Origin of the sequence: Coprobacillus cateniformis (genome assembly GCF_009767585.1) — a bacterium.
GTDB classification, from domain to species: Bacteria; Bacillota_I; Bacilli_A; order Erysipelotrichales; family Coprobacillaceae; genus Coprobacillus; species Coprobacillus cateniformis.
The window spans coordinates 691,246-806,588 of the sequence record NZ_WSNW01000001.1 but is presented as its reverse complement, the minus strand read 5'-3'; the positions used below and the strand labels follow the sequence as shown (position 1 = coordinate 806,588).

At 31.7% G+C, this 115,343-nt stretch carries 112 protein-coding genes, 1 riboswitch and 1 other annotated feature (2 of these 114 only partly in view); of the genes, 98 read left to right on the top strand and 14 right to left on the bottom strand.

Annotated elements, in window-relative coordinates; translation table 11 throughout:
- Positions 1 to 41: the final stretch of an alpha/beta hydrolase gene (locus GQF29_RS04045; protein ID WP_008788052.1), read on the top strand. 880 nt of this gene lie to the left of the window's left edge; 41 of the gene's 921 nt are visible here — the last part of the coding sequence; the start codon falls outside the window, past its left edge; the stop codon is at positions 39 to 41.
- Positions 42 to 186: 145 nt separating this feature from the next.
- On the opposite strand, the gene GQF29_RS04040 is transcribed toward GQF29_RS04045, so the two are convergent.
- The 4 genes from GQF29_RS04040 to GQF29_RS04025 all read right to left on the bottom strand — a co-directional run bounded on the left by GQF29_RS04040 (position 187) and on the right by GQF29_RS04025 (position 2,797).
- Positions 187 to 369 carry a hypothetical protein gene (locus tag GQF29_RS04040; protein ID WP_008788053.1) on the bottom strand — a complete coding sequence of 61 codons (183 nt, stop codon included), beginning with the start codon at positions 367 to 369 and terminating at the stop codon, positions 187 to 189.
- Positions 370 to 842: 473 nt separating this feature from the next.
- Positions 843 to 1,451, bottom strand: coding sequence for an ATP-binding cassette domain-containing protein (locus GQF29_RS04035; RefSeq protein WP_008788054.1), 609 nt, complete (start codon positions 1,449 to 1,451; stop codon positions 843 to 845).
- A gap of 13 nt (positions 1,452 to 1,464) precedes the next feature.
- A complete protein-coding gene (locus GQF29_RS04030; protein WP_008788055.1) occupies positions 1,465 to 1,962 on the bottom strand; it encodes a hypothetical protein in 498 nt (165 codons plus the stop codon).
- Positions 1,955 to 2,797, bottom strand: a complete 843-nt coding sequence (locus tag GQF29_RS04025; protein ID WP_008788056.1) for a hypothetical protein — start codon at positions 2,795 to 2,797, stop codon at positions 1,955 to 1,957. Before GQF29_RS04025 ends, GQF29_RS04030 begins: the two co-directional genes overlap by 8 nt.
- Before the next feature lie 161 nt (positions 2,798 to 2,958).
- Between GQF29_RS04025 and GQF29_RS04020 the strand changes: the two genes are divergently transcribed.
- From GQF29_RS04020 to GQF29_RS03810, 43 genes are all read left to right on the top strand, one after another.
- On the top strand, positions 2,959 to 3,660 hold the full coding sequence (locus GQF29_RS04020) for a LytR/AlgR family response regulator transcription factor (RefSeq protein ID WP_008788057.1): 702 nt from the start codon (positions 2,959 to 2,961) through the stop codon (positions 3,658 to 3,660).
- Between the two features lie 59 nt (positions 3,661 to 3,719).
- Positions 3,720 to 3,798, top strand: a riboswitch (ZMP/ZTP riboswitch).
- Positions 3,799 to 3,927: 129 nt separating this feature from the next.
- A complete protein-coding gene (locus tag GQF29_RS04015; RefSeq protein ID WP_008788058.1) occupies positions 3,928 to 5,598 on the top strand; it encodes a formate--tetrahydrofolate ligase in 1,671 nt (556 codons plus the stop codon).
- Between the two features lie 48 nt (positions 5,599 to 5,646).
- Complete coding sequence (purE, locus tag GQF29_RS04010; RefSeq protein WP_008788059.1) at positions 5,647 to 6,135, top strand: 5-(carboxyamino)imidazole ribonucleotide mutase; 489 nt, start codon at positions 5,647 to 5,649, stop codon at positions 6,133 to 6,135.
- Positions 6,136 to 6,151: 16 nt separating this feature from the next.
- Positions 6,152 to 6,856 carry a phosphoribosylaminoimidazolesuccinocarboxamide synthase gene (gene purC / locus GQF29_RS04005; RefSeq protein WP_008788060.1) on the top strand — a complete coding sequence of 235 codons (705 nt, stop codon included), beginning with the start codon at positions 6,152 to 6,154 and terminating at the stop codon, positions 6,854 to 6,856.
- A gap of 13 nt (positions 6,857 to 6,869) precedes the next feature.
- Complete coding sequence (gene purM / locus GQF29_RS04000) at positions 6,870 to 7,895, top strand: phosphoribosylformylglycinamidine cyclo-ligase (RefSeq protein ID WP_008788061.1); 1,026 nt, start codon at positions 6,870 to 6,872, stop codon at positions 7,893 to 7,895.
- Positions 7,889 to 8,479 (top strand): phosphoribosylglycinamide formyltransferase, encoded by a 591-nt coding sequence (gene purN, locus GQF29_RS03995; RefSeq protein WP_008788062.1) that lies wholly within the window; start codon positions 7,889 to 7,891, stop codon positions 8,477 to 8,479. The genes purM and purN overlap by 7 nt, the downstream gene beginning before the upstream one ends.
- On the top strand, positions 8,476 to 9,999 hold the full coding sequence (purH, locus tag GQF29_RS03990) for a bifunctional phosphoribosylaminoimidazolecarboxamide formyltransferase/IMP cyclohydrolase (RefSeq protein WP_008788063.1): 1,524 nt from the start codon (positions 8,476 to 8,478) through the stop codon (positions 9,997 to 9,999). Before purN ends, purH begins: the two co-directional genes overlap by 4 nt.
- A 12-nt stretch (positions 10,000 to 10,011) precedes the next feature.
- Positions 10,012 to 10,449 carry an ASCH domain-containing protein gene (locus GQF29_RS03985; RefSeq protein ID WP_008788064.1) on the top strand — a complete coding sequence of 146 codons (438 nt, stop codon included), beginning with the start codon at positions 10,012 to 10,014 and terminating at the stop codon, positions 10,447 to 10,449.
- A 12-nt stretch (positions 10,450 to 10,461) separates the two neighbouring features.
- Positions 10,462 to 11,718 carry a phosphoribosylamine--glycine ligase gene (gene purD, locus GQF29_RS03980; RefSeq protein ID WP_008788065.1) on the top strand — a complete coding sequence of 419 codons (1,257 nt, stop codon included), beginning with the start codon at positions 10,462 to 10,464 and terminating at the stop codon, positions 11,716 to 11,718.
- Between the two features lie 12 nt (positions 11,719 to 11,730).
- Complete coding sequence (locus tag GQF29_RS03975) at positions 11,731 to 15,486, top strand: phosphoribosylformylglycinamidine synthase (protein ID WP_008788066.1); 3,756 nt, start codon at positions 11,731 to 11,733, stop codon at positions 15,484 to 15,486.
- Complete coding sequence (purB, locus tag GQF29_RS03970) at positions 15,487 to 16,869, top strand: adenylosuccinate lyase (RefSeq protein WP_008788067.1); 1,383 nt, start codon at positions 15,487 to 15,489, stop codon at positions 16,867 to 16,869.
- 312 nt (positions 16,870 to 17,181) lie between these two features.
- Positions 17,182 to 17,652, top strand: a complete 471-nt coding sequence (locus GQF29_RS03965) for a PTS sugar transporter subunit IIA (protein ID WP_008788068.1) — start codon at positions 17,182 to 17,184, stop codon at positions 17,650 to 17,652.
- Between the two features lie 136 nt (positions 17,653 to 17,788).
- Positions 17,789 to 18,619, top strand: coding sequence for a PRD domain-containing protein (locus tag GQF29_RS03960; protein ID WP_008788069.1), 831 nt, complete (start codon positions 17,789 to 17,791; stop codon positions 18,617 to 18,619).
- 92 nt (positions 18,620 to 18,711) lie between these two features.
- Entirely contained in the window at positions 18,712 to 19,509 is a 798-nt protein-coding gene (locus tag GQF29_RS03955) for a carbohydrate deacetylase (protein WP_008788070.1), read from the top strand.
- Complete coding sequence (locus GQF29_RS03950; RefSeq protein ID WP_008788071.1) at positions 19,506 to 20,927, top strand: PTS transporter subunit EIIC; 1,422 nt, start codon at positions 19,506 to 19,508, stop codon at positions 20,925 to 20,927. Before GQF29_RS03955 ends, GQF29_RS03950 begins: the two co-directional genes overlap by 4 nt.
- Positions 20,928 to 20,937: 10 nt before the next feature.
- A complete protein-coding gene (locus GQF29_RS03945) occupies positions 20,938 to 22,272 on the top strand; it encodes a family 4 glycosyl hydrolase (RefSeq protein ID WP_008788072.1) in 1,335 nt (444 codons plus the stop codon).
- Between the two features lie 222 nt (positions 22,273 to 22,494).
- On the top strand, positions 22,495 to 23,982 hold the full coding sequence (glpK, locus tag GQF29_RS03940; protein WP_008788073.1) for a glycerol kinase GlpK: 1,488 nt from the start codon (positions 22,495 to 22,497) through the stop codon (positions 23,980 to 23,982).
- Between the two features lies 1 nt (position 23,983).
- Complete coding sequence (locus GQF29_RS03935; RefSeq protein WP_008788074.1) at positions 23,984 to 25,414, top strand: NAD(P)/FAD-dependent oxidoreductase; 1,431 nt, start codon at positions 23,984 to 23,986, stop codon at positions 25,412 to 25,414.
- Positions 25,414 to 26,664: an NAD(P)/FAD-dependent oxidoreductase gene (locus GQF29_RS03930; RefSeq protein WP_008788075.1), complete on the top strand. Its 1,251-nt coding sequence runs from the start codon at positions 25,414 to 25,416 to the stop codon at positions 26,662 to 26,664. Before GQF29_RS03935 ends, GQF29_RS03930 begins: the two co-directional genes overlap by 1 nt.
- On the top strand, positions 26,643 to 27,020 hold the full coding sequence (locus GQF29_RS03925; protein WP_008788076.1) for a DUF1667 domain-containing protein: 378 nt from the start codon (positions 26,643 to 26,645) through the stop codon (positions 27,018 to 27,020). Before GQF29_RS03930 ends, GQF29_RS03925 begins: the two co-directional genes overlap by 22 nt.
- Before the next feature lie 142 nt (positions 27,021 to 27,162).
- Positions 27,163 to 27,924: a ChbG/HpnK family deacetylase gene (locus GQF29_RS03920; RefSeq protein WP_054325403.1), complete on the top strand. Its 762-nt coding sequence runs from the start codon at positions 27,163 to 27,165 to the stop codon at positions 27,922 to 27,924.
- A 351-nt stretch (positions 27,925 to 28,275) separates the two neighbouring features.
- Positions 28,276 to 30,945, top strand: coding sequence for a DEAD/DEAH box helicase family protein (locus GQF29_RS03915; RefSeq protein ID WP_008788078.1), 2,670 nt, complete (start codon positions 28,276 to 28,278; stop codon positions 30,943 to 30,945).
- 116 nt (positions 30,946 to 31,061) lie between these two features.
- Positions 31,062 to 32,414 carry a Cof-type HAD-IIB family hydrolase gene (locus GQF29_RS03910; protein WP_008788079.1) on the top strand — a complete coding sequence of 451 codons (1,353 nt, stop codon included), beginning with the start codon at positions 31,062 to 31,064 and terminating at the stop codon, positions 32,412 to 32,414.
- 218 nt (positions 32,415 to 32,632) lie between these two features.
- Positions 32,633 to 34,561, top strand: coding sequence for a BglG family transcription antiterminator (locus tag GQF29_RS03905; RefSeq protein ID WP_008788080.1), 1,929 nt, complete (start codon positions 32,633 to 32,635; stop codon positions 34,559 to 34,561).
- A gap of 16 nt (positions 34,562 to 34,577) precedes the next feature.
- Positions 34,578 to 34,886: a PTS fructose-like transporter subunit IIB gene (locus GQF29_RS03900; RefSeq protein ID WP_008788081.1), complete on the top strand. Its 309-nt coding sequence runs from the start codon at positions 34,578 to 34,580 to the stop codon at positions 34,884 to 34,886.
- Positions 34,887 to 34,895: 9 nt separating this feature from the next.
- A complete protein-coding gene (locus GQF29_RS03895; protein ID WP_008788082.1) occupies positions 34,896 to 35,573 on the top strand; it encodes a beta/alpha barrel domain-containing protein in 678 nt (225 codons plus the stop codon).
- A gap of 21 nt (positions 35,574 to 35,594) precedes the next feature.
- Positions 35,595 to 36,044 (top strand): PTS sugar transporter subunit IIA, encoded by a 450-nt coding sequence (locus GQF29_RS03890; RefSeq protein WP_008788083.1) that lies wholly within the window; start codon positions 35,595 to 35,597, stop codon positions 36,042 to 36,044.
- An 11-nt stretch (positions 36,045 to 36,055) separates the two neighbouring features.
- Positions 36,056 to 37,147, top strand: a complete 1,092-nt coding sequence (locus GQF29_RS03885; protein WP_008788084.1) for a PTS fructose transporter subunit EIIC — start codon at positions 36,056 to 36,058, stop codon at positions 37,145 to 37,147.
- A gap of 170 nt (positions 37,148 to 37,317) precedes the next feature.
- Entirely contained in the window at positions 37,318 to 38,079 is a 762-nt protein-coding gene (locus tag GQF29_RS03880; protein ID WP_008788085.1) for a DeoR/GlpR family DNA-binding transcription regulator, read from the top strand.
- A 9-nt stretch (positions 38,080 to 38,088) separates the two neighbouring features.
- The gene (locus tag GQF29_RS03875; protein WP_008788086.1) at positions 38,089 to 40,443 is read left to right on the top strand and encodes a glycyl radical protein; all 2,355 of its coding nucleotides are present in this window, start codon (positions 38,089 to 38,091) and stop codon (positions 40,441 to 40,443) included.
- Positions 40,430 to 41,344, top strand: coding sequence for a glycyl-radical enzyme activating protein (locus GQF29_RS03870; RefSeq protein ID WP_017144123.1), 915 nt, complete (start codon positions 40,430 to 40,432; stop codon positions 41,342 to 41,344). Before GQF29_RS03875 ends, GQF29_RS03870 begins: the two co-directional genes overlap by 14 nt.
- 12 nt (positions 41,345 to 41,356) lie before the next feature.
- Positions 41,357 to 42,037 carry a fructose-6-phosphate aldolase gene (locus tag GQF29_RS03865; RefSeq protein WP_008788088.1) on the top strand — a complete coding sequence of 227 codons (681 nt, stop codon included), beginning with the start codon at positions 41,357 to 41,359 and terminating at the stop codon, positions 42,035 to 42,037.
- Between the two features lie 99 nt (positions 42,038 to 42,136).
- Positions 42,137 to 42,742 carry a PTS sugar transporter subunit IIB gene (locus tag GQF29_RS03860; RefSeq protein ID WP_017144124.1) on the top strand — a complete coding sequence of 202 codons (606 nt, stop codon included), beginning with the start codon at positions 42,137 to 42,139 and terminating at the stop codon, positions 42,740 to 42,742.
- A 143-nt stretch (positions 42,743 to 42,885) separates the two neighbouring features.
- Positions 42,886 to 44,565: a Na/Pi cotransporter family protein gene (locus tag GQF29_RS03855; protein WP_008788090.1), complete on the top strand. Its 1,680-nt coding sequence runs from the start codon at positions 42,886 to 42,888 to the stop codon at positions 44,563 to 44,565.
- A gap of 159 nt (positions 44,566 to 44,724) precedes the next feature.
- Complete coding sequence (locus GQF29_RS03850) at positions 44,725 to 46,407, top strand: Na/Pi cotransporter family protein (RefSeq protein ID WP_008788091.1); 1,683 nt, start codon at positions 44,725 to 44,727, stop codon at positions 46,405 to 46,407.
- A gap of 254 nt (positions 46,408 to 46,661) precedes the next feature.
- On the top strand, positions 46,662 to 47,978 hold the full coding sequence (locus tag GQF29_RS03845; protein WP_008788092.1) for a TrkH family potassium uptake protein: 1,317 nt from the start codon (positions 46,662 to 46,664) through the stop codon (positions 47,976 to 47,978).
- Between the two features lie 8 nt (positions 47,979 to 47,986).
- Positions 47,987 to 48,646 carry a potassium channel family protein gene (locus GQF29_RS03840; RefSeq protein WP_008788093.1) on the top strand — a complete coding sequence of 220 codons (660 nt, stop codon included), beginning with the start codon at positions 47,987 to 47,989 and terminating at the stop codon, positions 48,644 to 48,646.
- Positions 48,647 to 48,857: 211 nt separating this feature from the next.
- Positions 48,858 to 49,793 (top strand): PD-(D/E)XK nuclease family transposase, encoded by a 936-nt coding sequence (locus GQF29_RS03835; RefSeq protein ID WP_017144125.1) that lies wholly within the window; start codon positions 48,858 to 48,860, stop codon positions 49,791 to 49,793.
- Positions 49,794 to 49,988: 195 nt separating this feature from the next.
- On the top strand, positions 49,989 to 51,536 hold the full coding sequence (locus GQF29_RS03830; RefSeq protein WP_008788095.1) for an alpha-glucoside-specific PTS transporter subunit IIBC: 1,548 nt from the start codon (positions 49,989 to 49,991) through the stop codon (positions 51,534 to 51,536).
- An 18-nt stretch (positions 51,537 to 51,554) separates the two neighbouring features.
- Positions 51,555 to 52,049 (top strand): hypothetical protein, encoded by a 495-nt coding sequence (locus tag GQF29_RS03825; RefSeq protein ID WP_008788096.1) that lies wholly within the window; start codon positions 51,555 to 51,557, stop codon positions 52,047 to 52,049.
- 20 nt (positions 52,050 to 52,069) lie between these two features.
- Positions 52,070 to 53,404 (top strand): 6-phospho-alpha-glucosidase, encoded by a 1,335-nt coding sequence (locus GQF29_RS03820; RefSeq protein WP_008788097.1) that lies wholly within the window; start codon positions 52,070 to 52,072, stop codon positions 53,402 to 53,404.
- A 1-nt stretch (position 53,405) separates the two neighbouring features.
- Positions 53,406 to 53,882: a PTS sugar transporter subunit IIA gene (locus tag GQF29_RS03815; protein WP_008788098.1), complete on the top strand. Its 477-nt coding sequence runs from the start codon at positions 53,406 to 53,408 to the stop codon at positions 53,880 to 53,882.
- Positions 53,883 to 53,993: 111 nt separating this feature from the next.
- Positions 53,994 to 54,728: a GDSL-type esterase/lipase family protein gene (locus tag GQF29_RS03810; protein WP_017144126.1), complete on the top strand. Its 735-nt coding sequence runs from the start codon at positions 53,994 to 53,996 to the stop codon at positions 54,726 to 54,728.
- Between the two features lie 5 nt (positions 54,729 to 54,733).
- On the opposite strand, the gene GQF29_RS03805 is transcribed toward GQF29_RS03810, so the two are convergent.
- On the bottom strand, positions 54,734 to 55,897 hold the full coding sequence (locus GQF29_RS03805; RefSeq protein WP_008788100.1) for a helix-turn-helix domain-containing protein: 1,164 nt from the start codon (positions 55,895 to 55,897) through the stop codon (positions 54,734 to 54,736).
- 212 nt (positions 55,898 to 56,109) lie between these two features.
- Here GQF29_RS03805 and GQF29_RS03800 point away from each other — a divergent pair, with 212 nt between their 5' ends.
- From GQF29_RS03800 to GQF29_RS03790, 3 genes are all read left to right on the top strand, one after another.
- The gene (locus GQF29_RS03800) at positions 56,110 to 57,603 is read left to right on the top strand and encodes a hypothetical protein (RefSeq protein ID WP_008788101.1); all 1,494 of its coding nucleotides are present in this window, start codon (positions 56,110 to 56,112) and stop codon (positions 57,601 to 57,603) included.
- Between the two features lie 350 nt (positions 57,604 to 57,953).
- The gene (locus tag GQF29_RS03795) at positions 57,954 to 59,045 is read left to right on the top strand and encodes a DUF871 domain-containing protein (RefSeq protein WP_008788102.1); all 1,092 of its coding nucleotides are present in this window, start codon (positions 57,954 to 57,956) and stop codon (positions 59,043 to 59,045) included.
- Positions 59,042 to 59,941 (top strand): ROK family protein, encoded by a 900-nt coding sequence (locus GQF29_RS03790; protein WP_008788103.1) that lies wholly within the window; start codon positions 59,042 to 59,044, stop codon positions 59,939 to 59,941. The genes GQF29_RS03795 and GQF29_RS03790 overlap by 4 nt, the downstream gene beginning before the upstream one ends.
- A gap of 205 nt (positions 59,942 to 60,146) precedes the next feature.
- Here the strand turns inward: GQF29_RS03790 and GQF29_RS03785 are convergent, their stop codons facing one another.
- Positions 60,147 to 61,298 (bottom strand): helix-turn-helix domain-containing protein, encoded by a 1,152-nt coding sequence (locus GQF29_RS03785; RefSeq protein ID WP_008788104.1) that lies wholly within the window; start codon positions 61,296 to 61,298, stop codon positions 60,147 to 60,149.
- A 150-nt stretch (positions 61,299 to 61,448) separates the two neighbouring features.
- On the opposite strand from GQF29_RS03785, the gene GQF29_RS03780 reads away from it, so the two are divergent.
- The 9 genes from GQF29_RS03780 (at position 61,449) to GQF29_RS03740 (ending at position 69,643) form a co-directional block, all read left to right on the top strand.
- The gene (locus tag GQF29_RS03780) at positions 61,449 to 62,762 is read left to right on the top strand and encodes a PTS sugar transporter subunit IIC (protein ID WP_008788105.1); all 1,314 of its coding nucleotides are present in this window, start codon (positions 61,449 to 61,451) and stop codon (positions 62,760 to 62,762) included.
- 43 nt (positions 62,763 to 62,805) lie between these two features.
- Positions 62,806 to 63,867 carry a GDSL-type esterase/lipase family protein gene (locus GQF29_RS03775; RefSeq protein WP_236916379.1) on the top strand — a complete coding sequence of 354 codons (1,062 nt, stop codon included), beginning with the start codon at positions 62,806 to 62,808 and terminating at the stop codon, positions 63,865 to 63,867.
- Entirely contained in the window at positions 63,858 to 64,838 is a 981-nt protein-coding gene (locus GQF29_RS03770) for an alpha/beta hydrolase (RefSeq protein WP_008788107.1), read from the top strand. The genes GQF29_RS03775 and GQF29_RS03770 overlap by 10 nt, the downstream gene beginning before the upstream one ends.
- Complete coding sequence (locus GQF29_RS03765; protein WP_008788108.1) at positions 64,832 to 66,229, top strand: 6-phospho-beta-glucosidase; 1,398 nt, start codon at positions 64,832 to 64,834, stop codon at positions 66,227 to 66,229. Before GQF29_RS03770 ends, GQF29_RS03765 begins: the two co-directional genes overlap by 7 nt.
- Positions 66,226 to 67,125 carry an ROK family protein gene (locus GQF29_RS03760; RefSeq protein WP_008788109.1) on the top strand — a complete coding sequence of 300 codons (900 nt, stop codon included), beginning with the start codon at positions 66,226 to 66,228 and terminating at the stop codon, positions 67,123 to 67,125. The genes GQF29_RS03765 and GQF29_RS03760 overlap by 4 nt, the downstream gene beginning before the upstream one ends.
- A gap of 225 nt (positions 67,126 to 67,350) precedes the next feature.
- A complete protein-coding gene (locus GQF29_RS03755; RefSeq protein WP_008788110.1) occupies positions 67,351 to 68,118 on the top strand; it encodes a MurR/RpiR family transcriptional regulator in 768 nt (255 codons plus the stop codon).
- The gene (locus tag GQF29_RS03750; RefSeq protein WP_008788111.1) at positions 68,108 to 68,866 is read left to right on the top strand and encodes a MurR/RpiR family transcriptional regulator; all 759 of its coding nucleotides are present in this window, start codon (positions 68,108 to 68,110) and stop codon (positions 68,864 to 68,866) included. Before GQF29_RS03755 ends, GQF29_RS03750 begins: the two co-directional genes overlap by 11 nt.
- Positions 68,867 to 68,946: 80 nt before the next feature.
- Positions 68,947 to 69,324 (top strand): RidA family protein, encoded by a 378-nt coding sequence (locus GQF29_RS03745; protein WP_008788112.1) that lies wholly within the window; start codon positions 68,947 to 68,949, stop codon positions 69,322 to 69,324.
- A complete protein-coding gene (locus GQF29_RS03740; RefSeq protein ID WP_017144127.1) occupies positions 69,293 to 69,643 on the top strand; it encodes a hypothetical protein in 351 nt (116 codons plus the stop codon). The genes GQF29_RS03745 and GQF29_RS03740 overlap by 32 nt, the downstream gene beginning before the upstream one ends.
- 102 nt (positions 69,644 to 69,745) lie before the next feature.
- Here the strand turns inward: GQF29_RS03740 and GQF29_RS03735 are convergent, their stop codons facing one another.
- Complete coding sequence (locus GQF29_RS03735) at positions 69,746 to 70,585, bottom strand: undecaprenyl-diphosphate phosphatase (protein WP_008788114.1); 840 nt, start codon at positions 70,583 to 70,585, stop codon at positions 69,746 to 69,748.
- A gap of 222 nt (positions 70,586 to 70,807) precedes the next feature.
- Between GQF29_RS03735 and GQF29_RS03730 the strand changes: the two genes are divergently transcribed.
- The 5 genes from GQF29_RS03730 (at position 70,808) to GQF29_RS03710 (ending at position 73,699) form a co-directional block, all read left to right on the top strand.
- Positions 70,808 to 71,374, top strand: coding sequence for a hypothetical protein (locus tag GQF29_RS03730; protein WP_017144128.1), 567 nt, complete (start codon positions 70,808 to 70,810; stop codon positions 71,372 to 71,374).
- Positions 71,375 to 71,463: 89 nt separating this feature from the next.
- Complete coding sequence (locus tag GQF29_RS03725) at positions 71,464 to 71,928, top strand: helix-turn-helix transcriptional regulator (protein ID WP_008788116.1); 465 nt, start codon at positions 71,464 to 71,466, stop codon at positions 71,926 to 71,928.
- Positions 71,925 to 72,245, top strand: coding sequence for a hypothetical protein (locus tag GQF29_RS03720; RefSeq protein WP_008788117.1), 321 nt, complete (start codon positions 71,925 to 71,927; stop codon positions 72,243 to 72,245). The genes GQF29_RS03725 and GQF29_RS03720 overlap by 4 nt, the downstream gene beginning before the upstream one ends.
- A gap of 149 nt (positions 72,246 to 72,394) precedes the next feature.
- The gene (locus GQF29_RS03715) at positions 72,395 to 73,141 is read left to right on the top strand and encodes an alpha/beta fold hydrolase (RefSeq protein ID WP_008788118.1); all 747 of its coding nucleotides are present in this window, start codon (positions 72,395 to 72,397) and stop codon (positions 73,139 to 73,141) included.
- Between the two features lie 21 nt (positions 73,142 to 73,162).
- Complete coding sequence (locus GQF29_RS03710) at positions 73,163 to 73,699, top strand: CDP-alcohol phosphatidyltransferase family protein (RefSeq protein ID WP_008788119.1); 537 nt, start codon at positions 73,163 to 73,165, stop codon at positions 73,697 to 73,699.
- Positions 73,700 to 73,745: 46 nt separating this feature from the next.
- On the opposite strand, the gene trpS is transcribed toward GQF29_RS03710, so the two are convergent.
- Positions 73,746 to 74,735: a tryptophan--tRNA ligase gene (trpS, locus tag GQF29_RS03705; protein ID WP_008788120.1), complete on the bottom strand. Its 990-nt coding sequence runs from the start codon at positions 74,733 to 74,735 to the stop codon at positions 73,746 to 73,748.
- A 37-nt stretch (positions 74,736 to 74,772) separates the two neighbouring features.
- Positions 74,773 to 74,973, bottom strand: a binding site (T-box leader).
- A gap of 103 nt (positions 74,974 to 75,076) precedes the next feature.
- On the opposite strand from trpS, the gene spx reads away from it, so the two are divergent.
- The 8 genes from spx (at position 75,077) to GQF29_RS03665 (ending at position 83,006) form a co-directional block, all read left to right on the top strand.
- Positions 75,077 to 75,538 (top strand): transcriptional regulator Spx, encoded by a 462-nt coding sequence (gene spx / locus GQF29_RS03700; protein ID WP_008788121.1) that lies wholly within the window; start codon positions 75,077 to 75,079, stop codon positions 75,536 to 75,538.
- Positions 75,539 to 75,681: 143 nt separating this feature from the next.
- Complete coding sequence (locus GQF29_RS03695; RefSeq protein WP_008788122.1) at positions 75,682 to 77,598, top strand: BglG family transcription antiterminator; 1,917 nt, start codon at positions 75,682 to 75,684, stop codon at positions 77,596 to 77,598.
- On the top strand, positions 77,598 to 78,200 hold the full coding sequence (locus GQF29_RS03690; RefSeq protein WP_008788123.1) for an RDD family protein: 603 nt from the start codon (positions 77,598 to 77,600) through the stop codon (positions 78,198 to 78,200). Before GQF29_RS03695 ends, GQF29_RS03690 begins: the two co-directional genes overlap by 1 nt.
- An 89-nt stretch (positions 78,201 to 78,289) precedes the next feature.
- Complete coding sequence (locus GQF29_RS03685; protein WP_008788124.1) at positions 78,290 to 79,654, top strand: PTS sugar transporter subunit IIC; 1,365 nt, start codon at positions 78,290 to 78,292, stop codon at positions 79,652 to 79,654.
- 252 nt (positions 79,655 to 79,906) lie between these two features.
- Positions 79,907 to 80,260: a PTS sugar transporter subunit IIB gene (locus tag GQF29_RS03680; RefSeq protein ID WP_008788125.1), complete on the top strand. Its 354-nt coding sequence runs from the start codon at positions 79,907 to 79,909 to the stop codon at positions 80,258 to 80,260.
- Positions 80,238 to 80,759 carry a GrdB-related putative oxidoreductase gene (locus tag GQF29_RS03675; protein WP_008788126.1) on the top strand — a complete coding sequence of 174 codons (522 nt, stop codon included), beginning with the start codon at positions 80,238 to 80,240 and terminating at the stop codon, positions 80,757 to 80,759. Before GQF29_RS03680 ends, GQF29_RS03675 begins: the two co-directional genes overlap by 23 nt.
- A gap of 92 nt (positions 80,760 to 80,851) precedes the next feature.
- Positions 80,852 to 81,904 (top strand): M42 family metallopeptidase, encoded by a 1,053-nt coding sequence (locus GQF29_RS03670; protein ID WP_008788127.1) that lies wholly within the window; start codon positions 80,852 to 80,854, stop codon positions 81,902 to 81,904.
- A 10-nt stretch (positions 81,905 to 81,914) separates the two neighbouring features.
- Complete coding sequence (locus GQF29_RS03665; RefSeq protein WP_008788128.1) at positions 81,915 to 83,006, top strand: M42 family metallopeptidase; 1,092 nt, start codon at positions 81,915 to 81,917, stop codon at positions 83,004 to 83,006.
- Positions 83,007 to 83,688: 682 nt separating this feature from the next.
- Here GQF29_RS03665 and GQF29_RS03660 read toward each other — a convergent pair.
- Positions 83,689 to 84,597 carry a dipeptidase gene (locus GQF29_RS03660; protein WP_008788129.1) on the bottom strand — a complete coding sequence of 303 codons (909 nt, stop codon included), beginning with the start codon at positions 84,595 to 84,597 and terminating at the stop codon, positions 83,689 to 83,691.
- The gene (locus GQF29_RS03655; RefSeq protein WP_008788130.1) at positions 84,594 to 86,336 is read right to left on the bottom strand and encodes a M3 family oligoendopeptidase; all 1,743 of its coding nucleotides are present in this window, start codon (positions 86,334 to 86,336) and stop codon (positions 84,594 to 84,596) included. The genes GQF29_RS03660 and GQF29_RS03655 overlap by 4 nt, the downstream gene beginning before the upstream one ends.
- A gap of 181 nt (positions 86,337 to 86,517) precedes the next feature.
- On the opposite strand from GQF29_RS03655, the gene GQF29_RS03650 reads away from it, so the two are divergent.
- From GQF29_RS03650 to GQF29_RS03625, 6 genes are read left to right on the top strand one after another with little or no spacing between them, the layout of a single operon-like run.
- Positions 86,518 to 86,847 (top strand): PTS sugar transporter subunit IIA, encoded by a 330-nt coding sequence (locus GQF29_RS03650; protein ID WP_008788131.1) that lies wholly within the window; start codon positions 86,518 to 86,520, stop codon positions 86,845 to 86,847.
- A gap of 13 nt (positions 86,848 to 86,860) precedes the next feature.
- Positions 86,861 to 87,184, top strand: coding sequence for a PTS sugar transporter subunit IIB (locus GQF29_RS03645; RefSeq protein WP_008788132.1), 324 nt, complete (start codon positions 86,861 to 86,863; stop codon positions 87,182 to 87,184).
- A gap of 44 nt (positions 87,185 to 87,228) precedes the next feature.
- Positions 87,229 to 88,185: a glycosylasparaginase gene (locus tag GQF29_RS03640; protein ID WP_008788133.1), complete on the top strand. Its 957-nt coding sequence runs from the start codon at positions 87,229 to 87,231 to the stop codon at positions 88,183 to 88,185.
- A 1-nt stretch (position 88,186) separates the two neighbouring features.
- Positions 88,187 to 89,293 (top strand): Sapep family Mn(2+)-dependent dipeptidase, encoded by a 1,107-nt coding sequence (locus tag GQF29_RS03635; protein WP_008788134.1) that lies wholly within the window; start codon positions 88,187 to 88,189, stop codon positions 89,291 to 89,293.
- Between the two features lie 11 nt (positions 89,294 to 89,304).
- On the top strand, positions 89,305 to 90,045 hold the full coding sequence (locus GQF29_RS03630; RefSeq protein ID WP_008788135.1) for a copper homeostasis protein CutC: 741 nt from the start codon (positions 89,305 to 89,307) through the stop codon (positions 90,043 to 90,045).
- Positions 90,042 to 90,917 (top strand): YitT family protein, encoded by an 876-nt coding sequence (locus GQF29_RS03625; protein ID WP_008788136.1) that lies wholly within the window; start codon positions 90,042 to 90,044, stop codon positions 90,915 to 90,917. The genes GQF29_RS03630 and GQF29_RS03625 overlap by 4 nt, the downstream gene beginning before the upstream one ends.
- A gap of 13 nt (positions 90,918 to 90,930) precedes the next feature.
- On the opposite strand, the gene GQF29_RS03620 is transcribed toward GQF29_RS03625, so the two are convergent.
- Positions 90,931 to 91,503 carry a CYTH domain-containing protein gene (locus GQF29_RS03620; protein ID WP_008788137.1) on the bottom strand — a complete coding sequence of 191 codons (573 nt, stop codon included), beginning with the start codon at positions 91,501 to 91,503 and terminating at the stop codon, positions 90,931 to 90,933.
- Positions 91,504 to 91,581: 78 nt separating this feature from the next.
- Between GQF29_RS03620 and GQF29_RS03615 the strand changes: the two genes are divergently transcribed.
- The 4 genes from GQF29_RS03615 to GQF29_RS03600 all read left to right on the top strand — a co-directional run bounded on the left by GQF29_RS03615 (position 91,582) and on the right by GQF29_RS03600 (position 94,747).
- Complete coding sequence (locus GQF29_RS03615) at positions 91,582 to 92,358, top strand: NAD kinase (protein ID WP_008788138.1); 777 nt, start codon at positions 91,582 to 91,584, stop codon at positions 92,356 to 92,358.
- Between the two features lie 13 nt (positions 92,359 to 92,371).
- Positions 92,372 to 93,184, top strand: a complete 813-nt coding sequence (locus tag GQF29_RS03610) for an RluA family pseudouridine synthase (protein ID WP_237713663.1) — start codon at positions 92,372 to 92,374, stop codon at positions 93,182 to 93,184.
- A gap of 182 nt (positions 93,185 to 93,366) precedes the next feature.
- The gene (locus GQF29_RS03605) at positions 93,367 to 94,353 is read left to right on the top strand and encodes an Rpn family recombination-promoting nuclease/putative transposase (RefSeq protein WP_017144129.1); all 987 of its coding nucleotides are present in this window, start codon (positions 93,367 to 93,369) and stop codon (positions 94,351 to 94,353) included.
- 157 nt (positions 94,354 to 94,510) lie between these two features.
- Positions 94,511 to 94,747 (top strand): hypothetical protein, encoded by a 237-nt coding sequence (locus GQF29_RS03600; RefSeq protein ID WP_236916378.1) that lies wholly within the window; start codon positions 94,511 to 94,513, stop codon positions 94,745 to 94,747.
- A gap of 63 nt (positions 94,748 to 94,810) precedes the next feature.
- On the opposite strand, the gene GQF29_RS03595 is transcribed toward GQF29_RS03600, so the two are convergent.
- Positions 94,811 to 96,013 (bottom strand): FtsW/RodA/SpoVE family cell cycle protein, encoded by a 1,203-nt coding sequence (locus tag GQF29_RS03595; protein ID WP_008788143.1) that lies wholly within the window; start codon positions 96,011 to 96,013, stop codon positions 94,811 to 94,813.
- Between the two features lie 80 nt (positions 96,014 to 96,093).
- On the opposite strand from GQF29_RS03595, the gene GQF29_RS03590 reads away from it, so the two are divergent.
- The 10 genes from GQF29_RS03590 to GQF29_RS03545 all read left to right on the top strand — a co-directional run bounded on the left by GQF29_RS03590 (position 96,094) and on the right by GQF29_RS03545 (position 105,496).
- Positions 96,094 to 96,438: a PTS sugar transporter subunit IIB gene (locus GQF29_RS03590; RefSeq protein ID WP_008788144.1), complete on the top strand. Its 345-nt coding sequence runs from the start codon at positions 96,094 to 96,096 to the stop codon at positions 96,436 to 96,438.
- Between the two features lie 234 nt (positions 96,439 to 96,672).
- The gene (pflB, locus tag GQF29_RS03585) at positions 96,673 to 98,925 is read left to right on the top strand and encodes a formate C-acetyltransferase (protein WP_008788145.1); all 2,253 of its coding nucleotides are present in this window, start codon (positions 96,673 to 96,675) and stop codon (positions 98,923 to 98,925) included.
- Positions 98,926 to 98,987: 62 nt separating this feature from the next.
- The gene (gene pflA, locus GQF29_RS03580; protein ID WP_008788146.1) at positions 98,988 to 99,752 is read left to right on the top strand and encodes a pyruvate formate-lyase-activating protein; all 765 of its coding nucleotides are present in this window, start codon (positions 98,988 to 98,990) and stop codon (positions 99,750 to 99,752) included.
- 153 nt (positions 99,753 to 99,905) lie between these two features.
- Positions 99,906 to 101,132 carry a metallophosphoesterase gene (locus GQF29_RS03575; protein WP_017144131.1) on the top strand — a complete coding sequence of 409 codons (1,227 nt, stop codon included), beginning with the start codon at positions 99,906 to 99,908 and terminating at the stop codon, positions 101,130 to 101,132.
- Between the two features lie 72 nt (positions 101,133 to 101,204).
- A complete protein-coding gene (locus GQF29_RS03570) occupies positions 101,205 to 102,086 on the top strand; it encodes an ROK family protein (protein WP_008788148.1) in 882 nt (293 codons plus the stop codon).
- A 535-nt stretch (positions 102,087 to 102,621) separates the two neighbouring features.
- Positions 102,622 to 103,389 (top strand): helix-turn-helix transcriptional regulator, encoded by a 768-nt coding sequence (locus tag GQF29_RS03565; protein WP_008788149.1) that lies wholly within the window; start codon positions 102,622 to 102,624, stop codon positions 103,387 to 103,389.
- 83 nt (positions 103,390 to 103,472) lie between these two features.
- Entirely contained in the window at positions 103,473 to 103,799 is a 327-nt protein-coding gene (locus GQF29_RS03560; protein ID WP_008788150.1) for a PadR family transcriptional regulator, read from the top strand.
- Positions 103,792 to 104,511 carry a DUF1700 domain-containing protein gene (locus GQF29_RS03555; RefSeq protein ID WP_008788151.1) on the top strand — a complete coding sequence of 240 codons (720 nt, stop codon included), beginning with the start codon at positions 103,792 to 103,794 and terminating at the stop codon, positions 104,509 to 104,511. The genes GQF29_RS03560 and GQF29_RS03555 overlap by 8 nt, the downstream gene beginning before the upstream one ends.
- 1 nt (position 104,512) lies before the next feature.
- Positions 104,513 to 105,301 carry a DUF4097 family beta strand repeat-containing protein gene (locus tag GQF29_RS03550; protein WP_054689803.1) on the top strand — a complete coding sequence of 263 codons (789 nt, stop codon included), beginning with the start codon at positions 104,513 to 104,515 and terminating at the stop codon, positions 105,299 to 105,301.
- 3 nt (positions 105,302 to 105,304) lie between these two features.
- A complete protein-coding gene (locus GQF29_RS03545; RefSeq protein WP_008788153.1) occupies positions 105,305 to 105,496 on the top strand; it encodes a PspC domain-containing protein in 192 nt (63 codons plus the stop codon).
- A 54-nt stretch (positions 105,497 to 105,550) separates the two neighbouring features.
- On the opposite strand, the gene GQF29_RS03540 is transcribed toward GQF29_RS03545, so the two are convergent.
- Together GQF29_RS03540 and pepT are read right to left on the bottom strand one after the other, a co-directional pair.
- Positions 105,551 to 106,441 (bottom strand): diacylglycerol/lipid kinase family protein, encoded by an 891-nt coding sequence (locus GQF29_RS03540; RefSeq protein WP_008788154.1) that lies wholly within the window; start codon positions 106,439 to 106,441, stop codon positions 105,551 to 105,553.
- Between the two features lie 57 nt (positions 106,442 to 106,498).
- Entirely contained in the window at positions 106,499 to 107,734 is a 1,236-nt protein-coding gene (gene pepT / locus GQF29_RS03535) for a peptidase T (protein WP_008788155.1), read from the bottom strand.
- Between the two features lie 119 nt (positions 107,735 to 107,853).
- On the opposite strand from pepT, the gene GQF29_RS03530 reads away from it, so the two are divergent.
- From GQF29_RS03530 to epsC, 9 genes are all read left to right on the top strand, one after another.
- Positions 107,854 to 108,441: a ribonuclease H1 domain-containing protein gene (locus GQF29_RS03530; protein ID WP_008788156.1), complete on the top strand. Its 588-nt coding sequence runs from the start codon at positions 107,854 to 107,856 to the stop codon at positions 108,439 to 108,441.
- Complete coding sequence (locus GQF29_RS03525) at positions 108,438 to 109,343, top strand: exonuclease domain-containing protein (RefSeq protein WP_008788157.1); 906 nt, start codon at positions 108,438 to 108,440, stop codon at positions 109,341 to 109,343. Before GQF29_RS03530 ends, GQF29_RS03525 begins: the two co-directional genes overlap by 4 nt.
- A gap of 225 nt (positions 109,344 to 109,568) precedes the next feature.
- Positions 109,569 to 110,087 carry a thermonuclease family protein gene (locus tag GQF29_RS03520; protein ID WP_008788158.1) on the top strand — a complete coding sequence of 173 codons (519 nt, stop codon included), beginning with the start codon at positions 109,569 to 109,571 and terminating at the stop codon, positions 110,085 to 110,087.
- 10 nt (positions 110,088 to 110,097) lie between these two features.
- On the top strand, positions 110,098 to 110,661 hold the full coding sequence (locus GQF29_RS03515; protein WP_008788159.1) for a GNAT family N-acetyltransferase: 564 nt from the start codon (positions 110,098 to 110,100) through the stop codon (positions 110,659 to 110,661).
- Positions 110,662 to 110,687: 26 nt separating this feature from the next.
- Complete coding sequence (gene glf / locus GQF29_RS03510) at positions 110,688 to 111,848, top strand: UDP-galactopyranose mutase (RefSeq protein ID WP_236916377.1); 1,161 nt, start codon at positions 110,688 to 110,690, stop codon at positions 111,846 to 111,848.
- A gap of 9 nt (positions 111,849 to 111,857) precedes the next feature.
- Complete coding sequence (locus tag GQF29_RS03505; protein ID WP_008788161.1) at positions 111,858 to 112,874, top strand: glycosyltransferase family 2 protein; 1,017 nt, start codon at positions 111,858 to 111,860, stop codon at positions 112,872 to 112,874.
- Positions 112,874 to 113,521, top strand: coding sequence for a phosphatase PAP2 family protein (locus tag GQF29_RS03500; protein WP_008788162.1), 648 nt, complete (start codon positions 112,874 to 112,876; stop codon positions 113,519 to 113,521). The genes GQF29_RS03505 and GQF29_RS03500 overlap by 1 nt, the downstream gene beginning before the upstream one ends.
- A gap of 87 nt (positions 113,522 to 113,608) precedes the next feature.
- Positions 113,609 to 115,033, top strand: a complete 1,425-nt coding sequence (locus GQF29_RS03495; RefSeq protein ID WP_008788163.1) for an MATE family efflux transporter — start codon at positions 113,609 to 113,611, stop codon at positions 115,031 to 115,033.
- A gap of 73 nt (positions 115,034 to 115,106) precedes the next feature.
- Positions 115,107 to 115,343: the 5' end (the start) of a serine O-acetyltransferase EpsC gene (epsC, locus tag GQF29_RS03490; protein ID WP_008788164.1), read on the top strand. The gene runs 300 nt beyond the window's last position; 237 of the gene's 537 nt are visible here — the first part of the coding sequence; it begins with the start codon at positions 115,107 to 115,109; the stop codon falls past the right edge of the window.

The window sequence follows — 115,343 nt, the reverse complement described above, 5'->3', positions numbered from 1 at the left end:
ATTATCAAACAATATTTCGCTTTATTGAAAAATACGAATAGAAGTGAAACATGAATTCAACCAACGTTTTCATCAATTATACTTTTTTAGAAGGAAAAAGCACTATGATAATAAAAATAACACTTAAACTTTTTTTAGTCTAAGTGTTATTTAAATATAAAAAATATTTTAAGTATAACTATTCATTTATGAAACACTCGATTTAATTTCATTTTTCATTTCAAAGAGTATATGTCGCACTTCTTCTAAATTATCAATAATTTCAGATACTTCTTTTTTTTGTTTAAGCGATAAATCACTGTTATTAAATTCGATGAGAGACATTAAAGTCTCATATATCAAATCATTTGCCTTGTCTATACTACTCATATATGTTATCCCTCATTTCTTTATACTTTTATTATACTACAAAATGAATACAAATCATCACAATAATGATAAAAATGTAACTATAATCCCAGGTTTTTTGAAAATGTATAATAAAAGCAAGGCTTAGACTTTCTATGAACAGGTTTAAGGATAATAGAAAAAGAGGTATTTGTAAAGAAAAGAATAAAAATATTGCAATATGCAGGAAGTAGTAAAACAGAGAAAATTGCACAAATTTAGTTATCCAAATGCGAATAAAGTCTTTTTTTGTCAATCTTATACATATGAGTGTATATAAGGAGATGTATTGATAAACATATTGAAAAAGCAATGTAACCCAGAAAAATTGAATAAATAGAAAGATAAAATATTTTAAATCGAAATATGGATAATGTATAAGTATTTGTGTAACAGTTAATGAATCATACAATTGAAGTAATCCAAAAACAATACAAATATATATAAACAAAACTTTATAATACTTCATCTTCAATTAATAGACCATTTTTTAAATGCAGAATCTTATTATAATGAATTTCTCTAAGATATTCATGAGCAGCAATAATAATTGTCTTATTTTGATTGTGAAGATCATTAATAAGGTGACAAAAAGCTTTCACTGAATCTTCATCTAAACCTCTTGTTGGTTCATCTAATAGTATAAAGTTCTGATCTTCCATAAGTGCTTGAATAATTCCAAGCTTTTGCCGCATACCTAATGAATAATCTTTTACTTTGGTATGGCTTTGAATATCAAGTTGGAAGTCATTACAAAGTTGCATAATTTTGTCTTCATAAAAATGATGATTGAGGTGAGCTAAGAATTTGAGATTATACATACCAGTCTCTCGTTCTAAAAAACCTGGATTTTCAATAAGTGCTCCAATATGAGCCTGTTCTGATAATATAATACACCCATTGTCTGGTTCTAAGATATCACAGATTAATTTAAAAAGTGTAGATTTCCCAGACCCATTAATGCCATGAATGTAGATTAAGTCACCTTTATGAACTATCATGTTTAAATGATCTAAAACAGTATGCTGATGAAATTTTTTGGTTAAATCATGTATTTCTAACATATGATATTCTCCTTTAGTATAAATTTGTATATAAAAAATGAAATAAGACATTGATAATTATAGGGAAAATCAAATAAAGTAAATTCTTTTTGGTACCAACTTGTAAATATATAAGTGTACTTTCAAGACCAGTCACAATTATATTTATAATCATAAAATAGATTGTGAATAAAAATGACTCTGATGGAATGGCACCAAAGAAAAAATAATAACTGATATAAATAATGATAGTGTAAAGCAAACCAATACTTATAAATATCCAGTAAACAATTTGATAGAATTTCTGTTGTCCAATTCGTGTAATTATATAAGCGGATAAAGTTTGACATCGTGATGCATATTGGTACATCATCAAGAGATAGACATTATTCATATAAATTGTTAAATAATGCGAATATATTAAACAAATTGTATAGGTGTTTTTACCACAAAGTGTCGGCGATATCACTAACATCAGGATGAGTAAAGCAATCATTTTTTTATCAACTAAACGATAAAATGATTTAATCATAATGTTTTCTCCATTTCAGCATTTTGTGATAAGCAAAATAACTTATGAAACTATAAATAATGAAACATGACATATATAATCCAAAATGTGAAAGACCAAAGGGATTGGGTCGAACATTTTCCATTCCTAAAGCAACGATGTTATTGACTTGAAAAATAAAAGCAGTTTCTGATATAGGTAAATATCCTTGAACAAGAGCAGGTATTAAAACCAGAAGTATTCCAAAAATGACACCAAAACAACGATAAATGTATTTGTTGGTAATTATGACTTGTAGTGAAAACACTAAACTTGATACTAAAGCATATCCTATTGCTGTTAGGTTAATAAATGCAAATAAACTCAGATATTCATTGCTTGAAAGAATTTGAGTTTTTCGATAGTATAGTTCTGGATAATTCATCGTATTAAATTGAATAGGTGCATAGAAAATATGAATTATTAAAAGAATAAAAATTTCAATAATAAATGTTATGAAGAAGGATAAACAGATATTTCTTATGAAAATATGTTTATAATATTGACTTTTATGAAGTCGGGTTTCTATGAAATATGAAGTATGATTTTGATGAATATTTAAGAAATCATATGACATTATATTTGGTATCAAAAGCATCATAACCATAAACAAAAAGGGATTTATACCTATGCAATGCAAATAATAAAAGAATTCTAAACCAGCTTGTGAATATGTTTCAATATAACCATCATATGAATAGATGGAACTGTTGTAAGCAACATAGATACATATATTGATAAGAATGAAAATAAAGAGAATAAATAAGGCTTTCTCTTTTGTTAAAAAAGGCAACCATAATGCTTTGAGTTTTTTCATATTATTCCTCCTTTATTGATAACTCAAATCAAAATTAAACTCTATACTAAAAATGTTGAAAACGGACTTTTGGCTTAAAAAGTGCACAAAATGGCGTAAAAGTGGCATCTTTTTTGTTGAAATATAGTGTAAAATAGAAGATGTATATAGGAGGCGAAATTATGAAAATACTAGTATGTGAAGAAAATGGAGATTATGTAGATCATTTAATCGAAAAATTGAAATCATTTCCTTGTGATGAAGAGTTGGTGTTTGAAAGTTATACACAAACTCCAGGGGTTGCTAAACGTTTAGAACGTGAGGAATATGATATGGCTTTTTTAGGAGGAATTATTAATGGGAGAAATGGATTTGAATTAGGGAAAATGTTAAAGGAAAAAAATCCTGATTGTATTCTTTTCTTTGTATGTGATGATTATAAATATATGCATGAGGTGTTTAGAGCGGACGGTTTTCAATTGTTAATGAAACCACAAGAAAAATTATTAGCAAGTGAGTTTCAAAGAGCTTTAGAAGTTTATAAAAAGCTTCATTTTCAAATTCATTTTTTCTCATTGACAGGAGAAGTTTTGAATTTAGTGCCTAGTGAAATTGAATATATTGAAACAGGTATGAGAGAAACAGTGGTAGTGACGACAAAAGGACGATACAAAGGGTTCTTTGAGGATTTAAAAAGAACTAAGCAAATGTTAGTAGAGTATCATTTTTTTCAGATGCATCCGCGATATTTTGTGAATATGGAGCATATTGAATTGATTAAAAGTGGAGAGTTAAGGCTGGATAATGGAGATAGTGTTCCAACTTCTGCTATGAATAAAGAAGTTATTGATGATGCTATTCAATCATTCCTCAATTGCTATTAAAATTTCATGAAAAAATGTCGGAATTTGGTTGAAATATGATACAAGAAATGATATTATTCACTTAGTTATACAACTGGCGGAAGTGGAATGAACCACATGGAGTATAATAGGAAAGAGTCGACCGTCTGGGCAAATGTCTGGACGAGTAGGCTCTTTTTTTGGTTTTTCTATAAATGATAGCAATTACACTGGTGAAAAACCACGATTTATGGTATAAAAGAAGTGTTGAAGTCCTTGATAAAAAAGTGAAAAAGAAAGGGTGGCATTATGTTAACAGATGTAGAAATCGCACAAAGTGCTAAAATGAAACCAATTAAAGAAATTGCTCAAAAAGTAGGGTTGGATGAAGATGATTTAGAGCTTTATGGAAAGTATAAAGCTAAAATTTCTTTAGAAGCCATTTCAAAACTCAAAAACAATGAAGATGGAAAATTGATTCTTGTTACAGCAATTAATCCGACTCCTGCTGGAGAAGGAAAAACAACAACAATGATTGGCTTGTCACAAGCCTTAAACAAACTAGGAAAAAAATCAGTTGTGGCTATGCGAGAACCAAGTTTAGGGCCTTGTTTTGGTGTTAAGGGTGGAGCAGCAGGTGGGGGGTATGCACAAGTTGTTCCAATGGAAGATATTAATCTTCATTTTACTGGAGATATTCATGCTATTACAACTGCTAATAATTTGATTGCAGCTATGCTTGATAACTCTATTCAACAGGGGAATCCATTAGATATTGATACAAGACAAATTGTTTGGAAGCGCGTTGTTGATTTAAATGATCGTGCTTTACGTCATATTGTTGTTGGACTTGGCGGAAAGGTCAATGGTGTACCTAGAGAAGATGGATTTGATATTAGTGTAGCAAGTGAAGTTATGGCTATATTATGTTTGGCAACATCATTAGAAGATTTAAAAGCACGTGCAGGACGTATGATTGTTGCATATAATCATGCTGGTGAACCTGTTACAGTTAATGATATTAAAGCGACTGGGGCTGTGACTTTATTGTTGAAAGATGCGATTAAACCAAATTTAGTTCAAACATTAGATCATACACCTGTTTTTGTTCATGGCGGTCCTTTTGCAAATATTGCTCATGGATGTAATTCTGTTATGGCGACACAGTTAGCTATGAAATTAGGCGATTATGCTATTACAGAAGCAGGTTTTGGTGCTGATTTAGGTGCCGAGAAGTTCTTAGATATTAAATGTCGTCAAGCGGAACTTTCTCCTGATGCAGTTGTTATTGTTGCAACAGTTCGTGCTCTAAAGATGCATGGAGGTGTTGCTAAAAAAGATTTAAATGAAGAAAATTTAGATGCTTTAAGAGCAGGGATTGAAAATCTTGAAAAGCATATTGAAAATATTGCGAAATACAATTTACCAAGCATTGTTGCAATTAATGCTTTCCCAACAGATACAGAAGCAGAATTACAGTTATTAAATGAAATTTGTCAGGCTAAGGGTGTTGATGTAGCAATTAGTAAGGTTTGGGAAAAGGGTGCAGAAGGTGGAATTGAGTTAGCTGAAAAATTACTAGATATTTTAGCAAAAGATGAAGCTCATTTTGCTCCGATTTATAGTCTTGATTTACCTATTGCTGATAAAATTAAGACGATTGCAAAAGAAATATATGGTGCAGATGATGTCACTTTCTCTAAGAAAGTTTTAAATAAGATGAAGAAATATGAATCACAAGGATTGGGTAATTTGCCAATCTGTGTTGCGAAAACACAATATTCTTTGTCTGATGATCCAACATTATTAGGAAAACCTAGTGGTTTTAAAGTAACTATTAGTGATTTGATTCCTAATACTGGAGCAGGTTTCTTGGTGGCTATTAGTGGTGATATCATGCGTATGCCTGGACTTCCTAAAGTTCCAGCTGCTGTCAATATGGATATTGACGAAGAAGGAAAAATAGTAGGTTTATTCTAGAAGAGACAACTGTCTCTTTTGGCGTTTAAGAAGAAAGGAAGAAGAAAAATGAAAGTTGCAATTATTATGGGTTCAACAAGTGATTTAGGAAAAGTTGAACCAGCTGTAGAGATTTTAAAGGATTATGGTGTGGAAGTAAACGTGAGATGTCTTTCAGCACATCGTGCTCATTTAGGATTAAGTACATTTATTCAAGAAACAGAAACTGATGGAACAGAAGTGATCATTACAGCAGCCGGAATGGCAGCGGCTTTACCAGGTGTTGTGGCTTCACAAACTGTATTACCAGTGATTGGTGTACCTATTAGTGGTGCAACATTAGATGGTATGGATGCATTGTTATCAATTGTTCAAATGCCTTCTGGAATTCCCGTTGCAACAGTGGCTATTAATGGAAGCAAGAATGCTGCTTATTTAGCATTACAAATTATGGCTATTAAACATGATAGTATTAAAGAAAAATTAATGGCTTATAGAAAAGACATGGAAGTACAAGCAATGCGTGCTAATGATCAAATGATAGAAAAATTTAAATAAAAGGTGCAAAGAAAAAATGGCAGAATTATTGTATGAAGGAAAAGCAAAACAAGTTTATAAGACAGATAAAGAAGATGAATATATTATCCATTATAAAGATGATGCAACAGCTGGTAATGGTGTAAAACATGATCAATTTGAAGGAAAAGGTGTTTTAAATAACACAATCTCAAGTATTATTTTTGATATGTTAGAGGAAGCTGGAATCAAAACTCATATGATTGAAAAAATCAATGACCGTGATATCAAAGTGAAGAAAGTGGAAATCTTTCCATTAGAAGTTATTATTAGAAATATGACAGCAGGATCTTTTTGTAAAAGATTAGGATTTCCTGAAGGTGTTGTTTTAGATGAACCCATCTTTGAGTTATGTTATAAAAATGATGATTACGGTGATCCATTAATCAACAGTGATCACGCTATTGCTTTAAAACTTGCAACACGTGAAGAATTAGCATATATCCGAGATACAACTTTGAAAATTAATGAATTGTTAAAAGAGTTTTTCTTAAAATTAAACCTGAAATTGGTTGATTTTAAAATTGAGTTTGGAAAAACTGAAAATGGAGAGATCTTATTGGCAGATGAAATTTCACCTGATTCATGCCGTTTATGGGATGTTGATACAAACCAGAAATATGATAAAGATGTATTTAGACAAGATATTGGGGATTTAATTCAAACATATAAAGCAGTTTTAGCGCGTATGCAAAATAAATAAAAGGAGAGAAACGATGGATTACAAAAAAGCTGGAGTAGATATTGAAGCAGGATATAAATCAGTAGAATTGATGAAAAAACATGTGAAAGAAACAATGAGACCAGAAGTATTAGGTGGACTTGGTGGATTTGCTGGGGCATTTGATTTAAGTGCAATTAAAAACATGGAAGAACCAGTGCTATTGTCTGGGACTGATGGATGTGGGACAAAAGTCAAACTTGCATTTGTCATGGATAAACACGATACGATTGGAATTGATGCTGTGGCTATGTGTGTCAATGATATTGCATGTTCTGGTGGTGAACCTTTATTTTTCCTTGACTATATAGCATGTGGTAAAAACTATCCAGAAAAAATTGCAACTATTGTCAGTGGTGTTGCTGAGGGATGTAAGCAATCTGAATGTGCTCTTGTTGGTGGTGAAACTGCTGAACATCCTGGATTAATGCCAGAGGATGATTATGATCTTGCTGGATTTGCAGTTGGTGTTGTTGATAAAAAAGATATTATTAATGGTGAAAATATTAAACCAGGTGATGTTTTGGTTGGGATTGCTTCTAGTGGTGTTCATAGTAATGGATTCTCATTAGTACGTTCAGTTTTTGATATAACTAAAGAGTCTTTAGAGACTTACTATGATGAGTTAGGAAAAACACTTGGTGAAGCTTTAATTGAGCCAACAAGAATTTATGTCAAAGCATTAAAGAATGTTAAAAATGCAGGTGTAAAAATTAAAGGGTGTAGTCATATCACTGGTGGAGGATTTGATGAAAATATTCCTAGAATGTTGCCTGATGGTGTGAAGGCTATTGTGAAAAAAGACAGTTATAAAGTTCCAGCTATTTTTGATTTAATAGCAAAAAATGGAAATATAAATGAAGATATGATGTATAACACATTTAACATGGGATTAGGGATGATTATTGCTTTAGACCCTGCTGATCAAGAAAAGGCTATGGCTGCAATTGAAGCTGCTGGGGACACATGTTATGTTGTTGGTCATATTGAAGAAGGCGAAAAAGGAGTTAAATTATGCTAAAAATCGCAGTCTTTGTTTCTGGTGGAGGAACAAACCTGCAATCACTTATTGATGCTACCCAGAGTGGTAGCATCAATGGTGAAATTGTTTTGGTTGTTTCTAATAGAAAAAAAGCATATGGATTAGAAAGAGCTAAAAATGCAGGAATTCAGGCAGAGTGTATTAAGGATGATCAATTACTGATACAACGCTTGAAAGAAGAAGGCGTTGAATTAATTGTTTTAGCAGGATATCTTGCGATATTAAGTGATGAACTTACAGAACTTTATCAGAATAGAATAATAAATATTCATCCATCATTGATACCAGCATTTTGTGGGCCTGGTTTCTATGGTTTGCATGTCCATGAACATGCTTTCAAGCGTGGTGTGAAGGTTGCTGGAGCAACTGTTCATTTTGTCTCTCCAGTTGTTGATGGAGGACCAATTATTCTTCAAGAAGCGATGGATGTATCACAAGCGAGATCACCTGAAGAGATGCAAAAGATGGTTTTAACAATTGAGCATCGTATCTTACCAGAGGCTGTCAGATTGTTTTGTAATGGTCAATTGAAAGTTGAAAATGAAAGGGTGGAAATATTATGAGAAGAGCATTAGTCAGTGTCACTAACAAAGATGGAATTGTTGAATTTTGCCAAGGTTTAGTTCAATTAGGATTTGAAATTGTTTCAACAGGAGGAACATTAAGCAAATTACAAGAAGCAGGAATTGCAGCGATTGCAATTGACGATGTCACTGGGTTTCCAGAAATCTTAGATGGTCGTGTGAAAACTTTACATCCTAAAGTTCATGGCGGATTGTTATTTAGAAGAGATTTGCCTGAACATGTTGCAACTGTTCAAGAACATGATATTCAACCAATTGATTTGGTTTGTGTGAATTTATATGAATTTGAAAAGGCATTAAAAGCTGGTAAACCAATGGAAGATATGATTGAAAATATTGATATTGGTGGACCATCAATGATTAGAAGCGCAGCTAAGAATTTTAAGGATGTCTTAATTGTGACTGATCCAGCAGATTATCCATCTGTCTTGGATGCACTTCAAGAGAAAACTGATGATGAAAACTTTAGATTAAATTTAGCTTATAAAGCATTTAGTACAACTGGAGCTTATGATGCAATGATATCTCGCTATTTTGCAGGGGTTGTTGGAGATGATTTCCCTGATATTTTGAATATATCTTTAAAGAAATCTGAGCATTTAAGATATGGAGAAAACTCACAACAGAGAGCCAATGCTTATGTAGATGGATTTGTTCAAGAATCTTTGTTAGATTATGAACAATTAAATGGTAAAGAAATTTCATTTAATAATGTTAATGATTTATATGGAGCTATTGCAGTTGTTAGAGAATTTGGTGATCAAATTGTAACAGCAGCTATTAAACATTCTACTCCATGTGGTGTTGCAATTGCAGAAACTGGCTATGAATCATACATGAAAGCATATAAAGCAGACCCACAATCCATCTTTGGTGGTATTGTAGCAGTTAACTATAAAATTGATAAAGCAACGGCTTTAGAAATGAAAAAAATCTTCTTAGAAATTGTAGCTGCTCCAGATTTTGATGATGATGCATTAGAAGTTCTAAGAACAAAAAAGAATTTGCGTGTATTAAAATTAAACAATTTAGGTGCAAGAGATGCAAAATATGATATTAAATATCTTGAAGGAAAAGTATTGGTACAAGATATTAATACCAAAATGATTGATGAAATGAAAGTTGTAACTCATGCTAAACCTACACAAGAACAATTATCTGATATGGAATTTGGAATGAAAGTTGTTAAATTTGTAAAATCAAATGCTATTTGTATTGTTAAAAATGGTGTGACTTTAGCGATTGGTGGCGGACAAACTTCACGTGTATGGGCTTTAGAAAATGCTATTCATAATAATCCTGATAAAGATTTTCATGGAGCTGTTTTAGCAAGTGATGCATTCTTCCCATTTAATGACTGTGTTCAAGTTGCTGTAGATGCAGGAATGACTTCTATCATTCAGCCAGGTGGTAGTGTTAGAGATCAAGATTCTATTGATTTGTGTAATGAACATAATATCCCAATGGTCTTTAGTGGATTTAGACATTTTAGACATTAAAGGATAAAGAGCATGAACGCAGAAGAAATGTGGCAAGCTTTTCCAGATAAAAAGGCTGATGATACTTATTTAGCATGGCAGTATGGTTGTGCTCAAGACAAATTGGCTCAATTAACATTACAAGGAACAAAAACAGCAACAGCTTCCTCTTATCCTGTTTATAAGGCAGAGAATGAACCAGTACCTGCGGTGGGAGATTACAGTATCATATTAGACAGTCAGAATCAAGCTGTGTGTATTATTCAAACAACACAGATTGATATAGTTCCTTTTTATCAGGTTGATGAAGAGCAGGCTTATCTTGAGGGTGAGGGTGACCGTACTCTTACCTATTGGCGAGAAGTTCATAGAACATTTTTTGAAAGTGAAATGCAAAGCATTCATCAGAAGTTTACTGAAGATATGCTTGTTGTTTGTGAAAGATTCAAAATTGTATATCCAAAATCATAAAAGGAGGAAACCATGAAAGTATTAATTATTGGTAGTGGTGGTCGTGAACATGCGATTGCATATGGATTAAATAAAAGTCCTCGTGTTGATGAAATTCATGCTATTCCAGGAAATCCCGGAATTGCTCAAATAGGAACTTGTCATCCTGGGAGTGTAGAAGACTTAGAGGGGATTTTAAAGTTTGTAGAAGATAACAATATCGATTTTACTGTTATTGGTCCAGAAGTCCCATTATGTATGGGGCTTGCAGATTTATTAGAAGAACATGGTCATAAAGTATTTGGTCCAACAAAACATGCTGCAACTTTAGAAGGAAGTAAAGCTTTTTCTAAAGATTTCATGGCAAGACATCATATTCCAACAGCTGCTTATAAAGAAGTAAATACATATGACGAAGCTGTAGCAGCCTTAACATCATTTACTTATCCAGTTGTTGTCAAAGCAGATGGATTAGCTGCTGGTAAGGGTGTTGTGATTTGCGACGATGAAAAAACAGCAATTGAGACATTGAAAGAAATGATGATTGATGGAAGTTTAGATGGTGCTGGAAGTAAAGTTGTGTTAGAGGAATTCTTAACAGGATTTGAATGTTCATTACTTTGCTTTACTGATGGAAAAACAATCGTCCCAATGGTAAGTGCCAAAGATCATAAGCAAATCTATGATGGAAATAAAGGTCCAAATACTGGTGGTATGGGGACTGTATCTCCAAATCCATTCATGCCTGAAGGCATGGATGAAACAATTCAAAAAGATATCCTTGATCCATTTATGGCTGGATTAGCAGAAGATCACATGGACTATCGTGGTGTAGTGTTCATTGGTTTGATGATTGAAGATGGAAAAGCGAAAGTTCTTGAGTTTAATGTCCGTTTTGGTGATCCTGAAACACAGTCTATCTTATTAAGACTTGATAGTGATTTGTTTGATATTATGTATGCAGTGTCAACGTCTACACTTGATAAAGTGAATGTGTCATGGAAGGATGAACATGTTGCTTGTCTGGTTCTCGCAGCTCCAGGGTATCCAGGTAGTTATCCAAAGGGTTCTGTGATAACAGGTTTTGAAAAAGTAGACAATGATATCATTATTTTTCATGCTGGGACTGCTTTTAATGATAAAGATGAAGTTGTCACAAATGGTGGTCGTGTATTAAATATTTGTGCATTAGGGTGTTCTTTAGAAGAAACAAGGGAAAAGGTTTATAAAGCAGCTGAGGTTATTCAGTTTGATGGTCAATATTATCGTAAAGACATTGGTCTAAATTAAAGGAGTGCAAAGATGAGTAAAGTCTATCGAGTTTATGTAGAAAAAAGAAAAGATTATGCTGTAGAAGCAGATGAAATTTTGAATAATTTAAGAACACAATTAAAATTAGATACATTGACATCTTTAAGTGTTGTCAATCGTTATGATGTTCAAGGTGTATCAGTTGATGTTCTCAATCAAGGGATTCCAACGATTTTAAGTGAACCAATGGTTGATGATATTTACAAAGAAGAATATCCTGTATCAGTTGGTGCAAAAATATTTGCAATTGAATTTTTACCTGGTCAATATGATCAAAGAGCTGATGCTTGTGAACAATGTTTTCAGTTATTAACTGGTGAAAAGAATGTGAAAGTTAAGTGTGCAAAATTAATTGTTCTTATTGGTGAATTAACTGATGAACAAGTGAAGTGTGTACAAAATTATTTAATTAATCCAGTTGATCAAAGATTAGCGAGTCTAGAAAAAATGGATGATTTAACTGATAGTGATGTTCATATTGAACATGTTCCAGTCATTACTGGATTTATAAATTATAGTGATGATGAATTAAGACAATTTATTCAAGATAATGGAATGGCAATGAACTTTGATGATTTAAAAGTCACTCAAGATTATTTTAAGAATGAAGAACAAAGAGATCCTACAGAAACTGAATTAAAAGTTCTTGATACATATTGGTCTGATCATTGTCGTCATACAACATTTGCAACAATTATTAGTCAATTAGATATTGAAAATGGGGCATTTAAAGAAATTTTAGAAAAAGATGTTGAAGATTACAAAACATCTCGTCATCTTGTTTATGGAATTGATACAAAACGTCCATTAACTTTAATGGACTTAGCAACAATTTCTATGAAAGAACTTAGAAAAACAGGATATTTAGATGATTTAGAAGTTTCTGAAGAAATTAATGCTTGTTCTGTTGAATTAAAGATTCATACATCTGAAGGAGATGAAGATTGGTTATTAATGTTCAAAAATGAAACACATAACCATCCTACAGAAATTGAACCATTTGGTGGAGCTGCAACATGTTTAGGTGGAGCAATCCGTGATCCATTATCAGGAAGAGCATATGTATATCAATCAATGCGTATTACAGGGGCTGGTGATCCTAGAAAATCACTTGATGAAACAATGAAAGGAAAACTTCCTCAAAGAAAAATCTGTCAGGAAGCTGCTCATGGTTTTTCAAGTTATGGAAATCAAATTGGTCTTACAACAGGTTATGTACATGAAGTTTATGATGATGGATTTGTTGCAAAACGTATGGAACTAGGGGCAGTTGTAGCAGCTGCACCAAAAGATCAAGTCAAACGATTAGAACCATTAAAAGATCATATTGTTTTATTGATAGGTGGTAGAACTGGTCGTGATGGAATTGGTGGGGCTACAGGATCATCAAAATCCCATGAATTAAAAACAACAACAACAGCTGGTGCAGAAGTTCAAAAAGGTAATCCAGTAGAAGAAAGAAAAATTCAAAGATTATTTAGAAACAAAGCTGTTTCTGAAAAAATCGTTCGTTGTAATGATTTTGGAGCTGGTGGTGTTTGTGTAGCTGTTGGTGAACTTGCACCAGGTTTAAATATTAACTTAGATGCAGTTTTAAAGAAATATGAAGGTTTAACTGGGACAGAATTGGCTATTTCTGAGTCTCAAGAACGTATGGCAATTGTTATTGAAGAAAGTGATGAAGCGTTTATTAAACAAGCTTGTATTGATGAAAACTTAGAGGTTGTAAGAGTTGCTACTGTCACTGATAATAATCGTTTAACAATGAGTTATTTAGGTCAAACTATTGTTGATATTGATAGAGCATTCTTAGATAAGAATGGTGCATCAAGATTCCAAGATATTGAAGTGAAACTACCAGACTTTGATAAAACTCCATTTACAAACCAAGCACAAACTTCATTTGTTGAAACATCAAAAGAGGTTTTAAGTCGTTTATCAGTGTGTGGACAAAAAGGTTTGGTTGAAAGATTTGATTCATCAATTGGAAATGGAACAGTATTGTCTCCATTTGGTGGGAAAACATTAAGAACAGAAACAGAAGGTATGGCTGCTTTAATTCCTGTTTTAGGAAAGGAAACAACAACTTGTTCATTAATGAGCCATGGATATAATCCACTTATTTCTAAATGGTCACCATATCATGGTGCAATGTATGCAATTGTAGAATCAGTTGCTAAAATTGTAGCAATGGGTGGAAATTATCATACAATTCGTTTTTCATTCCAGGAATATTTTGAAAAATTATTAGATGTTCCTAGCAAATGGGGGAAACCATTTGCAGCATTACTTGGAGCTTATAGAGTTCAGTCTGAATTAAAATTACCTTCAATTGGTGGTAAAGATTCTATGTCAGGATCATTTGAAGATTTAGATGTACCTCCTACATTGGTATCATTTGCGATCACTGGTGCTGATGTCAAAGATGTTATCACTCCTGAATTAAAAGGTGCTGGACATACATTGGTTGAAGTGATGTTACCAAAGGACAAATTCCATGTTTATGATTTTGATGCTTTAAAAGTACAGTATGATGCTGTTATGAAATTAATGCAAGATGGAAAAGTTTATAGCAGTTATACTGTTAAAGATGGTGGAGTCATTGAAGCAGTTTATAAAATGGCTTTCGGTAATGCAGTGGGTGTAGAACTTGCTGATGTTGCTTTAGAGACATTGATTTGCAAAGATTATGGAAATATTATTTTAGAAGTTGAAGATGATAATGTAGTGACATTAGATCATACAAGAATTATTGGTCATACAAATGATACACATGTTATCTCTTATCAAGATGAATCATTATCATTAGATGATGCTTATGCTATTTATGAAGGTGTTTTGGATGATGTATATCCAACAAAAGAAAAAGCACCAACAACTGATATGATGATGAAAGATTGTGATGAAAGAACAGTTTTACATGCTTCAAAAATTTATGATGAAGTGAATGTTGTCATTCCAGTTTTCCCTGGAACAAACTGTGAGTATGATTCAAAGCGTGCTTTTGAAAAAGCGGGAGCAAATGTCCAATTGGTATTAATTAGAAATAAAACTGAAGAAGATATTAAGAAATCTGTTGATGAATTAGAAGCGGCTATTCAAAAGGCACAAATTATTATGTTACCTGGAGGATTCTCTGCAGGTGATGAACCAGAAGGATCAGGTAAATTTATTGCAACTGTATTAAGAAATCCAAAATTGAAAGATGCAATTACTGATTTGCTAGATAATCGTGAAGGATTAATGATTGGTATTTGTAATGGATTCCAAGCTTTAGTTAAATTAGGACTTCTTCCATATGGTCGTATTAAAACTATGGATAAAGATGACCCAACACTTACTTTCAATACTATTGGACGACACTTATCACAGATGGTTGATACAAGAATCTGCTCTGTAAAATCTCCTTGGTTAGCAAATGTGAATGTTGGAGATATTCATACAGTACCAATTTCTCATGGAGAAGGACGATTTGTGGCACCAGTAGAAGTTATTGAAGAATTATTCAATAATGGTCAGGTCTTTACACAATATGTAGATACAGATGGAAAACCAACAATGGAATCGCCATATAATCCAAATGGATCATTATGTGCAATTGAAGGTATATTATCTGCAGATGGTCGTGTTATTGGTAAGATGGCACATAGTGAACGTCAAGGTGAAAATAGAAATAAGAATATTTATGGTGAAATGGACCAAAAAATATTTGAAGCTGGTGTAAAATATTTTAAAGGTGGTAAATAAATGAAGAGACAAGAATTTGAAAGTATGACTCTTTGTCCATTGGATGGACGTTATTCAGGAATTAAAGATGCTTTAGGTGAATACTTTTCTGAATATGCTTTGGTTAAGTATAGAGTTTTTGTTGAAATTCAATGGTTAAAATTTTTAATTAATAATATTGATAATGATATCTTAGCTAAATTTAATCAAGCTGATATGAGTCAAATTGAAGCGATTTCTAAGAATTTTAATTATGATTCATTTGCTAGTATTAAAGACATTGAGGCAACAACACGTCATGATGTCAAAGCTGTTGAATATTTTATTGGAAATGCATTAAAAGATATGGGATATGATTATTTAATCAGTTTTGTTCATATTGGATGTACTTCTGAAGATATTAACAATACATCTTATGCATGTATGTTAAAATATGGTTTAAAAGATGTTTGGTTACCTAAAGCTAAAGAATTTGCTAATATGATTAATCAATGGGCAGTTGAACATAAAGATGATGCAATGCTAGCTCATACACATGGACAACCAGCTACACCAACAACAATTGGTAAAGAATTTAAGGTTTATGCTTATCGTTTGATGTCAAGTATTGAGAATATTGAAAGCATTCAAATTAAAGCAAAGTTTAATGGAGCAACTGGAAATTATAGTGCTATTTTAACAGCTTTTCCTAATGTTGATTGGCAAACTATGGCTAAGAAATTTGTAGAAGAATATTTAGGATTAACTTTTAATCCTTTAACAACTCAAATTGAAAGTCATGATTATACTTGTCATATTCTTGATGGTATTCGTCATTTTAACAATGTATTGGTTGATTTTGATGTCGATATGTGGCTATACATTTCAATGGAATACTTTAAACAAATTCCTGTGAAAGGCGAAGTTGGAAGTAGTACTATGCCTCATAAAGTCAATCCAATTCGTTTTGAGAATAGTGAAGCAAATATTGATATGTCAAACAATATCTGTGTAGCTTTATCTAATAAACTTCCTAAATCACGTATGCAAAGAGATTTATCTGACTCTTCATCTCAAAGAAATTTAGGATTAGCGTTTGGATATTCATTACAAGCTATTCATGAAACAATGAATGGTTTAGCAAAATGTGTTGTCAACAAAGAAAAACTAGCTGCTGATTTAAATGAAAAATGGGAAGTTTTAGCTGAACCGATTCAAACCATGTTAAGAAAATATGGGAGATCAGATGCTTATGATACATTAAAAGCATTAACAAGAGGAAAGAGTATTTCTAAAGAAGATATTATTAAGTTTGCTGAAGGACTTGATATTTTATCTGATGAAGATCGTGAAACTCTTATTCATATGACGCCTGCTTCTTATATTGGCTTAGCTGATGTATTAGTTGACTTAAAATTGAAATAAATGATTAAGCATTCCTACTTAGGAATGTTTTTTCTATATGTCTGAAATGATTGAATAAAATATGTATTAAATGTTGGTATTATATAAAATTTTCATGTTCATTAATAATAACATGAATGTGTGATATGATATGTTAAAGGAAGTGAATTGTACCAGTACCAAAAAGTCTTTTTGTTTATAAAAGATAAAAAAAGATTGACACTATGTAAACGCTTTGATAATATATAAGTGTAAAAAAGATTTGTAACTATTCAATTAGGCAAAGTATTCTTTTATAGAGTGCTTTGTCTTATTTTATTTTGGAGGTTGTTTATGTTTAATATATTTAAAAAAGAGAAGAAGATTGTTGCTCCAGTATCTGGCAAACTGATGAAATTGTCAGATGTCAAAGATGAAGTATTTGCATCTGGAATGATGGGAATAGGGGTTGCAATTGATCCAGTAGAAAATATTTTTGTTGCTCCTGCAGATGGGAAAATCACTTTAATTGCTGAAACAAAGCATGCTTTTGGTATGCAACTAGATAATGGATTAGAAATTCTTATTCATATAGGATTAGATACTGCATTAAGCCAAGGTGAAGGATTTCATGTTTTAGCAAATGTTGGTGATGTTGTCAAACAAGGAGTACCAATTATTGAAGCAGATTTTGAATTCTTTAAAAACAAAGGCAATACATTAGAAACACCAGTTATTATTTTGAATAGTGATGATTATAAAATAGAACTCATAACTGATGTGATAAAATGTCTTGCTGGTGAAACAACGATTATGAAGTACTAAATAAAAGTTGACAAGAAAAAAGGCATATTATATGATTAAATAAAGTATTAGGATTGTAACTGATAAGGCAGGCAACACCTATAGAATAAACAATATGATTTGTTTATTTATAGGTGTTCTTTTATTAGGAGGGCTTATGAAAATTTTGAAAATATACAACAATAATGTTGTAAGCTGCTGTAATTTAAAAGGTGAAGAGATGATTGTCACTGGTGCAGGAGTTGGTTATAAAAAGAAGATTGGTGATCAGATAGATAAAGCAAGAATTACACAACAATTTTATTTGGAAGATGATAAAAAGAAGAAAATAAATCAACTTTTAGCAAGAGTGCCTACTGAATATTTTAGTTTATCTGATCAAATTCTTAGACAAGCAAAGCAGAGATTTGGAAAGAAAATCAGTTTAGCTTTCTTTATTCAATTTACTGATCACTTAGCTGCAGCAATAGAAAGAGCGAAACAGAATATCTCACTTCCTAATCTCACTTTGATGGAGATTAAAACAATTTGGAAAGAAGAGTTTGAATTTAGTTTATGGATTATTGATTATATTGAACAACAATTAGATGTCAAACTCTCTATTGATGAAGCTGGTTATTTTGCAGTTTATTTTGTTACAGAAACTGAGGATGAAAAAGCAACAAAATCAATGGAATTGGTTCAGATGGTTATAGATATTGTTAAAATTATAGAGAATAGTTTTCATATAACATTAGATAAAAGTTCTCTTAATTATATGAGACTTATTACTCATCTTCGGTTTTTTATAGGAAGAATTAGAAATGGTGAAGTACATGATAGTTATACGAATGAAGGGATTTATTTATTATTAATTAAAAACAATCCCCAACTTGTACAATGTGAGAAAAAGATTGTGAGATATATTAAGAATGAACTTGATTATGATGTGGATCAAGCTGAAATTGTATATCTGATGATACATATGACCCAAATATTAGGTCAATAGGATTGTAACTGATAAAGCAGGCAAAACCTAGAATATAAGATACATACGTATTTTATATTTTGGGTTTTTTGTTTAGAGAGAGGAGAGAAAAAATGAGAAAATTAATTAATAACGCAGATGATTTTGGTTATTCTCATGCTATTAATTATGGAATTATTGATAGCTATTTAGATGGGATTTTAACGTCTACAACGTTAATGCCAGGAATGCCAGGATTTCAACATGCAGTCGCTTTAGCAAAACAAAATCCAGGTTTAGGAATTGGTATTCATTTGACACTAACATGTGGAAAGCCTGTTATGGAAGGCCATCAAACACTTGTTGATGAAAAAGGTTATTTTAAAAAGTTATCTTTTTACAATGATGAAACAACATCTGTTGATGAAGAGGAAGTGTATAAAGAATGGAAAACTCAAATTGAGAAGGTCTATGCCAATGGAATTGTTCCAACACATTTAGATTCACATCACCATATTCATACATTTAAAAATAATCCTGATATAGTCAAAAGACTATCTAAAGAATATGGATTACCAGTTCGTAATTCATTTGGAGACCCTTTTGTATTGAAACAAGATGATATCAAATGTAATGATGTTTTAATTGATCCATGGTCAACCAATAAAGAAGAGATTTTAAATTGTAAAGAACAGGGTATTGCTTTGGCTAAAGAAATGTGTTGTTTATTAGAACAGGTTGGAGATGCTAGGGTTATAGAGGTGATGTGGCATCCTGCTTATTTAGATTATAAAATTGTGACAGAATCAAGTTTTGCTTATCCAAGAATTATAGAATGTGAAGCAATAAAAAATAATGAATTGACAAAGTATGTAAAAGAACATTTTGAATTATGTACTTATCAAGATATAGAAAAGGAGAGAGGAAAATGATGAATAAAATTTTAAAACAGTTATCAAAGTTAGGTAAAGCAATGCTCATTCCAATTGCTGCAACACCTGCGGCAGGATTATTAGCACGTTTAAGTGCTCCAGATTTACTTAACTTACCTATTCTTGAAACAGCTTCATGGGTTGTTTTTGGAATGATGGATGTCTTATTTGCAATTGGTGCAGTTATTGCTTATGCGAAAACAAAGGATAAAACAACACCAATCTTAGGAGCAGTAATCTCATTATCAGTATTCAAAGCTGTTTTAACAGCCATGAATGAAACAATTAGTATGGGGGTCTTTGCCGGAATTGTTGTAGGAACTGTAACAGCAATTATTTATAACTATAGTCGAGAATGGAAAACACCACAAATGTTCTCATTCTTTACAGGTGATAAATTTGTTGTCACATTAGCACCAATCGCAATGATTCCACTGGGAATCGCATTTAGTTATATTTGGGTGCCTTGTCAGGCAGGACTCAATAGCTTTGGATTATGGATTGCAGGAGCAGGTGCTCTTGGAATATTTGTCTTTGGTTTAACAAATCGTTTATTGATTCCAGTCGGATTACATCATGTTGTTAACACTTATATTTACTATGAGTTAGGTACATTTGTCACTGCAAGTGGAGAAGTTGTTAAAGGTGAAATTCCAAGATTCCTAGCTGGTGATCCAACTGCAGGGTTATTCTTAGCAATGTTCTTTATCCCAATGATGTTTGGTTTACCAGGTGCTTGTGCAGCAATTTATAAAACTGCTAAAGAAAAAAATAAAGCAAAAACGAAATCATTAATGACTTCAGGAGCTTTGACAACTTTTGTAGCTGGTATTACAGAGCCTGTTGAATTCTCATTTATGTTTGTTGCACCTCGTTTGTATGCTTTTCATGCAGTGCTTACAGGGGCAGCAGGAGCAATTCTTTACTTATTAGATGTTCATTTAGGAATGTCAATTAATTTCTGTGTGATTGATTTTGTATTAAACTTTAATATGGGAACGAATGCTTGGATTATTATACCAGTCGGAATTGTTTTCTTCTTTATTTATTATTTTGGCTTCAAATTTATGATTGAAAAAGGTGATTTGAAGACACCAGGTAGAGAAGATGAACTTGAATTTCAGGAAGATGAAGTTTCAGCTGATGAAATGAATATAAAACTTGAACATACAAATTATCAGTATATGGCAAAAAAGATACTTCAAAATGTTGGTGGTAAAGAAAATGTGGAAGAAGTAGAGAACTGTGTAACCCGTTTACGTTTAGAGTTAAAAGATGGTTCTCTAGTCAATGAAGAGAATATTAAAAAAACAGGTGCTAAAGGTGTCATCAGATTTAGTGATACATCTGTTCAGATTATTATTGGTACTGAAGTTAATAAAGTTGCTAAAGAATTTAAAGCAATGTTAGATGAATAGGAGATAAAAGATGGGAAATAAATTTGTTATTATTGGAGCTGGTTCAACACATACTCCTGGAATTATTGGTTCACTTGTAGAAAAAGCAGATGAAATACAATTAACAGAACTTTGTTTACATGATATTGATTATGAAAGAGTTTATCATATGGGTGAGTTTAGTAAAATTTATATGTCAGAAAGAAGAAATGATATTAAGACAAGCTGGACTACCGATTTAAAAGAAGCTTTGAGTGAAGCAGATTATGTATTTATTCAAATTAGACCTGGGCGAAATGAACAAAGAGCTATTGATGAACATACTTGTTATAAACATGGACTTATTGGTCAAGAAACTTGTGGGTTAGGGGGATTCGCTTTTGCTTTAAGAACAATTCCTGCTATTTTAGAAATAGTGAAAACAGCTTTAGAAGTTTGTCCTCAAGCATGGTTATTAAACTACTCAAATCCAGAGGCAATGGTATCAGAGGCTGTTTATAGAACTTATCCACAAGCAAAGATGTTGTGTATTTGTGATATGCCTATTTCACAACAAGAACAAGTTGCTGAGTACTTTGGATATGATGAAAAAGATTTAACTTTTAAATATTTTGGACTTAACCATTTTGGTTGGTTTACAAATGTTTATAATAAAGAAGGTAAGGATTTACTACCACAATTAAGAGAAGATGTTGTGAGTGGTAAAATGACAGGTTTTAATGCAGTTCAGGATGAAGGAAAATTAGATGATTATTGGTTTAAAACATTTAATAATGTTATTAAAGGGTTTAAAGCATATCCTGACTTTCTACCACTATGTTATTTACAATACTATTATTTCCATGATGAAATGTTAGAACAATTTGATCATGAATTTACGAGAGCAGATTCAGTTTTAGCTGGTAGAGAAATAACAGTGTATCAAGAATGTCGTAGAGTTATTGAAAATAAGAGTGCTAAAGATTCTTATTTAGTCGCAGGAGTTCATGGAAATTATATTGTGAATTTAGCAAGTTCTATTATTAACGACAAGAAAGAAAGGTTTATCGTAAATGTTATGAACAATGGTGCGATTGGAAACTTTAATCATGATGCGGTTGTAGAAGTTCCGTGTTATGTTGGTGCAGCAGGAATTGAACCAGTTGCAGTGGGTTATATTCCTCAATTTCATAAATCATTAATGGAAGCACAAAAAGGTTATGAAAAACTTGCTGTTGAAGCATGTTTAGAAGGATCGCAGGAAAAAGCATTACAAGCCATCTTATTAAACAAAACGGTTCCTTCTTATCGTAAAGGTAAAGAAATATTAGATGAGTTTTTAGAATTGAATAAAGACTATTGGAATCCGAAGTTCTATAATAAATAATATATGATATGTTTGTATATATGACCTCCCAATATGAATAATACAGACATAATCTCATCAATGAGTAATAAGATAGAAAAGACCAAACATGTTATAAAGTGTTTGGTCTTTAGACTATTACCTAAGAAATTTTACATACGTATTTTTCTTTGGATAGAATATGTCTTTTGATTGTTTCAGGTAAGAAATTGTGATTTAATTAAATTAAGGTAGGTGGAATATATGGAAAAATATATCCTTGCAATTGACCAAGGAACAACGAGTACCAGAACAATTTTATATAACCATAACTCTGAAGTTGTGATGTCTTCCCAAAGAGAATTTCAACAGTTTTTTCCTCATCCAGGCTGGGTAGAACATGATGCCAATGAAATCTGGTTATCAACATTAGCGGTGATGACAGAGACGATTCAAATGTCAGGAATTAAACCTGAGCAGGTTGCAGGAATAGGGATTACAAATCAAAGAGAAACAACCGTTGTTTGGGATCGCAATACAGGCATTCCTGTTTATCATGCGATTGTTTGGCAATCTCGTCAAAGTGATGAAATTTGTCAACGCTTAAAAGATGCTGGACGAGAAGACATTATCCGTAAAAAGACAGGATTGCTTTTAGATCCTTACTTTTCTGCTACAAAGCTTGTATGGATATTCGAAAATGTACCAGGAGTGAAAGACAAAGCACTCAATGGTGAATTGATGTTTGGAACGATTGATTCATGGCTTGTCTATAAACTCAGTGGTGGAAAACGTCATATTACTGATGTTACGAATGCTTCAAGGACATTGCTCTATAATATTTATGAACAATGCTGGGATCAAGAACTGTTAGAGTTGTTTGGTATTCCAGATAGTATGTTGCCAGAGGTTGTGTCTTCAAGTGAAGTTTATTGTTGTACAGCTCCTTATCATTTTTATAATCATGAAGTTCCTATTGCTGCAATGATAGGTGATCAGCAAGCTGCCTTATTTGGTCAGAATTGTTTTGAAAAAGGGAAAATGAAAAACACATATGGAACAGGTGGGTTCTTGTTGATGAATACAGGAGAGCATGCTGTTCAATCAAATCATGGCTTATTAACAACAATCGCTTGGAAGTTAAATGGCGAAACAAAATATGCGCTTGAAGGAAGTATTTTTGTCTCAGGAAGTTTAATTCAGTGGTTACGTGACGGCCTTCACATTATACACAAAGCAAGTGAAACAGAAGCAATGGCTTTTTCAGTTAAAGATAGTGATGGTGTTGTGATTGTTCCTGCTTTTACTGGGTTAGGAGCTCCCTACTGGGATGATCAGGCCCGTGGTTCTATTGTTGGAATTACACGTGGGACAACCAAAGAACATTTAGCAAGAGCAGCCCTAGAAGCAATGTGCTATCAAAGTAAAGATTTGGTATTAGCTATGCAACAGGATACAAATATAAAAATTAAGGAACTTTTTGTAGATGGTGGTGCAACTGAGAATAAATTCCTTTTACAATGCCAAAGTGATATTTTACAAATTCCAGTAACACGTTTAAAAGTGAATGAGACAACAGCTTTAGGAGCAGCTCATCTAGCAGGGCTTGCTGTTGGCTATTGGACAATGAATGATTTTCAAGCAGATGTCCTAGCAACCTATCAACCAAAAATAGATAAACAATTATCTCATCATATGTATCAGCGTTGGCAAAAAGCAGTAAAAAGCTGTCAAGCTTTTGAGGAGGATTAAAGTGAAAGATATTGTGATTATTGGATGTGGAATTACAGGAAGTTTAATCGCTCATGAATTGTCAAAGTATCAATTGGATGTTGCTGTTTTAGAAAAGAATAATGATGTTGCTTTGGAGTCTACTGGGGCAAATAGTGCTATTATTCATTCAGGTCATGATCCGAAACCTGGAACTTTAAAGGCAAGATTTAATTTAGAAGGAAATCGTATGTTTCCAGATTTATGTAATGAATTACAAGTTGACTATCAACAAATTGGTGCCTTTGTTGTTTCAACAAGTGATGAGGAATCACAAACTTTAGACCGACTTGAAAAGCAAGCGATAGAAAGGAAAATTCCTTATACAAGATTGAATCGACAACAGATTATATCAGAAGAACCACATATTGGAGATACTGTTATAGAAGCTTTATCACTTCCAACAACAGGAATTATTACACCTTGGAAAGTCACGATTGCAGCTATAGAAGAAGCAATGGAAAATGGCGTTGAACTTTTCTTAAATCATGAAGTCAAAGGAATTAAAGAAATTAATGAGGGATATCGGATTTTTACAAATAAAGGTTCTATTGATGCAAAAATGGTGATGAATGCTGCTGGTGTCTATGCAGATACGATTGCAAGTTATCTCGAAAATACACATTATCACATCACACCTCGAAGAGGTGAATATTATATTCTTGGAAAATTAACTGAACCAATTGTGAATCATATTATTTATCCAACTCCCTCTTCAAAAGGAAAAGGTGTTTTGGTTGTTCCTACAATTCATGGGAATGTCTTACTGGGTCCTAACAGCGAACCTATATCTGATAAAGATGATGTTTCAACAACTCATGCTTTAGATGAAGTGAAAAAGAATGTTGTAAAAACAGTGAAAGATATTCCCTTTCAAAAAATCATTAGAACATTTTCAGGTCTTCGACCAACAGGAAATACAGGGGATTTTGTGATTGAAGAAGATTCTCATTATAAAAATTTTATTCATGTTTCTTGTATAGAATCACCAGGCTTAACAGCATCGCCTGCAATTGCTAAATATGTGAAAGACACATTTGTAGCAAAAAGATTTCAAATGATAAAGAAAGACCATTATCAAAAACGTCGACCTGATATTGTTTTAGAACATCTTTCGCCAACTGAAAAAAATCAGTTGATACAAAAAGATTCACGTTTTGGAAAAATAATTTGTCGTTGTGAAAAGATTAGTGAAGGTGAAATTGTTGATGTCATTCATCGCTATGCTGGTGCCACAACAATTGATGGTGTGAAGAAGCGTTGTCGACCAGGAATGGGAGGTTGCCAGGGAGGATTTTGTTCACCAGAAGTCCTGACCATACTTGCCAGAGAACTTCATAAAGATAAACAAAGTATTGAATATAAAGGGCAACATACAGAAATTTTACCCGCTAAGGCAAAGGAGGCACTTTAATGGAAACACATGATATAGTGATTATTGGTGGCGGAAGTGCTGGACTGGCAGCAGCTTATGAAGCGAGTCAAAATGGGTGCCATGATGTTTTAATTATTGAACAAGGTGTTGAATGTGGGGGAATTTTACAACAATGTATCCACAATGGTTTTGGGCTTCATACTTTTAAAGAAGAATTGAGTGGACCAGGTTACGCCCAGCGTTTTATTGATCGTGTGGAGGATAATCCGGATATTGAAATTTGGTTAGAGAGTACTGTCATTGAGATGCGAGATGATCGAACACTAACTGTTGTTTCTCCAAAAAAAGGATATATTGAGATTCAAGCAAAAGCCATTATTTTAGCTATGGGTTGTCGTGAAAGAACACGTGGTGCTATTGATATTAAAGGAACACGTCCAAATGGAATTTATAATGCTGGACAAGCCCAAAAATTTTTGAATCTTGATGGCTATTTAGTTGGGAAAAAAGTCTTTATTTTAGGAAGTGGAGATATTGGTTTAATTATGGCAAGGAGAATGACACTTGAGGGTGCAAAGGTTTTAGGAGTTGCTGAGGTAATGCCTTATTCTAATGGGTTGGCACGAAATATCAAACAATGTCTTGAAGACTTTGATATTCCTCTTTATTTAAGTCATACAATAACAAAAATAGTTGGAAAAGATAACCTTGAAAAGGTGATTATTTCAGCTGTCGATGAAAAGCGTCAAATTATACCTGATACTGAAAAAGAGTTTGAGGTTGATACTTTATTATTATCAGTTGGTCTGATACCAGAAAATAAATTAAGTGAGGATGCTGGTATCAAAATTCATCCCCAAACAAAAGGGGCTATTGTTGATGAATGTTATATGACATCCATTCCTGGTATTTTTGCATGTGGTAATGTTTTACATGTTCACGATCTTGTTGACTTTGTGACATCTGAAGCCAATAAAGCAGGTTATTATGCAGTTCAATATATCTCAGGAAAAACTACGACTGGAAATGTTTTCAATCAAATTGCTAAAGATGGAATTTCTTATGTTTTACCTCAAATCATCCATGAACATGCTCAAGGAGATATAGAATGCTCATTAAGGGTACAGGCACCACATAAGAATTGTCAAATTATTATAAAAAGTGGTGAATTTCAAAAGATTGTGAAAAAACGCAGTGTTGCACCAGCAGAAATGGAAAAAGTCGTTTTAAAAGCTAGTGATTTGTCACAAATTCAAGGAGATATAGAATGGGAAGTGAAAGTATGTTAAAAGAGATGGTTTGTATCACTTGTCCAATTGGCTGTCATCTAACAATCAGGCAAGATGGTGAAGAAATTGAAGTGAGTGGAAATACTTGTCCAAGAGGTAAGCAGTATGCAATTGCTGAAATGACTCATCCAACACGTATGTTAACAACAACGGTTGTGATTAAAAATGCTATTTATCATCAAATACCAGTTATATCTTCTGCTCCAATACCATTTGATAAGATAGAAGAAACAATGAAATTACTTAAAGAAGTTGTTGTGACTGCTCCTGTTCATGAAAAAGATATTATTGTCAAAGATATTTTTGGATTAGGTATTGATATGATTGCCAGTCGCAGTATGAAGAGAGTTGATTAAAGAACTCATTTTGTTTATGAGGACATACATTAAGATTAAATTTGAAAGACGATTAGTGTTAACGAGGAATATGTTTTGTAGATATTATGAATGAAAAATATATCAATAAAGATATAATTCTAAGAAAGAATAGAGGTAGTATATGAAAAAATTATTAGTACGTGGTGATGATTTAGGATATAGTGAAGGTGTGACTTTGGGAATGCTATCAGCTTATGAAAAAGGTATTGTCAATAGTATGGCCATTATGATCAATATGCCTTATGCTAAAGAAGCTATCCTACTTGCAAAGAAACATAAAGGATTATGCTTAGGTTTGCATGTAAATGTAACCAATGGAAAAGCATTAGCACCAATTGATCAAATTCCAACATTAGTTGATGAAAATGGTGTTTTTATCTCTAGTCGTTTCAGAAGAGAACAGCTTATTAAAGGTGAAGTATTATTTAATGAAGATGAAGCATATTTAGAAGCAAAGTATCAAATAGAAAGATATATTGACTGGGTAGGACAGTTACCTGAGTATATTGACTTACATGTTTTAGAAGTTCCAGAACTCATTAATGCAGTTTTAAGAGTTTATCAAGAATATCAGGTTCCAGTATGCATATATGATAAATGTTTTGATAAGTCTATTCATGAGCAAGCAATGAAACAATATGAATATTATCAACAACATAATAACCATTTTGAAGATATGTTTATAAAGGGAGATTATCAAATAAAAGATGGATTGAATTTACTTGTGACACATCCAGGATTTATTGATTATGATTTATCAGTGACTTCATCAATGATAGATGAACGTTTAAAAGATTATACCTTGGTAACAAGTACAAAATTAAAAGAATGGTTAGATCAAGAAGGGGTAGAAGTGATTTCATTTAGAGATTTGGTCAAATAATTTAAACAGGTTTATGTGTTTAATCAATTTTATCACAAAGTGCAGAAATTCTTGGAGTCAAATGAATAGATATCATGAATATCTGTTTGTTTGACTTCTTTTTTTTAAAAAGATGCAAAAAAGTATGTTACATATGACAGGGAGCAAGAAGTTGGTCGTAGACTTCTTGCATCTTTTACAAGATAGGCAAAATATGTAATATAAGATGTTTACAAGGATAATTCACTATATATTTTAAGACAATAAACTATATAGACAAATGTATTCTTTATTTATAAGAGACTTTTTTCCCGTTAAAAAACAAAAAGAGACTTAATTATGATAAGATGAATATAACGATGGAGGGATATTATGTTATATGATCATATATTAGAGTTTCGTGGAGAGTGGCGTTCTTATCAAAAAAGAGTATTAGACCATTTTTTAGAATATAAACGTGATGGAAAAGTGCATATTGTTGCAGCTCCTGGTTCTGGAAAAACAACACTGGGCATTGAATTGATTCGTTTATTAGATCAACCAGCTATTATTCTTGTTCCAACAATAACAATACGAGAACAATGGGTAGAGAGAATTGAAGAAGCCTTTTTATGTCAAGGTATTGTAGCAAGCAACTACATATCACAGGATATTAAAGATTTAAAACTTATTACAGTGACAACATATCAAGCGATCCATAGTGCCATGTCAGGATATCAGGGAGAACTTGTTGAAGAAGATGATGAGGGAATAAAGAGAAAAGAAGAAGTTGATTATCACGATTATCATCTCTTACAGGCAATTCAAGATGCTAAAATACAAACAATATGTTTAGATGAGTGTCATCATTTACGTAATGAATGGTGGAAATCATTAGAAACATTTAAAAAGGAATTAAAGTGGGATTATACGATTGCTTTAACTGCGACTCCACCATATGATTCTTCGCTATCTATGTGGACTCGTTACATTGATATGTGTGGTGAAATTGATGAAGAAATAACTGTCCCTGAATTGGTAAAGGAGGGGAGTCTATGTCCTCATCAAGATTATGTTTATTTTAATTATCCAACAAAAGAAGAACAACAGGAGATTAAAGTATTCAAAGAAAATGGAGAAGTTCTTCTTCAAAGAATCATGAACGATTTACAGTTTCAATCTGTTATTCAGTCACATCAATGTTTACATGGACATATTGATTTAGATCATTTATTAGAAAAGCCAGAATATTTATCAGCACTACTTATTTATTTAGAAGAAAAGAAGTTAAGTTATCCAACCCAATTTAAACAGATTTTAGGTTATAAACAGTTAGAAAAGATGTCAGTGAAATGGTTACAGATTTTATTACAAGGGTTATTATATGATGATACATTTTCATATCATATAGATGAAGATTATCAAAAGGAACTTATCAAAGAATTAAAGTCTCTAGGTTTTATTGAAAGAAATCAAGTGACTATTGTTGTGAATCAGGCAATTGAAAAAATGTTAGTGAAATCAGTTGGTAAATGTGACAGTATAAAAGATATTGTTTTTCATGAATACAAATGTATGAAAGATGATTTAAGATTATTAATCTTAACAGATTATATACGCAGTGAATATGAAAAAGCAGTTGGTGATGATTCAAGGGATGTTCATAATTTAGGGGTTTTACCATTTTTTGAATTATTAAGAAGAGAAAATGAAAATCAGCAGGAGAATATCCAATTGGGAGTTCTCTGTGGTACGATGGTGATTATTCCTAGTCATGCAAAAGAAAAATTAAAAATGCTTGTTGAAGAACCTGAAAGAATTTCTTTTGAATCTCTTGGATGTATAAGTCAAAATGAATATGTAAAAGTCAATATGAGTGGAAATAATCATTCTATAGTAGGGGCAGTGAGTTCGTTGTTTGAAATGGGTTATATACAGGTCTTAATTGGAACAAAATCACTGCTTGGAGAGGGATGGGATTCCCCTTGTGTCAATACTCTTATACTTGCTAGTTTTGTTGGCTCTTTTATGTTAAGTAATCAGATGCGTGGAAGAGCAATACGTACTTTCACAAATAATCCACAGAAAACAAGTCATATATGGCATTTGGTTTGTGTTGACCCTCAGAAGGCGAAAACTTTAGAAGGTTTAGAAGCAAGTGAAGACTATCAGACATTATGTCGTCGTATGGAACATTTCTTAGGATTACATTATACTGATAATATTATTGAAAATGGAACAGAACGTTTAACTGCCATCAAATTACCTTTGAACCAGCATAATATTCAATTGACAAATAAACAAATGTTACAATTATCATCAAATAGGGATCATTTAAAAAAACGTTGGAATCAATCTTTGGCTGTATATGATAAAATGGAAGTGGTTGAAGATGTAGAGGTTAAAGAAAAAATGATCACAGCAGTTATTTTAACAGATGCGATTAGACATTTTATCATGACATTGATCTGTGGTGTTTTAGGAATGATACTGGGAATAAGTTTGTTACCTATTTTAGGAACAATGGCTATCATTTTGGGACTTTATCTTTTTATCGTACTTTATTGTTTATTTATATTTGCTAAAAAGATTGTGCTATATAAAAATCCTTTATCACGTTTACAAATATTTGGACAAGGTATTCTCCAGGCTATGCAGGCAACGGGACAGTTAGAATCACTTCATTGCATTGTTAAGACTGAATTAATGGGGATTTATCATGTTGTTTACTTAGCTGGTGGGACTGGTCATGATAAGACATTATTTGCTAAATGTGTATATGAATTTTTTGGAGAAATTGATAATCAGAGATATATTTTATATAAATCAAGAAAGAAACGTAAAATGGAAGGTTATTTTGTTATTCCAGAAATTTTTGCGAAACGTAAAGAAGATGCCCAGATATTTGCTCAATATATGAAACCCTTTATTGGAAGATATGATGTTATTTATACACGAAATACTCAAGGGAGACAAATCTTGTTACAAGGAAGAATACATGCTTTAGCAAACCGACAAGAGCGCTGTTTAACAAAAAAGAAGGTGAAAGGGGCTTTAGAATAAGTTCCTTTTCTCAATCAGTGGGTTAATAATTTCAAGTCTTGAAAATCATCTGATATTTGTTTTCATGCGTTGATATTTAGATTATAATACTAATATTATAAAAAGGAGTAGATAAGATGATTAAACTTATAGCGGTAGATATGGATGGAACTTTTTTGGATTCTCAAATGAATTATCAAAGAAGTATCTTTAGAAAAATTTATCAATATTTGAAAAGAAATGAAATACACTTTGTTGTTGCAAGTGGAAATCAATATTATCAATTAAAATCTTTTTTTGATGATTTCCAAGATGAACTCACTTATATTAGTGAAAATGGTGCATTGATTATTGAAAATAAACAAGACATTTTTCATAATGAAATTCCTTATGAAAATCTAGATATTATTATTCAAAGATTACAAAGAAATAAACATATTCGTATATGTTTATGTGGAATGAAATCTGCTTATCTTTTAAATGGGGATCAAGAATTTTATGATTGTTATTCAAAATATTATTATCGTTTAGAAATCATTGAATCATTAAAAGAAATCAATGATACAATCTTAAAAATTGCTTTAATGGTACCTGAAAATGAAACAGAAGATATCTTAAAAGACCTTATTCAAGATTTAGGCCATGTTATTCAGCCTGTATCAAGCGGGCATGGAAGCATTGATTTAATTGTTCCTGGTTTTCATAAAGGATCAGCAATTGAATTTCTCTGTCAACGATATCATATCTCATTAGACGAGTGTGTAGCATTTGGTGATGGTGGTAATGACAAGGAAATGATTGAAAAAGTGAAATATGGATTTGCAATGGATAATGGAAGTCAAGCGATTAAGGAAGTTGCTTATCGCGTTGTTCCATCAAATAATCAACATGGCGTTATTCAAACATTGTTAGAACTCTTTGATATTCCTGAAGTGACTGAAAGAGAAAAAGCATTACTTGGAATGTGGTATGACGCTAATCATGATCCAAAAGTTGTTAAGGATAGATTGAATACGCATCATCTTTGTTATCGATATAATCAAACAGATCCTTTAGAATTAAAACAGCGTCAGAGCATTCTTGAGGACATTTTTCAAGCCAAAGTTGAGAATCTAGAAATTGTTCCACCTTTTTTATGTGATTGTGGACCATATATTCAACTTGGTAAAAATATTTTTGTTAATTCCAATGCTTATTTTATGGATGGTGCAAAGATTACGATTGGAGATAATGTTTTTATTGGTCCATCAGTTGGTTTATACACAGCTATTCATCCTTTAAATTATAAAAAAAGAAATGCTGGTTATGAAAAAGCAAAACCAATTACAATTGGAGATAATGTTTGGTTAGGGGCGAATGTTGTGGTGTTACCTGGTGTGACAATTGGAAGTGGCTCAGTTATTGGGGCTGGAAGTGTTGTAAATAAAGATATTCCTAAAAATGTTGTAGCATTTGGGAACCCTTGTCGTGTCGTTAAAGAAATTGAGTAAATTGATTAAATATTTATTTTTATGTGATTATAAAGATGAATTATATATAAGATATGGATTGTTGAGAAGTGACATCATACGTGATGTTACTTTTTTTTACTCGTTTGTATAGTGGTTATTATATATATTCTTTTTTTGCATGATTGATGATGAAGTGAATTGAGATATCAATTTCGACAAAAAGTGATAAAATAAAATGTGTAGAAAGGAGGATATTTATGAATAAAAAAGCTATTCAGTTAATTGAAAAAATGATTGAAGAAGATGATTATCAAACAGTATCCTTCTTTGCTTTGGGCCTAAATGTTTCTACAAGAACCATTTTTAATTATTTAGAGTTCATAGAAGAAGAACTCAAAGATAGTGATTTATATGTTCATAAAGTACAGGGAAGAGGAATTCGATTGATTGGTTCACAAAAAGATAAGATAGACTTATTACATTCACTTAATGGTGTAGAGGTTTTAAGTACATTAGAAAGGCAACTTATTATTATTCAAAAACTCATTCTCGAAGAACAAACATTGACTTATCAAAAACTATCTGATTATTTTATGGTGAGTACATCTTCTATTACAAAGGATTTAGAAAAAATCCAACATTTCTTTAAGAAATATTCTATTCAGCTTGTTTCTGATAAAAAAGGAACATACGTTATTGGTGATGAATATCACAAACAACTTTGTCAAGTCACGTATTTAGAAGAACGACTTTCATTAAAGAAGAAAAGAAGTGAAGACACATTACAAAAAGAAGATTTATCTCTCTTAAAATTATTTATAGAAGGCGAGATTGTTGATGGTGTTTATCAGATATTTCATGAATTTATTGGTGAGTATCAGCTTCATGTTTCTCATAAGTATTCAAGGCGTATGTTCATAACATTAATTGTTTTTATATCAAGACTGAAGTATGGCAAACACCCATATATTGAAAAAGATTTTTTATTTGAAGAAATGAAATATTTAGATTCTTATATATTAGCAGAAGAACTTTTAAAACGTATTTGTAGTCAGTTTCAAATCGTTTATGAAAGTCAAGATGTTGATTATATAAATAAACAATTGATGGCTTTAAAAATAAAGATAAAAGAAGTTCCAGTCAATCCAATATATTTAAGTTCCATTCAAGAACTTATCAATCAATTGAGTGAAATCTTAAAAGTGAATCTTAATCAAGACCAGAAGCTGCTCAAAAGTCTCTTGTTTCATTTTACACCTATGATCTATAGATTGCGTATGAATGCCAATATTAAGAATCCTTTACTACATGAAATCCAGACACAGTATTCTATATTGTTTTCAATTATCGCACATAGTGTCTATAAAATTGAATCTCAATATCAGGTCATTTTAACGGAAGATGAAATTGCTTTTTTGACAGTTTATTTCCAAGTTGCTTTAGAAAGAAATAAAGGTGGTAAAAAAATATTAATAGTGTGTTTAAGTGGGATTGGAACATCAGAATTAATCTTTCATAAAATTCAAAAAGCGATTCCTGCTCAAGATACTCTTGAAATTACAACATACCATGCCTTAAAGAAGCGTGATTTAAGGAAAATAGATTTGATTATTTCAACAATTGATTTAGATATTGAAGATATTCCTATCATTAAAGTGAGTGCATTGATATCCAATTCAGATTTAAAAAAGATCACAGAGAAATATGCAAATTTCTTTTATAAAGATGACTATGAAAGAGAAATTGAGCACTTTCAATATTTAAAACAATATATTGAAGAGAAAATGATTTTTTGGGATATGGAATTCAAGAATAAAGATGAGTGTTTAAAGTTTGTGATGGAAAAGTTATATTCAGCTGGATATGTGAAAGAGGGATTTGAAAAATCTATTTTAGAACGTGAAAAAATAGGGACGACTGCATTGGATTCAGGAGTTGCCATTCCTCATGCATCGATTGAATATACACGAGAAACAAAAATAGTTATTGTTAATTTAAAACATAAGATATTATGGAATGATAAAAAGATTGATGTTGTGGCTTTAATCAATATCAATCAAAAAGATAAAGCAAATGTAAGAAATCTTTTAGGAGAACTTTATCAATTCATTCGAGAAAGAAAAGATGTTGAAAAATATTTTAAAATGAACACAAAAGATGAATTTATAAAAAGTATTAATCAATAAGGAGGAGGATTAGAAAATGAAAATTGTTGCTGTGACATCATGCCCATCTGGAGTAGCACATACTTACTTGGCTGCTGAAAGTTTGGAAGTTGCTGCTAAAGAAAAGGGGATAGAGATTGCTGTTGAAACACAAGGGTCTATTGGGATTGAAAATGAATTAGATAAGAATGCTATTTTAGAAGCAGATGCTGTGATTTTAACAAATAATATTGGTATTAAAAATGAAGAAAGATTTAAAGGAAAGCCTGTGGTTCGAGTCAGTGCAGGTGATTGTATTAACAAAGCAGGTGCAATTATGGCTAAGTTAAAAGAAAAGTTTGGGTAGGATTGATCAATGAAAGTGAAACTCTCGCCATCATTGATGTGCATAGACCTGTTAAATATAGAAAATGAGATTAAGATTTTAAATATGAAAGCTAATGAATACCATGTTGATATTATTGACTGGCATTATTGTAAAAATATGTCTTTGGCACCATGCTTTATGGAGCAGATTTCAAAGATAACAGATATTCCTATGGATGCTCATTTATATGTAGATAATATTGATATGGATTTGATTGAACTGTGTTGTCAAAGTGGAGCAAAAATATTAACTATGCCTCCAGAAATTATTGAAAAGCAGGTTTATCGTATGAAGCGCTATTTAGATTCTCAGAATGTCCAATTTGGTGTTTTTATCAATCCAGCAGTTTCTTTAGAAATCATTAAACCATATGCACATATTATTGATCGTTTATTGATAATGAGCGTAGATCCAGGATTTGCTGGTCAGCCATTTGTAGAAGCAACATTAAAAAAAATAGCTGAAGCTAAGCAATATAGAGAAGAAAATCATTATCATTATAGTATTGCAGTTGATGGCTGCTGTAATGAAAATTATTATAAACAATTGTATGAAGCGGGTGTAGATGTTTTTATTGTGGGAACAAGTGGTTTGTTTGGCAAAAATACTGATACCAAAAAAGCTTTAGATATTGCAGTGTCAAATATAGAACTAGCAACACGTTAGTGTGAGAAATGGGGAATAATTATGTCTTGTATCATGAATGAAGAACTTGTTAATTTACATATGAAAGCAAAAACAAAGGAAGAGGCTATTAAGGAACTGGCTAGAAATGTTGAATCAGCTAAGCGAATAGAGAATTATGAGGAGTATGTAGTGAGTGTATTTGAAAGAGAAAATATGACATCTACTGGAATTGGGTTTAAAATTGCGATTCCACATGGAAAAAGCTCAACAGTTAAATCTTCAACAGTCGCCTTTGGAAGATTAGAAGAAGATATTGCTTGGGAAAGTTTAGATGGTGATGACGTCCGCTTTGTATTCTTATTGGCAATTCCAGAGTCTTGTCAAGGTGATGAACATTTGCGAATCATTGCCCAATTATCAAGAAAATTAATTCATGAAGAATTTCGTCAGAAGTTAGCAACTGCAAAAGATCCTAAAGATGTTGTGACTTTATTAGAAGATCAAATATAAGGAGAATTATCATGGAAGAAATAATGAAAATATTAAGGGAAACAAAAAAACATGTCATGACTGGAATTTCATATATGATTCCATTTGTGGTTACAGGTGGTGTCGTTTTGGCGGTTTGTGTTTTGATTGGAGGAGAACATGCTGTTCCAACAGAAGGTGCATTGGGAAAGATTGCTACTATTGGATCAGCAGGATTAGGTTTAATGGTTCCTATTCTGTCAGGTTTTATTGCCTATTCTATTTGTGATCGTGCTGGGTTAGCGCCAGGAATTATTGGAGGTTTTATTGCGAATAATATTGGGGCTGGGTTTATTGGTGGAATCATTTCAGGTCTTTTGGCAGGGATTGTTGTCAGTTATTTAAAAAAGATTAAGGTGCCTAGTTCATTAAGATCAGTCATGCCAATCTTTGTCATACCATTGGTAGGAGGGTTAATTGTCTCATCAATAATGTTGTTTATTGTTGGTGAACCAATTGCAGCTTTAATGACATTCTTAACAGATCTCTTAGAAGGCATGAGTACTGGAAATGCCATCTTCTTAGCACTTATTCTTGGAATGATGAATTGTACTGATATGGGTGGTCCAATTGGAAAGGTTTCTTATGGATTTGGAACAGCCATGTTATCTAATATCAATCCAGCAACTGGTTTGCCTAATGAATCATCATTGTTAATTATGGCAGCTGTAGGAGTTTCTTGTGCAATTCCACCTCTTGCCTGTGGATTGTCTACTTTACTCTTTAAGAATAAATTTAATACAGAAGAAAAAGAAGCTGGGAAGGCAGCTTTAATTATGGGCTGTGTTTCTATTTCAGAAGGTGCAATTCCTTTTGCTGCAACCGATCCACTCCGTGTCATACCTTCTTGTATGGTAGGTGGCGGATTAGGAGCAGTGATTGCAATGATGTTTGGTGCGGGTAATCCAGCTCCTTGGGGAGGATTTATTGTTGCTCCGATTGTAACCAATCCATTGGTTTATGTTTTGGCTATTTGTATAGGGGCAATTGTTGGTGCGATCCTGATGGGTATTCTCAAGAAGGAAACGAAAGAACAAGTTCAAAGAGAAGATAATGACATTGAGTTAGATATTGAAATTCTTTAAACCGTATATAGGATAATAAAAAGTGAATGGGAGTCAAACTCTCATTTCTTTTATGTTATTATTAATCTTTATTGTTTTATATTGAAATAAGTCTTGAAATCTCTTTAAAAAGAATTATAATAAAGATAAATCAATAATAAATAATAATAAACGATAAGAAAGGAGAATATATGTTTGCTCAAGAAAGACAAGAAAGTATTGTAAGCCAAGTGAATATAGAAGGCAGTGTGAGAGTCAAGGATTTAAGTGTCAAGTTTGCAGTGACAGAAGACTGTATTCGAAAAGATTTAGCTATATTAGAGAAAAGAGGTTTATTAAAAAAAGCGTATGGAGGAGCAGTTAGTGTTCGCCAAAATCCTCATATGTATAATAGTGAAGAACGTAAAAATACACCTAATCATGAAAGAGTTCTGATTGCTCAAAAAGCCATGACACTTATTCATGAGCGGGATACCATTTTTTTAGATGTTTCACTTGCAAGTGTTGAAATTGCAAAATTATTAAGTGAATCTTCATTACAGATGACAGTCATGACAAATATGATAGATGTCTTAAATATTCTCAGTCATAGTTCTCATATTTCCATTGTTTTCATTGGTGGTCAGTTAAATCAGGAATGCGATGGGTTTTGGGGTTCTCTTTCTGTTCAAATGATTCAATTATTTAAAATCGATAAAGCTTTTTTAGGTGTTGTTGGTGTGAATACATTAACAGGACAATTATCAACTTATCATGTGGATGATGGTTTTATGAAAAAAACACTTATTCAACAAAGTCAAATGAGTTATTTATTATGTGAAGAAAGAAAGTTTAAAGAAGATGGCAGCTTTGTGTTTGCCTCTTTGAATGATGTGAGTGGTCTCTTGACTTCTAAAGAACTTCATACAAACATCAAAGAAGATTTAGAAGATTATGGTTTAGTTATCATATAGGAGGAAGTTATGGAAGGGTTATATCAAACAAATCGTGTGAAAACTTTAAAAGAAAAGATGGTGAATGAGCCACGCTATGTTTCTATTGAACAAGCAAGAATTATTACACGTGTTTATCAGCAAAATGAAGATTTGTCGATTCCTATGAAAAGAGCTCTCTCTTTAAAAGCGGCGTTAGAAGAATTAGAAATAGGTGTAGAAAAAGAAGAACTGATTGTTGGGAATAGAACAAAAGGTGTTCGTTATGGTGTTGTTTTTCCTGAAAGTGGCTGTTCATGGGTTTATAACGAAATCGAAAATTTACCTTATCGTCCACAAGATCAGTTTCTTGTAAAAGAAGCAGATATTCAAGAATTTAAAGAAGTGATTTATCCATATTGGAAAGGTCATTCTATGGAAGATGTTATTCGTCATCAGTATGGTCAAGAGATTGATGCTATGGCTAAGGTTGTGAAAATTAATCAAAAAGATCATGCGCAAGGACATATTTGTCCAGATTCCAAGCTCTGGTTAGAATTAGGACCACAAGGCTTAATCAAAAAGGCCCAAGAGAAATTAAAGACATGCTCCAAAGAGCACAAGGAATTCTATGAATGTACAATTTTAGTTTTACAGGGAGCATGTACATTTATGCGAAGGTATCATGATTATATAAAAGAGATGCTTCCTCATGTTGAATCACAATATCAAGCAACACTACAAACAGTTGCAGATAATTGTTTGCATTTATCAAAGCGTGCACCTGAATCATTTCATGAAGCTTTACAGTCTTTATGGTTTCTCTTTGTCATTCTACACATGGAATCAAATGCTTCATCATTTTCACCAGGGAGAATAGATCAATACCTCTATCCATTTTATCAAAAGGATAAAAATGCTGGAATTATTGATGATCAATATGCATTAGAATTATTAGAATGTTTATGGTTAAAGTTTAATGAAATTGTCTATTTAAGAAATCAACATAGTGCGAAATACTTTGCTGGATTTCCTATTGGCTTTAATATTGCGATTGGTGGATTAGATGAAAATGGTCAAGACACATATAATGAAATATCTTTACTTTGTTTGAAAGCGCAATATCATTTAGGATTACCCCAACCAAACTTATCAGTTCGTTTGAATAAACATTCATCACATGAATTGATGCAAGAAGCAATCAAGGTTGTTGCAAAAGGCAGTGGTATGCCTCAATTTTTTAATGATGAAGCTATTGTGCAAACAATGATTGATGATTTAAACATTGAACCTCAAGATGCTTTGAATTATGCAATTGTTGGTTGTGTTGAATTGACAACTCATGGAAATAATTTAGGATGGTCAGATGCCGCCATGTTTAATTTGAATAAAGCTTTAGAATTAACCCTAAATCATGGAAAATGTTTATTGACTGGGAATCAGATAGGATTGGATTTAGGAAGTCTTGAAACTTATCAAACATTTCAGGATTTAGAAAATGCATTTCAAAAACAAGTTGATTATTTTATTGAAGAAATGATGAAGGCTGAAGTTATTGTTGAAAAAGTTCATCAAGAATGCTTACCATCTGCATTCTTATCAACTGTGATTGATGACTGTTTAGAAAAAGGCCTGGATGTCACTCGTGGTGGTGCGAAATATAATTTATCAGGTATTCAAATGATTCAGGTTGCGAATTTAGCTGATTCCTTGGCTGCTATTCAAAAATTAGTTTATGAAGAAGAGATGATTTCAAAGCATGAATTGCTTGTTTCTTTGCAAGATGATTTTAAGGGTCATGACATTACACAGGCAATGTTATTAAATAAGGCGCCTAAATATGGTAATGATATTGAATGGGTTGATCATCTTGGTGCCAAGTGGGCTGAATATTTTAGAGAGAGAATGAAAGAATTTACAAATTATCGTGGGGGTCCATATCATACAGGTATGTATACAGTTTCTGCACATGTTCCAATGGGAGAGAATGTTGGAGCATCTCCAGATGGTCGCAATGCTTTGACACCGCTTGCTGATGGTGGAATGTCACCAGTCTATGGTCGTGATTTATCAGGGCCAACAGCTGTTTTAAAATCTGTCTCACGCATGAAGAACACTCTGACAACAAATGGTGGACTTTTAAATATGAAATTCTTACCTGAGTTCTTCAAAACAGAAATAGGAATGCGTAAGTTTGAGAATTTCTTACGTGCCTTTGTGGATTTGGAAATTCCTCATATTCAATTTAATGTCGTAAGAAGAGAAGATTTATTAGATGCGAAAGTTCATCCAGAACGTCATAAGTCATTAACAATTCGTGTGGCAGGCTATACAGCTTACTTTGTAGAATTAGCTGGTAAACTGCAAGATGAAATTATTGAGAGAACAGCTTATGAAGATATCTAAAGCACTTGTTTTTGATATCAAAAGATTTGCAGTTCATGATGGTCATGGCATTCGGACAACAGTTTTCTTTAAGGGCTGCCCCTTGAGATGTGTGTGGTGTCAAAATCCTGAAGGATTATCTTCAAAACGCAACCCCATTTATTTTGAAAAGAGTTGTATTCATTGTCGTCGTTGTGAGCAATATGCAAATGATGGTCAAATGACTTATCAAAATGATCGTCCTTATTTCAATAAGGAGTGTGAAAATTTTGATAATCTTGTAAAGTATTGTCCCACTGGAGCCATTCGTTATGATAGTGAATTGTATGATATTGAAGAATTAATGATAAAAATAAAACAGGATGAAGTTTTCTTTCGTGAAGAAGGCGGTGTAACCTTTTCTGGTGGTGAACCCTTTATGCAAGGTGATTTCTTGATTGAAATCTTAAAACGTTGTCATGAAGAGGGGATTCATACAGCAATTGAAACATCATTGCATGTTTCATTAGATTTGATGAAACAAGCTTTACCTTATTTAGATTTAATCTACGTTGATTTAAAAATATATGATCATCAAAAACATCAACAATATACAGGTGTCTCTTCACATCTGATTAAAAACAATATAAAATATATATTAGAAAGTCAACATAGAGATAAGGTTATTATCAGAACACCATTGATTCCATCAATGAGTGCAACTGATGACAATATAACAGCGATATCTGAATTCTTAGTGAATATTTATCCAGAAGTCAAGTATGAATTATTGAATTATAATCCATTAGCTTCATCTAAGTATTCACTTGTAGGTTTAGAATATGGCTTGTCAACAGACTTAAAAATGTTTAATCAAGAACAAATGCAGCATTTTTATGATTTGATTTATCAGACAGGTATAAAAAATTTAATCATCGAATAGGAGAAAAGAGAAATGGAATTTATTATTGATACAGTTGATTTAGAAGAAATTAAGGATGCAGTAGAACATATGCCAATTGTGGGAGTAACAAGTAATCCCTCAATTGTCAAAAGAACAAGCCCAGCAAAGTTCTTTGATCATATGAGAGAGATTAGAAATATCATCGGAAAAGAGAGAAGTTTACACGTACAAGTGATTTCTAAGGATTGTGAGACAATTGTCAAAGAAGCTCATCGTATTTTAGAAGAAATTGATAATCAGGTTTATATCAAGGTTCCAGTTTCATATGAAGGAGTCAAAGCCATCAAGATTTTAAAGTCAGAAGGCATCAATGTCACAGCGACAGCAGTCTATGATTTGATGCAGGCTTATATGGCACTAGCAGCAGGAGCGGATTATATTGCGCCTTATGTGAATCGTATAGGGAACTTAGGAAGTGATCCAATGGAACTGATCAATGAATTATCAAATCGTATTGCAATGGATGGATATGACTGTAAGATTATTGCAGCCAGTTTCAAAGGCGTACAACAGGTTAGAGATTCATTCAATTATGGGGCACAGGCCATTACAGCACCAGTAGAGGTGTTAAAAGCGATATTCAAGAATCCAAACATTGAAAAAGCAGTAGATGATTTCAATAGTGACTGGTATGCAATGTATGGAGAAGGAACAGGCATTTGTGATTTATAAGAAGGGAAATACCTTCTTTTTTTCTTTTTTTGAAAAACACTTGACTTAGAGTTAACTCCAAGTGGTAAGATACGGATGAAAAAAGAGGGAGGAATGAAGATGAATGAATTTTATGAAGATTTAATGTGTCCAGTTGTTTATCGTTGGGTGAAAAATCATGAAGGAGTCAAAATATGTCATAACAAATGTTGTACACTTTGGATAGATAATGGAGATATTTATGGTGTTATTGAGTTTCATGATGAGAATATTGTTGAGTTAACTGTGAAAGATACGAAGAGTCATGAAAATATATTTTATTTACATTTTCAAATGCATGATATGAATTCAAGTCTACAACAGTTCAATACTTTCTTTCATTATTTAACAACGCCTTCATCTGAGCACCATGACATGAATGTGCATCAAACAGATATTAAGAAGATTTTATTAAGTTGCAGTGGAGGGTTAACGACATCTTATTTTGCATATTCTATTCAAGAGATGATGAATCATAGGGATTTAGGAATACAGGTAGATGCGGTTGGTTATAGTGATATTGATAATGTTGCTAATGAGTATGATATAATTTTACTTGCGCCACAAATTGCTTATATGTTACCTGAATATAGAGAAAAGTATGGAAATAAGGTTATGACAATTGAAACTGTAGATTTTGCAACAAGTGATTTTGAAGGAATTATCCAAAAAGCATTAAATTCATAATAAAGAGCAATTATGCTTCTTTTTTTATTGAATTGTCAAAAAATGAAAAAAAATGGCGTAGAAATGTTAAGTTTATGTTAAGTTTATTTACATTGTGTTAATGAAATGTTAATCTTTTGTTGTAAATCATAGGGAGGAAAGAGATGGAATTATCTAATATATTTGCATTGCTTGGCGGTTTAGCTTTATTCTTATATGGGATGACTATGATGTCCAATGGATTAGAACTTGCTGCTGGTAATAAAATGAAAACAATCCTGGAAAAATTAATAACAAATCGTTTCTTAGGTGTTGGAGTGGGTGCATTGATCACTGCACTCATTCAATCTTCATCAGCAACGACTGTGATGACAGTTGGGTTTGTCAATGCTGGATTAATGAAACTAGAAAATGCTGTTTGGGTTATTATGGGAGCAAACATTGGAACAACAATTACGGGACAATTAATTGCATTAGATATTACTGCATTAGCTCCAGTTATTGCATTTATAGGTGTTGCGTTAATTGCATTTTTCAAGAGTAAACGATTGGATGCAATTGGTACAATTGCAGCGGGGCTAGGTATCTTATTTATGGGGATGGAAATGATGTCAGGTGCAATGGTACCATTACGTAGTTCACCTGAATTTGTAAGTATTGTTTCTAATTTTGAAAATCCTTTAATAGGTATTGCTGTAGGTGCATTATTCACTGCTATTATTCAGAGTTCATCGGCTTCAGTTGGTATTTTACAAGCATTAGCCATGAGTGGTGTTATTACTTTACCTTCTGCAATATATGTTTTATTTGGACAAAATATTGGGACATGTATTACTGCTGTATTGGCTTCTATTGGAACAGGGCGAAATGCAAAGAGAACAACTATTTTGCACTTATCCTTTAATATTATAGGAACAATTATATTTGTTATTATTAGTATGTTAACTCCATTTGCACAATGGATGCAGGCACTAACACCAACAAATATTCCTGCTCAAATAGCTAATGTACATACAGTTTTCAACGTTGCAACAACAATATTATTATTACCATTTGGTAAACAGCTTGTTCAATTAGCATATAAGATTCTTCCTGAAAAGGAAGGTCATGAAGATCGTATGGATGTAAAATTCTTGGATTTTTCTATTTTTACAAATGATTATCATATTGGGACAAGTGCAATTGCGAATACGCAATTATTTAATGAAACACAGAATATGTTAGATGTAGCTATTGATAATGTGAGAAGGTCTTTTGAATTAATGATTAGCTATAAAGATGAAAAATATGAAAAACTGCAAAAAAGTGAAGAGTATATAAATTATTTAAATAAACAGATTGTTGATTTTACAACAAATGCGATTTCAAATGAATTTCCAATAGAAGGTTCACAAACAATTGGTTTGTTCCTTAAGGTTTCAGCTGACTTAGAGAGAATTGGTGATCATGCTGTGAACATTGCTGCTAGAGCAAAGTTGCTTCATGATGAAAATAGACGTTTTTCTGATACGGCTTTAGACGAAATTGGTATTATGAGCAGTTTGTGTACAAATATTTTAGATGAATTAAAGATCATGAATTATGATGAATTTAAAGATCTTGTAGATAAAGTAGATATCATAGAAGAGAATATTGATAAAACGAATTATCAGTTTGGTATTAATCAATTGATTCGTTTAAAAAATAAACAATGTACAACAGAAAATAGTGTTGTTTATACAAAAACATTAACTGATTTTGAAAGAATTGGTGACCATGGTTTGAATATTGCACAAAGTTTTTATAAAATTAGAAAAGCTGTTGCAGCTATGAAAATGGTGAAACCAGAAATGATTGAAGAATAATTGAATATTTTGTTGAATATGTGGTGGAGTCTGGCATAAAGTATATTACTTTATTTATTCAACAAATGTGTATTTTTGATTGCGAAAATAAGAGACAGATTCCATCCTTTTAAGGAGAAATCTGTCTTTTATTTTGGTAATCAAAAGGGAGGAAGAAAAATGGAATTATCAAATGTATTTGCGTTAGCAGGGGGATTAGCATTATTCCTTTATGGAATGACAATGATGTCTAACGGATTAGAATTGGCCGCTGGGAATAAGTTGAAGGCTATACTAGAGAAGTTAACTACAAATCGCTTTTTGGGTGTTGCAGTAGGAGCTTTAATTACGGCTATTATTCAATCATCTTCTGCAACAACTGTTATGGTTGTTGGTTTTGTCAATGCAGGACTTATGAGTTTACAGAATGCTGTTTGGGTCATTATGGGAGCCAATATTGGAACAACGATTACTGGTCAATTAATTGCATTAGATATTACTGCATTAGCACCAGTTATTGCATTTATAGGTGTAGCATTAATTGTTTTCTTTAAAAGTAAGAAATTAGATGCTTTTGGAACAATTGCAGCTGGATTAGGAATTTTATTTATAGGAATGAATATGATGTCAACTGCTATGGAACCATTGAGAAGCTCACCAGAGTTTATTCATATTGTTTCTAATTTTGAGAATCCTCTCATTGGTGTGGCTGTCGGAGCAATCTTTACTGCTATCATTCAAAGTTCGTCAGCATCTGTTGGAATTTTACAAGCCTTAGCGATGAGTGGAGTTGTTACATTACCAACAGCTATCTATGTATTGTTTGGTCAAAATATTGGAACTTGTATTACAGCTGTACTTGCATCTATTGGAACAAGTAGGAATGCGAAGCGTACTACAGTTATACATTTATCTTTTAATATGATTGGAACTGCAATTTTTGTGCTTATATGTATGACAACTGATTTTGCATATTTTATGCAATCTTTAACACCAACGAATGTAGCTGCCCAAATCGCTAATGTTCATACTGTGTTTAATATTGTCACAACAATTATATTATTACCATTTGGTAAAAAGTTAGTTGATTTTACATTTATAATTCTTCCTAAGAAGAAAGATAAAGAAGCTCAAATGACATTAAAGCATCTAGATTTCTCTATTTTTACAAATGATTATCATATTGGAACGAGTGCTATAGCCAATACTCAGTTATTTAATGAAAGTCAGAATATGTTAGATGTCGCAATTGAAAATGTTAGAAAATCGTTTGAGTTAATAATAAGTTATAAAGAAGAAAAATATGAACAACTTCTAAGAAATGAAGAATATATTGACTATCTCAATAGAGAAATTGTTGATTTTACAACTTCTGCTATTTCTAATGAACTTCCTCTAGAGGGTTCACAAGCTATTGCTTTGTTTGTGAAAGTATCAGCAGATATAGAAAGAATCGGAGATCACGCTATAAATATAGCCAAGAGAGCAAGATTACTGCATGAAGAAGATAAACATTTTTCTGATGAGGCTGTAGAAGAAATAGGAATGATGAGTAATCTTTGTACCAATATTCTAGATGAACTCAAAATCATTAATTATGATGAGTTTAAAAATATTGTAGATAAGGTTGATGTCATAGAAGAACATATTGATAAAACGCATCATCAATTTAGTGTAAATCAGTTATTAAGACTTAAAGAAAAGAAGTGTACGACAGAAAATAGTGTCATTTATACGAAAATACTAACTGATTTTGAACGTATAGGAGATCATGGACTTAACATTGCTGAAAGTTTTTATAAAATTAGAAAAGCTGTTGCAGCCATGAAATTAATCAAGGAAGAAGTTGAAAAGAATTCATAAAATAAATCTTAGTGAATACATCTAGAAAAAGGATTGATAGTGTATATAAAAAGTGGTAAAGTGAATATGTTGAATATGTGGTGGAGTCTGTCATAAAGCAATTGCTTTATTTATTCAACATGATTTTATGTGTATCATTCAAGTTTTACTTATATGAGTAAAACTTTATAATACCATAATGATGACAAGACAGATTCACGCTTTTTAGAATCTGTTTTTTTATTTTAAAGAAAGCCTGGTGATCGATTTTAAATATGAAATTAATTTTAAGGAAAGTCAATCAGTATGTTAAACATTCATCTCCTCCACGATTGATTGCATTTGGATTTGCAAGTGTTATTTTAGTAGGAGCTATTCTATTAATGTTGCCAGTTTCTGTCCGTGATGATCAGACTGTTTCATTCATAGATGCGTTGTTTACATCAACAAGTGCTGTATGTGTGACAGGATTAATTGCTATTGATACAGCAGAACATTTTACTGTTTTTGGAAGAACAGTTGTTGCTTTATTAATCCAAATTGGCGGTTTAGGTGTAACTTGTGTTGGGGTAACAATTATTTTAGCGGCTGGTAAACGTGTTGGATTTAAGGTTAGAAAACTGATTAAAGAATCATGGAATATTGGGGGTTATGGCGGTTTAGTTAAATTGGTGAAGTATGTCTTGAAAATAACATTATTATTTGAGCTTGTTGGGGCAATCTTAAGTTTTATTGTTTTTGTTCAAGATTATCCTCCATTAGATGCTTTAGGTATTAGTTTGTTTCATTCTGTAGCAGCATTTAATAATTCAGGTTTTGATATTTTGGGAGGACTTACAAATCTTATTCCTTATCAAAATGATATTTTATTAAATTTAGTTACAAGTGGATTAATTATTTTTGGAGGAATTGGTTTTTTAGTTATTATTGATGTCAAAAATAAAAAGTCTTTTAAAAAATTAACATTTCATTCTAAGGCAGTTATATCAGTCAGTATTGCGCTTATTGTGATTGGTACATTATTAATTAAGCTGACTGAAAATGTAACATGGTTAGGAGCTTTTTTCCAAAGTGTTTCAGCTAGAACTGCAGGGTTTTCAACATATAATTTAGGGAACTTTACAAATGCTGGGTTATTTGTGTTAGTCATCTTAATGTTTATAGGTGCTTCACCTGGTTCTACAGGTGGTGGTATTAAAACAAGTACATTATTTGTTATTGGTAATGTTATGAAGAGCATTATGACTCACCAGCATTGTGTTTCATTTAAACGTAGAATATCAGAAGGTATTATTATGCAAGCCTTTGTTGTCGCAATTTTATCTTTATGTGTTGTCATTATCAGTACATTTTTATTGTGTATTGTAGAGCCTAGATTTACTTTTATGCAATTGTTATTTGAAAGTACATCAGCATTTGGAACAGTTGGGTTATCTACTGGTATTACATCACATTTAAGTGTTTTAGGAAAAATTATTATTATCTTAACAATGTATATTGGTCGTATTGGAGCAATGACTATTGTTACTTTGGGTGTTTATAAGGAACCAAAAACAGCTGTATATTCAGCAGAAGATATTATGATAGGATAGGTAATTATATGACAAATGAAAAGAGTTATGCAATTATAGGTTTAGGTAGATTTGGTATGCCTTTGGCTAAAAAGTTAGCAGAGGCAGGAAAAGAAGTTATTGGTATTGATAGAGATGAGGATAGAGTGAAGGAGTTAAGAGAATATACTGAGTATGCTTTTGTTTCACAGACACTTACAAAGGATGTTCTTGAAGAAGTGGGAGTTCAAAATTGTGATGTTGTTATTGTGTGTATTGGTGAAAGAATTGAAGTCAGTATCTTAACAACTTTAAATGTTATTAATCTTGGTGTTTCAAAAGTCATTGCAAAAGCAACAAATGCTGATCAAGGAGAAGTTTTAGAAAAACTTGGGGCACAAGTTGTTTATCCTGAAAGAGATATGGCTTTAAGGCTTGCAAAGAAAATTTTAAGAGAGAATCTTGTTGATTATATTTCTATTGGTAAGGATATTGAGATTATAGAGTTTGAAATTTCAAAGCAAATGATTGGTAAATCTATTATTGGAATGAGAGTTAGAGAAAACTTTGGTTTAAATATTATTGCTATTCATCATGATGGAATAACTGATACAGATATAGATCCACATTATCTATTAAAAGCAGGGGATACAATAGCTGTTATTGGAAAAGAGAATAAAGTTGCTCAGTTTGTGGATAGCTATTCCTAAAATATGAAGAAATATTAAATATTTTTTTGCTAGAAAATAAGGTTTAACGATAATCGTTAAATCTTTTTTATTTGCTTATTGCATATATCTGTCATACGAAGTATAATGTACTTATAAAAGTTGAAAAAAGTGTAAATAAAAAAAGAAAAATGGACTTCTTTTTATGAATATAGAAGTAGGAGGGTTTTTCTCCTGGAAAGAAGGTATTCATATGGATGAACAGGTTATTTCTTTTTGTACTGATTATTTTTTTCACTATCTTTTGATTCACAGTCCGATGGTGCGATTATGCATTGCTGAGCATTTATCGGGATTGGAATTGAAAACTGTTGATGTTATCAATTCTGAGAGGTATCCCTCTCATAAGGATGGCAAGAAATATGTCCTGGATATTACACTCAAGGATCATTTAGGAAATCTCTATAACATTGAGATGCAGAATGGCTATATCTCAGCAGCAGAGCTGGCGAGGTTTCAGATTTATACAATGAGTATGATAGATCTGCAGATACAGGAGGGAGTACAGTATCAGGATATGAGAAAGGTTCATTCTCTTATTATCTATACGGGAAATCCGATAAGGAATTTTGAACATCTCTGGCATGAGGTAGAACTGATTGATGGGAAGTATGAGAAGGAACTGTATAATGGACTGATTGTGATGAGTTTTTTACAGACTAAGAAAATGGAGGAGGTAAGTATGGAATTGGCAAGAAGTGATTTTTATCAGTTAATGAGATTGTTTGAGCAGGAGGATAATCATAAGGAGGAACAGACAAGTGAGGTAGCAAAGGAAGCAGTGGAACTCTATGATAGGTTTATCTCATTAGAGGAGTATATCTATTATAAAGCGATACAAAGGGATAGACTATGGGCAGAATCTAAGATAGGTGAGGGAACAAGAAAAGGGTTTGAACAAGGGCTTGAAAAAGGGCTTGAACAAGGAATTGAAAAGGGAATTGAACAAGGTAAAAGAGAAGAAAACTTGAAAAGAGCATGTCAGTTAGTTAAGAAGAAATACAAAGTAGACAACTTAGAATGGTTAAAAACATGCACATCTCAACAATTAGATTATTTATTTGATATGATTATTGATGATATAAATTATGATGAATTTAAAAAAATGATTTGTCATTATAATCAATAAATAATATTTCTATTATTTGTATATAACGAAAAGTGTTGATAAAATCAACGCTTTTTTTGTGTGTGAAATTTCACGGATAATGTGATAAATCATTAAGAATGCGCCTTGTCCCTAAGTCGTTGTAAAGTATTGAAACTTATTTTGTAAGGGGTTACTATAAACGTGCAAGAGATATCACAAGGGAGGAAAAACGATATGATGCAGAAAATTCAAAGGTTCGGTGGAGCGATGTTTACACCAGTCTTACTCTTTGCCTTTGCAGGGATAATGATTGGTGTTGGAACATTGTTTACAACTGAAGCTATTATGGGTAGTCTTGCAAGTACAGAGAGTTTATGGTATCAGTGCTGGAACATCATCTTGCAAGGTGGATGGACAGTTTTTAATCAATTACCATTAATATTCGTTGTCGGATTACCAATTGGGTTAGCTAAAAAACAACAAGCTAGATGTTGTATGGAAGCTTTAGTGCTTTACTTAACTTTCCAATATTTCTTAAGTACAATCTTAAGCCAATGGGGAACAACATTCGGAGTTGATTTTGCAGCTGAAGCTGGAGGAACAAGTGGTTTAACAATGGTAGCCAATATTAAAACTCTAGATATGGGAATGATTGGAGCATTAATGATTTCAGGAATTGTTATTTTCTTACACAATCGTTACTTTGATACAGAGTTACCAGAGTGGATGGGAACATTCAGTGGTTCATCATTTGTTGTGATTGTGGGATTCTTTGCTTTATTGCCAGTTGCTTTCTTATCAGCAAGTTTATGGCCTATGGTTCAATCTGGAATGAGGGCATTCCAAGGATTTATCACTGGAGCTGGAGCTATGGGTGTATGGATATTTATATTTATGGAACGTATTCTCATTCCATTTGGATTACATCACTTACTTTATTTCCCATTCTTTTATGATTCAGCTGTTGTTAATGGAGGAGTCTTCTCAACATGGGCTACACAATTACCAGAATTAGCAGCAAGCACTGAATCATTAAAAACATTAGCACCATATGCTTGGCCAACATTAACAGGATTGTCAAAAATATTTGGATGTCCTGGTATCGCTTTAGCATTCTATTTTACAGCTAAAGATAGTAAGAAAAAGAAAATTGCTGGATTGCTCGTTCCTATCACTTTAACAGCAATATTCTGTGGAGTTACAGAACCTATTGAGTTCACATTCTTATTTATTGCACCAGTCTTATTTGTTGTTCATGCAGTCCTTGCAGCAACTCTCGCAACTGTTGCATATATGTTTGGAGTTGTTGGGGCGATGTCAGGTGGATTAATTGAAATATCAGCATTAAACTTTATTCCATTAATGGCAGCACATTGGCCAACATACTTAACATTACTAGTGGTAGGTTTGGTATTTACAGGTATTTATTTCGTAGTCTTCAGATTCTTAATCTTAAAATTCAATTTTGCGACACCAGGTCGAGAAGAAGATGAAGAAATTACATTCCATAATAAAGCTGACTTTAAAGAAAAACAAGCGGCTCCTAAAGGAAGTTTGGCTTTTATGATTTTAGATGCTTTAGGTGGAAAAGACAACATTGTTGATGTCACTAATTGTGCAACTCGTCTACGTGTTAATGTAAAAGATGAAAGTTTAGTCAAAACAGATTCATATTTTAAAGGCATTGGGACACATGGTATCAAAGCAACCAAAACAAATATTCAGGTTATTGTGGGATTAAAAGTTCCAAGCGTTAGAGAAGAATTTGAAGGGTTCTTATAAAGAAAGAGGGTAGTTAAAATGGCTCGAAAGAAAAAAATAGATCTAAAACTTAAGAAATTAAATCGTTATTTCATGATTACAAAAGTGTTCTTAGCATTGACTCCTTTAATATGTTATTTATATATTTCGCTGAAAGCCTCAATGAATGCGATGAGTTTTCAAGAAGTTCTTAGTCAAGATCCAAGTATCACAGTGATTTTCTTAATTGCTATGTTAAATCCTTATATTGCTTACCTAGTTCAATTAATTCAAAAGAATTTAATCAAAGGAAATATAAAATTTGCAATTATAAATATGGCATTACTGTTGATAGCACAAGCCTTAACAATGAATTTATTCTATTTCACTATGTTGTTATATGTTTTCTATCGAGCTATTCAATACTATGATATTCCAGTTTTGAAATCAATAAAATCATCAACAATCAAGCAAGCTCTCTATAATGGTGGAGGAAGTTTACTTGTTATGTTGATAAGCTGTATTAGCTTATTTGCAACTATAAGATTAATGTAAAAAAATGGAGGAGAAAGAAAATGGAAGAAAAAAAATATTCAATTACAATTGCTGGTGGAGGAAGTACATTTACACCAGGGATTTGCTTATTATTATTAGAACACATGGATCGTTTCCCAATTAGAAAGATTCAATTCTATGATAACTTTAAAGAAAGACAAGAAACAATCGCAAAAGCTTGTGAAATTTATTTAAAAGAAAATGCACCTGAAGTAGAATTTGGTTACACAACAGATCCAGAAACTGCATTTACTGATGTAGACTTTGTGATGTGTCATATCCGTGTTGGGTTATATGCAATGCGTGAAAAAGATGAGAAAATCCCATTAAAATATGGTGTTGTTGGACAAGAAACTTGTGGGCCAGGAGGTCTTGCTTATGGTATGCGTTCAATTGGTGGAGTTATTGAAATTCTAGATTATATGGAAAAATATTCTCCTAATGCTTGGATGTTAAATTATTCAAATCCTGCTGCTATTGTTGCAGAAGCAACGAGAAGATTACGTCCTGATTCTAAAATCTTAAATATTTGTGATATGCCAATTGATTTAGAAGAGAAAATGGCTTCAATGATTGGTTTAAGTTCAAGAAAAGAATTAGATGTTGGATACTATGGTTTAAATCACTTTGGTTGGTGGCATTCAATTAAAGATCAAAATGGAAATGATTTGATGCCAGAAATTAAAAAACATGTGGCTGCCAATGGATTTGCTGATGCATTATCTAAAACAAATCAACATGTTGAACAAAGTTGGATAGAAACATTTTCTAAAGCAAAAGATGTTTATGCATTAGATCCAGATACAATTCCAAACACTTATTTAAAATATTACTTATATCCTGATTATGTTGTTGAACATTCAGATCCAAATCATACACGTGCTAATGAAGTTATGGAACATCGTGAAAAGAATATCTTTACGATTTGCCAAAATATTATTGATAAAGGAACAGCAAAAGATGGTGGATTTGAACCAGATGCTCATGCTGAATATATTGTTGATTTAGCTTGTGCACTTGCTACAAATACAAAAGAAAAATTCTTATTGATTGTTCCTAATGAAGGAGCAGTTGAAAACTTTGATAGAACTGCAATGGTTGAAATTCCTTGTTATGTTGGTATTAATGGATATGAAAGAGTTGTTCAAGGTGCTATTCCTCAATTCCAAAAAGGTTTAATGGAACAACAGGTTTCTGTAGAAAAATTAGTTGTTGAAGCATGGATTGAAGGTTCTTATCAAAAGATGTGGCAAGCAATGACTTTATCAAAAATTGTTCCAAGTGCTAAAGTTGCTAAACAAATTTTAGATGAAATGATAGAAGCAAATAAAGATTTCTGGCCTGAGTTAAAATAATATGGGATTCTTTAAGAAAAAAACAAAAGCACTTTATGCAATGGCCAATGGTCAAAGTATTGCTATAGAAGATGTACCTGATGAAGTTTTTGCAACAAAGATGATGGGTGATGGTATTGCTATTCAGCCTAAAGAGGGGAAAATCTACGCACCATGTAATGGAAAAGTCACAATGGTTATGGATAATACAAAGCATGCTGTTGGAATTGAAAATGAGGATGGAATGGAAATTCTTATTCATGTTGGTTTAGATACTGTCAATCTCGAAGGCGAGGGGTTCGACACCTTTATTCAAGTAGGCGATGAAGTTAAAATTGGGGATTTATTGATTTCATATGATAAAGCTGGATTTGAGCAAAAAGGGATTAATGATATTACAATGCTTGTGATTGTAGATCCTAAAGATTATAAAATAACTGAATATTGTAGTCATCAAGATGTTACTATTCAGACATCAGCTATTATAAAATATAAATGAGCAAACATATGTTTTGCTCATTTTATCTTAAAATTCTGTTATTTATCTTAAAATCAAGGTATAAAAAAATATTTTCTTTCTTTAGAATCATTATAGATGGAGGGAGAAAAAATGAATAAGAAAAAAACTTGGATAGTAGGAATTGTGTGTATGTTGATTCCAATTCTTCTTATAACTATAGTTTTTATTTTTGTATTTCAAGGAGTCGCAACTATGGGAGAGAATGAAATCATACACAAAACAAAGAACTATGAAGAGATATCTGTAACTTCAATGAAAGAAACAACTGTCTTTTTTGGTGATTCTATCACAGAATTATGTCCTGTTGAAGATTTATATTCCATATACACTAAACAGACTGGTATACCTGTTATTAATCGTGGAATCAGTGCTGAAACAACTTCAACGATGCTGACAAGAATTGATAAGACTGTACTTGTTATGGAACCTAAAAATCTTGTTATGTTAATGGGAATTAATGATATTTCTCAAAAAGTCGATAATCAACAGATAGTTAATAATATTCACAAGATGATCACTTTGACAAAACAAAAAAGTCCTCATACACATATCATTTTACAGGCTGTTTATCCTGTTAATAAAAGTGAAAGAGAATCTTTATATGATCAATTTCAATTAAAGGATAGAGATAATGAAACAATTAACTCATTAAATAAAATGCTTGAGGAACTTGCTACAAAAGAAAATATTACTTTTGTCAATGTCAATTCTTATTTGATGAATGAGAATGGAGAATTAAAGAATGAATTTACATTTGATGGGTTGCATCCTAATATGCAGGGATATCTTGCTATCAGAGATGCTATTATGCAAACTTTGAGATAGTGAGATCAATGATCTTTGAGATGTGATTGCTGATATTGTTTAGGAGTCATAAGTTTATATTTTTTAAAGATTTGAATAAAATTACTTTGTGAACTATAATTTAATAAGCAACTAATTTCAATATGACTTTTATTTGTAAATAGTAGTAAACGGGCAGCTTCGTCTGCCTTTTTTCTTTGAATATAATTGGTAACTGTCTCACCAACTTCTTTTTTGAATGCAACAGAGAGATAACTCTCTGACAATCCTTTATGTTCTACTAAATTATGTAAAGAAAGTTTATCATATAAATGTGTATCAATATAATGTATACATTTATAAATGTGGAGTGAGTAATGTTCTTTCTTAGCGTTATTCATTTGCTGATAGAAATCATAAATAGATTGCTGAAAAAGAACAATGAGATCATGAGCATTATGAATAGAGGATAATTTATTAAGAATGGAATCAGATAAAGAAAATGCTAATTCACTAGAAACTCCTTCTTGTATATTTATACGTGTTAATAGAGTTATGAAGCTGATGAACTTATAATTTAAATCCTGTAAGATATTTTGGGTTAATCTTTGAGATTCAAAAACATCTATTTCTGATAATAATGATTTTACTTTATAAAAATGACCGTCTTGATATGCTTTTAATAAAAGTTGTTCAAAGTGATAATAATCAGGAGTTTCTTGTGTTATACGACGATGTGTTAAAATATCGTCTTTTTTCTGTATCTGTTTTTTGTTGATATAGTCAATATGGATATCTTGTAAGGACAGGTATTGATGTGTACATATTTCATAAAGCATTTTTATAAAACTTTGAAATGTCATGAGATGGAGCGAAGCGATGTGCGAACGAATCATTGACTCAGGAATAATCTGTGTCCAACTATCAGGGAGCAGTTGTTGTGAATTTTGTAAATCATTGAGTATACAGGAACATACAATCATATATGTTTGTTTTTCAAAGGTAACTTGTAAACGTGCATAAGCAACACGATGATCATAGACAAGAATATGAGCATGATGATGTGTCATTGAAAAAACATCATGCAGAAACTCTCTTAAATCTATCATTGTAATTTGAGGATGAATAAGCTGTAACTGTTCATCAAAAATGGCACAAGGGATATGCTGAGTGTTATATAATTCATCAATAATTGAGATAAGTGCATCCATTTTAAACTCCTTAATTAATAATAAAATAATGATATAGACAAAAAAATATAAATATAAATGAAATTATAGTTATTATATACTAAATGCATTAAAAGGGCAATGAAAACACTTACATGATGAGAGAGGAGGCTTTATTAATTGAAATAATGATATGAAAATAAATTTTCAATTTACTGTTTAAAACAATATCCACAAGGAAAGGGGAAAGAAATATGGTGTTAAATAAGAGAAAGAAAATAATTATTGGAGGCGCTACAGCAGCTGTTTTGATTGTAAGTAGTGTTACAGGTGGTGGTATGGTTTTGAATGCATTGCAAAGGGGGACTGGTCAATTGAATGATGGGGCAGTTGCCTTAGAACAAGGAGCAGAAAAAATTGTTAATGGTGCCTCAACATTAAAAGATGGCAGTCAAGGTTTATATACAGGAATTGAGCAATATACTCAAGGTGTCAGTGCATTAGGTGAAGGGACTGGGCAGCTTCATGAAGGGATGAAAAAGTATACAGGAGCAGTATCATTATTGAAACAGGGTGCAGATGGATTATACAATGGCGTGTATGGATACACAACTGCAGTCAATGGGATGCATCAAGGGATTCAAGTTCTTGATCAAGGTGCATCTGTTTTAGAGCAGGGAATATCTGGTTTGTCTAATGGAGCAGGGAAATTGAGTGATGGGACAGAAACATTGAATGATGGTATGAAGATGCTGGATGAGAATTCAAAAGCACTTTTGGCAGCACCTGATATGATAGTTGATGGTTTAACACAATTAAAACAAGGATTGAATGTTGTTCCTAGCGAAACAGATATTCAAAAATTGATGCAAGGCTCTACAACTGTGAAAACAACTATCAATGGAATGAGCCAAGTTGCAACTGGAATAGATACTACTGTTTTAACATTACAAACAACAATTAATGGTTTAAAACAAACAGCATATAGTTCACAGGAATTAAATCAGTTTGCACAGTTATTGGTTACTGATCCAGGTACAGCTTTGTCTTTGCCTAATGCTCAAGGTATGATTCAAGCAATGGCAGGTGCATATGTCACAACCAGTACAGCATTAGATGGAGCTTCTACAACTATCACAGGTATGAAAAACTATACAAGTCAGTTATCCACTGGTCTGTCGCAATTGAATCAAAATTATCAATATATTGATGCAGGTGTCCAAGCATTAGCAGTATTACCAACAGCTGCTAAAGCCTTAGAACAGGGAATGAATGGGATGATAGGAGTTATCCAAAAAGAAAAAGATGGTATTGTGACATATGTACAAGGAGTGAAAACTGCTTATCAAGGAACAATGGCATTAAATAGTGGAGCAAAGGAATTAAAAAATGGAAGTGAAACATTGGATAATGGAGCTAAAAAACTAACCTTAGGAATTCATGAACTTTATAATGGTTCAAGTCAATTAAGTCAAGTTGGAGGTTCTCTTAAAGAAGGATCATTAACATTAATGCAAAGCTTAGGACAATTACATCAAACAAGTACACCTTTATTAATGGGAATGAATACACTTTATGTAGGTATTCAAAAACTAGATGAAATCAAAGCAGGTCTTTTAAAAGGAGCATTAGCGATTAAAGATGGGAACTCTGGAGTTAATGATGCTATGAATGGTCTTTATGAAGGGATTAAGACTTTGAAAAAAGGAACAAATCAATTATATTCTACTGTTGGTGGAAAAGAATAGATATTTTAATGGATATGTGTTTTCGTATACAAATACAATCATTGATGCAAGAAAGATTCACAAGTGAATGAAACAACAAAGCACTTGGTAAAAGTTTAGATCAACTTGTTGAGATATCTTAACAAAAATCAATTATATCTTTTAATATAAATAGTTGAATGTTTATTTCATTCAACTATTTTCTTTAATAGATGATTCTTTTTAATACATCAAAAATAACAGCTGTTTATGAAATGGCTTAATACTTATCTTTTCTAATTATCTTAAAATTATAATATAAATATGAAGATAATGATAAAAGTCTATGAGAGAGTCTGTTAAACTCTTTTTATAAGAAGGAGGTATTTATTATGATAGGTATCGCTTTGTATCCAGATAAGACAACATTTAAAGAAGATGTTGCATACTTAAAACGAGCTCAAAGATACGGTTATCAAAAAGTATTTATGAGTATGTTACAAATTGATATTCAAGATCCTAAGAAATCTATTCGTAGATTAAAGGAAAGTATGGCTTTTGCGAATGAATTAGGAATGCTTGTGATGCTTGATATTCATCCAATGGTTTTTGATTATCTAAAAATGAAAGAAGATGATTTATCTTACTTTCATGATATAGGTGTTAAGATTTTAAGATTAGATAGTGGATATAATGGAAGAACAGAAGCCATGATGACACATAACCCTTATGGAATCACAATTGATGTGAATATGAGCAATGACACTCATTATTTCAATCTTATCCAAGATTATCTTCCACAATATCAAAATTTAAGTGCTTCATTTAACTTTTATCCACAACGTTACACAGGTTTATCATTGGAAACATTTCAAAGCTGTTTAAGACATTTTAAAAATGCGCATATCCAAACTGCTGCCTTTATCACATCACAAACTGCACAAGTGACACCATGGGCTATATCAGATGGACTTTGTACTTTAGAAGATCATCGAGATCTTCCAATTGATATACAGGCTAGACATATGAAGATGTTGAAATGTGTAGATGATATCATTATAGGAAATGCATTTGCAAGCGAAGAAGAATTAAAGATAGTACAAAAAGTTATGTCAACATCAGTAGATTATCTTCATGTTACTTTTAATGAAGATGCAAGTGAGCAAGAAAAACAAATGGTCTGTACAATTCATGATTATCGTGGTGATGCTTCTGAATACATGATTCGTTCATCACATCATAAACAAAAATATGCCAAAGAATCAATTTTGGCACATCAGCATATCAGAAATATTCAAAGAGGAGATATATTGGTATTAAATGATAATTATGGTCAATACAAAGCAGAGATTCAAATTGCGTTAAAAGATAGAGCTGGTGATCCAAGAATTAATGTTGTTGGAAGAATCAAAGAGGATGAGATGTTGTTGCTGGAACAGTTAAAACCATTTCAAACATTTGAATTAAAAGAGGCATTATTATGAAATATTATGCAGGTATAGATATTGGTGGAACTCATATAAAAATGGGAATCATTAATGAAGAAGGGAAAGTATGTCTGAGTAAGAATGAAGAAACAGCTAAAGAAAGAGAAGCTCTTATGCAGCAGGTGAAAGACTTTCTATTGAAACATTCAGATTATTCTATCCAGGCAGTTGGTATTAGTACGCCTGGGATTGTGAGAACTGATGGATATATGCAAACCAGTGGAGCAATCAAATGTTTTTTCCATCGCAATATGAAAAAAGAATTTGAAGAATATTTAAACTTACCTGTTGTTATTGAAAATGATGGGAAAGCAGCTGCTTGTGCAGAAAAATGGCAGGGAGCAGCAAAGGATATTGATAATTTCGTATGTTTGACATTAGGAACAGCGATTGGTGGTGCTATCTATATTCATGGAAAACTTTATCGTGGATTTGGTGGTTTAGCTGGAGAATTTGGAATTTCTTTAGCAGGACATCAAAAAGGTCACTATGATGAACAGTCATTTTCTTACCATGCAGCTACAGTTGCAGGACTCTGTCGTCATTATAGTTACCGTGTTCATGAACGTGTTTTAGATGCACAGGAAATTATGATTCGAGCAAAGCAGGGTGATACAATTGCTGAAGAATGTTTAAAAGAGTTTTATCATAGTGTGGCTGTATTACTCATGAATATTGCTGTGACGATTGCACCAGAAGTGATTCTTATTGGAGGTGGAATTAGTTCAAATGGTGATGTTATGAAAAATATTATTGCAGATTATCAGCAAATCTGTCAGGATTATCATGTTTTAAGCCTGGTTAATATGCCACGTATTCAAACATGTTATCTTCATAATCAGGCAGGAATGATAGGGGCAGTGGCACCATTCATGAAAGATGTAAGAATGTGAGTATTGCTTATATAACTTTGAAAACACACCATATTTTGTTATGAATGAATAGCCTTGTCTTTCCTGGTTGTTTTATGAAACTTGTAAGAGTGATATTTTCAAGATAGACAATAAATCAAGAATATCAAATGGTGATGAGAAATATAATGTTTATATTTTAGACTAACTACAAATCTTATTATTTTAGTTTCATTCATTTGAACAACTATAAATATTTAAAATTCATATCACGATAAGCTTTGGGGGTTTGACCTGTGACATGTTTAAAGCGCTGAGTAAAATGACTTTGACTTGTAAAATTCAGTAAAGTACTTATTTCCTGGTAACTATGATCTGTAAATAGGAGAAGATGTTTTGCTTCTTCTATTTTTTTATTTAAAAGATATTGTGAAAAAGTTAATCCTAATTCCAGTGTAAAACGAGAGGAAATATAAACCGAAGAGTGTCCTGTTGTATCCTCTAAATCTCGTAGTGTAATTTTTTCATAAATATGTGTATCAATATAACGAATACATTGATTGATAAGGGATGAACATTGCTTAGATGTGTGATGAATCAGTTCAATAAATTCATAACTGGCATATTTTATATATTTTAAGCATTCTTGAGATGATCTCATATTGGGAAGGTTTTGAATCAGTGAGTCTGAAAGACTAAAGGCACTATCTAATGGAACGCCTTCATCAATCGCAAGACGTGTTAAAAGAGCTACAAGAGAAATAAATTTGATTTTAATTGTATCTAATGAATTATCAGCAAGATGAACAGTATAGGTTTTATCAATTGTCTTAAAAATCCAATCAATTTTATCTTTACGTCCCCGTTTTACATAATCGAGAAAACGCAGCTCAAATTGATAAGAGTCACGTGTTGCATCTTCACTGCGACGTTCATAAAGATTCTTTTCAAAGATTTCTTTAGGCGTCAGCTTATCATGATTAATGCGTAGATATTTGATTGGAATCTGATTTTCATTTAATGAATGTGTTGTGAGTAAAGTATAAATATTTTGACAAAAAGATGTAAAACTTTCTGTTGATTCACTTGAAATACGATAAGTTAATTCTTTCATATATTGATCTTTAATCTGTGAACCTAAGACAAAACAGGGACCAATGAGAATACGATATGTTTCTTGATTTATAGGGTAAAGAAAAGAGGCACCAAGAAACTGATAATTATTAGTGATATGTAAGGGAAATTCATCATTGATATAAAGATATTGCAAGTCTTGACGATAATGAAATAATGGGGAGTATTCAGGAAAAATGAGTTGATCATCTTTCACGATAGAAAAAGGAATATAAGTTCTTTGATAAAAACAATCAAAGATATTTTGTAATGTTTGTAAATTCATAGAAACCTCCTTAAATATCTAATATAAATATTAAAATAATGATATATTGCATGTGAGAACTATTATATAATGAACATGCAATAAAGTAAAGCGTTTACAATATATGGCCATATCGATGTGACTTTACAATTGAAGAAAGGATTGAAAAAGATGAACAAATTAGAACAAATCATTAATGATAAATTAATGCCATTAGCTGAGAAATTAACAAAGAACAAAATCTTAGGGGCATTAATGGAAGGTTTTATAAGAACAAGTCCTATTACTTTAGGAATTGCATTGATTACAATTGTAGGAAATTTCCCTGTGCCAGGGTGGACACAGTATTTAGAAAGTATTGGAATTATGCAGCATGTCAATGCCATTACCAATGGCGCAACTGGTGTTTTAACGTTGTATGTCATTTATTCATTAGCTATGGCTTATGCAAGTCGTATTGGAACAAATGAAAAGAATTCTGCAATTATCTCTTTAGCTTTCTTTATTATGATTATGCCTCAAACAATGACAACTTCTGCTATGCAGGATGGAAAATTGGTTGAATCAACAATCAATGCCTTAAAATTGGATTATTTAGGAGGACAAGGTTTATTTATTGGAATGATTATTGCTTTGGTTGTGACAAGATTATATGCTTACTTATCTTCTAAGAACTTATCATTCAAATTACCAGATACAGTTCCACCAATGGTTTCTCAATCATTATCCCCTGTCTTTGTTGTAACAATTATCTTTGTCTTAGCGTTTATTATTCGTGTTGGATTCAGTTATACATCTGCAGGAGATATGATTAATTTCTTTATTCAGGTTCTTAATGCACCATTGATGTCATTAACGGCCAGTCCATTATCTATTATTATCATTATGGGATTGCTTGCTATTCTATGGTTCTTTGGTATTCACAATGCAGTGTTACAAGGACCTTTAGGAGTTATTAGTTTGACAATGGTCATGGGAAATATTACTGCTTATCAAAATGGTCAAGAGTTACCTTATTTATTACCATCAGTCATTTATGGCGGTATGATGGCATCAGGATTCTTAGGTCTTATTATTATGAAAATGTTTAAAGGAAAATCAGCAAAATTTAAACAATTAGCAAAATTATCTTTTATTCCCTCAATATTCAACATTACAGAACCAATTATGTTTGGTATGCCAATTATCTTAAATCCAATGTTCTTCATTCCACAATGCTTTACACAAATTATTTGTGGCTTTGTGACATGGGGATTAGTTGCAACAGTCTTACCTATTAACTTAAATCCTACAATGGCATTATTACCTTGGACAACACCAATCTTTATTAAAATGCCTTTATCAGGAGGTTTAAATTATACAATCTTAATGGTCATCTGTTTTGCAATTACATTCTTAATGTGGTATCCATTCTTAAAAGTCGCTGACAAAAGAGAATATGAATTAGAGCAGATAACTGCTGCTCAAAAATTAGAAAATGAATAATTGGATCACATGGTGGGCAAGAGCACAACGAGGTGTTGGCTTCATGCCAGAAAAATGTCCACCACAAATTCAAATTGATATTCATGACATGCCAAGGTGTATAGCACTACGTTTCACATTTGGGACATGTTATGATTGTCAGCCAGTAATCATTAAGAATGTTTATTGTTATTGTGATAAGAGTCAAAAGATACCTGTTACTTTTAAAGGGCAAACAAGGTATCAATTGCAACCTCAGCAGATGTTAACTACAGATGAAATCAGTAGCCTTGATTTTACTGGAGATGTTCATCTGGTTTATGAGATTGAAACCAATGATGATTATCTCTGTGCATCAGGCTTTGGATTAGAGTCATATGACAATATGACATCTTCTTCTCCACTGATTTATCTTTTAAGAAGTATTGATATTTCTGGGTCAGCGCTTAAAGGATGTATTGTTGCTTTTGGAGATTCTATTACAGAACAGGGACACTGGACAACATCACTTTCTCAAATGTTAAAAGAGCGAGGATATGCTTTATTACAGTTAGGGATTGGTGGAAATCGTCTATTGCGTGAACTAGAGAATGTCAATATTACAAAAGAATATCATGAAGATATTCATTTAAAACATAAAATTTACACTCAAATTCCTCTTGATAAACAATGTTTTGGAAAACCAGGAATCAAAAGATTTTATGAAGATGTATTGACTTGTCATTCATGTCAGGCATTAATTTTGGCTATTGGTGTCAATGATCTTTATCAGCCAGGAACATTCTGTGCAAATATTCAGGAATTTCCAGCCTTTGAAGATATGCTGCATGGTTATCAGTATATTCAAACATTATTTCCAAGTGAAAAAACATTGGTATTGGGGATGACATCTTTTATGGCAGCTGAAGCATCTTCTATAGCAAAAGAGAAATTTCGTCAGCAGATCAATGATTGGTTGGCTAAAAACTATGTACATTATCTTTCTTTTGATGAATGGCTATTAAATGAATTTCAGCAAATCAAGAATGAATATCATAATGGTGATTATCTGCATCCTAATGAGGAAGCAGGTAAAATTATGGCACAAAATATAATGAAGAAATTGGAGGTATTGATATGTGGATAATCATAATAACAATTTTATTATTCTTTGTTTATATCTTCGTATTGACACCTTATCCATTTGTCTGGCTCCTACGTTTTAAGAAAGAAGAACAAACAGAAAAGGGGCCAAAAAATATCAATGAAATCAAGACTGGGTTGATAATCAAGACCAACCTCCCTTATCCTTCTGCCTATCCCCAGTCTACCTTTGATTTCTATTATGATCCTCTGACACCTGTAAGACATGTGATTGTCTGGGTTCATGGGGGATCATTCATTTCTGGAACAAGTGCCGGTATGAAAAATTTTGGACCAATGTTAGCAAAACAAGGATATGCTGTATGTGCAATGAATTATGCTTATGCACCACGATATTCATTTCCAGTCCAAATTCGTCAAGTGGATGAAATGTTATGTTATGCAAAAACGTTTATGTTAGAGAACTATCAGATTAATTTAGAGGGTGCTTTTTTAGGTGGCGATTCAGCTGGAGCAAATATTTCAGCTTGTTATGCAACAATGGATGCCAATGAAACATTAGCAAGTCAAAGCAAAGTAAAACTTCATAATTCTTTACCTATTCAAGGATTGCTATTATTCTGTGGACCTTATGATTTCACAGAAGATTTACAAAAAGAAGAATTTAGACAGTTAAAAACATTTTTAAAATATATTGGGTGGTCATATCTTGGACATAAATCATGGATGAAAAGACAGGAAAAAGTTCTGGCATCACCACTTATCAATATTAACAGTCATTTTCCTCCAGCCTATATCTGTGATGGGAAAAAATTCTCATTTATGTGGCAAGGGAAAAAATTAGTCAAAGTTTTAGAAGAAAAGGGGATTGATGTGAAAAGTCGTTTTTATGATGATATGCCACATGAATTTCAATTCAATTTTGTCAAATATCCAGAAGAATCTAAGCAGGTTTTTAAAGAGAGTGTTGCTTTCTTGGATAGGATGACAGGAAAGGAAAAGAAAGAATGTTAAAGGAAAATTTTTTATGGGGTGGAGCCTTAGCTGCCAATCAGTGTGAAGGCGCCTATAATGAAGACGGGAAAGGTCTTTCAATTATGGATATTATCACAGCTGGAGATAAAGATCATCCTCGTCAAATGACAATGGATATCAAGGAAGATTGTTATTATCCAAATCATGAAGCCATTGATTTTTATCATCGTTATGAAGAAGATACAGATTTATTTGCGCAAATGGGATTCAAATGTTTAAGGGTTTCGATTGCCTGGAGTCGTATTTTTCCTCATGGTGATGAAGAGGAACCAAATCAGAAAGGTTTAGCATTTTATGACCGTTTGTTTGAAACTCTTCATCAAAAAGGAATAGAACCAGTTGTGACCATTTCCCATTATGAAATGCCACTAGAGCTTGTTAAAAAATATGGTGGCTGGCGTAATCGGAAATTAATTGATTTTTATGTTCATTATGCCAAAACATTATTTGAACGTTATCAGGGTGTTGTGAAATATTGGATGACATTTAATGAAATCAATAGTACAATTCATATTCCTGCCATTGCTGGTGTGATTATTAAGGCAGATGAAGATGAAAAAAGTATTGCTTATCAGGCTTTGCATCATCAATTTGTTGCAAGTGCCAAGGCTGTTAGACTTGCACATTCTATTGATTCTCAAAACCAGGTGGGGTGTATGGTAATGACAACTGTGGGTTATCCGCAAACACCACATCCATTAGATGTTGCAGCTGCACAAAACTATTTACGAGATGGGACATTGTTTTTCTGTGATGTCCATGTGCGTGGACATTATCCAGCTTATTTTAAGAGTTATGGTGTGAAGATTAATGTGACGAAAGAAGATCAGGAAATTTTGTCACAGGGATGTGTCGATTATATTGGGTTCTCTTACTATTCATCACAAGTTGTTTCACGTAATAATAATGGTGAAGAAACTCAGGGAAATATTGTCAAAGGCCTTAAAAATCCTTATTTAAAAGCCAGTGAATGGGGCTGGCAAATTGATCCTCAAGGTTTGTCTTTCTTAATGAAGGAACTGTATGAGCGTTATGAAAAGCCATTATTTATTGTTGAAAATGGTCTAGGATATGATGATCAGTTAACAGAAGATGGATGTATTCATGATGATTATCGTATTGATTATTTACGTCAGCATTTAGATATGATGAAGAAAACAGTTGAAGCTGAACATATTGATTTGATGGGTTATACAGCGTGGGGACCTATCGATATTGTAAGTGCAGGAACTGGTGAGATGAAGAAACGTTATGGCTTTATCTATGTTGATAAAGATAATCAGGGGAATGGAACTTTAAAGCGTATCAAGAAAGATTCTTATTATTGGTATCAAAAAGTCATTGCAACGAATGGAGAAGATTTATCATGAAGTATTTAAGTATAGATGCAGGTGGAACCTTTATTAAATATGCATGGTTAGATGAAAAAGCTAATATATTATCACAAGGGAAAAAACCAACACCACGGACAACGAAAGAAGATTTTCTAGCAGTCATTAAGGAAATATGGGGTCATGAAAGTGATGAAAAAGGTGGTATCTGTTTATCGTTACCAGGAACAATCAATACCAAAACAGGTTTCGTACATCAGGGTGGTTCTTTGACTTATCATCATCAGTTAAATATTAAAAAGTATTATGAAGATGAATTGCATACTCAAGTGGAAGTTGAAAATGATGCCAGATGTGCAGCCCTTGCTGAAATGACAAGTGGACATATGCAAGGTATTCAAAATGGAATTGTCTTAACATTTGGAACAGGTGTTGGTGGATGTTTTATTATCAATGGTGATATTTATAAAGGAACACATTTACTTTCTGGAGAAGTATCGATGTTAATATGTAAAGATTTAAAAACATATGGTCATGATGCAGTGTTTGGAAATATAGCGGGTATTCCTGGATTTGTGAAACGCGTTTGTGATATGAAAGGTATTGAACCAAGTGATGGGAAAACAGTTTTTGAATGGATTGAACAAGGTGATCAAAAAGCTGTCGAAATGTTTGAGAAGTACTGTTATGATGTCGTTATTCAATTAATGAATTTACAATTAATCATTGATCCACAGCGTGTCTGTTTAGGTGGTGGTGTGTCTGAAAATCCTATCTTTGTTAGTGGGATTCAAAGAGCTTTGCAAAATTTCTATGATTCATTACCATATCCAATTCCTCCTTTAGAAATAATCTCTTGTGCTCATCATAATGACGCTAATCTCATTGGTGCTTATTATCATTTTCAAAAACAACACTCAAAAGCAAGAAGCTGAGCAAAAGAGTTCTTACTTGAGGGTATAGCATAAATAAATGAAAAGAAGGAGTCAAATTCCTATGTGTTTAGAAATTTTATTTCTTCTTTCATTTTTAAAACTTTAAACATTTCCACCTTATTGAGCAAGAATCAGCGAAAGTATCTTGCTTTTTCTTTTGATGAAAAATGACATATATATGTACAAATCTTTATGATATAATGGAAATAAGTGGGAGGAATGACAATGCGCTTAGAAGAGTTAATTAATAAAAATTATAATCGCTTAAATGAGAATGATCTCTATATCTGGCAATACATTAGTGCTCATCGTAAAGAATGTGAAAAATTATCCATTGATGACTTAGCTAATCATTGTCATGTTTCTAGAACAACAATCTTACGTTTTTCACAAAGACTTGGGTTAAAAGGATATACTGAGCTTAAGGTTTATCTACGTATTGATAATCAAACATATCAGCATAAGCAGACAGGGCTAGAATTGGTTTATCAGACATATCACAATTTTATGGATAAAATTAAAGAGAAAGATATCACCCATGTTATTGAAATTATTGATCAGGCAGAAAATGCATATGTTTATGGAAGTGGGAGTATTCAAAATAATGTTGCTGCAGAAATTAAGAGATCATTTTTAGAAGTTGGAAAACTCTTTTTTACAATTCGTTCTATGAATGAGACTTATGCATTTGAAGAAATGATGACAAGCCGTGATATGATTATCATGGTTTCATATTCTGGAGAAAACAAACAAATTATAGAATTTGCTAAAAAACTCAAAGCAAAAAGTGTTCCTATTATTGCGATTACTGCAACTCAAGATAATACATTATCACATATTGCAAATGAATCATTTTATGTTGAAGTTCCTAATTTATTAAATCCTTTAGGACCAAGACATGAAGGTTTAGTTAATTATTTTATTTTAATAGATTTTATACTTGTAAAGTATTTAGATTATCATGAAAGGAAGATGACAAGTGATGTTAGATGAGATGGTAAATAGTCATTATGATCAATTGAACGAAAATGACTTATATATTTGGCAATATATTTATCATCATAAAAGTGATTGCCAAAAAATGTCTATTCAAGAACTTGCTCGAACATGTAATGTTTCTCATACAAGTATTATTCGTTTCTGTAAAAAGATAGGTTTAGATGGATATAGTGAATTAAAGATTCATTTGAAATGGAGTATGAAAAAACAATTTGATTTTGATAGTCAAATTATGCATAAAGTTGCTGATGAATTAAAAGAAACACTGGATATTATGGAGAATAAGGATTTGGATCAAGTTCTTAAACTGATTGATGAAGCACGACGTATTTATATTTATAGTACGGGTGAAGTGCAATTTCATGCTGCCCAGGAATTTAATCGTGAATTTGCTTATCGTCATAAAATTATGCATGTTATTGAAGGAAGAAGTGAACTTGATACAGTACTAAATAATGCTTCAAAAGATGACTTGTTTATTTTAATTTCTTTATCAGGAGATAATGAAACAATTGTCACCTTGTCAAAAGTATTAGAAAAAATGCATATCTCAACTATTGGAATTGCAATGGACAATCAAAATCTTTTATCTTTGCATGTAGATGAATTTATTGGATTTAAGACAAGTTATTTTCATACTGGATTTCAAGATAAAAGCTATTGTTGTACTGGGCACTTTTTCTTGATTGTGAATATGTTATTTTTACGATATTTAGAGTATTGTTCTCTTAAGGGGGAATAAGACTATTAATTTGCCAAAAGGAGTATAGTCGAGGATATAAATATTTGTTATAATAAGAATATGTTAAGGAGGAATATATAATGAAAGAAGCCGTAAAAACAGATAAAGCACCAGGTGCTATTGGACCATATAGTCAAGGTATTGATATGGGAAATATGATTTTCTTTTCTGGGCAAATCCCTTTAAATCCAACAACTGGAGAAATGCCTGTAGGAATTGAAGCACAAACAAGACAATCATTGGATAATGTCAAAGGATTATTAGAAAGTCAAGGTTTGGATTTTTCTAATGTTGTGAAAACAACTGTTTTCTTAGATAATATGGATGATTTTGTAACTGTAAATGGAATTTATGCTGAATATTTTGTGGAACCATATCCTGCAAGAAGTGCTGTAGAGGTTGCTAAACTTCCAAAAGGAGCTCTTATTGAAGTTGAAGTTATCGCAGTTAAGTCATAGAATTGCTATTTTAATAGAAAATTATAATGGATATATCCGCATATATTATGCTGATGGGCATTATGAAATTATTCTGAAAAGTTCTCGCGATTTAGAACGAATGAGTCGTAAGAATCATAAATATAAAAATCCAATTGTATTTGAATCTTCTTTGTTGTTTCCAACACATAATCAAAAAGATTATCAATGCAAATGGATTAATTTAGATTATTTAGCAGAAAAAGATATTTCATATATTCATTTATTAGAAGAAAAAGGACTTAAAACAAAGTCCCAAGAAATGTTTCAAAAACATAAACAAGATTATTTTTTACTATAAAATATATTTAAAAAAGTTACAACATTATTTATTGCATGTATGAGGGGTTAAAATGAACTCCTTTTCTTTATAACTAAAAAGATGACCTTAAAGTCATCTTTCTTAAAGAACAATGAGTGCAAATAACCCCATGACAAAACAGTAAATAGAAAAATAATTCATTTTACGTTTGTTTAAGAATGAGAATAATAATTGTAATGCTAGGTATGTGACAATACCACTTACAATAAAAGCAATCAAATAAGGTAACCATAGAGTTGCTAGTGTTGGACTGGCTACAAAATCCTTGATCTTTAGAATAATTGCCCCTAAACTGACAGGCATAAACATAAAGAAAGAAAAGTCTCTTGCTGTTTTTTGTTCCAAGCCTCCAAGCATTCCACCAGTAATGGTAGATCCACTCCTTGAAATACCAGGAAGTAAAGCAATCAGTTGGAAACAACCCATACGTAATGCATCCCATAGGTTCAATTTCTTTTTTGTGCGTTTTCCTTTATAACCATATTTATGAATAAGCATTAAGAAAACAGCAGTAATTAATAAGGTTCCACCAACCAGTTTTACATTAGAAAAAGCAGTTTCAATATAATCATTAAACAATACACCACCAATAGCAGCGGGAATTGTTGCAACAATCAACAGCATGCAATATCTAAAATCTGGAAGCAGTTCATCACGTTTTTCTGCTTTGAACATATAACCAAAAAAAGACATAAATAATCTAGCTATATCTTTTCGATAATAGAACATAATAGCTAATAGAGAACCAGTATTGACAAGCACCTCAAAAGTGATATCAGTGGTAGGAAAATTCCATCCAAAATGTTCAAAGATATTTTTAAAAATAACCAAATGTCCACTGCTTGAGATAGGAATTGGTTCACTAAACCCTTGAATAGCTCCTAAAATAGCATAAACAATTATATTTTGTAAGACTTCCATATTGATTCCCCCTTATTCCTATCTATAGTATATATAGAAAATAAACATCTAACCATAATTGATTCTTACATTTTTAAGTTAATGACTTTCAAAATTGTAAGTTATTTCCTATTTTTATCATATACATATATTATATATGAATTTATTAAAAAAATATAGAAAGAATTATAATAACGCATTTTTAAGGAATACTAGAATAAAATGAAATATAGGGGGTTGTTTATGTTTTTAGTGAATATGGTGTATGACGATGAAGAACTGTTAGAACCCTATGAGTGGCAGGATGATGACTGTTATGAAGAATTCCACTATTTGCCGATTTATCGTGTGAGTCAAGAACAATTACATGATTTTATTTATTGTCAAATGGTTTTAGAAGGAATAGAAGATAGTATTTTTGTTGTAGGTGATGGTCAATATAGTGTAGTCATAGAGACAAGGGATCAAAATATTCGTCGAAGAGGAACAGTTCTATTATCACAAAGAACAATTATTAATGAAATTATTAAGACAGTGGGTTATACTCATTTTGAATATCGTATTCTTGAAGAAGCATACGAAAAGGAATTTGGATTAACAAGGCAAGAAAGAATGAGAAAGATTTGTATTGAAGAGGTAATTGATGAAATCTTTGTTGTTCACTATGAACTGTTTTTAGAATTATGTGAACAATTAAATATCCATGAAGAAGGTCCAAGTGAACAATATTTAGCTTTAAAGCATAAGATTGAAAAAGGATATTCTTCTTTACATGAATTATTGTATCGTGAATTGATACAAAAGCGTTAAATGTGAAAAGAATTGGACATATTGCTAAAGAGATTTGCTAGGCAATTATGTCTTTTTTCTTTATAATATAGATATGTTGGAGGTTAATTATGTTAGGTGAGAAATTAATGCGATTAAGAAAAAAACATGGATATAGTCAACAAGAGGTAGCTGATTTGATTTCAGTGACAAGACAGACTATTTCTAATTGGGAAAGTGATCAAGGAATTCCAACTTTAGATAAAGCGAGAATGCTTGCTAATCTCTATAATGTGAGTTTAGATGATTTAACTGAGAATGATGTAGAGGTTATTATTAAGGAGAAAGCAAAGAAAGATCTGCATGCTTTGTTTTCTTTGGTTGGACAAACATGTATATTAGAATGTAGTGATGGTTCGTTATTGTTTGATACAACAACGACTCCTAAGGCTAAAATTATTGATATGAATGAGGATTGGATTAAAATTCAATATCAAAGAAAGAGTGCAGGTTCATTGTTTAAAAAGGAAACTGTGACAAAACTAGTTGATTTGGCAACAGTGAATGGTTTTGAAGTTGTGGAGGAAAAGATATGATAGAGATTTTATTGATTATTATTCTTTTGGTTTGTTTAAACATTTTACGTGTTGTGAAAGCACCCACAACGACAAAAAAGGATGTGAAAGAAGTCATTTTAATACAAGAACGCTTGAAGGATTTTGTTCATCAAAGATGTGAAATAGTTTTACAAGAGCCATCATGGATGATTGATATTGCTTATAGTACAATAGGGGTTATTCAAGATTATGATGATGAATGGCTGATGATTGTCATTCAAAAATCTAAAAAGGAAATAAAGAAAGTCATAAGAATATCACAAATTAAAGATATCAAAGAAATTAAAGAGAAATAGCTATAGTATTGCTGTTTCTCTTTTTGATTGTTATAATAGAAAAAAGGAGTTGATTATATGGGTATATGGATGTTATTGCACTAAGCAAGGCTTAAGTGTAATAAGTCTTGCTAATCATAACAGTTAAAGAAAAGATTAGGAGGACAATGATGTCATATTTTAAATATCAATCAAAAAATATTTTTTATCAGGTTATAGGGGAAGGAGAACCATTATTATTCCTTCATGGAGATACAGCATCATCAAAGATGTTTGAGATGATTTTACCTTTATATCAAGATTGTTTTCAATGCATTTTGATAGATTTTTTAGGGAATGGACAATCAGATAGAGTGAAAGAATTCCCAATTCAATTATGGGAAGATCAAGCTTTGCAGACAATTGCTCTATTGGAACATTTATCTTATGATAGAGTTCATCTTTTAGGAACAAGTGGAGGGGCATATGTTGCACTTCATGTTGTTATGAAAAAACCAGAACTTATTGGAAAGGTGATTGCTGATAGTTTTGATGGAAGAACTTTAAGAGAAGGTTTTGCTGATGATTTGCTGGCTGAAAGGAATTTCTCTATAAAAGATGCAGATGCTAAACTTTTTTATGAATGGTGTCAGGGTGAAGATTGGTTGTCGGTTGTGGAGGCGAATACAAGATCACTTGTTTCATTAGCACAATCACAAGAACCGCTTTTTCATGATTCATTTGAGAGTATAAAAAATCCACTTTTACTGATTGGGAGTCTTAATGATGAAATGCTAGGACAAAATCTCAAAGATGAATTTGATGATATCCTCAAAGATGTTATGCATGGGAGTTCATATTTGTTTAAAGATGGTCAACATCCAACTGTTCTTAGTCGTGCTGAAGAGGTTGCACAAATTGTGAAAGACTTTATATGATAAGAAAGAGTAGGTGAGAGTATGGCGAAGATTCCTCATATCATAACAAGCTTAAGAATTTTATTATCAGGCATGTTGTTAGGAATTGAACCTTTCTCACCATTCTTTTTACTTATTTATTTTTTGTGTGGATTAAGTGATATTTGTGATGGTTATCTAGCAAGGCGATTACATGTTGCAAGTGATTTTGGAACATTGCTGGATAGTCTTGCAGACCTATTTTTTATATGTATATCAATGTTTATTTTTGTTCCACTTTTCAAGTGGCAAGAATGGATGATAGATATTCTTGTTATGATATCGATAGGTCGGATGATAACAATTGTAATTGGTTTTTATCGATATCGACAATTTGTTTTTCATCATACTGTTCTTAATAAAATAACAGGGTTATATTTATGGAGTTTTCCAATACTATGTTTATGTCTTGGATTAAATGTTTATATGATTATTGCAAGTGTTTTAGCAACGTTATCAATGATTGAGGATATGATTATGATGATGAAATGTAAAACATTGATAAGAGATAGAAAAGGTTTATGGGAACGAGAAAAGTAAATCATGGATATAGGATATAAAAAGAGGAATCGTTTTTTACGATTCCTTATTTCTTCTTGATAGTAATTCCTATTTTTCTTTCTACTTTTGCAAGTTTTTTTCTTGCAATAGGTCTTGCTTTGTTGGCTCCAGCTTCTAGAACATCATCCAAATAGCTTCCTGTTGTAATTTCTTTATAACGTGCTTGAATTTTCTCAAGTTCTGCTCCTACAATCTCAGCTAAATCAGTTTTAAATTCACCATATCCTTTACCATCATATTGTTTTTCAATATCATCAATTGAACGTTCAGATATAATTGAGTAAATCTCTAGCAAGTTAGAAATACCAGGTTTGTTTTCAGGATCATAATGGATATACCCATCACTATCTGTAACAGCTGATTTAATTTTCTTTTTTGAAACATTTATATCATCTAGAATATAAATTGTACCTTTACCAGCTTCATCCGATTTAGACATTTTCTTTGTTGGATTTTGTAAATCCATTATTCTTCCACCAACTTTTGCAATTAATGGCTCTGGAAGTTTAAAAGTTTCACTATAACGTGAATTGAATTTCTCAGCAACATCTCTACATAGTTCTACGTGTTGTTTTTGATCTTCCCCAACTGGCACATAATCAGGGTCATACATCAGGATATCTGCATTCATAAGTGAAGGATAATTGAAAATACCTGCACCAATAACTTCGTTTTTAGATGCTTTATCCTTATATTGTGTCATCCGAGATAATTCTCCCATAGATACCATGCATCCTAAATACCAACCAAGTTGTGCATGTTCTAAAACATCTGATTGCAAAAAGAGAGTCACTTTTTCTGGATCTAACCCTGCTGCAATATAAAGAGCAATCAAATCTTTTGTATTTTGTCTGAGTTCCTTTGGTTCTTGATAAATTGTCATAGAGTGTAAATTTGCAATAAAGATAAACATCTCATACTCGTCTTGATAAGAAACAAATGGTTTTATAGCACCAATATAATTTCCTAAAGTCACACGACCTGTTGGTTTAATTCCACTTAACATTCTTTTCATTATTTAGTTCCTCCTTAACATAAAAAAACATCCTTACAAAAAGGACGTTTGAACGCGGTACCACCTTTATTCATATCATTTGATATGCACTTTCATCTTAACGCGATTAACGATAAATGACTGATGCCATCTATAACTCCAGAATCCCAATTCATTTATGTTCATGACTTGTTTGCACCAACCACAAGTTCTCTTTCAACATGTTACATAAATTACTCCATTCCTTCTTTGTCTTTATTGTCATTATAGAAGTCTTTGAATTAAAAATCAAGAGATTATCAAAAAAGAATTTCATAAATAAACAAAATGATGTATAATATGAAATGCAAGGAGTTGATACTATGATTAGAATATATACAGCACCAAGTTGTGCATCATGTCGTAAAGTAAAGGCTTGGTTAAAAGAACACCAAATCCCTTATGTAGAAAAAAACATCTTTTCAACCCTTTTAAGAGAAACAGAATTAAGAGAACTTTTAGAAAGAAGTGAGAATGGTACAGATGATATTATTTCTAAAAGATCTAAAATTATAAAAGAAAATCAAGTTGATTTAGATGATATGTCAGTCAACCAATTGATTCATTTTATTCAAGAGAATCCGTCAATATTGAAACGACCAATCATCATTGATGAAAGACGTTTCCAAGTTGGGTATAATGCCGAAGAAATAAGAGCATTTATTCCACGAGAATTAAGAAGGTTGCAAGAGTGTGACAATAGTGATTTCTGTCCACAATTTACAGATATCAAAACTGAATATTATAAAAATCAACAGGCAGACTGTCCTGAAAGATGCGAATAACTGGGCGGAGTATACTCTGCCTGTTTTTTATTTAGGAAATGAAATGATGAAAGTGTTAATCACTTCCTAATACTTAGGAAATAAAGATATAAGAGTATCAGAAAAAATAATGTTATAATTTGCAAGAAAGAGAGGGATATTGTATGCTCAATAAAAGACAAGAGAGGATTATCTCTATATTTTATGAAAATAAAGAATGGATTACAGGTAAAGAACTTGCTAGACTGCTAGGAGTCTCAGATCGTACAATTCGTTCAGATATTGATGCAATAAATAAAAATTTCCAAGAGGAACTCATTCAATCGAATATTCGTATGGGCTACTTCTTAAATATAGATAAATATAATCAGATATATATTGAAACACCAAAAGATATTCCTCAAACTCCAGCTCAAAGATGTACATATTTAATTCAACAGTTATTAATTCATGAAGAAGGTATTAATCTCACTTTCTTACAAGAAGATATATATGTAAGTGGGTATTCAATTGAAAATGATATCAAGAAAGTACGTAAAACATTGGAAAAATATTCTCATCTGAAATTAGTTCGTTCTAAGAATTATATATATTTAAAGGGCGATGAAATAGAGAAGAGAAAATTATATAAAGAACTGCTATCAAATGAAACACAAGGGAATTTTTTAAACTTAAATAAATTGGCAATGTTTTATAAAGACTTTGATTTAGTTAAAGCAACGGATATTCTTGTAAATGTACTTAAAAATCATCAATATGTTATTAAAGAAACAATGTTTCCAATGTTAATATTACATGTTGGTATAAGTATCGAAAGAATGTTAAACTGTCAGTTTTATACAACAGAAAGAAAAAATCAGGCTTTGTTACAAAGTATTGAATATAAAATTGCAAGTGAGTATTTTGAAAGACTTATGGAATTCATTCCTATTGAGATACATGAAGATGAAATATGTTTATTGGCATTATTATTTTCTAATAAGAGTGGACAATATCAACCTAAACATCTTTTTATTGATGAGAATCATATTGATATAGATGAATTACTACAAAATGTTGTTACACCAATTGAAAAGAAATTGCATGTTCAATTTCATGAAGATGAAGATTTTATGGCAGGATTAAAAATGCATTTACAAGGATTGATTGAGAGATATCAACAAAATATAAATGCTGATAATCTCTTTATTCATGATATTAAAAGGAATTATCCTCTTGTTTTTGAAATGGGGGTATCAGTTGGAAATGCTTTAGAAGAGTGTTTGAATATTCATATTAATGAATCAGAAATGGGTTTCATTGCTTTGCATTTTGGTGCTGCTTATGAACGACTAAATAGAAATAGTAAATTTAAGGTTGTGATGATCATTCCTTATGATCAAAATTTTTCAACATTAGGGCAAAAAAAAGTAGAATCAACTTTTAGTGAGCGATTAGAAATTGTTGAGACATTACCATTGTTTGAAGAGGCAAAAGTTCTTGCTTTAAATCCAGATTTATTAATTACTATGACACCACTTTCACATGAATTAGATATTCTCACTATTCAAGTGAGTATGTTTATTAACAATGAGGACGAATCAATCATCTTCCAAGCTTTGTCTAAATTAGAGAAGAAAAGATTTCAAATAGTCTTTAATCAAAAAATATCACAACTTATCAATCCACAATACTTCTATGTTGATTTAGATAAACGAAGTTCACAAGAAGTTATTGAATATTTATGTGATGAATTGTATAGCGGAGGTGTTGTGAATAAATTCTTTAAAAAAGGTGTTTTAAAAAGAGAAGAAATGTCACCCACATCTTTTGCTTATTCATTTGCTACACCACATTCTTTTGGAGATTATGTCAATACACCTACAGTATCAGTAGCACTGTTAAAGAATCCGATTGATTGGGGTTCATTTAAAGTTAAATTGGTTATCTTATTAGCTATCAATGAAGGTGATCATGAAGTTTTAAAGATGTTTTTTGATTGGTTAAGTCAGGCGATTGGAGAGGCTGGTCATTTTTCTGATTTACTAGAATCTAGAGACTATAATGAGTTTATTTGTAAAATCACAAAGGAGAAAAAATAATGAAAAAACCAAAAATCAATTATGCTGCTTTCCAGAATAAAAAAATGATTCAATCTCAACCAACCACTGTAAATAACTTTAAAAGACTGTTTGCATATATTATTGATTGGTATGCTGCCAGTATGTTGGCTGGTATTCCAGTTGTGCTAATATATTCTATCTTTTTTCAAGACCTAGAAATTACACAAAATATTACAGAACTTCCTTATCCATATAGCATATTAGCAGGAATTATGGCAATTATTATCTATTTGGCTTATTTTATTTTTGTACCTTTAAAAATTTATCCTGGTCAAACTTTTGCTAAAAAGATTATGAACATTCAAGTTGTGAAAGAGGATGATAGTTATGTTGATTTTATAACTCTTTTGAAACGTGAGGCAATTGGTGTCATGATAGTTGAAGGATATATTGCAGCAAGTTCAAGTTATTTTCATCAAATGATTAATATTTTCATAGGGAAAGACTTAAATGATATATATGTTTATGTTTTTGGTATCATAACAGCCCTATCAATGCTTTGGGCTTGTGCTTCACCAAAACGTAAAATGTTCCATGATTATATTGCAGGAACAAAATTATCAATTGTTGTAGAAGATTAAATATTTCCTATATACTAGGAAGATTTTTTAGAAAAATTAGATAAATTTAGTTGCTATAATGGAGATAGATTTTAAAAGGAGGAAAATTTATGTTTAACAAACTAGAAAGCGTATTAATGCCAATTGCTGATAAACTTGGTAAAAATAGAGTATTAATCGCTATCCGTGATGGATTCTTAATCACAACTCCATTATTGATTGTTGGGTCAATCTTCTTGTTAATCGCTAACTTCCCAATACCAGGCTGGGATGAAATGATGGCAAGTGTATTTGGGGAAAACTGGGGAACATGGTTCACAAATGTATCAAGGGCAACTTTTAATATGACTGGGCTACTGACTTGTGTAGGTACTGGTTATGCATTCGCTAGAGAATTAAAAGGTGATAAAATTCAGGGGGCAGTCGTGTCATTGGTTGCTTTTGTTATTCTAACAAACACAAGTATAGCATCTATTCCAGGTGTTAGTTTACTAGAAGGCAGTGATGCTGCTGAAAATGGTATTAATGGTTTAGCATTTAGATATATCGGAGCAGATGGTATCTTTATGGGACTTGTGTGTGCTCTTAGTTCAGTTTTAATCTTTACATGGGTTTATAAAAAGGGTTGGACAATTAAGATGCCTAAAGGTGTACCACCAGCTGTCTGTGATTCATTTGCAGCATTAGTACCAAGTGCATTCGTTATGACAATCTTCTTCTTGGTACGTATTCTATTTGGAATGACTTCATTTGGTACAGCTCATCAATTTGTGTTAGAGATTTTACAAACACCATTGAAAGGTATGGGAGATACTTTAGCAGCAAATGCTATTTACTCATTTGCATGTACTTTCTTATGGTTCTTTGGAATTAATGGACCAGCAGTTGCTAACTCTGTATACTTTATTGGAAATGTTTTAACTATTGAGCAGCAGGTTGCATTTGAAGCAGGACAGGCATTGCCTCATATTTTTACAAATCCTTTCTCTAATTTCTTCTGCAATTTTGGTGGTGGTGGTTCAACTTTATCATTAGTCATTGTTATGTTAGGGTTCTGTAAATCTCAACGTATTAAACAATTAGGAAGATTAAGTATTGTTCCAGGTATTTTTGGAATTAATGAACCAATTATCTTTGGATTACCAGTTGTATTAAATCCAATTATTGCCATTCCATTTATTTTAGTACCAATGATGAACTTAATATTATCTTACTGTGCAACACTTTGGCATATTATACCAAAAACAACTGGAGTTAATTTACCATGGACAACACCAATTGGTTTTTCTGGATGGCTATCAACAGGAGATCCAATTGCAGCATTATGGCAATTCTTGTTATTGGCTTTAGGGTGTGTTGTATATTTCCCATTTATTAAAGCTCTAGATAAACAATATCTCAAAGAAGAATTAGAAGCCGAAGATGATGTTGAAGAAGATATCTCATTTGATGATTTAGATCTTTCGGATTTATAAAAATGAAAGCTATAGTTTGGCTATAGCTTTTTGGTCTTCTGATAATAAATTATGTTATAATGATTAAAAAAGGAGTAAGGTTATATGTAATATGGGTTTTAGATATACGATACCAATGGTGACTCTTCCAATGGGTAGCTGTGTCTATGTTAATATGAGTAAGAAACAATTAAGAATTTTTTCCTAATATTAGGAAAAGAATTTGAAAGATAAAAATAATATTTTAACTATAATAAAGGAGAACAAGGAACTATGAAGAAGATATATTTGTTATGTAGTCAGGGAATGTCCACAAGTATATTGGCAAGTATGATGCAGGATTGTGCCAATAAACACAAATTACCAGTTGAAATTGTGGCTTATCCTCATGGTAAATTACCAAGTGTTATTGAAAAATGGGCACTACCAGATGCTATTCTTCTAGGACCTCAAGTTAAGTATTTGTTAGAAGAAACAAGACAAAGATTCAGTCATTTAAATATTCCTATTATAATGATTTCACAAGAAGATTATGGAATGTTAAACAGTGACAAAGTCTTAAAGAAAGCACTTCTGGCAATGCAGGAAAATAAGGAGAAGAAAAATGAAAGTATTGATGATATTTGATCAAACACAGTCTGGGTTAGGAGGAAAAGAGAGTGCTGATTTAGCATTAGGTGGAAAGATGATGCCAATTGGTTCATGCAATATGTTTGAAAAACAGTTAAAGGATGCTGGTGGTAAGATTGTTGGAACTTTATATTGTGGAAATGGAACATTTATGAAAGACCCAGAAACTGTTTCTAAAAAGTTTGCAGCTATGGCTAAGAAAATTCAGCCAGATGTAGTCATTTGTGGACCATGTTTTAATTATGCTGAATATGGAGTCATGGCAGCAAAAACAGCTTTAACGATTCATGAACATACAGATATACCAGTATTTGCTATGATGTCAAAAGAATGTGAAAAAGCTATTTCTGATTATAAAGATAAAGTCTATATTCTTAAGATGCCTAAAAAAGGTGGGACAGGTTTAAATCAAGCATTAGCAAATATGATTACATTTACAAAAATGTTAGTCAATAAAGAAGATGTAATGGCGTTTGTTAAAGAACATGTTTATTAAAGGCATGTTCTTTTTTTCCGTTTAATAGGAAAGAAACTTACATAAGTTATTGTCTGTTAAGAATTATAATAATAATGAAAGGTAGGTATGTTATGGATACTTTAAAATTAATGGAAGAATTAACACAAGTCATTGGAATTGCTGGAGATGAAAGATATGTCTCTGAATTATTAAAATCATATTTACAACCCTATTGTGATGAACTGATTTATGATCATTTAGGAAGTTTATTTGCAATTAAAAAAAGTCAAAAAGAAAATGCAAAAAAGGTCATGGTATGTGGCCATATGGATGAAGTGGGTTTAATGATTACTGAAGTCACTACAAATGGCCTATTAAAATTTATAAAAATTGGGAGCATTGATAATCAAGTTCTTCTCTCACATCGTGTTCGTGTTTTAAAACAAGATGGACAAGAAGTGCCAGGAACAATTGGTTGTTCATTAAAAGATGTAGAAGTGTGTGATGATAAAAAGATGTTTATTGATGTTGGAGCGACTTCAAAACAAGATGTTGAAGCAATGGGGGTGAGTATTGGTGATAGTGCAGTATTAGATGGTCCTTTTACAGTTTTGAACCAAAATCGTATTCTTTCTAAGGCATGGGATAATCGTTATGGATGTGTTATGGCTGTTGAGGTTTTAGAAGCTTTAAAAGATGTTGAATTGGATTATGATTTATATATAGGTGCCACTGTTCAAGAAGAAGTGGGAATGCGTGGAGCGACAACAGCAACTGGCTTGATTCGTCCAGATATGGGTATTGTTATGGATTGTTCATTTGCAGATGATTATCAGGGAAAAGATAATGAAATTGGTAAACTAGGTGCAGGTATATTGATTCGTTATTATGATAAAGGAATGATGCCTAATCGTGCTCTTTTAAATGAACTTGTAGAAACTTGTCAAAAAAATAATATTCCTTATCAATATTTCTATAATATGGGTCAAACCGATTCGGCATGGATACATAAATTGTTTTCTGGTTGCCCAACACTAAGTGCATGTATTTGTGCAAGAGGTGGTCACACAAGTCAGTCAATGATAGATTTAAGGGACTATATGAATGCGAAAAAGGCAATCATTCATATTCTCACTTCTCTTGATGAGTCAAAAATTCAAATGTTTAAAGAAGAAAATAGATAGAGGTAAATATATGGCTAAAGAACCTTATGGAAATATCAATTTAGATTTAATTAGGGAAATGAGCGAAGCTCATGGCATATCAGGATGTGAAAAAGAAGTTAGTCGAGTTATGAAAAAATATATGGCACCAATATGTGATGAAATTACATATGATCATTTGGGTTCGATTATTGGTCTTAAGAAAGGACATTTGGGTCCAAAGATTATGATTGCAGGTCATATGGACGAAGTTGGTTTTTTGGTTAGAGATATTGATGAGAATGGATTTATACATATGTTGCCAGTTGGAGGCTGGTGGGGTCATGTTTTGCCTGCTCAAACCCTTTATGTGACAACAGCAACTGGAAAGAGATATCATGGAGTTGTAGGGAGCAGTGCTCCACATGGTTTACCAAAGGAAGTCAAAGAAAAGGTTATGAAACCAATTGATTTATTTCTTGATTTAGGTGTGGATAATCGTCAAGAAGTATTAGATTTAGGTATTCAAATAGGTGATATGATAACTCCTGATACACAATTTGAAGTGATGAATAATCCAAATTATTTAATGGGAAAAGCTTGGGATGATCGTTTATGTGCAGCAGCTGCTATTGAAGTTTTAGAACGTATTCAAAATGATGATATTACAGCAGACGTCTATGCTGTAGGAACAGTACAAGAAGAAGTGGGTTTAAGAGGTGCGAGGACAGCCGCCAATTTGATTCATCCTGATATTGCAATTGCATTAGATGTCACAACTGCAATGGATACACCAGCTGATCAAGGAACAATTCAGCTTGGAAAAGGTGTTGTTTTAAGCATTATGGATGCTGGAATTATTGGACATAAAGCATTATTAAAAGAAATGGAAGCAATTTGTCATGATTTAAACTTAGATATCAATTATGATATGATGACAGTAGGTGGTACAGATGCTGATAATATCCATAAAGCGTATGATGGGATCATTTGTATGACATTGAGTATACCAACTCGTTATATGCATTCTCATCGTTTAATTATTCATCGTAAAGATTATGTTCAAACTGTTGAAGCCATTGCAGAATTGTGTCGCAGATTAGATTGGGATAAATATAGAGCGTTGGATCAACAATTTAGATAAATTAAATGTTAAGAGTAAAATAATAATTAAAAAGGAAGTCATAAGACTATTGAACATAATAGTTATATGACTTTTTTGTTTTCATGCAATATTCTTAGTTAAAAATAATAGAATGGAATAAAAATGATAGTTGTTAAAAAGCAATAGTAAGTTCTAAGCAGTAAGAGTTTATCACATTGTTTTTATTGAGCTTATGTGCCAATTTATAAACAGTTTTCTTAAAGCATCTTGAAATCTTTGTATTGCATATGTTGCTCATAGTGTTTCATTAGCATAAATCATTTCAGCAACTTGATAAATGTGTTTTTTATTTCTTCATGTCATTCAAGCAATCTGTTAGCGATCATCTCCTTTAACATTTCTTCCTCTTTTAAAACTAAAATTTCCTTCAGTCTTTCAATAGTCTCAATCTTTAAATAATGTTAAAATCTTTATCAATCTGTCTACCAGATAATTTCTATTGTTTGTAAGTCGCACTGTTTTCAACTATAACTCTTCTTTTGTTTCATGATGATTTATGATCTTATGTGTTGTTAGTTTTAAGCAAGTATAATGAAACTATTTTCTGACACATCCAAATTTTTAATAAAAAAAACTGTCATTAAAGTGAACTTTATTATTTGTATGTTCAAATAATAAACACATGACAGTCTTTTTTATATGAGAAAGGGAGGTTCTCATTTCAATATTTCAAATAAGGTAATATATAGTGATAAGCATTATCAAAGCAGATGGCTTTGACCTCGTTTTCACTGTAACCTCTATCGTATAATTTTTTGACAACATTTTGTGCATTGGCAATACTTTCTAAACCTTCAACCATACAAGGAGCATCATCTATATAATCCATAAAATCAAATCCTAAAGCAATATGTCTAATACCTACTTTGTTTTTAAGATAATCGATGATATTTATGAATTCATCTAGAGTTTGTTTCGTTTCATCTCTTGTAACAAACCAGCGAACTGGAATAGCCCCGATGAGCCCATTTTGAGAATACAAGACTTCTAAACAAGGATCACTTAAATGGCGATAATGATTGAAAAGACCTTTCACATTACTATGAGTTGCAACAATAGGTTTGTTAGAAATTCTGGCAATATCATAAAAGTTCCATTCACAGCAGTGTGAAACATCAATTGCCATATTGATATCATTCATTGCTATAATACATTCTTTACCTAAATCGGTTAAAGGTTTATTTCCAGCTTTTGCTCCGCATGCTAATGCATTATCATCATTCCAACATAAAGCAGCTAGTCTTACATGATGCTGATATAACCATTGAATCTTCCTTGTCACATCACTTTGGATACCGCATAAGCCTTCTAATGCGATAAAACATTGTATATCTTTAGAATTATCATATGAAAAATAAAGACTTTGTTCAATTTGTTGTTCAAGATAAAGAACTTGTGCTTGCATTTCTTTATATGTTTGTTGTCCTGTAAAACAACAAACAAGAGCTGTCATTTTTATTTCTCCAGCTTTCATTTTAGGATAATGATAATTATCTAAACGTTGAGGATCATCATATCGATGCTCATAAATATCAGTTCCAATATCATCATGGAGATTGCAGATTTTCATTTTGTTTCCTCCAATAAATCTAAAAATTGTTGCATTTGTTGTTGAATAGAGGCTAGTGATTGTTGCCAGAAATCTTTCTTTGTTAAATCAATTCCAGCTATTGCAGCAGTTTCTTCAACACTATGTGTTGTTGATGCACGTAGAAGATTTTGATAATTTGTAAAGAATGTTTGATCTGTTTGATACATAGTATAAAGACCTCTTGAAAATAAGGCACCAAATGTATATGGAAAATTATAATAAGCTATATCTGGAATATAATAATGCACTTTTGTAATCCAGCGATAAGGATGGAGGTATTTCTCATCAAGACCTTTACCTAAAGCTTTTTTTAAAGCCTGCAGCATTAATTGATTCAGATCTTCAGCAAATAAAAATCCTTTTTCAATATTCTTAAATACTGATTTTTCAAAAGTATATCTTGCATAAATATCACAAATGACTTGGCATAATGCAGAAAGTTGAATATCTAATATGATTGGTTTGTTATTTTGATCAGCTTTTTGATAGAATGAATTATAAATAATATTTTCATTAAACATTGAAGCTGTTTCAGCAAGTGGCATGCAGTATTTACGATTTAATGGGCGTTGATTTTCAATCATATGACCATGATAAGCATGACCTAATTCATGTGCCACTGTTACAACATCACTTAATGTTGAATTGTAATTAGTCATTAGTCGACTTTGTTTTATCCAAGCTAAATTTTCACAAAAAGCTCCTCCTTGTTTACCTTTAGTACTTGGATAGTCAATCCATTTCTCTGCGAATGCCTGCAATGTCATTTGATATAAAGAATTATCGACTTCTTTAAAGTATTGTAAAATGATATTTTCACATTCTTCAATCGTGAAGGAATAATGACATTCACCAATAGTTGCATAAATATCATACCATGGCATACCATTGTGATGACCTAATTTCTTAGCTTTGGTATAAAGAAACTCTTGAAAAATTGGCAAATACTCTTCAACAGATGACATCATAGCCTCCAATGTTTCTATTTGCATATCACTTTCTTTTAACATTTTATCTAAAGGATCTTTGTAGCCTTCTTGTTTTGATATATATAATTGTTGTTGTTTGATATTGTTAAGAGCAAATGAGAGTGGCTGTTCAATTGTTTTATAACAAGCTAATTCATTTAGAAATGCTTCTTTCCTTGTGCTTTGTTTTGGATGATGGCAGAGATTTTTAATTTGTGTTAATGTCATATCTTTACCTAAACATGTATGATGTGCTGTTGATGTTAAATGATAATACATATCACTCATAGATTTAAGTGTATAAGGATAAAGACTTGAAAGAATTTCTTGTTGTGAATTTTCTAATGTATATTTCTGTTTTTCACTTAATCTATGTAAATAATATTGATAATCTAAAATCATTTCATCATTAGAATCAATTGTGAGAGAACCAAGATGTCTTTGAATGGTTTCTATGAGTTGTATATTTGATGATTGTAATGTTGAGATTTTTTGTAATTCAGATATAGCTTTTTTGTTTTGTGAATCTATTGCTTGTATGAGTTGGGAATAGATTTTTAAACGATATCCATAGTCATATTCTTTTTCTAATAGTTGTAAACCTGTTTTGACTGATAACTCACTAGTACTCATTGTTTGTATATAATTAGACATATCAGAATGTAATTTTTTATATATAGCAAAATCATTTCTATATGAGATATCTTGGTAATCTTTATATAATGCATCTAATGACCATTTATAATTCATAGATATTCCTCCTTTGCAAATATAAGTATAAATCAAAAGATATTTATATTATTGAAATCTTCTTCCTAATCATTAGGAAATAACATAAGTATATTTTTCCTAAGTGCTAGGAAAAACAGTTAAAAGAAGAAATCAGTAAACAAGTGTACAATAAGTATGGATTTGATAAGGGGTGAAAGGAATGGATGAATCAGTAAAGAAATGTTTCTTAATGATTTCAATTGTTGGAGAAGCGAAAGCAAGTTATATGAAGTCGATTAAAGAAGCAAGACATAATGATTTTGAAAAGGCAAAAGAGTTGATTTGTCAAGGTGATGATATGTTTTCACAAATTTATAGTATTCAAAATCAATTGACTCAAGAAGAAGTGAATGGGATTTTAAATGATTATCATCTTTTACTTATTCATGCACAAGATCAAGTCATGTCAGTAGAGCAGGTTAAGGTTTTTGCTCAAGAGATGAATGTTTGTTATCAGAGAATATTTGATCTAGAAAAAAAGATATTATAGGAGGAATAATGAAATGAAAAAAATTTATTTATTTTGTAGTAATGGGATGTCAACAAGTTTGTTGGCACAAAATATGCAAGATGTTGCTAATGCACATAATTTACCATTTGAAGTGAAGGCTTTTCCAATTGGAACATTAGGAGAAATTATTGAATCAAAAAATCCTGATTGCATTTTATTGGGACCTCAAGTAAAATATTTATTACAAGATACAGTTGATCGTTATGGTCAAAACGGAAAACCTATTACAGTCATTGATTCAAGTGATTATGGTTTGATGGATGGTGAAAAAGTATTAAAAACAGCAATTAGAGAAATGAAGAAAGCAAAAAAATAAAACTGGGATATTCTCAGTTTTGTTTGTTAAAGGAGGTTAAAAACATGTGGGGTATTATCGCAACTTGGCGTATGGCTGTAGAAGGTATTAGTGAAGCAAGTGAACTTTTAGAAAATCATGGTGATGCTGGAGCAGCAATTGAAACTGCAATTAGGGCAGTAGAGGATTTTGAATATTATAAGTCAGTAGGTTATGGTGGACTTCCTAATGAAAATATGGAAGTGGAATTAGATGCTGCTTTTATGGATGGAGATACTTTTGATATTGGAGCAGTTGCTGCTATTAAGGACTTTGCTAATCCAGTTTCTATTGCAAAACGATTATCAAAAGAAAAAGTGAATTGTTTATTGGTTGGTGAAGGAGCAGAAAAATTTGCTCATCAAGAAGGTTTTGAAAGAAAGAATATGCTTACAAAACGTGCAAAGATTCATTATAAAAATCGTGTTAAAGAAGTTCAAAATCAAACAATTAAGCCTTATGCAGGACATGATACAGTTGGTATGGTTTGTTTAGATATGAATGGAAAGATGACATCAGCAACATCTACAAGTGGATTATTTATGAAGAAAAAAGGGCGTGTTGGAGATTCTCCAATTGTTGGCTCTGGATTTTATGTAGATTCTCATGTTGGTGGAGCAAGTGCAACAGGATTAGGTGAAGACTTAATGAAGGGGTGTATTTCTTATGAAATTGTTCGTTTAATGAAAGAAGGAATGCATCCCCAAGCAGCTTGTGAAAAAGCAGTTAATGATTTAGAAAAAACATTAATAGAAAGAAGAGGGAGTGCTGGAGATCTTTCATTAATTGCTATGAATAATAAAGGAGAGTGGGGCGTTGCTACCAATATTGAAGGCTTTTCTTTTGCAGTCGCAACAGCTTTACAAAAACCTATTGTTTATTTAACAAAGCGTGTTGATGGGAAATGCCAGCATGAAGAAGCAAGTCAAGAATGGTTAGACAACTATATGAAAACAAGAATGGCTCCCTTAGAAGAAAAATAATATGGAAGAGAAAATTATTAAACAGGTTGAAGATATCTCTTTAGCGATGATTGAAGATATTAAAACAATTGTACGTTATCCAAGTGTAAAGTCTTTAGCTTCAAAGGATGCACCATTTGGGAAAGATATTGCTATAACTTTAGAAGAGACTTTGAAGTTGGCTGAAAGATTAGGGTTTCAAACAAAAAACTTAAATCATTATATTGGCTGGGCTCAGTATGGCGAAGGTGAAGATTATATAGGAGTTATTGGTCATTTAGATGTTGTTGAGGAGGGTGAAGGATGGAAACATCCACCTTTTAGTGGCTATGAAGAAAATGGCATTATATATTCAAGAGGTATTTTAGATAATAAAGGACCAATATTAAGTTGTTTATATGCTTTATATGCGTTAAAATTATTACAGATAGAATTAAAGAAACCAGTTCGTATTATTTTTGGTTGTGACGAAGAATCAGGATTTGAGGATTTAGAATACTATCTTCATTATGAAAAACCACCTGTTATGGGATGGACACCTGATTGTAAATATCCTGTTGTTTATGGCGAACGTGGGAGAGCAGTTATTGAAATTGCAACTGATGAAAAGAATTTGGATGAATTCTTAGCTTTTGTGAATACTTATTTTATGAATGCAAAACCTAATGGTGAAAGATTAGGTGTGGATTACCAAGATGAGGAATTTGGAATGAATGAGATGCGTAATTATCAATTGAAACATGAAAATCATCAAATGATATTTTCAGTGACTTTTTCTTATCCAGCAAGTGTTTCTCTTACAGAGATGATTCAAACCATTCAAAACAAAGCCAAAGATTTTCAAGTGACTTGTGTTCATCATTATCAACCAGTTCGTTTTGATAAAGAATGCCCAATGGTGAAATGTTTACAACAAGCATATGAAAGAATAACCAATGAAGATGGGACTCCTGTGACAACAACAGGCGGAACTTATGCAAAATTAATGCCTCATATTGTTCCCTTTGGACCTAGTTTTCCTGGCCAAAAAGGAATTGGTCATCAACCAAATGAATGGATGAGAGTTGAGGATATTATAACAAATGCAAAAATATACGCTCTTGGTATCTATTATCTTGCAAACATATAGGAGGTCAAGACATGGAAAGAATGATTGAAATTTGTTGTGGTAGTTATGAAGATGCATTAAATGCATATCGTGGCGGAGCATCACGGATTGAACTCAATAGTGGTCTTTATTTAGGTGGTTTAACACCAAGTTTAGGAACTCTTATTTTAACTAAGAAGAATACTGAGTTAAAGGTTATTACAATGTTACGACCAAGAGGTGCTGGATTTCATTATACAGATGATGAATTTGAGGTCATGAAGAATGATGCAGTCTTAATGATGGAACATGGGGCTGATGGCATTGCGTTTGGCTGTTTAGATGAAAATGGTCATGTTAATGTTAAACAGACTCAGCAAATTATTAATATCATTAAAGAATTTGATGGTGAAGTTGTTTTTCATCGTGCTTTTGATTGCGTTAAGGATCCTTATCAAACTATTGAGAAATTAATTGATATGGGAGTTCAACGTATTTTAACAAGTGGTTTAAAACCAAAAGCAATGGAAGGCAAAGAATTGATTAAAGATTTACAAATGAAATATGGTGATCAAATTGAAATCTTGGCAGGAAGTGGAATCAATGCTTGTAATGCATTAGAGTTGATGAATTATACTGGAATTACACAAGTTCATAGTTCTTGTAAAGATTGGGTCAATGATCCTACAACTCAATGTTATGATGTTACTTTTGGATATGCTGATGAGCCTCATGAAATGGATTATGATGTGGTTAGTCAAGAATTAGTGGAGAAGATTGTGAATAGTTTATGATAAGAAATCTAAGAAAAAATAAACGAATAAAATTATTAATTACATTTGTTTGTGTTATTGTTGCTGCTTTTTTACAAGCATATGTTATTCAAGTTTTTATTCAACCAGCTGATCTTCTTTCAAGTGGATTTACTGGTGTTGCTTTATTAATTGAAAAAATTACATCTACATATTTAGGGTTCTCTTTTTCAACTTCTTTAGGAATGATTTTGTTAAATGTCCCAGTAGCAATGATTTGTTATAAAAGTATTAGCCCAAAATTTACATTCTTTTCTTTATTAGAAGTATTCTTAGCGAGTTTCTTTTTAAGAGTTATTCATTTTTCTCCCATCTTTGATGATGTTTTGCTAAATATTGCTTTTGGTGGTTTTGCATATGGTTTATTGACAGTCGTTGCTTTAAGAGGAAATGCTTCAACTGGAGGAACTGATTTTATTGCTTTGTATGTTTCTAATAAGAAAGGAAAAGCAATTTGGGAATATGTTTTCTTATTTAATACAGTTATTTTAATTATTTTTGGTTTTATGTTTGGATGGGAACATGCGGGATATTCAATTCTTTTTCAGTTTATTTCTACACGTACAATTGATTCATTCTATCATCGTTATGAACGTGTTACTTTACAAGTCACAACAACGCATGCTCAAAAAGTTATTAATGCTTATGTACAACAGTATCGTCATGGTATTTCATGTGTTGATGCAATGGGGGGATATAGTCAAAAACCAATGAATCTTTTACATACAGTAGTATCTAGTTATGAAGTTCAGGATATTATTGATCTGATGCGAGAAGTTGATCCTAAAGTCATTGTTAATGTTTTAAAAACAGAGAATTTCTTTGGAGGTTTTTACCAAGCGCCTATAGATTAAAAAAGTTGAAGTCTTAAAGCTTCAACTTTTCTAATTGCATATAAACTCTTTGTATTTTACTAGGACAGTTTGATGTGTATTCGATTCCAAATGGTTTAATGATATCTAAAAACTTTGCATAACCTTCTCTTTGATCATGAACTTCAAATTCTAATTCATAGTCAATTTGCTGTAGATATGTGTTTTCATCTAATGATAACATCCCTTCTTTTAATTCGATATCATAGCGATGGGTTGTCAGTGAAAATTGTTGTTGTAATGTAGATGGATCTATGCCTTCTTTTCTTAAAATATTTATTACTTCATTATCAAGATAGTGTTGATTGAAAAAAGCATCTTTTTCTTTTTCAGATAATTTAATATTGCTTTCTAAGTGATGTCTATCAAGAGGTCTTTTGAGAGTCATTTCATAGTTATTATTTTTTTCTCTAATTCTTAACATATATTTCTTTTGTTTTAAGAGCGGATGTGTAAAATAATAGTTTGTTTGGATATACTCATGGTAATGAGGATAATGATTAAGCAATGTTTGAAATGTTTTTTGATCAAGTAACACTTTGTATTCTATTTCTATATGTTCTTTCATATTTATCACCAGACTCATTGTATCTTTTATTGATTAAAATTTCAATTAATATATAATAAAGAAAAGTGGGTGATTATTATGCATAAATATGCAATTATAAATAAACAGGATATATTATCTGAAAATTTAGCAGAGTCTTTAAAAAGCCATTTAAATGAATTTATGAGTTATGATGAAAAAAATCCTGAACTTGTGATTACAGTTGGAGGTGATGGAACAGTGTTGCACAGTGTCCATCAATATCGACATCAACTTGATACAGTTGCATTTGTAGGTATTCATACTGGAACATTAGGATTTTTAACAGATTATCAAAAAGAAGAGTATTTAGATTTAATAGCTGATATAAAAATGGGTGATTATCATATTTATAATCGTCATCTTTTAGATGTAATGACAAATAAAGATACTTATATTGCATTAAATGAATTGCGATTAGAGAATAATATGCGTTCTCAAGTTCTTGATGTATATATCAATGATGAGTTTTTAGAAACCTTTAGAGGAAATGGTTTATGTGTTTCAACAGCTTCTGGATCAACTGCATATAATAAATCTTTAGGTGGGGCTGTTGTCTGTTCTGGTGCTGGGATTATGCAGTTAAGTGAAATTGCTGGAATTCATCATAATGCTTATCGTTCTCTTGGTTCATCATTAATTCTGGATAAAAATGATACAATTCATTTTGAATCTCAGAATTTCCAAAATGCTGTATTAGGTATTGATCATCTTGTTTTTGACTTAAGAGATGTTGAGTATGTAGATGTGAAGATTGCTGCACAATACGCAAGATTTGCACAATTTAAACGTGTAAGTCTGATGGAAAGATTAAAAAGGGCTTTCTTAGATGTATAAAAGAGAGTTGATAGTGACTAAGGAAAATCATCAATTACGTATTGATGATTTTGCATATCAGCATCATATAAGTAGAAAAGCTTTGAAGGTTATTAAACAATGTGGAGATATTCTTGTAAACGGGGAACATCAAACTGTACGATATGTATTAAATGAAGGTGATTATGTTGTCTTCATATATCCACCAGAAGATAATCAGATTATTCCAGAGAATGTACCTTTATATATTGTTTATGAAGATGATTTTTTATTGATCGTTGATAAACCAAAAGGGATGGCATGTTTTCCAACCCGATCACATCCTTGTCAAACTTTAGCCAATGCACTAAGTTATTATTACCATTCAATTGAATTAGATTCTACTGTTCATTTTGTGAATCGTTTAGATAAAGATACTGCTGGATTGATGATGATTGCTAAATATCGAGAAATTCATGATATGATGTGTCAAAATATTCAGCATATTTATCGCCGTTATCAGGCACATGTTGAGGGTCAGGTTGAACAGGGTGTCATTGATTTACCTATTCATAAAGATGGTCAAAATATGCGTAGAATTATTGATGAAAATGGGAAAGATTCACGGACTTATTATCGTTGTTTAGAATATTCTGATGGGATTTCAAGAGTAGAATGTATTTTAGAGACAGGGCGTACTCATCAGATTAGAGTACATATGGCTGCTATTGGTCATCCCTTAATTGGAGATCTTTTATATGGTGGAAAACCTGGGACTTTTGATTTAGAAAGTATAATGATTGCTTTTGTGCATCCCATAACAAAACAAATAAAGGTTATAAAGAAAATGAGATTATCTTGTAAATAGAGAATCTCATTTTTCTCAAAATCAAAAGTTATTCACATATTTCATTTCTTTGAAGAAAATTCAATCCTTTCTAGTGAATATATAAGTATAGGAATGTTTTTTTATTGTTCATATGTTTTCATTAAGCAAATAATGTGCTATAATGTTTCTATGAACTCCTATAGAAATGGAGGTCTTATATTATGCGTCTTGCTACACCTCTCTTAAAGCCTGATGCAACCTTAAAGAATTTCTTTCACTACAAGAGTCGCTTTGCTGATATCATCAATCTTGTCTGCTTTGATGGTCAGCCTATCCTTTCAAGAAACTCACTGTCTAATGAGGATACAGATATGTCTACTGTTTTTGATTTTGATGAGCATCCAATCAGCTTCAATGCTTATCGGGATACTCTTGTGAAAGTGAGTGTTGGTGGTATCTATGCCCTCATTGCGATTGAAAATCAGAAGGCTATTGACTATCATATTCCAGTCAGAACATTTGTCTATGATGCGAGCAGCTATAAGAAACAATATCAAGATTATCTAGATGAAAAGAAGTGGAATAAAGAAGCTAAGTTGAAACTTATTCCCATTATTACAGTTGTTCTCTATTATGGAGAAAGAAAATGGAGTGGGCCAAGGACATTGCTGGATATGATGGAATTACCAGAAGAAATGAAAGGAATAATGAATGACTGGAATACTCATATTATAGACGTCAAGGAATTGGATGCAAGTTTGTTAACAGATAAGGATAATCGAGATCTCATAGAGGGGTTACAGATGTTTTATAAGTGGCAAGGAGATCTAGAGTTTTTTAAGGAAAGAAAGATGTCAAGAGATACAGCGATTGTATTGGCATCACTGGTAGATAAGGGAGAAGAGTTATTGAAAATAATCAGGAAAGAAGAGAAGGAGGAAATTGATATGTGCGAATCAATTGATAACTTTAGAAAGAAGGCAGTACAGGAAGGAATTACTCAAGGAATTGAACGAGGTATTACTCAAGGAATAGAACAGGGAATATGTCTAGTCATAATGAAGCAATTAAAGAAAAAGTTAGGATATTTATCATCAGAAGTCGTTACTATGATAGAGAACAGTTCAAGGGAGCAGCTAGAAAAACTAGCAGTTGAAATTGTATCAATTAAAGATGAGAATGATATATTAGCATTGCTTATGTCATAAGATTTTTATCAAGGAAAGTAAATGACCAAAATACTTATATTATAGGCATCAAAGAATTGAATGCAAGTTTATTAACAGATAAGGATAATCGAGAATAGTAGGTCTACAGATGTTTTATAAGGAGAAGAGAGATATAAGAAGCTTAAAGGAAAAAAAGATGTCAAGAGAAACAGCAAATGTTCTAGCATCATTGGTAGATAAGGGAGAAGAATTATTAAAGATAGTCAAGAAGGAAGAACAGGATCAAATCAATATATGTGAATCAATTGATAACTTTAGAAAGAAAGCAGTATGGGAAGGAATTGAACAGGGGATGTGTCTAACAATACTGAAACAGTTCAGCAGAACTTTCGATAGAAATATCTATGATGAATACAATGATCTACTGACATGACTTAAATCATAAGATATCAAAATAATTTTAAATAAAAGAAAACATGAGTTTGAGCTCATGTTTTTAAAATGATGTTAATCGATTTTTCAATATATTATTTTGACTATTCATATCAACAAGCATACCAATGGCAATCATATAAGACAATAAAGAAGAACCACCATTGGATATAAATGGCAAGGTAATACCAGTGATAGGAAGTAATCCCAGAATCATGCCAATATTCCAAACCTGCTGGAATATTAACATCCCAATAATACCCATAGTAAAGTATTTATCTCTATCATTGGTTGAATCAAAACCGATTTTTAAAATGACAACATCTAATGCAACAATTGCTGCAATTGTAATTAATCCACCAATATATCCAAAATCAGTCACAATAACAGCGAATATAAAATCAGTTTGAGCTTCAGGAAAAACTTTAATAACAGCTTGTATCCCATGTCCAAACCAGCCTGCTGTTCCATAAGATAATAACGAATAAAATAATTGATATCCCTCTTTTCCAACAGTCCCCTCAGGATCCACCCAACCATAGAAACGGTCTAATTTATGTCCACTGATAATTTTAGAGAAAATATCTGGTTGATAAATAAAGAGATAAGCGCCTATACCAACAACCAGTGCAATAACGATAATACCTACTGTAAACCATTGTCCCCTTAAGCCACTGGAGAAAAGAACAAAGAGAACACCAACTAAGATAATCAATACAACACCTGTATCATTTTGCAAATAAACAAGAAATGCTGGTGGAATCACAACAGCCATACACTTGATTATGTATTTCACTTCAGTTTCAAAAGTTCTCACCAAGTAATAATCATTATAATCCTTAGTTATTTTCGCTAAAGCAATAACAATAGCTATCTTCATAAATTCTGAAGGCTGTAAACTAAATCCAGGAATATTATACCAGGAAGTTGCACCATTTACATAAGATGCTAAAGGAACGATATGTTTTCCTAAGAATCTTGTATAAACAATATGGTCAATAGCAAGACCTGCTAGTAGAACCATTAAAATACCATATATAATCCATATCTTATCATAAATTTGTTCATTTCCTACTTTATAGATAATAAAGATAATAATTGCTGAAATAAGATAGAAGAGTCCTTGTTTTAACCAAAGTGTTTCAGGACTACTTACTTTGGAGATTAAAGGAGTTGCATTAAAGATTGCAAAACAACTAATACAGGCCAAGATAAAAACAATGGGGATAAGAGGTTGCTGCAGACATAATTTTTTTAGCCTTTCCATTAAGATGCTCCTTTCTTTTTTTTTCTTATTATAGTATACTATAAAAAACAAATACTTCAATCAAAAAAGGATGTGAATATATGGAAATTGAATATGTTTTAATATTTATTGGAGTCATTTTAGCACTTCTATTACTTTATTTTGGCTTTACACGATTAATCAAAAATAAAGAATTGAATAATAAAGTTATGTCTACAATAGATATAAATGCTTTGCTCACAGCATTAGGTGGAAGAGATAACCTAACTGATGTGAAAAGTTCTCCATCAAAGTTAACTGTTGCTTTAAAAAATCATGACTTAGTAAAAGTAGAAGATATTCAAAAATTAGGTGCAAGTGGAATTGTAGAAGGCAAAGAGAATCTATCTATGATTTTTGGAAAACAATCATCACTTATTGCCGAGGATTTAAAGAGATATTTATAAGCAGATTTGAATCTGCTTTTTCTTTTTAATTTATCTTGTGAAAAAATTATAGAGCAAATAGATAGACGAATGAAATGATATTTGTTATAGTGAGGGTGTCACATGAACCGAACCTAATTTAAGGATTCTCAAACATGAAAAAATCATCAAAAAAAGTAATTTTTTTCATTGTGTAGGTGTATTAAGAGTGCTATAATGGGTGAGGAATTTAATTTCAAGGAGGAAACAGAAAACATGTTAGAAAAAGAACAATGGAAAGGCTTCAAGGGGAGAATTTGGAAAGAAGAAGTTAATACTCGTGATTTCATCCAACAAAACTACAAACCTTATGATGGTGATGCATCATTCTTAGCTGAACCAACAGAAGCTACTAATAAATTATGGGGAAAATTACAAGAACTTCAAAAAGAAGAACGTGCTAAAGGTGGAGTTCTTGATATGGAAACTCATATCGTATCAGGATTAACTGCTTATGGTGCTGGATACATTGATGAAAGTATGAAAGATTTAGAAGCAGTTGTAGGTCTTCAAACTGATAAACCATTAAAAAGAGCATTTATGCCTTATGGTGGTATTAAAATGGCTGAACAAGCTTGTGAAACTTATGGATATACACCAGATCCTCAATTACACAAAATCTTTACTGAATACCATAAAACTCATAACCAAGGTGTTTTTGATGTTTATACACCAGAAATTAGAAAAGCTCGTCGTAATAAAGTCATTACAGGACTTCCTGATACTTATGGACGTGGACGTATCGTAGGTGATTATCGTCGTGTTGCTTTATACGGAATTGACTTCTTAATGGAAGAAAAATTAAAAGATTTCAATAACTGCGGAAGTGGATCAATGAAAGAAGACATTATCCGTAAACGTGAAGAAATTGCTGAACAGTACAAAGCATTAGCTGGTATGAAAAAAATGGCAGAAGCTTATGGATTTGATATTTCTCAACCTGCTAAAGATGCAAAAGAAGCTGTTCAATGGTTATACTTTGGATATTTAGCTGCAATTAAAACTCAAAATGGTGCTGCTATGTCAGTAGGACGTGTTTCTACATTCTTAGATATCTATATTCAAAGAGACTTAGATAATGGAACAATTACAGAAGAACTTGCACAAGAATTAATTGACCATTTCGTTATGAAATGTAGAATGGTAAAATTTGCAAGAATTCCTTCTTATAATCAATTATTCTCTGGTGACCCAGTATGGGCTACATTAGAAGTCGCAGGACTTGGAACTGATGGTCGTTCAATGGTTACTAAAAACGATTTCCGTTTCTTACACACATTAGAAAACATGGGACCTTCTCCTGAACCAAACTTAACTGTATTATACACAGCTGCATTACCAAAACCTTTCAAGGATTATGCTGCTAAGATTTCTGTTGATACAAGTTCAATTCAATATGAAAATGATGATGTTATGAGACCTGTATGGGGAGATGACTACTCAATTTGTTGTTGTGTATCTGCAACTCAAACTGGTAAAGAAATGCAATTCTTTGGTGCACGTGCTAACTTAGCAAAATGCTTGTTATATGCTATTAATGGTGGTATTGATGAAAAATCTAAAGATCAAGTTGCTCCTAAATACCGTCCAATTACATCTGAATACTTAGATTATGATGAAGTTATGGAAGCTTATGACCAAATGATGGAATGGTTAGCTGACATCTATGTAAATACATTAAACTTAATTCAATATATGCATGATAAATATTATTATGAAGCAGCTGAAATGGCTTTAATTGATACTGAAGTAAGACGTACATTCGCAACTGGTATTGCTGGATTCTCTCATGTTGTAGATTCAATCAGTGCTATTAAATATGCAAAAGTAAAAACTATTCGTGATGAAGATGGTCTTGTTATTGATTATGAAACTGAAGGAGACTTCCCACGTTATGGTAACGATGATGACCGTGCAGATGATATCGCAGTATGGTTACTTGGAACTTTCTTAACTAAACTTAAGAAACATCATACTTACCGTGATAGTGAACCAACAACTTCAATCTTAACAATTACTTCTAACGTTGTTTATGGTAAAGCTACTGGAGCATTACCTGATGGACGTAAAGCTGGAGAACCTTTAGCTCCTGGTGGAAACCCATCTTATGGTGCAGAACAAAATGGTTTATTAGCTTCATTAAACTCTGTTGCTAAACTTCCTTATGAATGGGCTTTAGATGGTATTTCAAATACACAAACTATTAACCCTGATGCATTAGGTCATAATGAAGAAGAACAAGTTAATAACTTAGTTCAAGTATTAGATGGATACTTTACTCAAGGTGCTCATCACTTAAACGTTAACGTTTTCGGAAAAGAAAAATTATATGATGCAATGGAACATCCAGAAAAAGAAGAGTATGCAAACTTCACAATTCGTGTATCTGGATATGCTGTTAAATTCATTGACTTAACTAGAGAACAACAACTAGATGTTATCGCTAGAACTTGTCATGATCATATGTAATTATTGACATAAATAAAATTAAGCAGCCTCTATAATAGAGGCTGTTTTTATAGGAGAATATAATGGAAAATATAAAAGGTAGAATTCATTCTATTGAAAGTTTTGGCTCAGTAGATGGGCCAGGAGTAAGATATATTTATTTCTTGCAAGGCTGTCCATTGCGTTGCCAATTCTGTCATAATCCTGATACTTGGGGATCACAAAAATATCAAGAGATGACTCCTGAAGCTGCCTTGAAGCAGGCTATGAAATACAAGAGTTATTGGGGTGAAAAAGGTGGAATAACAATTAGTGGTGGAGAACCATTAATGCAAATGGAATTTATATTAGAATTATTTAAACTTGCTAAGAAAGAAAATATTAATACTTGTATTGATACAAGTGGCGGATGCTTTACAAGAAGTGAGCCCTTCTTTTCTCAGTTTCAAGAACTAATGAAATATACTGATTTATTATTGGTAGATATCAAGGTTATGAATGAAGAAAAACATAAGTTGCTTACAGGAAAAGGGAACCAGAATATATTAGATATGACAAGATATTTATCTGAAATAGGAAAACCTGTTTGGATTAGACATGTTCTTGTTCCTGAAAGAAATGATTATGATGAGGATTTAGAAGAGTTAAATGAATTTATAAAATCATTAAAGAATGTTCAAAGAGTTGAAGTTCTCCCATATCATACACTAGGAACATTCAAATGGAAAGAACTCAATATTCCTTATGCTTTAGAAGGAATCAATCCACCACATCAAGAACGTATTGATAATGCAAATCAATTACTTCATACACAAGATTATCAAGGGTTTAAAGATGAAAATGAATGATGTTTATCATTCATTTTTTGTTATTTAAGAATGATACCATTATAATTACTGATTTCTTTTCAAGTATCAATGGAAAAAATAAGTTTATATGGATTTGTTAAAAGTTCTTTGTTATAAAGAATATAATTGTTAAAATATAAATAGGTGATAGATATGAGGAAAATATTATATGCTTTTATAATTCTAACTATGCTACTAGGATGTGTGCAAAAACCACTTGTAGATAATGAAAATATAAAAATTATTGTTGCAAGTGATATTCATTATTTCTTAAAAGATTATTATAAGGATTGTGAATGGTTTGAAGAAAACATGTTGTATGGAGATGGCAAAATGGTGACATATGCTGATGAAATTTTAGATGTTTTTATTCAAACGATAAAAGAGATAAAGCCCAATCTTGTTATATTAACAGGTGACTTATCTTTTAATGGTGAGAAAGGGAGCCATGAAGCTTTAGCAAAAAAACTATCTGTACTTAAAGATGATCATATTGATGTTGCAGTTATACCTGGAAATCATGATGTAGATTATATTTATGCAAAGGGTTATGGAAAAGAAGATTATTTTGATGTAGATAATGTCAATGCTGAAGAATTTAGAGCTATTTATAAAAATTTAGGTTATCAATATCAGAAACATGATGATTCATTAAGTTATCGTATTGAGTTAAATAAACACTACTCTCTATTAATGATGGATTCAACAGCTCATGAATTAACTGGTTCAGGATTAGATATTGGAGGTTATTTTACAGATTCAACAATGAAATGGTTAAAAGATCAGCTCAAGGATATTCAAGAAAATAATAAGATTCCTATTATTGCAATGCACCATAATCTTGTTAATCACAATGAATTGCTGGGAGGACGTTATACAATTAAAGATAGTGAAAAAATTGCAGAGTTGTTTCATAGTTATAAAGTCCCATTTGTTTTAAGTGGACACATTCATTGTCAGAATATAAAGGAAATCAATGGTATTTATGATATAGCATCTTCTTCAATATTAAATGCTCCTTTACAATATGGGGTTATTGAATTGAATAATCAAAAAATGAATTATCATACAGAGTCACTTAAAATTTCTAGAGATGCAAATGAATATTTTGATCTCGTGTCTTCTACACATTTTGCAGAAGATTTTGAGAGAGTCAAAGATACAAAGATAAGAGAACTTATGAAAGCAGTAATTGTGAAAGCGAATAGGTATTATTTTACTGGGAATATGAAAGAGCATAAAGATGAAATTATGAATATGGAAGGATATAAATATTATTTTCAAAAAGAAGTTGAAAAGATATCTTTTTATAAAGATTATTTAGAAAGCTTATTAAGTGATGAAGGTAATCACCAACAATTATCCATAGAGTTTGAATAAAGGCTTTTTATTTCATTTTAGACATGATAAAATAGATACGAGGTAGTTAGTTATAAAGAGGAGGAAAATTTGATGAGATTAGGAGCTATTGAAGCTGGTGGTACAAAATTCGTTGTTGCAATTGGAGACGAAAATGGAAATGTTTTAGAAAGAGATGCTTTCCCTACAACATCACCTGAAGAAACTGTACAAAATATTTTTAAATTCTTTGATGGAAAAGATATCGAAGCATTAGGGTTAGGATGTTTTGGACCTATTGATCCTGATTTAAAGAGTCCAACTTATGGATACATTACAACAACACCAAAACCAGGATGGACGAATTATAATATTGTTGGAGCAATTCAAGAACATTATCCTGGTTTACCAATTGGATTTGATACAGATGTTAATGGTGCAGCATTAGGAGAAGCATACTTTGGTGCAGCGAAAGGTTTAGATAGTGCATTGTATTTAACAATTGGAACAGGTATTGGTGGTGGAGCCATTGTTGAAGGAAATCTTGTTCATGGTTTACTTCATCCAGAAATGGGTCACATGATGTTAACAGTACGTGAAGATGATCAGTATGCTGGAAAATGTCCATACCATGGAACTTGTTTTGAAGGTTTGGCTGCTGGACCAGCAATTGAGGCAAGATGGGGAGTCAAAGGAAATGAACTTGATGAAAATCATCCTGCATGGGATTTAGAAGCATGGTATATTGCTCAAGCTTTGGCTATTTATGTTCTAACAATTTCACCAAAGAAGATTATTCTTGGAGGAGGAGTTATGCATCAAAAACAATTGTTCCCTATGGTTCATAAATATTTGCAAGAGAGATTGCATGGATATATTCAAAAAGATGAAATAACAACGGACAAAATTAAAGAGTATGTTGTTTATCCAGGATTAGGTGATAATGCAGGTGTTTGTGGGGCATTGGCACTTGCAAAAATGGCAAAAGAAAGATAAGGGAGAAATCCCTTTTTCTTTTTTGAAAAATGTGTATAATGAGATGTTGAGGTAGAGTGATAAGAAAATAGAATAAATAATGATTGATAAAATATGTTAAGACAAACTGTCGATAAAGAAAATTTCCTGGGAAATAATGATGAAATGAATGCTTTCATGTATGATTATCTTGGTTAAAGTAGAATTATGTTTAACTAGTCAATAATGCTAAGGAGCAGATATAAACTTTATATATATTTTTTATGATTGATTTAAATATAGCGAAAAAATAGAAAAGTGAGAATCATTTACATATATAAAAATGTAACAAAGAGTGCAAAGAAATATATATAGAAAGCAAACGTAACAGATAAAAACAAAGAAAGTCTATATAACTGTTTGGTCATGTCTAAATTGACAGAAAGTGACTGATTAGAACCCATATATATTGCCATTTTAGTGAAATGCAACCAATAGTTTCGGGCATTCAATCTAAAATATGTAGCCGCAACTTGATGATTTTATCTATAATATGGGTGCAAGGAGGAGAGGAATTATGAATATAGAAATTGCAAATAAATTATTACAACTTAGAAAAGAGAAAGGTTATTCACAAGAAGCCTTAGCTCAAGAATTAGGAATTAGTCGCCAGGCAGTGAGTAAATGGGAAAGAGCAGAAGCTTCTCCTGATACAGATAACTTGATTGAATTAGCAAAGTTATATGGTATTTCTTTAGATCAATTATTATTACATGAACCGACTGAAACAGAAGAAACAATATCTGATAAAACTGAAGATATGAAAGAGAGTCAAGAAGAGTATGCATATAAATATGAAGATGGGGATGAATATGTTCATGTTGGTTTTGATGGTATTCATGTCAAAGATGATGAAAGTGAAGTTCATGTTTCATGGAAAGGTATTCATGTTATTGATAGAAATGGTGATGGTGTTAATATTGGGGATAAAGGTGTTTATGTAAATGGTGAAAGAAAAGATTGGAATGATGATTGGACAGACTTTAAGCATAATAAAAAATATGATTTTCCATTTGGATCAATCTTATTTATTGGTTATTTGATTTATGGTGTAATGACAGGCATTTGGCATCCTACGTGGATTGTTTTATTGACATTACCATTATTTGATAGTTTAATTACAGCTTTTCGTAAGAGAAAATTTTCAAACTTTGCATATCCAGTTTTAACACTTATGATATTTTTATGGTTTGGTTTTGAAAATGGATTATGGCATCCTGCATGGATTGTTTTCTTGACAGTTCCTTGTTATTATGGAATCGCTCACTATATTGATTATAGATAAAACTTCATAGGAAGTTTTTTTCTTTATATGTTGACATATAATACTATATGTCGTATAGTATTATATGAAAAGAAGGTGATAGGATGATTTTTAATACGGGTGCTGCTTTATTAGATGCAGTTGTTCTATCAGTTGTCTCTAGGGAAAAGGAAGGAACATATGGTTATAAAATAACACAAGATGTTCAAGCGGTTATTAGTGTGAGTGAATCAACACTCTATCCTGTTTTAAGAAGACTTCTCAAAGATGGCTGTTTAGAAAGTTATGACCAGGAATTTCAAGGACGTAATAGGCGATATTATAAAATTACAAGTGCGGGAATCGTTCAACTTAATATGTATAAACAAGAATGGTTTGATTATATAACAAAAATTAATAAGTTATTTGATGGGGGAAATCAAGATGGATAGAAAAAAATTTATGAAAGAACTTGAGTATCTACTTCAAGATATTAGTGATGAGGAAAGGCAAGAAGCATTGTCTTTCTATGAGAATTATTTTGATGAAGCTGGGAAAGAAAACGAACAAAAGGTTATTGATGAATTAGGAGATCCTAGTCGAGTAGCAGCTATTATTAAAGATGGATTAAAGGGGAAATTTGATGAAGGTATTCATGTTGGAAACAGTGGTTTTACAAATGATGATTATCAAAAGAATTATGAAGTCATTGATGCAGATAGTAAAGAAACAAAAAAGACTCGTAAGGAGACGGGGAATTTTAGAAATCGTTGGAATGAAATGCATTCTACTGATCGTTTGATTCTCATTGTTATAGCAATTTTTGCTTGTCTTCCAGTGTCAGCGATAGTTTTTGGAACATTCGGAACTCTATTTGGTTTTGGATTTTCATTCTTTGGTATATTCATATGTTTAATATTTGGATTATGGATTATTACATTTATTTTACATGTTCTTGCGATTGTTTTTATGATTGTGGGATTTATACATTTATTCACATTGCCAGGCGCTGGTCTTATTTATATGGGAATTGGATTTGTCCTTATGGCATTAGGAACAATATTTGGGAAGATGGCAGCATGGTTCTTTAAGGATTGTATTCCTGGGATAGCAAATGCCATAGCAGATGGACTTGGAAAGATCTTCCGTCCAAGAGGTGTGTAGTATGAAAAGAATATATACAATATTGATATGTTTGGGTGTAGGTATCTGTTTGATTTTTGCTGGTATAAGTGTGAGTGGTCTAAATGAAGTATCTAATTTCAATTTTTTACGCTCATGGAATTTTCGATGGCATTATAAAAGTGCTGACAATATTCAATATAGATCATCATCTTCAGTAGATAGATTAGAAATCAATGTTCATAAAGGAAATATTCAATTTTCTGAAAAAGATTCACTTCAGGATATTGAAATTTATGCAAGTGATATTTATAATGGTTTTGAAATCTATCAAAAAGGTGATCGCATTGTGATAGATCAACCACATTATTGGCTAAGTTTCGGAGGATATGATACTGCCCAAATTCAAATTAATGTTCCAAAAGGATATAATTTGGATAAAATAGAAGTGAATATGAGTGCTGGTTCAACAAAAATAAATGGGTTAAAAGCAGAAAAGATTGAAGCTAATGCTGCTGCAGGACGATTGGTGTTAAATGATTTAGAGTGTAAAGATTTTGAATTAGATGCAAGTATGGGAACCGCAAAAGTGAGTCGATTAACATGCGAGAATAAAACATCTATTCAAGTTGGTGCTGGTCAAGTATCTGCCTCATTAACAGGATATGAAAGTGAATATAATTATAAGGTAGATGTTGGTTTAGGTAGTGTATCCATAGGTGATAATCATTTTTCTGGTATCACTGATCAAAAAATGAATCATGGAACAACCCAAAAATTAATTGATGTTGATTGTGCTTTAGGAAAAGTCAATGTAAGAACGGAGGATTAAAAAATGACTAAGAGATTATATAGATCAAAAAGAGACGTTATGATTTGTGGAGTATGTGGTGGTATTGCTGAATACTTTGATATTGATCCAACAATTGTAAGACTTGTAGCAGTTGTACTTGTTTTTGGCTGGGGATCAGGATTGATTGCTTATTTAGTCGGAGCTATCATTATTCCTAAAAATCCATATCAATAGGGCTATTGTATAGCCCTATTTTTATATATAAAAAAGCTATCAACTAAGATAACTTTATGGAACAATAATACAGAGTGCTTTATTTTTTGTTGTGACATGAATTGGGAAATGAGTACCTTCCTCTCCATCAATGTCATATATAATGTTTTTATCACATTCAATTGTTATTTCATGGGCCTGAACATAACGAATAAATGGACTTTTTTCATGAGTACTTAATTTATAATCTTTGAATAAAGAGAGCATATCAGTTGTGGAACATTTTTTAATAATTAGTAAATCCAATTGTCCATCTTGAATATCAGCATGAGGTGTAATGGCTTTAAAACCACCAACCTGTGAGGTGTTGGTAATCATGAAAAGACGAGCATCTTCTTCAAATTCTTCATTTTCAGTTTTGACTTTGAGATGAAGAGTTGTACTTAGTTGTGAAGGTAATTGTCGAATTCCACTGATATAATATGCAAGTGGACCAAATCTTTCTTTCTCAGCTTTTGTGACTTGAAAACTAATATCACTAAACATTCCTCCAGCAATAACATTAGCAAAATAACTGTCATTAACTTGCCCCACATCAACTTTCATTATTTTCATGTTTTCAATCATTTGAATAAATTGATGAGTTGATTGTGGCAGATTTAAATGATTAGCAAAATCATTAACGGTTCCACCAGGTAAGATAGCAAGAGGTATATCAAATTCTTTTTCTACAATTCCACTAATAATTTCATTGACAGTACCATCACCACCAACACTGACTAAAAAATCATATTCATGAGGTTGTATTTCTAAAACACGATGATAGGCATCATGTTTTTTTTGTGTATAAAAAACATCAACATGATTTATAATTTTCTTGAGAATCATTTGACCAATCAATTGATCTAACTTCTTTTGAATTGTTTTTGTTCCAGAACTCGGATTTATAAGAAATAAACAGCGCATAAAAACACTCCCTTTGTTATATTTTATCATAAATATAGAGAAAAAGAAGATAAAACCCTAAAAAGGCATATCTTCTTTTGCATAAACATTATTTCTAATCAATCTTAATAATAACTCTAATCCTTTTTTCATCATTGTTATTGATACAAATTCAAATGGACCATGACAATTGAAACCACCAGTTCCAAGATTTGGACAAGGTAAACCTTTATATGATAACATAGCTCCATCTGTTCCTCCACGAATAGGAACTATTGTAGGATTAAGCCCAACATCATTCATTGCAATTTCTACTTGTTCAACAATTTCTGGAGTGTCTTTGATAATATCTTTCATATTCAGATATTGTTCATGCATTGTGATATGAACAAGTTCATAACCATAACGACTATTTAAGAATGCTTGAATACGTTTGAAATCATTTAACTGATCTTTTAATTCAAGAAAATTATGATCTCTAACAATGTATTCTAAACGTGTTTTTTCACATGTTCCTTGAACATGATGGAGGTGATGAAAACCTTCATAACCTTCAGTATGTTCAGGGGTTTTGTGCTGAGGCAATAATTGGTCAAATTCAATTCCAACAGATAATGAATTCACCATCTTGTTTTTGGCACTTCCTGGATGAATACTTTTTCCAGTGATTTCTACAAGGACTTGATAAGCATTAAAGTTTTCAAAGTATAATTCATTGATATGACCACCATCAATTGTATATGCATAATCTGCCTGGAATGTATCCAAATCAAAATGCTCAGTACCACGTCCAACTTCTTCATCAGGCGTAAAAGCAATTTGAATATCGTTATGTTTGAACTCAGGGTGTTTATACATATATTCTGCTAAACTCATAATAATTGCAATTCCCGCTTTATCATCAGCGCCTAATAGTGTTGTTCCATCAGTTGTAATAATATCATGACCTATAACTTCATTTAAATCTGGGAATTCTTGTGGATCAAGTACCATATCTTCATTAAGCGAAATACGAGATCCATCATAATTTCTGATAATTTGTGGATGAACATTTTCTCCACTTGCATCAGGTGATGTGTCCATGTGTGCAATCAGTCCAATGACATCTCCCTGATGATTATTATTTGAGGGAATTGTGCCATAAATAACTCCAAATTCACTCATATGTACATTTTCCAGACCTAATATTCGCATTTCTTCAATAAGGAATTCTGCCAATTCTAATTGATTCTTTGATGAAGGTGAAGTTGTAGAATAAGGGTCTGATTGAGTATTAAAACTTATATATTTCAAAAATCTATTTTCTATTTTCATAAATGATCTTCCTTTCTTCTACATATTATAACAATATTTGCAAATGACCACAATATAATTGTAATTATACTAGCCAAAAGCATTTTTTCTCTTTATAATGGTGAATGGAGGTTTTGTGGATGAGTAAATTTTACGCAGTGAAAAAAGGACGAAAAACTGGAGTTTTTTTAACTTGGGCTGAATGTGAACAACAAGTTAGAGGATTTAAAGGCGCAATATATAAATCATTTTCTTCACGAGACGAAGCAATGACTTTTTTGAGTGATCAGCCAAAGGTGATGACAGGTGATGGCTTAATAGCTTATGTGGATGGCAGTTATAATGTTAAGACTCACGAATATGGTTATGGTTGTGTTCTCTTGTATGGACAAAATGTTATTGAGCAATTTAATGGTAAAGGTCATAGCGAAGATTATGTAACAATGAGAAATGTTGCAGGAGAAATCATTGGAAGTGAAATGGCCATTCGTTACGCTATAAAGCATGGATATCAATTTATTTGTATCTATTATGATTATGAAGGAATTGAGAAATGGGCAAATGGTTTATGGAAAGCCAATAAAATAGGAACTCAGGCATATCAAAGATTTATTGAAGAAAGTCGCAAAAGTATTGATATATCATTTGTAAAAGTGTTAGCACATAGTGGAGATGTATATAATGATGTTGCTGATGCTCTTGCAAAAAAGGCAGTGGGTATTTCATGAGTGAAAGAATAACTGTTTTTGATATTGAAGTCTTAAACCAGGATCCAGCAAGTGTATGTGCGATTGGTATTGTTGAATTACTTGATCAGCAAGTTATTTCTACATATTATTCATTGGTAAAACCCAGAAATTTAAGTTATGATGTTTACAGATACAAAGTCCATAAAATAAAAACCAAATCATTACTAAAAGAAAGACCATTCCAAGATGTCTGGAAAGATATTCATCACTATTTTGAAAATACAATTGTTGTTTCTCATGATATTCAAGGAGATATGATGAATTTACGAGCTGTTTTAAAACAAAATCATATATCATATCCTCATCTTTATATGTCATGTACAAATGTTTTGGCTCATCTTGTTTATCCTGATCTTCATAAGTATAATGTAAAAGAACTTTCTCAGATGATAGGCTTTGAATTTCAGGCTCATCATGCTTTGGATGATGCAAAAGCATGTGCACAAATTCTTATAGAGATGTTAAAATATGAACATTGTGAAACGCTTCAGGAATTACACCAACGATTTCATTTGGATTTTGGTGAGATGAAAGAGAACTATTATCGGAATATAATCTCAGCTGAGATTGCTCCACAGTTAAGGGAGTTATCACAACGTGAAGATGCATTTTTATATCATCAGTTTGTTTGTTTTACTGGAAAGTTATCTATGCCTAGAGAACTTTTAGAAGAAAAAACAAAACAGGTAAGTGCGCTTGCCACTCAACAAGTGAGTACCCAAACTAACTATCTAGTCATTGGAGGAAAGGGTTATCATAAAGTTCGTTTTGGTAATGAAAATAAAAAGGTAAAAAAGGCTATTCAATTGATGAAACAAGGGCAAGATCTTCGTATTGTTCATGAGAACGAATATTTAAAACTGTTAGAATCTAAAAAATAAGAACTTATTCTCAATGAAAACAATTTCATGAGGATAAGTTTTTTGAATATCTATGCAATTTTTCTAATTATCTTTCTTTTTTCTTTATTTTTAAATGATATGATATATCAGTGTATTTCATACAACTCTTCATATCATATGTATTTAGAACATTGAATTTGTCTTCGCATGATTGCATGACATGTAAAATTAGTGTATAATTTTGTAGATTTTAAAGGAGTGTTTATGAAGAAAAAAAATCTTAAAAAAATGAAAAAGCAAATTGCTGGGGCTCTCACTGTTTTATTTCTAGCTATTGCTCAATTTGTTTATACTGAATACTTTGCTCCAAAACCAAGTTCACCAGAACGTCAAATTGTGACATTAGATAAGTGTGTAGATGGTGATACAGCTTGGTTTAAGATCTCAGGAGAACGTGTAAAATCTCGTTTTCTTTATATTGATACACCTGAATCAACAAATAAAAAAGAGTATATGGGAAAAGAAGCTAGTGAGTATACAAAAAATCAACTTCAAAATGCATCAAGTATAGAAATAGAATTTAATGCTGATGGGGATCAATATGATAAATATGATCGCGCATTGTTATGGGTTTTTGTAGATGGACAACTTTTACAGGAAAAAATAGCAAGAGCAGGTTTTGTAAAGAAATACTATGATTATGGATATGATTATAAATATAAAGATATAATTATTAAAGCAGATGAAGAAGCTCGAAAAGAAAAAGTCGGCTTATATCAATAGGAGGGTATTTATGAAAATAAGAATAGCAACATCCAAAGATGCAAAAAGTATTCAGAAAATCTATGCTTACTATGTTCAAAATACAAATATTACTTTTGAATATGATGCACCAAACTTTGAAGAAATAGAGAGAAGAATAAATAACACATTACATCAATATCCATATCTTGTGGCTATTGAGAATGGTGAAGTGATTGGATATGCGTATGCATCACGTTATAGTGCCCGTAAAGCTTTTGATTGGGATTGTGAGTTATCCATATATATTAAAGATGGGTTATCACGAAAAGGATGTGGGACAAGGCTTTATAAGACTTTATTGAGTTTATTGAAGAAGATGAATGTTAAAAATGTTTATGCTTGTATTACGCATCCAAATGCTAACAGTGAAAGATTTCATGAAGTTTTTGGTTTTCAAGTTGTTGGTATTTTTCAAAATTGTGGATATAAGTTTAAAAAATGGCATGATGTTGTATGGTTAGAAAAAAAGATTGGTGATTATCATGAAGTCTCTGAATTTATTCCTTTTTCTGCCTTATCATCAACAGAAATTGAATTATCTTTGAACGATTGATATGTTCAATACAGGAATAATATGGTATGATAATGACTAGAGGTGAGAAAGTGGATACTTTAATTATAGGATGCGGTTTTGCAGGTGGAGTCGTTGCTCGGGTTTTAGCAGAACGTGGAGAGAAAGTGAAAATTATTGAGAAAAGAAATCATATTGGTGGAAACTGTTATGATGAGTATGATGAATATGGTGTACTTGTTCATAAGTATGGTCCACATATTTTTCATACCAATAATAAGGAAGTTTTTGATTTTTTATCAAGATTTACGAAATGGTATGATTATCAGCACGAAGTTGTTGGTGATGTTTATGGTAAGATTATTCCTATACCATTTAATTTGAATACATTAATGATTGTTTTTGGTGAAGAAAGAGGACAATCTTTAAAGCAGGAATTAATTGATACATATGGGGAAAATGCGAGAGTTCCTATACTAGAACTTCAAAAAAGTTCTTCAAAAGGAATTCAAGAGGTTGCACAGTATGTTTATGAAAATATTTTCTTAAAATATACAATGAAACAGTGGAATCAAAAGCCTGAAGAAGTTGATCAAAGTGTGACAGCACGTGTTCCTGTTTTGATTTCTTATGATAATCGTTATTTCCAGGATACATATCAAGGTATGCCAGAAGAAGGTTATACGAAGTTATTTGAAAAGATGTTGGATCATGAAAATATTGAAATAGAGTTAGGAAAAGATGCTAAAAATTTAATATCTTTTGATTTTGATAATCGAAAGATTTATTATCAAGGTCAAGAGTTTTTAGGTCATATTATTTTTACAGGTGCAATTGATGAGTTTTTTGATAATTGTTTAGGTCAATTACCATATCGTTCATTACGCTTTGATTTTGAACATTATTCACAAGATGATTATCAAGGTCATGGTGTTGTTAATTATACTGTAAGTGAAGACTATACCAGAATTACTGAATTTAAATATTTAACGGGGCAAAAGATATCTGGGACAACTATTATTAAAGAGTATCCTGAAGTTTATAAAGATAATCGACAAGTTCCTTATTATGCTATTTTGAGTCCTGAAAATAAGGCTATGCATCAAAAGTATGCGGACATGGTTAAGCCATTTTGCCGTTTTCATTTGTTAGGAAGATTAGCTCAATATAAGTATTACAATATTGATGGAATTGTTGAGGAAGCACTTGCTTTAACAAAACAATTATAGGAGGAAGAAATGAAATATTTATCTATAGCCATTCCTTGTTATAATTCACAAGATTATATGGCAAAAGCAATTGAATCATGTTTAATCTTAAAAGATGATGTAGAAGTTATTATTGTTGATGATGGATCAAAAGATGAAACGGCATGTATTGGTGATGAATATGCTGCTCGTTATCCTGAAACAATTAAATGTGTTCATCAAGAAAATGGTGGGCATGGACAAGCTGTGAATACTGGTCTTAAAAATGCAACAGGCTTATATTTTAAAGTTTTAGACAGTGATGATTGGTTTGATCAATCAGCATTAGTAAAAGTTTTGGAAACGATTAAAATGTTACATGAGCAAGATGAAGATATTGATATGCTTATTGCTAACTATGTCTATGAAAAGCCTAGTGAAAATAAATCAAGTGTGATAAAATATACAAATGCTTTACCACAAAATAGAAGATTTAGATGGTATGATGTCAAACGCTTCTATCCACAACAGAATTTGCTTATGCACAGTGTTATCTATCGTACTCAATTATTAAGAAACTGCAATTTAGAACTGCCTAAACATACTTTCTATGTAGATAATTTATTTGTTTATCAACCATTACCATATGTAACAACACTCTATTATTTGAATGTTGATTTGTATCGTTATTATATTGGAAGAGAAGATCAATCAGTTAATGAAAAAGTCATGATTTCGCGTATTGATCAGCAAATAAAAGTGAATAAAATGATGGTTGATTGTTGCGATGTTATGAATTTAAAGAGTCGTAAATTACGTAATTATATGGTTAAATATTTGACAATGATAACGACTGTTTCAACAGTTTTACTAGTAAAATCAGGAACACCGGAACATTTACAAAAGAAAGAAGAACTTTGGGAGTATTTAAGGAAACAAAATCCAGAATTATATAAAGCTGTTAAGCATACACTTTTAGGTTCGTTTATGGAAATGGATAGCTTAGTTGGAAAAAAAGTATTAACAACAGGATATGCAATTTCAAGAAAGTTATTTGGATTTAACTAATGAAAAAATTCTTATCTCAATATAAACATGCATGGGTTTTTCTCTATTTCATCTTTTATTTGCCATGGTATTTTGGCTTGCAATTAAGAGGAGATAGTGGATTTCATGATGTTTATACTATGATAGATCAAGCAACCCCATTTATAACATGGTTCATATATCCTTATGTTTATTGGTTTCTTTTTGTTGCAGGAACAATTGCATATTTGTTTTTTAGACATAAAAAAGAATTCTATCAATGTGTTGCTTTCCTTTTTATAGGAATGACGATTTGTTTAATTATTTTTACAATATATCCAACCAGTTATAACCATAGACCAGATGTTATAGAAGGAAGTGCACTTTCCACTTTTTTGGTTAACTTTATTTATACTGCTGATAAAAGTCAAAATGTTTTTCCAAGCATACATGTTTATAATTCTATAGGCTGTGCAATTGCATTGATAAAATGTTATGATTTTAGAAATTCTATAACAATGAAAATATTTGCCAGTACATCAGCTATCTTAATTACATTATCAACAATGTTTATTAAACAGCATTCTGTTTTAGATGCTGTGTCGGCAGGAATTTTAGCTATTATATTATATATTCTGATTTATAAAGTCGATATTTTTAAAATCAATCAACGAGTTGATGCGGAGTAGGTATACTCCGTTTTCATATGTAGGAAAAAAAGAAATTTATATTTATTTTGTATTATGATAGGAAAGATTGAAAGAGGAGGGAAAAACATGGCTACTAACAATAGATTAGGACATGAAAAAATATCAAAATTATTATTTGCATTAGCGATACCATCAATAATTGCACAACTTGTGAATATTTTATATAACATTGTTGATCGTATATATATTGGACAGATGACTGATGGAACATCAGCAATGGCTGCTTTGTCAGTTGCATTGCCAATTCTTACTTTTATTACTGCGTTTACTCAATTAGTGGGAATTGGAGGTGCACCTTTATGTGCAATTAAATTGGGTGAACAAAGAAAAGATAAAGCAGAAGAAATTATGACCAATAGTTTTGTATTATTGATTGTTGTAGGTATTCTTTTAACGATTGTTGTCCTTATTTGGCAAGAACCATTATTACTGTTATTTGGTGCAAATGAAGAAACATTATCACAAGCCATTTCATATATTAGTATATATGCATTGGGAACAATTTTTGTTCAGATTACCTTGGGCATGAATGCATATATTAACACACAAGGATTTGCTAAGACAGGAATGTGTACTGTTGTGATTGGAGCAATCTTTAATATCGTTTTAGATCCTATATTTATTTTTTGGTTAGATATGGGAGTTGCTGGTGCAGCTTTAGCAACGATTATATCTCAAGGTGTTTCTGCTGTATGGGTTTTGATTTTCTTGTTTGGGAAAAAGAGTACTATTAAAATTAGAAAACAATATTTAAAACCAAATTGGCATATTTGTTTATCTATAATGGCTTTGGGAATATCACCATTTGTTCAAACTGCAACTGAGAGTTTGTTACAAATATCATTTAATAATCAGCTATTGATATACGGAGGAACGATGGCTGTTGCAACAATGGCAATACTTATGAGTCTGTGGCAATTTATTACGTTGCCATTACAGGGGTTATGTCAAGGGGCACAACCCATAATGAGTTATAATTATGGAGCTAAAAACTATACTCGTGTAAGAAATACTTTTAAGTTAGTTATGAAAGTCTGTTTAGGTTTTGCTTTTATTGCAAGTGGAACTGTTATGTTATTCTCTGAATTCTTTGTATCTATTTTTTCAAATGATGCACAAACAATTGTTTTCTCATCTTGGGCATTACGTGTCTTTTTAATTGGATCAGGTATGTTTGGTGCCCAAATTGCCTGTCAGCAGTCATTTATGGCATTGGGTCAAGCAAAAGTATCAGTTTGGATGGCTATTACAAGAAAAATTATTTTATTAATTCCATTGATTTATATTTTTCCATATCTTTTGGGTGGCAGTTCTTTAGCAACATCAATAGCAGGACCTATTGCCTCAATGGTTCATGATGGATCACGTGTTTTTGCTGTATTGTTTGCTGAACCTGTATCAGATATCTTAGCTGCAATTATTACCACATTTATGTTTATTCGTTTCTATAAGAAAGAGTTAAAACAACCTGATCAAATCATTGAAGACTAAAAAAATTATTACTTGATTTGTTTATTTTTGGAAATTATGTTTTAATAAAGAACAACAAAGAGGGGGTATAGTTATGAATAAAAGTTTAGTAGGGCGTGTTTTAGAGATGGATCCAGCCGCAAGGAATAGATTTAATGTTATATTAAATTATCCTGGTGTTCATGCTATGTTTTTCTTCCGTATTAACCATTTTCTTTGGTCTATTCATTTAAAGATATTAGCACGTTTTTTAAGTCAAATAGCACGTTTTTTGACTGGCATTGAGATTCATCCAGGTGCAACAATTGGAAAAAGATTTTTTATCGATCAT

What these genes read in the sequence shown, in the direction of transcription:
- pflA (WP_008788146.1), top strand. Translation starts at nt 98,988, where the DNA reads ATGGAAAATATAAAAGGTAGAATTCATTCTATTGAAAGTTTTGGCTCA.
- GQF29_RS03695 (WP_008788122.1), top strand. Translation starts at nt 75,682, where the DNA reads ATGCTCAATAAAAGACAAGAGAGGATTATCTCTATATTTTATGAAAAT.
- GQF29_RS03615 (WP_008788138.1), top strand. Translation starts at nt 91,582, where the DNA reads ATGCATAAATATGCAATTATAAATAAACAGGATATATTATCTGAAAAT.
- GQF29_RS03985 (WP_008788064.1), top strand. Translation starts at nt 10,012, where the DNA reads ATGAACGCAGAAGAAATGTGGCAAGCTTTTCCAGATAAAAAGGCTGAT.
- GQF29_RS03625 (WP_008788136.1), top strand. Translation starts at nt 90,042, where the DNA reads ATGATAAGAAATCTAAGAAAAAATAAACGAATAAAATTATTAATTACA.
- GQF29_RS03950 (WP_008788071.1), top strand. Translation starts at nt 19,506, where the DNA reads ATGATGAATAAAATTTTAAAACAGTTATCAAAGTTAGGTAAAGCAATG.
- GQF29_RS03825 (WP_008788096.1), top strand. Translation starts at nt 51,555, where the DNA reads ATGGCTCGAAAGAAAAAAATAGATCTAAAACTTAAGAAATTAAATCGT.
- GQF29_RS03775 (WP_236916379.1), top strand. Translation starts at nt 62,806, where the DNA reads ATGCCAGAAAAATGTCCACCACAAATTCAAATTGATATTCATGACATG.
- GQF29_RS03760 (WP_008788109.1), top strand. Translation starts at nt 66,226, where the DNA reads ATGAAGTATTTAAGTATAGATGCAGGTGGAACCTTTATTAAATATGCA.
- GQF29_RS03890 (WP_008788083.1), top strand. Translation starts at nt 35,595, where the DNA reads ATGTCTTGTATCATGAATGAAGAACTTGTTAATTTACATATGAAAGCA.
- GQF29_RS03915 (WP_008788078.1), top strand. Translation starts at nt 28,276, where the DNA reads ATGTTATATGATCATATATTAGAGTTTCGTGGAGAGTGGCGTTCTTAT.
- GQF29_RS03560 (WP_008788150.1), top strand. Translation starts at nt 103,473, where the DNA reads ATGATTTTTAATACGGGTGCTGCTTTATTAGATGCAGTTGTTCTATCA.
- GQF29_RS03595 (WP_008788143.1), bottom strand. Translation starts at nt 96,013, where the DNA reads ATGGAAAGGCTAAAAAAATTATGTCTGCAGCAACCTCTTATCCCCATT.
- GQF29_RS03730 (WP_017144128.1), top strand. Translation starts at nt 70,808, where the DNA reads ATGTTTTTAGTGAATATGGTGTATGACGATGAAGAACTGTTAGAACCC.
- GQF29_RS03735 (WP_008788114.1), bottom strand. Translation starts at nt 70,585, where the DNA reads ATGGAAGTCTTACAAAATATAATTGTTTATGCTATTTTAGGAGCTATT.
- GQF29_RS03745 (WP_008788112.1), top strand. Translation starts at nt 68,947, where the DNA reads ATGAAAGAAGCCGTAAAAACAGATAAAGCACCAGGTGCTATTGGACCA.
- GQF29_RS03865 (WP_008788088.1), top strand. Translation starts at nt 41,357, where the DNA reads ATGGAATTTATTATTGATACAGTTGATTTAGAAGAAATTAAGGATGCA.
- GQF29_RS03955 (WP_008788070.1), top strand. Translation starts at nt 18,712, where the DNA reads ATGAGAAAATTAATTAATAACGCAGATGATTTTGGTTATTCTCATGCT.
- GQF29_RS03645 (WP_008788132.1), top strand. Translation starts at nt 86,861, where the DNA reads ATGAAAAAAATTTATTTATTTTGTAGTAATGGGATGTCAACAAGTTTG.
- GQF29_RS03670 (WP_008788127.1), top strand. Translation starts at nt 80,852, where the DNA reads ATGGATACTTTAAAATTAATGGAAGAATTAACACAAGTCATTGGAATT.
- GQF29_RS03855 (WP_008788090.1), top strand. Translation starts at nt 42,886, where the DNA reads ATGGAATTATCTAATATATTTGCATTGCTTGGCGGTTTAGCTTTATTC.
- GQF29_RS03570 (WP_008788148.1), top strand. Translation starts at nt 101,205, where the DNA reads ATGAGATTAGGAGCTATTGAAGCTGGTGGTACAAAATTCGTTGTTGCA.
- GQF29_RS03755 (WP_008788110.1), top strand. Translation starts at nt 67,351, where the DNA reads ATGCGCTTAGAAGAGTTAATTAATAAAAATTATAATCGCTTAAATGAG.
- GQF29_RS03545 (WP_008788153.1), top strand. Translation starts at nt 105,305, where the DNA reads ATGACTAAGAGATTATATAGATCAAAAAGAGACGTTATGATTTGTGGA.
- GQF29_RS03850 (WP_008788091.1), top strand. Translation starts at nt 44,725, where the DNA reads ATGGAATTATCAAATGTATTTGCGTTAGCAGGGGGATTAGCATTATTC.
- GQF29_RS03945 (WP_008788072.1), top strand. Translation starts at nt 20,938, where the DNA reads ATGGGAAATAAATTTGTTATTATTGGAGCTGGTTCAACACATACTCCT.
- GQF29_RS03805 (WP_008788100.1), bottom strand. Translation starts at nt 55,897, where the DNA reads ATGGATGCACTTATCTCAATTATTGATGAATTATATAACACTCAGCAT.
- GQF29_RS03505 (WP_008788161.1), top strand. Translation starts at nt 111,858, where the DNA reads ATGAAATATTTATCTATAGCCATTCCTTGTTATAATTCACAAGATTAT.
- purE (WP_008788059.1), top strand. Translation starts at nt 5,647, where the DNA reads ATGAAAGTTGCAATTATTATGGGTTCAACAAGTGATTTAGGAAAAGTT.
- GQF29_RS03600 (WP_236916378.1), top strand. Translation starts at nt 94,511, where the DNA reads ATGTCAAGAGAAACAGCAAATGTTCTAGCATCATTGGTAGATAAGGGA.
- GQF29_RS03520 (WP_008788158.1), top strand. Translation starts at nt 109,569, where the DNA reads ATGAAGAAAAAAAATCTTAAAAAAATGAAAAAGCAAATTGCTGGGGCT.
- GQF29_RS03590 (WP_008788144.1), top strand. Translation starts at nt 96,094, where the DNA reads ATGGAAATTGAATATGTTTTAATATTTATTGGAGTCATTTTAGCACTT.
- purC (WP_008788060.1), top strand. Translation starts at nt 6,152, where the DNA reads ATGGCAGAATTATTGTATGAAGGAAAAGCAAAACAAGTTTATAAGACA.
- GQF29_RS03495 (WP_008788163.1), top strand. Translation starts at nt 113,609, where the DNA reads ATGGCTACTAACAATAGATTAGGACATGAAAAAATATCAAAATTATTA.
- GQF29_RS03680 (WP_008788125.1), top strand. Translation starts at nt 79,907, where the DNA reads ATGAAGAAGATATATTTGTTATGTAGTCAGGGAATGTCCACAAGTATA.
- GQF29_RS04020 (WP_008788057.1), top strand. Translation starts at nt 2,959, where the DNA reads ATGAAAATACTAGTATGTGAAGAAAATGGAGATTATGTAGATCATTTA.
- GQF29_RS03965 (WP_008788068.1), top strand. Translation starts at nt 17,182, where the DNA reads ATGTTTAATATATTTAAAAAAGAGAAGAAGATTGTTGCTCCAGTATCT.
- spx (WP_008788121.1), top strand. Translation starts at nt 75,077, where the DNA reads ATGATTAGAATATATACAGCACCAAGTTGTGCATCATGTCGTAAAGTA.
- GQF29_RS03540 (WP_008788154.1), bottom strand. Translation starts at nt 106,441, where the DNA reads ATGCGCTGTTTATTTCTTATAAATCCGAGTTCTGGAACAAAAACAATT.
- GQF29_RS04040 (WP_008788053.1), bottom strand. Translation starts at nt 369, where the DNA reads ATGAGTAGTATAGACAAGGCAAATGATTTGATATATGAGACTTTAATG.
- glpK (WP_008788073.1), top strand. Translation starts at nt 22,495, where the DNA reads ATGGAAAAATATATCCTTGCAATTGACCAAGGAACAACGAGTACCAGA.
- trpS (WP_008788120.1), bottom strand. Translation starts at nt 74,735, where the DNA reads ATGAAAAGAATGTTAAGTGGAATTAAACCAACAGGTCGTGTGACTTTA.
- glf (WP_236916377.1), top strand. Translation starts at nt 110,688, where the DNA reads ATGATAATGACTAGAGGTGAGAAAGTGGATACTTTAATTATAGGATGC.
- GQF29_RS04030 (WP_008788055.1), bottom strand. Translation starts at nt 1,962, where the DNA reads ATGATTAAATCATTTTATCGTTTAGTTGATAAAAAAATGATTGCTTTA.
- GQF29_RS03660 (WP_008788129.1), bottom strand. Translation starts at nt 84,597, where the DNA reads ATGAAAATCTGCAATCTCCATGATGATATTGGAACTGATATTTATGAG.
- GQF29_RS03925 (WP_008788076.1), top strand. Translation starts at nt 26,643, where the DNA reads ATGGGAAGTGAAAGTATGTTAAAAGAGATGGTTTGTATCACTTGTCCA.
- GQF29_RS03620 (WP_008788137.1), bottom strand. Translation starts at nt 91,503, where the DNA reads ATGAAAGAACATATAGAAATAGAATACAAAGTGTTACTTGATCAAAAA.
- purM (WP_008788061.1), top strand. Translation starts at nt 6,870, where the DNA reads ATGGATTACAAAAAAGCTGGAGTAGATATTGAAGCAGGATATAAATCA.
- GQF29_RS03930 (WP_008788075.1), top strand. Translation starts at nt 25,414, where the DNA reads ATGGAAACACATGATATAGTGATTATTGGTGGCGGAAGTGCTGGACTG.
- GQF29_RS03845 (WP_008788092.1), top strand. Translation starts at nt 46,662, where the DNA reads ATGAAATTAATTTTAAGGAAAGTCAATCAGTATGTTAAACATTCATCT.
- GQF29_RS03690 (WP_008788123.1), top strand. Translation starts at nt 77,598, where the DNA reads ATGAAAAAACCAAAAATCAATTATGCTGCTTTCCAGAATAAAAAAATG.
- GQF29_RS03675 (WP_008788126.1), top strand. Translation starts at nt 80,238, where the DNA reads ATGAAAGTATTGATGATATTTGATCAAACACAGTCTGGGTTAGGAGGA.
- GQF29_RS03810 (WP_017144126.1), top strand. Translation starts at nt 53,994, where the DNA reads ATGAATAAGAAAAAAACTTGGATAGTAGGAATTGTGTGTATGTTGATT.
- GQF29_RS03910 (WP_008788079.1), top strand. Translation starts at nt 31,062, where the DNA reads ATGATTAAACTTATAGCGGTAGATATGGATGGAACTTTTTTGGATTCT.
- GQF29_RS03795 (WP_008788102.1), top strand. Translation starts at nt 57,954, where the DNA reads ATGATAGGTATCGCTTTGTATCCAGATAAGACAACATTTAAAGAAGAT.
- GQF29_RS03815 (WP_008788098.1), top strand. Translation starts at nt 53,406, where the DNA reads ATGGGATTCTTTAAGAAAAAAACAAAAGCACTTTATGCAATGGCCAAT.
- GQF29_RS03650 (WP_008788131.1), top strand. Translation starts at nt 86,518, where the DNA reads ATGGATGAATCAGTAAAGAAATGTTTCTTAATGATTTCAATTGTTGGA.
- GQF29_RS04035 (WP_008788054.1), bottom strand. Translation starts at nt 1,451, where the DNA reads ATGTTAGAAATACATGATTTAACCAAAAAATTTCATCAGCATACTGTT.
- GQF29_RS03860 (WP_017144124.1), top strand. Translation starts at nt 42,137, where the DNA reads ATGAATGAATTTTATGAAGATTTAATGTGTCCAGTTGTTTATCGTTGG.
- GQF29_RS03900 (WP_008788081.1), top strand. Translation starts at nt 34,578, where the DNA reads ATGAAAATTGTTGCTGTGACATCATGCCCATCTGGAGTAGCACATACT.
- GQF29_RS03635 (WP_008788134.1), top strand. Translation starts at nt 88,187, where the DNA reads ATGGAAGAGAAAATTATTAAACAGGTTGAAGATATCTCTTTAGCGATG.
- GQF29_RS03605 (WP_017144129.1), top strand. Translation starts at nt 93,367, where the DNA reads ATGCGTCTTGCTACACCTCTCTTAAAGCCTGATGCAACCTTAAAGAAT.
- GQF29_RS03800 (WP_008788101.1), top strand. Translation starts at nt 56,110, where the DNA reads ATGGTGTTAAATAAGAGAAAGAAAATAATTATTGGAGGCGCTACAGCA.
- GQF29_RS03725 (WP_008788116.1), top strand. Translation starts at nt 71,464, where the DNA reads ATGTTAGGTGAGAAATTAATGCGATTAAGAAAAAAACATGGATATAGT.
- GQF29_RS03630 (WP_008788135.1), top strand. Translation starts at nt 89,305, where the DNA reads ATGGAAAGAATGATTGAAATTTGTTGTGGTAGTTATGAAGATGCATTA.
- GQF29_RS03515 (WP_008788159.1), top strand. Translation starts at nt 110,098, where the DNA reads ATGAAAATAAGAATAGCAACATCCAAAGATGCAAAAAGTATTCAGAAA.
- GQF29_RS03550 (WP_054689803.1), top strand. Translation starts at nt 104,513, where the DNA reads ATGAAAAGAATATATACAATATTGATATGTTTGGGTGTAGGTATCTGT.
- GQF29_RS03655 (WP_008788130.1), bottom strand. Translation starts at nt 86,336, where the DNA reads ATGAATTATAAATGGTCATTAGATGCATTATATAAAGATTACCAAGAT.
- GQF29_RS04025 (WP_008788056.1), bottom strand. Translation starts at nt 2,797, where the DNA reads ATGAAAAAACTCAAAGCATTATGGTTGCCTTTTTTAACAAAAGAGAAA.
- GQF29_RS03835 (WP_017144125.1), top strand. Translation starts at nt 48,858, where the DNA reads ATGGATGAACAGGTTATTTCTTTTTGTACTGATTATTTTTTTCACTAT.
- GQF29_RS03960 (WP_008788069.1), top strand. Translation starts at nt 17,789, where the DNA reads ATGAAAATTTTGAAAATATACAACAATAATGTTGTAAGCTGCTGTAAT.
- GQF29_RS03530 (WP_008788156.1), top strand. Translation starts at nt 107,854, where the DNA reads ATGAGTAAATTTTACGCAGTGAAAAAAGGACGAAAAACTGGAGTTTTT.
- purH (WP_008788063.1), top strand. Translation starts at nt 8,476, where the DNA reads ATGAGAAGAGCATTAGTCAGTGTCACTAACAAAGATGGAATTGTTGAA.
- GQF29_RS03500 (WP_008788162.1), top strand. Translation starts at nt 112,874, where the DNA reads ATGAAAAAATTCTTATCTCAATATAAACATGCATGGGTTTTTCTCTAT.
- purB (WP_008788067.1), top strand. Translation starts at nt 15,487, where the DNA reads ATGAAGAGACAAGAATTTGAAAGTATGACTCTTTGTCCATTGGATGGA.
- GQF29_RS03790 (WP_008788103.1), top strand. Translation starts at nt 59,042, where the DNA reads ATGAAATATTATGCAGGTATAGATATTGGTGGAACTCATATAAAAATG.
- GQF29_RS03565 (WP_008788149.1), top strand. Translation starts at nt 102,622, where the DNA reads ATGAATATAGAAATTGCAAATAAATTATTACAACTTAGAAAAGAGAAA.
- GQF29_RS03895 (WP_008788082.1), top strand. Translation starts at nt 34,896, where the DNA reads ATGAAAGTGAAACTCTCGCCATCATTGATGTGCATAGACCTGTTAAAT.
- GQF29_RS03920 (WP_054325403.1), top strand. Translation starts at nt 27,163, where the DNA reads ATGAAAAAATTATTAGTACGTGGTGATGATTTAGGATATAGTGAAGGT.
- GQF29_RS03665 (WP_008788128.1), top strand. Translation starts at nt 81,915, where the DNA reads ATGGCTAAAGAACCTTATGGAAATATCAATTTAGATTTAATTAGGGAA.
- GQF29_RS03785 (WP_008788104.1), bottom strand. Translation starts at nt 61,298, where the DNA reads ATGAATTTACAAACATTACAAAATATCTTTGATTGTTTTTATCAAAGA.
- purN (WP_008788062.1), top strand. Translation starts at nt 7,889, where the DNA reads ATGCTAAAAATCGCAGTCTTTGTTTCTGGTGGAGGAACAAACCTGCAA.
- purD (WP_008788065.1), top strand. Translation starts at nt 10,462, where the DNA reads ATGAAAGTATTAATTATTGGTAGTGGTGGTCGTGAACATGCGATTGCA.
- GQF29_RS03885 (WP_008788084.1), top strand. Translation starts at nt 36,056, where the DNA reads ATGGAAGAAATAATGAAAATATTAAGGGAAACAAAAAAACATGTCATG.
- GQF29_RS03780 (WP_008788105.1), top strand. Translation starts at nt 61,449, where the DNA reads ATGAACAAATTAGAACAAATCATTAATGATAAATTAATGCCATTAGCT.
- GQF29_RS03840 (WP_008788093.1), top strand. Translation starts at nt 47,987, where the DNA reads ATGACAAATGAAAAGAGTTATGCAATTATAGGTTTAGGTAGATTTGGT.
- GQF29_RS03830 (WP_008788095.1), top strand. Translation starts at nt 49,989, where the DNA reads ATGATGCAGAAAATTCAAAGGTTCGGTGGAGCGATGTTTACACCAGTC.
- GQF29_RS03765 (WP_008788108.1), top strand. Translation starts at nt 64,832, where the DNA reads ATGTTAAAGGAAAATTTTTTATGGGGTGGAGCCTTAGCTGCCAATCAG.
- GQF29_RS03905 (WP_008788080.1), top strand. Translation starts at nt 32,633, where the DNA reads ATGAATAAAAAAGCTATTCAGTTAATTGAAAAAATGATTGAAGAAGAT.
- pflB (WP_008788145.1), top strand. Translation starts at nt 96,673, where the DNA reads ATGTTAGAAAAAGAACAATGGAAAGGCTTCAAGGGGAGAATTTGGAAA.
- GQF29_RS03750 (WP_008788111.1), top strand. Translation starts at nt 68,108, where the DNA reads ATGTTAGATGAGATGGTAAATAGTCATTATGATCAATTGAACGAAAAT.
- GQF29_RS03770 (WP_008788107.1), top strand. Translation starts at nt 63,858, where the DNA reads ATGTGGATAATCATAATAACAATTTTATTATTCTTTGTTTATATCTTC.
- GQF29_RS03685 (WP_008788124.1), top strand. Translation starts at nt 78,290, where the DNA reads ATGTTTAACAAACTAGAAAGCGTATTAATGCCAATTGCTGATAAACTT.
- GQF29_RS04015 (WP_008788058.1), top strand. Translation starts at nt 3,928, where the DNA reads ATGTTAACAGATGTAGAAATCGCACAAAGTGCTAAAATGAAACCAATT.
- GQF29_RS03715 (WP_008788118.1), top strand. Translation starts at nt 72,395, where the DNA reads ATGTCATATTTTAAATATCAATCAAAAAATATTTTTTATCAGGTTATA.
- GQF29_RS03870 (WP_017144123.1), top strand. Translation starts at nt 40,430, where the DNA reads ATGAAGATATCTAAAGCACTTGTTTTTGATATCAAAAGATTTGCAGTT.
- GQF29_RS03640 (WP_008788133.1), top strand. Translation starts at nt 87,229, where the DNA reads ATGTGGGGTATTATCGCAACTTGGCGTATGGCTGTAGAAGGTATTAGT.
- GQF29_RS03975 (WP_008788066.1), top strand. Translation starts at nt 11,731, where the DNA reads ATGAGTAAAGTCTATCGAGTTTATGTAGAAAAAAGAAAAGATTATGCT.
- GQF29_RS03720 (WP_008788117.1), top strand. Translation starts at nt 71,925, where the DNA reads ATGATAGAGATTTTATTGATTATTATTCTTTTGGTTTGTTTAAACATT.
- GQF29_RS03820 (WP_008788097.1), top strand. Translation starts at nt 52,070, where the DNA reads ATGGAAGAAAAAAAATATTCAATTACAATTGCTGGTGGAGGAAGTACA.
- GQF29_RS03880 (WP_008788085.1), top strand. Translation starts at nt 37,318, where the DNA reads ATGTTTGCTCAAGAAAGACAAGAAAGTATTGTAAGCCAAGTGAATATA.
- GQF29_RS03525 (WP_008788157.1), top strand. Translation starts at nt 108,438, where the DNA reads ATGAGTGAAAGAATAACTGTTTTTGATATTGAAGTCTTAAACCAGGAT.
- GQF29_RS03555 (WP_008788151.1), top strand. Translation starts at nt 103,792, where the DNA reads ATGGATAGAAAAAAATTTATGAAAGAACTTGAGTATCTACTTCAAGAT.
- GQF29_RS03710 (WP_008788119.1), top strand. Translation starts at nt 73,163, where the DNA reads ATGGCGAAGATTCCTCATATCATAACAAGCTTAAGAATTTTATTATCA.
- GQF29_RS03575 (WP_017144131.1), top strand. Translation starts at nt 99,906, where the DNA reads ATGAGGAAAATATTATATGCTTTTATAATTCTAACTATGCTACTAGGA.
- GQF29_RS03875 (WP_008788086.1), top strand. Translation starts at nt 38,089, where the DNA reads ATGGAAGGGTTATATCAAACAAATCGTGTGAAAACTTTAAAAGAAAAG.
- pepT (WP_008788155.1), bottom strand. Translation starts at nt 107,734, where the DNA reads ATGAAAATAGAAAATAGATTTTTGAAATATATAAGTTTTAATACTCAA.